Genomic DNA, 115,343 nt, shown 5'->3' with positions numbered 1-115,343 from the left:
CGTTCCCCCTCTGGCATCCTCAGCCCTGCCCGGGGTGCCCACAACCTCAGACCGGCCGAGGTGCGGACACCCGGTGAGCTCCCGCGATGTCGGTGCGGGGCGGTACGGTGCGTAGCGGACGGTCACAGGCACGGAGAGGGGCGTCGTGGACACGCAGCAGCGACCCGGGCAGCCGGAGGGGCGGTCGCAGTCTCGGCCGCAGGCTCCGGTACTGCAGGCTCCGGTACAGGGGCAGCCGCAGGCGCCGCGCCAGCTCGCCCAGGTGGAAGGTGTGCTGGAGCGGATCACCTACGCCAACGAGGAGACCGGCTACACGGTGGCGCGGGTGGACACCGGGCGGGGGGCGAACGACCTGCTGACGGTGGTCGGGGCGCTGCTCGGGGCGCAGCCGGGGGAGTCGCTGCGGCTGTTCGGGCGGTGGGGTTCGCACCCGCAGTACGGCAAGCAGTTCACGGTGGAGAACTACACGACGGTGCTGCCCGCCACGATCCAGGGCATCCAGCGGTATCTGGGGTCGGGGTTGATCAAGGGGATCGGCCCGCGCTTCGCCGAGCGGATCGTGGAGCAGTTCGGCGTCGACACCCTGGAGGTGATCGAGCAGGACCCGAAGCGCCTGATCGAGGTGCCCGGTCTCGGGCCGAAGCGCACCAAAATGATCGCGGCGGCCTGGGAGGAGCAGAAGTCCATCAAGGAGGTGATGGTCTTTCTGCAGGGAGTCGGTGTCTCGACCTCGCTCGCGGTGCGGATCTTCAAGAAGTACGGGGACAGTTCGATCGGGGTGGTGAAGAACGAGCCGTACCGCCTCGCGTCGGACGTCTGGGGTATCGGCTTCCTGACGGCGGACCGGATCGCCCAGTCGGTCGGCATCCCGCACGACAGCCCGGAGCGGGTCAAGGCGGGCCTGCAGTACGCGCTCTCGCAGAGCAGCGACCAGGGGCACTGCTTCCTGCCCGAGGAGCGGTTGATCGCGGACGGGGTGAAGCTGCTTCAGGTGGACGTCGGCCTGGTGATCGACTGTCTGGCCGCGCTGGTAGCCGAGGAGGGCGTGGTCCGGGAGAGCGTGCCGGGGGAGGGCGGCGAGCCGATCACGGCGGTGTACCTGGTGCCGTTCCACCGGGCGGAGATCTCGCTGACGAATCAGCTGCTGAGGCTCCTTCGGGCCGACACCGACCGGCTGTCCGCCTTCGAGGCCGTCGACTGGCCGGCCGCGCTGGGTTGGCTGGCGAAGCGTACGGGGGCCGAACTCGCGCCCGAGCAACGGGAGTCGGTGAAGCTTGCGCTGACCGAGAAGGTCGCGGTGCTGACGGGCGGTCCGGGCTGCGGGAAGTCGTTCACGGTGAAGTCGATCGTCACGCTCGCGCTGGCGAAGAAGGCCAAGGTGGTGCTGGCCGCGCCGACCGGGCGGGCGGCGAAGCGGCTCGCGGAGCTGACGGGGGCGGAGGCGTCCACCGTCCACCGGCTGCTGGAGCTGCGGCCGGGCGGCGAGGCGGCGTACGACCGGGACCGGCCGCTCGACGCCGACCTGGTGGTGGTGGACGAGGCGTCGATGCTGGATCTGATCCTGGCGAACAAGCTGGTCAAGGCCGTCGCACCGGGCGCGCACCTGCTCTTCGTGGGGGACGTGGACCAGCTGCCCTCGGTCGGCGCGGGGGAGGTGCTGCGGGACATGTTGGCGGCTGGCGGCCCGATCCCGTCGGTCCGGCTGACCAGGATCTTCCGCCAGGCGCAGCAGTCCGGCGTGGTGGTCAACGCGCACCGAATCAACGAGGGCAAGCCGCCGGTCACGGACGGGATGCCGGACTTCTTCCTGTTCGCCGAGGAGGACACCGAGCGGGCGGCCGGGCTCACGGTCGACGTGGTGGCCCGGCGGATCCCGCAGAAGTTCGGGCTGGACCCGCGCCGGGACATCCAGGTGCTGGCGCCGATGCACCGGGGCCCGGCCGGTGCGGGCAATCTGAACACTCTGCTGCAGGCCGCCGTCACCCCGGGCCGGGAGGGGCTGCCGGAGCGGCGTTTCGGCGGGCGGACCTTCCGGGTAGGTGACAAAGTCACCCAGATTCGCAACAACTACGAGAAGGGGCAGAACGGGGTCTTCAACGGCACGGTCGGTGTCGTGATGTCGCTCAGTGTGGAGGAGCAGCGGCTCACCGTGCGCACCGACGAGGACGAGGAGGTGCCCTACGACTTCGACGAGCTGGACGAGCTGGCGCACGCGTACGCGATGACGATCCACCGTTCGCAGGGGAGCGAGTACCCGGCGGTGGTGATTCCCGTCACCACCTCGGCCTGGACGATGCTGCAGCGGAACCTGCTCTACACGGCCGTGACGCGGGCGAAGAAGCTGGTGGTGCTCGTCGGGTCACGCAGAGCGATAGCTCAGGCTGTTCGGGCGGTCAGTGCAGGCCGGAGGCACTCTGCGCTTGATCATCGACTCGCAATTGGATGATCGTCCCAAGGCTGCGGCCCGAGAGGTTGTCTTGACGTGAAGAGATTTAGGGCGGAGCCTACTCTTGTGCCGATCTTGTCCGGTTCATACCGGCTGCGGCAACAGGATTTGTAGGGCAGGGCCCTTTTTGGCCCACCCCGGGTGCGCGGCCATCCCCCGGATGGGGGATCGTGGAACTGTCAGGGCACCTTGGGCAGAGGATTCATTTCGTCGGTGAGGAAGAGCGTGAGCGAGAACAGTCAAGGCGCAGTAGTACTGCGGTACCAGGACGGCGAGTACGAGTACCCCGTCGTCGAGAGCACTGCGGGCAACGCCGGCTTCGACATCTCGAAGCTGCTGCCGCAGACCGGCCTGGTCACCCTGGACAACGGCTTCGGCAACACCGCCGCCTACAAGTCCGCGATCACGTTCGTGGATGGCGACAACGGCATCCTGCGCTACCGCGGCTACCCGATCGAGCAGCTGGCCGAGCAGGGCAGCTTCGTCGAGACCGCGTACCTCCTGATCAACGGCGAGCTGCCGACGCCTGAGCAGCTGACGGAGTTCACCGCCGAGATCACCCAGCACACGCTGCTGCACGAGGACGTGAAGCGCTTCTTCCAGGGCTTCCCGCGTGACGCGCACCCGATGGCGATGCTCTCCTCGGTGGTCGGCGCGCTGTCGACGTTCTACCAGGACAGCCACAACCCCTTCGACGCCGGCCAGCGTCACCTGTCGACGGTCCGCCTGCTGGCGAAGCTGCCGACGATCGCGGCCTACGCGTACAAGAAGTCGGTCGGGCAGCCCTTCGTCTACCCGCGCAACGACCTCAGCTACGTCGAGAACTTCCTCCGGATGACCTTCGCCGTCCCCGCCGAGGACTACGAGATCAACCCGGTGATCGTCAACGCGCTGGACAAGCTGCTGATCCTGCACGCGGACCACGAGCAGAACTGCTCGACCTCCACGGTCCGTCTGGTGGGCTCCAGCCACGCCAACCAGTTCGCCTCGATCTCGGCCGGTATCTCGGCGCTCTGGGGCCCGCTGCACGGCGGCGCCAACCAGGCCGTGCTGGAGATGCTGGAGCAGATCCAGAAGGACGGCGGCGACGTCGACGCCTTCATCCGCAAGGTGAAGAACCGCGAGGACGGCGTGAAGCTCATGGGCTTCGGTCACCGCGTGTACAAGAGCTTCGACCCGCGCGCCCAGCTGGTCAAGGGCCTGGCGCACGACGTGCTCTCGCAGCTCGGCAAGTCCGACGAGCTGCTGGAGATCGCGCTCAAGCTGGAGGAGCACGCGCTCAACGACGAGTTCTTCATCTCGCGCAAGCTCTACCCGAACGTGGACTTCTACACCGGCCTGATCTACCGCGCCATGGGCTTCCCGACCAGCATGTTCACCGTGCTGTTCGCGCTCGGCCGGCTGCCGGGCTGGATCGCCCACTGGCACGAGATGATCAACGACCCGGGCAGCCGCATCGGCCGTCCGCGTCAGATCTACACCGGTGTCGCGATCCGCGACTACGTGGAGCTCGGCGAGCGCTGAGCCGTCCGACGACCTGACCGGGTCGTCCGACGACCTGACGTAGAGCTGGTCGGGTCGAGCTGGTCCGAGGTGAAGACGATCTGACATAAAGGGGCCCGGCTGCTGCTGCAGCCGGGCCCCTTCGTGCTCCCCTGCGGGGGAGAAGAAGTTCGGCGCACGACGCCCGGAGGCGGCTCGGGGAGGAAACGGCCGCTCAAAGCGTTCCCGACCCGCCGCCCCCGGCGTCGTGCGCGAAGACCGCCGAACCGGTCGGCAGCCGTCCCGGGGCCCGCCGGAGCCCCGTCGGCGACAGTGGTGGTCGTGCGGAGACGCGATGCCGTTCAACGCGCCGCCGCCCACCGAAAGCTGCCGCACTACAAAAGGTAAGACGTATCAGGGGGTGCAAAGTTACGGACCGGGGATGTGAGTTGGCTCTCTCCACGCTCCGTGTGCACCCGGTGCCCGGCACATACCACACGGTTTCCGGCGCGCGACGTCACCCTCCCCGCAGTCATGGCAACCCAGCGTGATAGAAATCGTCCGATTCCGGTACGGACCGCCCGCACCCTCAGCGGCGTGGCCGGGCGGGGAGGGAGTGCGCAGATGGCCAGGAACGTAGTCGTCACGGGCGGCGGCACCGGTATCGGTTACGAGGTGGCCCGCCGGTTCGCCGAGGCGGGGGAGCGGGTCGTCATCGTCGGCCGTCGGCGGGCGGTGCTGGAACAGGCCGCCACCGACCTCGGCCCGAACGTCACACCGCTGGTCTGCGACCTGGCCGACCCGGACGCCGTCGAGGCGGTGCTCGGTGACCTGCCGGCCCAGATCGACGTCCTGGTCAACAACGCCGGCAGCCGGGAGACCGTGATCGGGGCCGGGCCGCACGCCGTGCTGGCCCGCTGGCGCGGGGACTTCGAGCGCAACGTGCTGACCGTCGTACTGCTCACCGAGTCGATCCGGGACCGGCTCACCCAGGGCACCGGCCGGGTGGTCACCGTCAGCTCGATCGCCGCCCTACGCGGTGCCGGCTCGTACGGGGCGGCCAAGGCCTCGCTGCACGCCTGGAACCACTTCCTCGCCGCCCAGCTCGGCGCCTCCGGCATCACCGCCAACATCGTGGCCCCGGGCACCGTCTCGGGCACCGAGTTCTTCGGGCCGAGGCTGGACGAGGCGGAGGTCTCCCGGCGCGCCGCGCGTACCCTGCTCGGGCGGATCGGCGAGTCGGGGGAGGTCGCGGCCGCCGTCTACTTCCTGGCCTCGGCGGAGGCCGGGTTCATCACGGGCGAGATCCTGCACTGCAACGGCGGAGAGCTGCTCGGCCGCTAGGTGACCCCGTCAGGGCAACCACCTCGGGGCGCGGGGGACTCTGCGCAACTGTGCACGGAGGTGCATGGTTGTGCGCGCAGGTCCCCGCGCCCTGGGGAACCCCGACCAGTAGGGGGCCGCCGGTCAGGCGGTGAAGCGGCGGAGGCGGAGGCTGTTGGTGACCACGAAGACCGAGGAGAAGGCCATCGTGGCGCCGGCCACCACCGGGTTGAGCAGGCCGGCCGCTGCCAGCGGGATCGCGGCGACGTTGTAGGCGAATGCCCAGAACAGGTTGCCCTTGATGGTGGCCAGGGTCCGCCGGGAGAGCCGGATCGCGTCGGCGGCCGAGCGGAGGTCGCCCCGGACCAGGGTCAGGTCGCTCGCCGCCATGGCCGCGTCGGTGCCGGTGCCCATGGCGAGGCCGAGGTCGGCCTGGGCCAGTGCGGCGGCGTCGTTCACTCCGTCGCCGACCATCGCCACCGAGCGGCCCTCGGCCTGCAGCCGCCGGATGACGGCGACCTTGTCCTCGGGCAGCACCTCGGCGATCACGTCCTCCGCCGCGATGCCGACCTCGGCCGCCACCGCTGCTGCGGCGGCGCGGTTGTCGCCGGTGAGCAGTACCGGATGCAGTCCCAGCGTGCGCAGCCGGGCGACGGCTTCGGCGCTGGTGGGCCTGACGGTGTCGGCGACCACCAGGACGGCCCGGGCCGCGCCGTCCCAGCCGACCGCGACGGCCGTCCGGCCGGCGGCCTCGGCCGCTGCCTTGGCCTCGGCGAGGTCGGGCGGCAGGTGCTGGGCCTGGTCGGCCAGCAGGGCCTCGCGGCCCGCGACCACGGCGTGGCCGTCGACCGTGCCCCGGACGCCCCGGCCCGGTACGTTCTCGAAGTCCTCCACCCGGGGCAGCTCGCCGAGATGTTCGGCGGCCGCAGCGGCGATGGCGGCTGCGATCGGGTGCTCGGAGGCGTGCTCCAGGGCGCCGGCCAGCCGCAGCGCCTGCTCCTCGGAGACGCCGTCGGCGGTGTGCACGGAGATGAGCGCCATCCGGCCGGTGGTCACCGTGCCGGTCTTGTCCAGCACGATGGTGTCCACCCGGCGGGTGGTCTCCAGGACCTCCGGGCCCTTGATCAGGATGCCCAGCTGGGCACCCCGGCCGGTGCCGACCAGCAGGGCGGTCGGGGTGGCCAGGCCGAGGGCGCACGGGCAGGCGATGATCAGTACCGCTACTGCGGCGGTGAACGCCTGGGTGGCGCCCTGGTCGGCCAGCAGCCAGCCGACCAGGGTGCCCAGCGCGATCAGGATCACCACCGGGACGAAGACCGCCGAGATCCGGTCGGCCAGCCGCTGCGCCGCCGCCTTGCCGTTCTGCGCCTCCTCCACCAGCTTCGCCATCCGGGCCAGCTGGGTGTCGGCGCCGATCCGGGTCGCCTCGACGACCAGTCGGCCGCCCGCGTTGACCGTCCCGCCCGTCACCTGGTCACCGACGGTGACCTCGACGGGGACGGACTCACCGGTGAGCATCGAGGCGTCCACGGCGGACCGGCCCTCGACCACCCGGCCGTCGGTGGCGATCTTCTCGCCGGGCCGCACCACGAAGCGCGTGCCGACCACCAGTTGCGTGACCGGCAGCCGGGTCTCGCGGCCGTCCACGAGGACCGTGACGTCCTTGGCACCGAGGTCGAGCAGAGCGTGCACGGCGGCGCCCGCGCGGCGCTTGGAGCGGGCCTCCAGCCAGCGGCCGAGCAGGATCAGCATGGTGACCGCGGCGGCGGTCTCCAGGTAGAGCGTGCCGGAGGCGTCGCCGGAGCCGGCCGCGAGGGTGAACTCGTGCTTCATCCCGGCTATCCCGGCGTGGCCGAAGAACAGCGCCCAGACGGACCAGCCGAAGGCGGCCAGGGTGCCGAGCGACACCAGGGTGTCCATGGTGGCGGCGCCGTGCCTGAGGTTGGTCCAGGCGGCCCGGTGGAAGGGCAGGCCGCCGTACACCACGACCGGCCCGGTCAGCGCGAAGGCCAGCCACTGCCAGTTGTCGAACTGGAACGCCGGGACCATCGAGAGCAGCACCACCGGCACGGTCAGCGCGGCGCTGATCAGCAGCCTCTCCCGCAGCGGGTCGGGCTCGGCGGCCGCCTCGCGGGCCTCGGCGGGCTCGGGGACGGGCGGCGGGGGGAGCTCGGCGGTGTAGCCGGTGCGCTCGACGGTGGCGATCAGGTCGGCGACGCTGACGTCCGGGCCGAAGTCGACCCGGGCCTTCTCGGTGGCGTAGTTGACCGTCGCCTCGACGCCGTCCAGCCGGTTGAGCTTCTTCTCGATCCGTGCGGCGCAGGAGGCGCAGGTCATGCCCCCGATGGTCAGCTCGACCCGGTCGCGCAGGGCGCCGGGGTCCGTGCCGGGCGTTGCGGTGCTCATGCTCTTCTGCTCCTCGGTGCGCTGAGTACGGTCGAGCTACGTGCGGGGGCGCGCGCGGGCAGCGAGCGCCCCCGCACGGGTGGCTCAGGCTGCCCGGCCGACCAGTTCGTAGCCCGCCTCGTCCACGGCGCTGCGGACCTGGGCGTCGTCGATCGGGGACTGCGAGGAGATCGTCACCGTACCCGCCTTGGCGTCGGCCGCGACCTCGGTGACGCCGGGGATGCCGGAGACCTCGGTGCTGACCGACTTCTCGCAGTGGCCACAGCTCATGCCGCTGACGGTGTAGGTGATGGTGCTGGACATCGGGACCTCCGGATGCGTCCTGTCCCGGGTCGGTGCCCGGGCTTGCTTTTCTGCCTAACAATATACCCCTTGGGGGTATTCCAGCGGGAGTGACGGAGAGCCGCCGGGCCCCCGCTGCTAGCAGAGAGTATTCGTCCGCTCACCGATTGCCCCCGCTTGCGGCCGCCCGGGGGCGTGTCCTCACGATCCATCGGCGGTCGTTGCCGGGCGGTCGTCGGGCGACCTGTCGGCGGGCTGCGAGCTGCTGCGGGCCGTCATCAGCCGGAGCAGAGGGTCGTTCCGTCCGATATGTTCGGTATGTGTTCCGGATCAGCCGCACCCAGTCGCCCTCGGCCTCCAGCGCCAGCGGGCTCTCACGGGCCCGGCGGGAGCGTGCGATCCTCGCCACCGACCTGCAGGACGTCGCCTGGTGGCGCCGGGCGGCACCCGCCCTGCTGGCCATCGTGGTGATCTCGCTGGCTGACTTCCTCTCCGGCCGGGACCGGTACCTCGCCCCGCTGATGGTGGTCGTCCCGTCGATCGCCGCGCTCACCCTGCGGCCGGTGGAACTGCTGCTGGTCTGCCTGCTCGGGCTGTTCGCGCTGCTCGGGCTCAGCCGTTACGACCAGGTCAGTGAACTGCACGACGGCCGGTTCCTGCTCGGCGCGATGGCCAGTTACACCGCGCTGACGCTGTTCAGCGCCGTACTCGCCCGGCTCCGGATGCGCCGCGCCGCCGCGTTCGCCGCCGTCAGCTCCGTCGCGGAGGCGGCCCAGCGCGCGCTGCTCAGCCACCCGGGCCCCTCGGTCGGGCCGCTGCGGCTCGCCGTCCGCTACGTCTCGGCCGCCGATGCGGCCCGGATCGGCGGCGACCTGTACTCGGTGCTGGAGACCCCGTACGGGATCCGGGTGCTGGTCGGTGACGTCCGGGGCAAGGGGCTGGCTGCCGTGCAGACCGCCGCCGTGGTGCTCGGGGCCTTCCGGGAGGCGGCGTACGACGAGAACGGGCTGTACGCGGTGGCCGACCGGATCGAGGCCAGCGTCGAGCGGCACGTGCCGGACGGCGAGTTCACCACCGCGCTGTTCGCCGAGTTCCGGCGGCAGGGGGCGGTCGAGCTGCTGCACTACGGGCACGTGCCGCCGATCCACGTCACCCGGGAGGGGACGGTGACGGTGCTGGAGGCGCCCGACCCGTGGGTGCCGCTCGGCCTTGGCAGGCTCGCCACCGGCCGTCCGCAGAGCATGGACCTGGCGTTCGGCACCGACGACGTGCTGGTGCTCTGCACCGACGGCGTGGTGGAGGCCCGGCACCACCGCTCGGGCGAGTTCTATCCGCTCGCCGAGCGGGTCGGCGCCCTGGTCCGGGGCGCCGCCCGCTCGGGGGCGGAGCTGGAGTCGGCGGTCGGACGGCTCTTCGCGGACCTGCTGGCGCACGCCGGCGGCGAGCTGGGCGACGACGCCCTGCTGCTGTTGATCACCCGGACGGTTTGAGCCGGCCCAGGGCCGTGGCGAGGGCCCGGAAGATCAGCTCGGTCGAGGCCGCTCCCGGGTCCGGGTGCCCGACGCTGCGCGGGCCGAGGTAGGAGGCCCGGCCCTTGCGGGCCTGGAGCGGGACGGTGTCGAGTACGCCCTGCGCGGCGGCCTCGGCGGCCGAGCCGGCGGCTGCTGCCAGGCCGGTGTCCGCCGTCCGCTCGAAGGCGGCCAGCGCGGGCGTCCAGGCGTCGACGACGGTCTTGTCACCCGGCTCGGCCGCGCCCAGCTTCCGGATCGCGGCGAGCCCCGCCGCCAGCGCGGCCGCGAACTCCGCCGGGTCGGCGGTCTCCCCGGGCAGCGCCGCGCCCATCGCCCGGAAGGCGCTGCCGTACAGCGGGCCCGAGGCCCCGCCCACCTTGGAGATCAGCGTGCTGCCGGTCCTGGTCAGGACCGCCCCGACCGATGCGGGCTCGTCCAGCGTGTCGAGTGCGGCCAGTACGGCGGTGAAACCCCGGCGCAGGTTGCTGCCGTGATCGCCGTCGCCGATCGCGGAGTCCAGCTCGGTCAGCCGGGCCTCCTGCTGCTCGACGGCGGCGGCGATCTCCCGGACCCAGGCGAGGACGAGGGGGATGTCGATGACGTCCAAGGGGTGCCTTTCAGGTCCAGGTGAGGGCGGCGGTCGCGACGGGCGCGTCCCACAGCTCCAGCAGTTCCGGGCCGGCCTTGGTGAGGGTGAGGGAGAACCCGGCCATGTCGAGGCTGGTGACGTAGTTGCCGACCAGGTTGCGGGCGATCCTGATGCCGCGTTCGGCCAGCCGGGCGTGCACCTCGCCGTAGACCAGGTACAGCTCCAGCAGCGGGGTGCCGCCGAGCCCGTTGACCAGCGCGATCACCTCGTCGCCCGCCGTCAGGTCGTGGTCGGCGAGGACGGTGTCGACCACCTCCGCCACCAGCTCGCGGGCCGGGCGGAGCGCCTCGCGGCGGCGGCCGGGCTCGCCGTGGATCCCGACGCCGACCTCGATCTCGTCCTCCGGCAGGTCGAAGCCGGGCTTGCCCGCCGCCGGTACGGTCGCGGCGGTGAGCGCGATCGCGAACGACCGGGAGGCGGCGTTGACCCGTGCGCCGAGTGCCGCCACCTCGTCCAGGCCCGCGCCGCGTTCGGCCAGCGCCCCGACGGCCTTCTCGACCATGACGGTCGCGCCGGTGCCCCGACGGCCGGCCGTCCAGGTCGAGTCCTCCACCGCCACGTCGTCGTTCACCAGGACGGTACGGACCTCGATGCCCTCCTCGGCGGCCAGCTCGGCGGCGAGCCCGAAGTTCAGCACGTCGCCGGTGTAGTTCTTCACCACGAAGACCACGCCCGCGCCGCTGTGCACGGCCCGCGCGGCGGCGAGCAGTTGGTCCGGTACGGGTGAGGTGAACACCTCGCCCGGGCAGGCCGCGTCGAGCATCCCCGGGCCCACGAACCCGCCGTGCAGCGGCTCATGGCCCGACCCGCCGCCGGAGACCACCGCCACCTTGGGAGCCGCCGGGCGGGAACCTCTGGCGATCACCCGGTTGTCGAGATCCACTGCCAACTCCGGGTGGGCGGCCGCGAATCCGGCCAGTGCGTCGGCGAGTACGGTGTCCGGAGTGTTGATCAGCTTCTTCACGGCGGCTCCTTCGGCAGATGCTTCCGCCGACGTTACGCGTGAGACCGGTCTAGGGTCGGGAGCATGACTGAACACGTCGGCATCGTCCTCGTCTCGCACAGTGCGGCCATGGCCGCCGGGCTCCGCGAGTTGCTCGTCGAACTCGGCTCCGGGGCAGTGCCGGTGCTGCTCGCCGGGGGTACCGAGGAGGGCGGCCTCGGGACCAGCTACGACCTGATCGTCCGGGCCGTCGCGGCGGCGGCGGAGGGCGGCGCGGGTGTGGTGGTGCTTCCGGACCTCGGCAGCTCGGTGCTGACGGCCCGGACGGCGCTGGAGGACCATCCGCACGCCGGTGTGGTGCTGGTGGACGCGCCGTTCGTGGAGGGCGCGGTCGCCGCCGTCGTCACCGCCTCGGCCGGGGCCGGCCTGGCCGAGGTGGTCAGCGCGGCCGAAGGGGCCCGGGACTTCCGGAAGTTGTGACGGTGGAACGTGTGCACATGGTCAACCACAGCAGGGGTGCCCAGAGTGCGTACGTTCCCCCGGGGGGGTTACTTCGCGTCGGCGTAGCAGTCCACCACCGCGGTGCTGAGCGGGAAGCGGACCGGGGTGTCCCCGAAGACCAGGGCGCGGGCTTCGTCGCCCGCGGCGGCGACTGCGGCGGAGACCTGGTCGGCGAGATTGGCGGGGGTGTGGACGACCACCTCGTCGTGCTGGAAGAAGACCAGGTGCGGCCGGTCCGGCCCGGACTCCAGCGCGGTCAGGCGTCGCCGCAGGCCGGCGAGCAGGGCGAGGGCCCAGTCCGCGCCGCTGGCCTGGATGACGAAGTTGCGGGTGAACCGGCCACGGGCCCGCGCCGAGCGGCCACCGGCCTCGCCCGAAGTCTCCGGGGCCTCCGTCAGGTCGAGCCATTCGTCGGACGGCGGCGGGCAGGCCCGGCCGAGCCGGGAGTGCACGATGCCGCCGTCCTCGCCGGTGCGGGCGGCCGCCTCGACGTAGCCCATCGCCGTCGGGTACTGGCGGCGCAGGGTGGCGAGCAGCGGGCCGATGTCGCCGCTGGTCTGGCCGTACATCGCGCCGAGCAGGCCGAGCTTCGCCTTCTCCCGGTCGCCCTGGAAGGCGTGTGCGGCGAGCGCCGCGTACAGGTCGCCCTCGGCGGCCGTCCGGGCGAGCCCGGCGTCCTGGGAGAGCGCGGCGAGTACGCGCGGTTCGAGCTGGGCGGCGTCGGCGACCACCAGGGCCCAGCCCGGGTCGGCGACCACCGCGCCGCGCAGGATGCGCGGGATCTGCAGCGCGCCGCCGCCCCGGCTGGCCCAGCGCCCGGAGACCACGCCGCCGACCACGTACTCGGGGCGGAACCGGCCGCCGCGCGCCCAGGCGTCCTGCCAGGCCCAGCCGTGGGCGGCGTGGATCCGGGACAGCTCCTTGTAACGGACCATCAGCCGGGCGGCCGGGTGGTCGATCTTGTTCAGCTCCCACGAGCGGGTGGATTCGAGCCGGATGCCCTGGTCGGCGAAGGCGCGCAGCACCTGGGTGTGCGAGTCGGGGTTGAACGGGCGGGTGCCGAGTGCCTGCTGCAGTTCGACCGCGAGGTCGGCGAGCAGCTTGGGCTGGGTGCCCGGCACCTGCGGGCGCGGGCCGAGCAGCTCGGTGAGCAGCTGGTCGTGCAGGTCGGTGCGCCAGGGCAGCCCGTCGTACGCGATCTCGGTGGCGAGCAGCGCGCCCGCCGACTCGGCGGCGATCAGCAGCCGGAAGCGGGCGCGGGCCGCCTGGTCCTCGATCGCCTGCACGCGGCGCTGCTGGTCCGCGTGGACGGCGACGACGGCCTGCAGTGCGTCGGTGCCGGGCGGGAGTTGCAGCCGGTCGGGGGCGAAGAGGCTGTCCTGTTCGTCGGCTCCGCCGGTGTCCGCCAGGTCGGCCGGGACGGGCAGCCGGTGCAGTCGGGCCCAGGCGGCGCCGAGCGAACGCGGCGCACCCCAGCGGCCCTCGTGCCCGAGCAGCAGCGCCTCCGTCAGCCGCAGGTCGTGGCAGCGGGCGACCCGCAGCGGCAGCAGCGGCACGTACGCGCTGTCGGCGGCGGCCCAGACCCAGCGCGGGCCCTCCGTGCTCTCGTACCGCGCGACGGCGGCGGCCAGGTCCGGGGCGTGGACGGGCGCGCCGAGCGCGCCGCCGTCGTCGGCGAGCGGCTGGAGGCGGCCGCCCGGACCGTGCTGGTCGGGGACGAGGGCCATACGGGGTGCCACGGGCGGTTCTCCTCTCGGACGTGAGTTCGTCCGTCCCGACCGTAGCGGTCGGTACCGACAATGCCTGGCACGACAGGGCCATGGCAGGGCCCCACCGGCACCCAATAGGGTCGGGAGAGTGAGTCACAACCCATTCTTCGCGCCCAGCACCCTCGCCTACGAACTGCCGCCGTTCGCCGAGATCCGGGAGGAGCACTACCTGCCCGCCTTCGAGCGCGGCATGACCGACCAACTCGCCGAGATCGCCGCCATCGTGGCGGACCCGCAGGCGCCGACCTTCGACAACACCCTGGTCGCCCTGGAGCGGTCGGGCGCGCTGCTGCGCCGCGTCTGGCTGGCCTTCGACAACCAGAACGCCTCCCACACCAGCCCGGCCGTCCAGGAGCTGGGCGCGGAGCTCAGCCCCCGGCTCGCCGCGCACACCGACGCGATCCACCTCGACGCCGGGCTCTTCGCCCGGATCAGCGCCCTGTACGAGGCGCGCGACACGCTCGGGCTGGACCCGGAGGACCTGCGGCTGCTGGAGCGGCACCACCTCCGGTTCGTCCGGGCGGGTGCCCGGCTCTCGGCGGCGGACCAGCAGCGCCTGCGCGAGATCAACGCCCAGCTCGCCTCGGACGCCACGGCCTTCCAGCAGAACGTGCTCGCCGCCACCCGGGCCAGCGCCCTCGTGCTGGACAGCGCCGAGCAGCTCGACGGGCTGTCCGCCGACACCATCGCCGCCGCTGCGGAGAACGGCCGGGCGCTCGGCCACCAGGGCAAGTACGTCCTGAGCCTGAAGAACATCTCCAACCAGTGCGAGCTGAGCCGGCTCACCGACCGCGACCTGCGTGCCCGGCTGCTGGAGGCCTCGCTGGAGCGCGCGGTCGAGACCAACGGCCCGCTGGCGATCCGGCTGGCCGGGCTGCGCGCCGAGCGGGCCGCCCTGTTCGGCTACCCGAACCACGCCGCGTACGTGGTCGCCGACGAGACCGCCGGTACCGTCGAGGCCGTGGACGCCATGCTGGCCCGCCTGGTCCCCGCCGCTGTCACGAACGCGGAGCGCGAGGCTGCCCGGCTCGCCGAGGCCGCGTCGGCGGACGGCATCGCCGAACTCGCCGCGCACGACTGGGCGTACTACTCCGAGCGGGTCCGGCAGACCGCCTACGACCTGGACGCGGCGGTGCTGCGCCCGTACTTCGAGCTGGAGCGGGTGCTGCACGACGGTGTGTTCTTCGCCGCCGGGCTGGCCTACGGGCTGACCTTCACCGAGCGGCTCGACCTGATCGGCTACCACCCCGACGCCCGGGTCTTCGAGGTGTTCGAGGCGGACGGCACCGCGCTCGGGCTCTTCCTCGGTGACTTCCACGCCCGCGACTCCAAGATCGGCGGGGCGTGGATGAACGAACTGGTCCAGCAGTCCGGGCTGTTGGGCCGGCAGCCGGTGGTGGTCAACAACCTCAACATCGCCAAGCCGCCGGCCGGCGAGCCCGTGCTGCTGACCTGGGACGAGGTGCGGACGCTGTTCCACGAGTTCGGGCACGCCCTGCACGGGCTCTTCTCGGACGTCCGCCACCCGTTCTTCTCGGGCACCGAAGTCCCCCGGGACTTCGTCGAGTTCCCGTCCCAGGTCAACGAGATGTGGATGACCTGGCCCGAGGTCCTCGCCAACTACGCGAAGCACCACGTGACCGGTGAGCCGCTGCCCGCCGACCTGGTCGAGAAGATGGCCGCCGCCCAGACCTTCGGCGAGGGCTTCCGGACGGTCGAGTACCTGGCCGCAGCGCTGCTCGACTGGGCCTGGCACACCGTGCCGGCCGGCCGGCAGATCGCCGACGCCCAGGAGTTCGAGGCTGCGGCGCTGGCGGCGGCCGGGCTGGCCGTCCCCGCCATCCCGCCGCGCTACCGCACCACGTACTTCAACCACATCTTCGCGAACGACTACAGCGCCGGGTACTACGCCTACATCTGGTCCGAGGTGCTGGACGCCGACACCGTCGAGTGGTTCCGGACCAACGGCCGCACGGTCCGCGAGAGCGGCGGCGTCTTCCGCGCCGAACTGCTCTCCCGGGGTGGCAGCGTGGACGCACTCGACTGCTTCCGCGCGGTGGTCGGCCGAGACCCGGAGATCGCGCCGCTGCTCGCTCGGCGCGGGCTGCAGTAGGTAAGCGCCAGCCGGAACAGGGGCGCGGGGGTGCGCGTGATCGGGAGGCTGCGGGTCGTTGCCTCCCGGTTTCGCGCACGCAGTTCATCAGAGCCCCGCGCCCCTGTCTGTCGCTGGCCAGTTGTCCAAGGGCGGAGCCGTCAGGCCGGGACGATCGAGAAGGCGCCGTTGCGCAGGCTGGTCTCGGTGTACTGGCCGCTGTCGATGGGCTGCGGGTTGTAGCTGTCGAAGACGCTCCCGTTCACCACGATGTTGGAGAAGTCGAGGCTGTTGAACGACGGGTAGCTCTGGGTCGGGGACTCGATGACGGCCTCCGCGCTGACGTTCTGCGCACGGAGCGACTTCTTGAGGTTCTTGGTCCAGCCCTTGGTGGTGTCGGCGAGCTTCAGGGTGTAGGTGGTGCCGCCGTTGTAGACGACCGAGGCGGTGAAGTTGTCGCCCGCGTCCACGGCGTTGCTGAAGTACACCGGCGGGGCCGGGTACATCTCGTCTCATGTGATCAAGGTCTTGATTTCCGGCGAACGTTGGCGCACAGTCTGGTTTCGTCGGGCTGGTCTCATCGGGGGGACGGAGGGGGTGCCGGTGCCGGGTACAGGCAGGTTCGCGGGGCTGGGCCTGGGCAGCACGGAGGAGGAGGTCTACCTCCATCTGCTCAGCACCTCGGGAGACACCGTCCAGCGGCTCGGTGCCCAACTCGGGCTGACGACGGCCCAGGTCGTGATCGCCCTGGAGTCGCTGGCCGGCAACGGCCTGGTCGAACTCCCGGCGGCACTGCCCGCCCTGTGGAGCGCCGTACCGCCGGACGTGGCGTTGGAGGAACTGCTGCTGCGGCGCGAGGTGGAGCTGCGCCGAGCGCGCGGCCGGATCAACGAGCTGGTGCGCACGTACCGGCGCAGCCGTCCGGGCTCCGAGGCGGGCGAACTGGTGGAGGTGATCACCGGCCGGGACTCGATCGCGGAGCTCTGGCGCAGCCTCCAGCTCGGCGTCCGGGACCAGTTGCGGATACTGGACCGCCAGCCGTACGTCCGCCGCACCGACCCGACGACCGAACTCGGCGTGCTGGGACGGGGGGTGGCCATGCGGGTGGTGTACGAGAGCCGGGTGCTGCGCGAGCCCGAGCGGCTGGCCGAGATCCGGGCCTTCGTCCAGGCGGGGGAGCAGGCCCGGGTACTCCCCGAGCTGCCGCTCAAACTGGCCCTGGTGGACGACCGGTGGGCGCTGCTCCCGGTCAGCGCCGGCAGCGAGTTGCAGAGCGTGCTGCTGGTCCGCCCCTCCTCGCTGCTGGACGCCCTGCTCGGACTGTTCGAGCTCTACTGGTCGCACGCCATGCGGATGCCCCCGGCGGACTCCGGCGCGGCTCCGGAGGACCGGCACCGGCAGCTGCTGACCCTGCTCGCGGCCGGGCTGACGGACGAGAGCATCGCCCGCCAGATGGGGGTCTCACCACGGACCGTGCAGCGCTGGGTCCGTGAACTGATGGACCGCTTCGGCGCGCGGACGCGCTTCCAGGCGGGGATTCAGGCTGCGCGGGCGGATCTGCTCTAGCCCCCTGAAGGGGCACGGGGAGCTGAGCGAGGCGGAAGGGTGCGGGTTGTCGCCTTCCGGTTTCGCGCACGCAGTTCATTAAGCAGAGCCTCGCGCCCCTGGCGTCATCTGGGGTACAGGGTGAGGGTGATTCGTTGGCCTGGGTGGGCAGTTGGTAGCAGGACACGCGCCGTTCCGGCGTGGTCGCCGTGGGGTTGGTCGATCTCGATCACGGCGGATCGGGTGCCGCTTACGCTCACTTTCGCGCCGTTCGGGTACGCGGTGCCGGGGACGACCAGGTCCGTCCAGCCGTGGCCTGCCGTGAAGGTCAGCGAGTAGGTGCCGTCCTGGTAGGACTCGGCGACCGGGCTGCCCGCGAGGGCGGCGGCGTAGGGGGCGAACGCGGGCTGGTCGCCGGGGGCCGGGCGGCCGTCCGGGCCCAACCCGCAGTAGCCGCCGCTCCCTTGGCACCAATACCACATCGTCCATCCGGCGGCGAAGCCCGACATCGCCGCGACCTGACGCCGCACCAGCTCGGTGTTGCCCGGTGTGCGGGAGTTCGGCGGGCCCCACTCGCCGACCAGGACGGGCAGGTGGCCGGCCTGCGGGTAGGCGGTGATGGCGGCGGTGTAGTTCTCGATGAAGCCGTCGGCCGGGTTCCAGTCCTGGCCGGCCTCGACCGCCGTGTCGTAGAAGTGTGGCGCGTAGCCGAGCCGGGCGGTGCCGGGCCGGGGGTCGGCGAAGGCGGGCAGTTGGGTCGGCGCGCCCTGGCCGACCAGCACGGTGGGTTCAACGAACAGCCAGGAGTGGCCGTCCACTTGGCGCATCGCCGTGATCAGCCGCCGGTACATCGCGGGCAGTCGGCCCTGTTCCAGCTCGGCGGAGGCGGCGACCAGGACGGCGGGGTCGGACGGGTCGCCGTCGATCGGTCCGGACGGCTCGTTGAACAGGTCGTACCCCAACAGGGAGCGGTGGCCGCGCAGTTCGCGGGCGATCCGGGTGTAGAAGTCCGCCTGCCACCGGCGCAGATCCGGGTCGTCGTAGAGGTGCCGGAAGGCGGCCTGCACGGCGGGCTGGAAGTACCCGGCGAACCAGTCGTTCGGGTCGGGGACGAACGGGAGGCCGTCGTCCCGGGTGGCCCACTCGGGTATGCCCCGGTCGCCGCCGCCGTACTTCGGCCCGTACACGTCCTGGTGGAAGTCGACCACGGCGAGCAGACCGTACCGGTCGGCCCAGCTCATCACCCGCTGCAACTTGGCGAGTTCGCCCTGGTCGTAGTGGTCGCGGGCGGGTTCCAGGCGGGCCCAGGAGATCGCCACCCGGACGAGCGTGAAACCGTGCGCGGCGATCGAGCTGACGTCCGCCTCGGTGGTCTCGTCGTACTTGTCGATGTTGAAGCCGCGCAGTTGCAGTGTCCGGCCATGGGAGTCGGTGAAGACGGTACGGCCGTCCGCCGTGGTCGTGCTGCCGGCCGGGAAGGCGGACTGCCGGCTCGCCGCCCCGGCCGGGGTGGCGGCGGCGCCGCTCAGCAGGGTGGCGGTGGCCAGGAGCAGGGCGACGGCGGTTCGGTGGACACGCACGGTGCACCTCGGATGGGTGGCTGGGTGTGGTGAGCGCCGATCCTGCCGTACGGTCTAGTCCTGCACAAGAGGCGAGTCAGGCTCATGTTCGGCCGCCGACGGTGGCGTGATCGCCAGTGGCAGTTCGGCCGCTGCCGCCAGCCGGCCCCAGAGCAGGTCCGCCAGCGCCTGCACCATCCGGGCGCGCGAGCAGGGGCGCTGGTCGAGCCACCAGTCGCCGGCCGCCAGCACCATGCCGGTGATCGCCCGGCCCCAGGTCTCGGAGATCAGCGGGCTGTCGGCGCCCAGGTCCACTTGGGCCTGCACGGCCTTGGTGATCTCCTCGGCGATCTGCCGCAGCGCGGGGGCGAGGGCGTTCCCGGCCCCCGTCGGGTCGCCCGCCTCCGGGTGGGTCAGCAGCCGGTAGACCTGCGGGCGGGCCTCGATCCCGGCGAGGTAGGTGTCGAGTACCCGCTCGACCAGGTCGCGCCGCTCCAGGGGTTCGGCGAGCGCGGCCCGTACAGCGGTCAGCAGGCCGGCCGTGTGGCGTTCCGTCAGGGCGCGGATCAGGCCGTTCCGGTCGCCGAAGTGCCGGTACAGGATGGGCTTGGTGATGCCTGCCTCGGCGGCGATCGCATTCATGCTCGCGCCGGGCCCCTCGCGCTGGACGACCCGGTCGGCGGCGTTCAGCAGCTGCTCGCGGCGGAGCTCGCCGACGGCTGGGGTGGCGGGGCCGGACACGGTGGTGCTCCTCGCTGCGGGATGTCGGTCGGGCGTTGACATGCGTTACCAATCAGTAGCAGACTCCTGCCGATGTTACCCGAGGTAACACCCCTGTGGCGTGGGCAGTTGTCCCTGGCCGCGCCCCTCGACCGGAGGCACGCAGCATGAGCACCTTCTCCCTTGACCCCGGCGCGGACCAGCTCGCCGTACGCGACTGGCTGCACGGCTTCGCCGCCGACGTGATGCGGCCCGCCGCCGCCGAGTGGGACGAGCGCGAGGAGACCCCCTGGCCGATCATCCAGGAGGCGGCGAAGATCGGGATCTACTCGCTGGACTTCTACGCCCAGCAGTACTTCGACCCCTCGGGCGTCGGCATCCCGATCGCGATGGAGGAACTGTTCTGGGGCGACGCGGGTCTCGGGCTCGCCATCGTCGGCACCACGCTGGCCGCCGTCGCGGTGCTCGCCAACGGCACCGACGAGCAGATCGGTACCTGGGCGCCGCAGATGTTCGGCACCCCGGAGGACGTCAAGGTCGCCGCGTTCTGCTCCTCCGAGCCCGACGCCGGCTCGGACGTGTCCGCGCTGCGCACCCGCGCGGTCTACGACGAGGCCAAGGACGAGTGGGTGATCAACGGCACCAAGACCTGGGCGACCAACGGCGGCATCGCCGCCGTCCACGTGGTGGTGGCGACGGTCGACCCGGCGCTCGGCGCGCGCGGCCAGGCCTCGTTCGTGGTGCCGCCCGGCACGCCGGGCCTGTCGCAGGGTCAGAAGTTCAAGAAGCACGGCATCCGCGCCTCGCACACCGCCGAGGTCGTCCTCGACAGCGTCCGGGTGCCCGGGAGCTGCCTGCTCGGAGGCAAGGAGAAGCTGGACGAGCGGCTGGCCCGGGCGCGCGAGGGAACGCGTAAGGGCTCGGGCAAGAACGCCGCGATGGCCACCTTCGAGGCATCCCGCCCGGCCGTCGGCGCGCAGGCGATCGGCATCGCCCGGGCGGCGTACGAGGTCGCGCTCGACTACGCCAAGACCCGGGTGCAGTTCGGCCGGCCGATCATCGACAACCAGGGCGTCGCCTTCACTCTGGCGGACATGAAGACCCGGATCGACGCCTCCCGGCTGCTGGTCTGGCGGGCCTCCTGGATGGCCGCCAACAACCAGCCGTTCACCTCGGCCGAGGGCTCGATGTCCAAGCTCTACGCGGGCGAGACGGCGAAGTGGGTGACGGCGCAGGCGATGCAGATCCTCGGCGGCAACGGTTTCACCCGGGAGTACCCGGTGGAGCGGATGCACCGGGACAGCGCGATCTACTCCATCTTCGAGGGGACCAGCGAGATCCAGCGGCTGGTCATCGCCCGGACCATCTCGGGCCTGCCGATCCGCTAGAAGACCGGGCCTAGCGGCTGGCCCAGAAGGCGAGCCCGGCGGAGACCGCTCCGACCACCGCGCCCACGACGGTCTGGGCGAGCGTGTGGTCCCGCAGTACCACGCGGGACCACGCGATCGCCGCCACCAGCGGGTACGTCAGCAGCCACCACGGTCCGAGCGCGATGGCCAGGCACGCGACGGCGCCGCTGGCCACGGCCGTGTGCACGGAGACCTTCCACCAGACCGTGATCACCATGATCGGGACCAGCGCGGCGAACATCGCCACCACCATCGCCGTCATGTCGGCCGGCGCGCCGGCCCAGAGCATCACGCCGAGGCTGGCCAGCACCGACAGCATGATGAACGGGATCACCACCAGCCGTCGTTGCCGCTGCCCGACGTGCCGGTCCTCCCAGTGTCCCTGCCGCATACCGCGCTTGATGAACCAGGTCGGCAGGATCGCCGCGAAGATCACGGCGAACAGTCCCCAGCCCAGGCCCGTCAGGCCGTAGCGGAGGGTGCCGAGCACCGGCAGCACCGCGATGATGACGTTCTTCGGCTCGACACCGTCGGTCACCCGCCGGGCCCAGACGGTCTCGGGGGTGCTGGCACTCATCGGGCGTACTCCAGAACATGGGTCGGGATGGACCCGGTGATCCTAATGCGTGCGCCCGGCCTGTTCGGCTCTGCCGGGACCGGCCGGAACGCGGCTGGAATTGGAACGCGGCTGGAACCGGGATGCGGTTAGAACCGGGGCTCGCGCCGTTCGAGGAATGCGGCCAGGCCCTCGCGGACGTCCGGCGCCTCGCGGGACTTGCGTTCCCACGGCGCGACCGCCGCCGCCGCGTCCTCCGGCGGGCCGGCCAGCGCGGCCTTGACCGCGCCGATGGTCTGCGGGGAGCGCCGGGCCAGCAGGCGGGCGAACTCCAGGGCACGGGCGTACGTCCCGCCGTCCTCCACCACCTCGTCCACCAGCCCGAACCGCTCGGCCCGCCGGGCGGTCACCAACTCACCCGAGAACAGCAGGTACTTCGCCCGGGCCGGCCCGACCAGCCGGGCCAGCCGTACCGTCGGGACGGCCGGGTAGACCACGCCGAGCTTCGCCGGAGTGATACCCAGCCGTGCGCCCTCGGCGGCGAAGCGGAGGTCGCAGGCGGCGGCCAACTGGCAGCCGCCGCCCACGCAGTAGCCCAGCAGCACGGCGATGGTCGGGTGCGGGAAGGCGGCCAGCGCTTCCTCCGCCGCGACGTTGTCCGCGTGGTACGCGTCGGCCCGCTGCGGGTCCGCGTACACCTCGGCCAGCTCCGTGATGTCCGCCCCCGCACTGAACGTGCCGCCCGCCCCCGTCACGAGCAGGGCCCGGACCTCCGGCAGTGCCGCGAGCCGGTCCAGCACCCCCGGGAGGCCGCGCCACATTGCCAGGGTGACGGCGTTCCGGCGCTCCGGCCGGTCCAGGACGAGGACGGCGACGCCGCCGTCCTCGACTGTCACGCGCAGGCCGTCCACTCCGGTGTCGAAGTGCTGGGGCAAGGGGTGCCTCCGGGCGGGTTCGGGGTCGGGCCTCACCCTTCCACAACGGCCGGCCCCGGCACCACGGCGGTGGGTGTGATCTCCGGCAACTGCCGGGGCCGCGTCGTGGGGTGCTGCGTGGTGGGGTGCCGTGTCGTGGGGTTCGCGTGGTTCAGGTCAGCTGGTTCGTGTCACTCGGTCTCCGGCGAGACGGTCTCCGGTGCGGTGCTCCCGCTCTTCGGCCACTCGTGGGCCAGCAGGGACCAGACCTCCTTGTCGTGCCGGATGCCGTTGTGCGGGAAGTACTCGCGCAGCACACCGTCCAGGTGCATGCCCATCCGCTGGGCGACGGCGCGACTCCGGGCGTTGCGGGTGCTGCTGTACCACTCGACGCGGTGCATCCCGCGTTCCACCAGCGCGTAGTCGATCAGGTGCCGGACGGCGGCGCTGATCAGGCCGCGCCCCTCACCGGCCGCCTCCGACCAGACGCCGATCTCGCAGTTGCCGGACGCGGCGTCGAAGTGCACGAACATCACCCCGCCGACCAGGGTGCCCGCGTCCCAGATGCCGAAGATCCGGCCGGTGTCCGTGGCCTGCCTGTCCGCGTAGCCCTGGAGGGTGGCGCGGGCGGACGCCAGGTCGGTGGAGCGCGAGGCCCACGGGATCCAGGGGTCGGTGTTCGCCCGGGCCCGGTCTATGTGGGCCAGGAACTCGGCGGCCTGCCACGGTTCGAGCGGGCGCAGCTCGGCGTCGTCGGCGAGCGGAATCGCGTACACAGGGGCCTCCGGAGATCGTTGGCGGGAGAGGTACATAACAAACGTTTGGTAGGTACCATAGCGCCCATGACGCCCGCCCGTGGAGACCACGACGCCCGCCGTACCGAGGTCTCCGAGGCGGTCTGGCAGGTTCTGGCCGAACGCGGCTTCGGCGGGCTCACCCTGCGTGCCGTCGCCGCCAGGATGGGAGCCAGTACCGGGCTGCTCACGCACTACTTCCCGAACAAGCGGGCGCTGGTGGCGTACGCGCTGGACGTCCTGGAGAAGCGGTCCGCGCAGCGGCCGCGCCCGGCTGCCGAGGCGGTGGCCGAAGTGCTGGGTGCGGCCGCTGGGGGCGCTGCGGGCGCTGCGGGCGTGGCGGGGATGGGTGGCCGGGGTGGGGGTGCGGGGCGGGCCATGCTGCGGGCGACGTTGCTCGACATCCTGCCGCTCACGCCCGCAGGCGTGGCCGGCAACCGGATCTGGGTCGGTTCCTGGGATGTGGCGCTGGCCGATCCGGATCTCGCCGCCGAGCACGCCGCGCGGTACCGCCGATCGCGTGAGCGGATCGCCGAGTTGGTCACGGCGGCCCAGCGGGCCGGGGAACTGCCTGCCGAGCGGTCGGCCGAGGAACTGGCGGCGGCGGCCCAGAGCTTCGTGCTCGGGCTGGTGGTCCAGGCGCTTTTCGCGCCGACGGAGTTCTCGCCGCAGCGGCAGACGGACCTGCTGGACGCGTACCTCGACGCCATCTGAGGGCAGCGGGCTGGGCGCCGTGCCTTGGGAGCCGTGCCTGCTGGATCCGCTGCCCGCCGAGTGCCGCTCGTGGGGCAGTGACCACATGCGAACGGTGACCCGTGAGTGGAGCTGGGCCAAGGACTGCCGCGAGGCTGGTGTGGGTGGTGTGACAGGTGGTGCCCCCAGCAGGATTCGAACCTGCGACCTACCGCTTAGAAGGCGGGTGCTCTATCCGCTGAGCTATGGGGGCGTGACAGGCATCCGCCCGGGAGGGCGTCGGCCGGTTGCGGATGGGGTGGCGAACCCCTGGGCCCTGTCCGCGACAGGATGTTCCGGGACAGGATAAGGGGGGCTGGATACTCCCCTGGGTCTTCAAGCGGTGTGCCGGGTGTGTCGGTCTTGGTGGAGCGGTCCGATAATCGCAGGTAGAGGCTGGCCATGCAGCGGTCTGACGCGTTCTGAGGCTGGCCGTTGTGCAGTCGTTACGGGGCTGTCGCCCCTCCCGTTATGGATTCGGTGCGGACAATGCCCCGGCACGCGCGGCGGGTGGGGGCGGGTTTTGGTTCCGTCAGTCGGATGACATGGACCGATGCACTTGCTGTCCACTCGTTCGGGCATCGGACGGGCTGGCGGGGCGGGCGGCCCGGGGGTAGGGGCGGGCTGTGCCGCGGGTCACGCCTTGGCTTGTCATGACCCCGAAAGATCTGGGGTCCCGGTGGGCGATTTCTGAATCGGATTCACTCCGGAGAGTGACCCAAGTTATCCACATGCCGGAGTTGTCCACAGGATTTCTGAAGGAACTGGCGGAAATTTCCCAGGATGGGTCACTCTCCTCGCAGCAGTGATTCCACTCGGTGATTTCCGATGGGCGGAGGCGTTCCGTGAACGAGACCTTGGTAACCATGGTCGGCAATGTCGCGTCGGCGGTGAGCTACGCGCAAACGTCCGCCGGAGTCCCGGTTGCGAACTTCCGAATGGCGGCCACCGAGCGCCGGTACGACCGGAGCAAGGGCGACTGGGTGGACGGTGACACCAACTGGGTCACGGTGGTGGCCTGGCGTTGGCTGGCGACCAACGTGGTGAGTTCGGTCAACAGGGGCGATCCGGTGGTGGTCAGTGGCCGACTGCGGATCAGGGAGTGGGGTGAGGAGGACAAGCGCCGCTGTGTGGTCGAGATCGACGCCAGGGCGGTCGGCCATGATCTGGCCCGGGGCACGTCGGCGTTCCGCTGGGCGGTCCAGGCCAAGCCCGAACTGGTGGCGGGGCGTTCGGCGCGTGAGGAGGTCCCCGCTCTCGGGTCGGCGGTCGCTCCGGTGGAACAGGCGGTGCCCGACTGGATTGTGGCGGCGGTCGAGGCGAGGCGGGGCGCCGAGCCGGTCGAGTTGATGGTGGGGGAGGTGATGGGGGAGGTGGTTCGCGAGGGCATTGCGTGTACTGACCGTGTCACTACCGCTTGAGATCGGAGAGTTGCCCGGCGCGGGCACTTCCGGGTGGGAAGTGTGCACTACGGCGACTGTTCCTGATTCCCGGTGAGATTCTGTTGAGCCGTCAACTCTACTGGTTGATCAGTTCCTTGATAACAATATAGATACGGAAGCGATCTGGGCTGGCGCGGAGGTTTGAGAGCGCCTGCGGCTCAATATGATGCGTCTCGTTCACACAGGTGCAGCAGTGCCGCACAGGGCGCACTGCTTTGCAAGGCGGGCTGCCATCGGCATGGCCCAGCCCGGAGGGATCTTTCATGTTCCACAAGCAGGGGCGGGCTCTCTCCCGCATAGGCACTGTCATGCTCACGTCTACTCTGCTGGTGGGTGGCGGGCTCATGACAGCGGGTTCGGCCTCCGCCACGACCCCCGGCGGCTCCGGGGTGACGGCGCACCTGCTCCCCGGCCTCAGCCATGGTCAGCCGGTCACCATCGACGCGCCGGGGCATCAGGAGTTCGGCCAGGCGGGTCTGTTCGCGATCCAGGCCTCGGACGGCAGTAACCTCCCCGTCTACTGCATCGACCTCCTCAACGGCACCCGGGACAACGCGAGGTACCAGGAGACCGACTGGGGCTCCAGCTCGCTGGCCGGGGCGGCCGGCCCGAAGATCAAGTGGATTCTTGAGCACTCGTACCCCAACGTCAGCCCGGGGCAGCTCGCCACCGACGCGTCCGCCAAGGGCACCCAGCTCGACGGCCTGACGGCGGACGAGGCCGCTGCGGGCACCCAGGTCGCCGTCTGGTCCTTCTCGGACCCGAACGTCCCTGTGCACCAGCAGGACGCGAAGGCCGAGCAGCTCACGCAGTACCTGATCGACCAGGCGCAGGGGGCCACGGACGGGGAGCCGAAGGCCAGTCTCACCCTGAACCCGGGCTCGGTCTCCGGCAAGAGCGGCGACCGGCTGGGACCGATCACCGTCGACACCACCGCCGCGCACGTCGACCTGGGCCTCGACCCGGTGGCGGCCAAGGCCGGGCTGGTCCTCACCGACGCGGCCGGCAACGTCGTCAAGAGTGTCAAGGGCGGCGACGCGATCTTCGCCAAGGCCCCTGCGGGTGCGGCGCCCGGGACGGGCACGATCACGGCCACCAGCTCGGTCGAGATCCCGGTCGGCCGGGTCTTCACCGGCGCGGACGAGGACGGCAACCACAGCCAGACGCTGATCCTGGCCGGCGCGAAGTCGGTCTCGGTCTCCGCCACGGCCACCGTCACCTGGGCCCCGACCGGCCCGATCCCGGCCGTGACCGCCAAGGTCGACTGCGCGCACGGCGCGGTCGTGGTGACCGTCACCAACAACGGTGACCAGGACTTCGTCTTCACCCTGGCCGGCCAGACCGTCACGGTGAAGCCCAAGGGCACCCAGAGCATCCCGGTCAAGGTGGCCGAGGGCCAGAAGTACGACATCGTCGTCACCGGCCCGAACGGCTTCAAGCAGGAGTTCAAGTCGGTCCTGAACTGCAAGACCACCAGCAGCACCGGCACCCCGACCTCGAGCCCGACCCCGGGCACCGGTCACAGTGCCACTCCGTCCCCGAGCGCCACCGGCACCCCCGGCGGCGGCCTGGCCTTCACCGGTGGCGGCGGCGAGACCCCGCTGCTGGCCGGTATCGCCGGTGCGCTGGTGATCGCCGGTGGCGGCGCGGTCTTCGCCCTGCGCCGTCGTGGCCGGCACAGCCGCACCAGCGGCTGACGGTGGCCCGGCCGCAGTCCGCAGTCCGCCGTTCGTAGCAGCGGCTGACGGCTGACGGCCGGCCGACCGCGCGGCAGTGCCGGCCGGCTCCGTCCCCCTCGGTGGGGGCGGGGCCGGTCGGCTTCCGGCCCGGGGATGTTCCCGTCCGCGCTGCTCAGGGCCCTGGCGGATATCCGGTTCGGGAGCCCCGGCCCAGTGCGGCACAATGGAAAGGTTGCAACCCGAATACTCCCGACGACGCCGGAGCGATCTCACGTGGCGGAATTCATCTACACCATGCGCAAGCTGCGCAAGGCACACGGCGACAAGGTGATCCTTGACGACGTGACGCTCAACTTCCTCCCTGGGGCGAAGATCGGCGTCGTCGGCCCCAACGGCGCCGGCAAGTCCACCGTGCTGAAGATGATGGCCGGTCTGGAGCAGCCCTCGAACGGTGAGGCCTACCTCTCTCCCGGCTACACCGTCGGCATGCTCCTCCAGGAGCCCCCGCTCGACGAGTCCAAGACGGTCCTGGAGAACGTCCAGGACGGCGTCAAGGAGATCAAGGGCCAGCTCGACCGGTTCAACGAGATCGCCGAGCTGATGGCGACCGACTACTCGGACGAGCTGCTCGACGAGATGGGCCGGCTTCAGGAGAAGCTGGACCACGCCAACGCCTGGGACCTCGACGCCCAGCTCGAGCAGGCCATGGACGCCCTGGGCTGCCCGCCCGGCGACTGGCCCGTCACCAGCCTGTCCGGTGGTGAGCGCCGCCGCGTGGCGCTCTGCAAGCTGCTGCTGGAGGCCCCCGACCTCCTGCTCCTCGACGAGCCCACCAACCACCTCGACGCCGAGTCGGTGAACTGGCTGGAGCAGCACCTCGCCAAGTACGCCGGCACCGTTGTAGCGGTCACCCACGACCGGTACTTCCTGGACCACGTCGCCGAGTGGATTCTCGAGCTCGACCGTGGCCGCGCCTACGCGTACGAGGGCAACTACTCCAAGTACCTCGAGACCAAGCAGTCCCGTCTCAAGGTCGAGGGCCAGAAGGACCAGAAGCGCGCCAAGCGCCTCAAGGAAGAACTTGAGTGGGTCCGCTCCAACGCCAAGGGCCGCCAGGCCAAGTCCAAGGCCCGCCTCGCCCGCTACGAGGAGATGGCGGCCGAGGCCGACAAGATGCGGAAGCTGGACTTCGAGGAGATCCAGATCCCGCCGGGCCCGCGCCTGGGCAACATCGTGGTCGAGGTCAACAACCTCTCCAAGGCGTTCGGCGACAAGGTCCTCATCGACGACCTGAGCTTCACGCTGCCGCGCAACGGCATCGTGGGTGTCATCGGCCCCAACGGCGCCGGCAAGACCACCTTGTTCAAGATGCTGCTCGGCGAGGAGACCCCGGACGGCGGCAGCATCAAGGTCGGCGACACGGTCAAGACCAGCTACGTCGACCAGAGCCGCGCCAACATCGACCCGCAGAAGTCGCTGTGGGCCGTGGTCTCGGACGAGCTGGACTGGATCAACGTCGGCCAGGTCGAGATGCCCTCGCGGGCCTACGTCTCCGCCTTCGGCTTCAAGGGTCCGGACCAGCAGAAGCGGGCCGGCATCCTCTCCGGCGGTGAGCGCAACCGCCTGAACCTGGCGCTGACCCTGAAGCAGGGTGGAAACCTCCTGCTCCTCGACGAGCCCACCAACGACCTCGACGTCGAGACGCTCTCCTCGCTGGAGAACGCTCTGCTCGAGTTCCCGGGCTGCGCCGTGGTCATCTCCCACGACCGCTGGTTCCTGGACCGGGTGGCCACCCACATCCTCGCCTACGAGGGTGAGAGCAACTGGTTCTGGTTCGAGGGCAACTTCGACTCGTACGAGAAGAACAAGATCGAACGGCTGGGCGCCGATGCTGCCCGTCCGCACCGGGCCACGTACAAGAAGCTGACCCGAGGCTGACGGTCAGACCGACCGGCAACTGGGGGGTGGAAGAAGGAGCGGGGCGACAGCCATCGGCCCGCGCCGCCGCCCCCCAGTTGCTGGTCGGTCTTAGGCGCAATGCCCGCGCAACAACGGCCCGGCAGGCTGCTGCTGTGAAGGTGGTCTGCCGGGCCGCCGCCGGTCGCCAGTGAGCTACCGGTGGGTAATCAGAGGTTGAGGAGAACATTTCGTGGCACGCCACATATACGCCTGCCCCCTGCGGTGGTCCGACATGGACGCCTTCGGGCACGTCAACAACGTGGTCTTCCTGCGCTACCTGGAGGAGGCCCGGATCGACTTCATGTTCACCCAGGCCACCGCAGCCGGTGCCGGGGAGTTCGCGGGTGGCTCGGTGGTGGCCCGCCACGAGATCGACTACAAGCGCCCGCTGGTCCACCGGCCCGCGCCGGTGACGATCGAGACGTGGGTGACCAAGATCGGCGGGGCCTCGCTGACCGTCTCCTACGAGATCAAGGACACCGCCGAGGACGGCACCGAGACGGTCTACGTCCGGGCGTCCACCGTGGTCGTTCCCTACGACCTGGCCGAGGGCCGGCCGCGCCGGATCAGCCCGGTGGAGAAGGACTTCCTCAGCCGGTTCATGGACGAGCTGCCGGTCGCCGTCGGCTGACCTCCGCCGCTCCTGCCGCCACCGCCTCCATCCCGAGTGAGCTGATCCGTTGACCACCACCGACCGCCTCCTGCTCGCCGATGCCGGGGAGGCCGCGGACCTGTCCGCCTTCCTGGTCCGCCTGCTGCGCTTCGACCGGGCGGCGGCGGTGCGGCTGCAGGCAGTCCCCTCGCCGGGAGCGTCAGCAACCGGGCCGACCGACGAAGGCCCGGCCGGTGTGCTCGCGGTGTTCGGGAGGCTGCCGCTCGGCGGTGCGGGGGCGTTGGCGGTACGGACCGTACGGCTGGCGCGGCTCGACGCGGCGGCCGATGTCACGGTCTCGGCCGGTCAGCTGCTGGAGTCCGTGGACGAGCGGGCCGGCACTGTGCGGCTGCCCGCGCCCGTCACGGGACCGGCCTGGACCGGTCTGCTGCCGCCGCGCACGGGCTGGCAGCCGGTGGGCGAGCCGCCAGCCGCCCAGGTCTTCCCCGAGGTGATGGCCGCCGTCCGGGAGTTCAAGGAGCGCAGCGAGGCGGTGCCGGAGCACCATCGCACCCGCGCCGTCCTGGACGCCCTCGCGGACGAGATCTGGTCCCGTCCGCTCGTGGCGCTGCCCGAGCTCCCGCTCCGGGCCGCGCATGCCGCCTACGTGGTGGGGTTCCTCAAGCCCGCCGCGCCGCTGACCGTGCACCGCGTCGGTGGCTGGCGGCGACTGAGCGCACCGGCCGGTTCGATCGCGGTGCGCAGCAGTGCTGCCCCTGGGGCCGGGCTGGGCCTCAGCCCGCTGCGCTGAGCGGGCCGTCAGCCCGCCGTGTTGACCATCGAGGCGGCGGCGTAGGTCAGGTAGTCCCAGAGCTGCTGTTCCGCGTCCTCCGAGAGCTCCAGCTCGTCCACGGCCACCCGCATGTGCTTCAGCCAGGCGTCGTGCGCGGCCTGGTCCACCTTGAACGGGGCGTGCCGCATCCGCAGCCGGGGGTGGCCGCGCTCGTCGCTGTACGTCCGGGGGCCGCCCCAGTACTGCATCAGGAACAGGGCGAGCCGCTCCTCGGCCGGGCCGAGGTCCTCCTCGGGGTACATCGGACGCAGCAACTCGTCCTCGGCGACGCCCTGGTAGAACCGGTGGACCAACCGCCGGAAGGTCGGCTCGCCGCCCACCGCGTCGAAAAAGGTCTCCTCGCTGAGCGTGCCACGCCGGATAACAGTCACCTGACCATCGTCGCAGACGCCGCAGGGGCCGTACACCAGGACTTTCGGCGTACGACCCCTGTGGCGCGCAGCCGGCTTCAGCCGGCTTGGACCGACCGGCTCAGCCGGCTCGCGGCTACGCGTCGTCCCAGCTGAAGAACCGCCAGGAGATCGCGGTGAACAGCGCGGCGAAGGCGAGCAGTCCGCCCATCGCGGGCAGCACGTCCATCACCCCGCCGCCCTTGCTCAGCACCGACTGGGCGGAGGTGACCAGGTAGCGCATCGGCAGCGCGCGGGACACGGTCTGCAACCAGTGCGGAGCGTTGTCGATCGGGATGAAGGCGCCACCGAGGAAGGACATCGGCAGCAGGATGATCTGGCTGATCCCGCTCGCCGCCTCCTCGGTCTTGGCGATGGCACCCGTCAGGAAGCCGATCGACATGAAGGCGATCGTCGCGCAGACCACCAGCGGCAGCACCAACCACCAGTTGCCGGTCAGTTTCAGGCCGAAGAACGGCATGGTCGCGACCACCAGGAAGATCGCGGTCTGGACGAACGCGACCACGACGCTCACCGCGACCCTGGCGGCGACCACCGACCCGATGCTGACCGGGGCCAGCCGCAGCCGCCGCAGGACCCGCCGCTTGCGCCAGTTGACCAGCGTCAGCGAGGTCCCGAACACCGCGCCCGTCGCGACCGCGTAGCCGAGCAGGCCAGGAGTCAGGTACTGGATGGCCTTCAGCGAGTTGTCCTCGACCTGGCTGGGCGCGAGGGTGAACTTCGGCTGCTGCCCGGAGGCCGCCTGGTTGGCCTGCTGGACGACCGAGTTGACGATGGTCTGCACCGCCCCGGCCTTGACCTGGTCGGACATGCTGAAGCGCAGCACCACCTGGCCGTTCGGGCCCTGCTCGACCAGGCCGTCCAGGTCGCCCTTCTTCACCTTCTGAAGTGCGACGCTCTCGTCGTCGTACTTCGTGATGGTGACGGCCTTCTCCAGTTCGGTCCGGCTGTCACCGGGCATGGAGTCCAGCACGGCCACCTGGCCGACCTCGGCGATCTTGACGTGCGAGGTGCCCGCGTTCTTGGTCAGCACACCGAACAGCAGCAGGAAGATCAGCGGCATGGCCAGTGTGAAGAACAGCGCGGTGCGGTCCCGCATGAAGCCGGTCAGCATCACCCGGGTGATGCTGACGAAGGTGCTGACCCGCTCCTTCTCGATCGAGGGGGTGTTGGTCGAGGGGGCGCTCATGCGCGGTACTCCCGTCCGGTGAGCTGGAGGAAGACGTCCTCCAGGGTCGCTCCGCGCACTTCGAGCCCGCGCAGCGCGTTCTGCTCCGCCAGCACCGAGAGCACCGGGCCGGGGCCACGGGTCGAGACGGCGAGCGAGACCCCGTTGTCGTCCAGGTTGGCGATCTCGGCACCGGCCGCCGCGAACAGCTCGCGGGCCGCCTCGACACCGAGCTGCCCGGACTCGACGCTCACCCGGACGGTGTCGTCGATCTCCCGTACCAGGGCCGCCGGAGCACCGGTCTTGAGCACCTTGCCGTGGTCCATCACCGAGACCCGGTCACAGAGCACCTCGGCCTCGTCGAGGTAGTGGGTGGTCAGCACGACCGTACGGCCCTCGGCGTTGATGTCGCGGAGCAGGTCCCAGAGGTTGCGGCGGGCCTGCGGGTCGAGACCGGTGGTCGGCTCGTCGAGGAAGACCAGCTCCGGGTCGTGCGCCAGTGCGCAGGCGATCGAGAGCCGCTGGGCCTGACCGCCGGACATCTTGTCGGTGAGCACGGACGCGGAGTCGGCGAGGCCGACCCGCTCCAGCATCGCGTCGGCCCGCTTGGGCCCGACGCCGTAGAACGAGGCGAAGGTGCGGATGGTCTCACGGGCCGTCAGCTTCACGAAGAAGGCCGAGGCCTGGAACTGCACGCCGATGCGCGGCAGCAGCTTGGCGTTGCGCGGCCAGGGTGCCATCCCCAGCAGCTCGATGCGGCCCTCGTCGGGCTCGCGGATCCCCTCGAGGATCTCCAGAGTGGTGGTCTTGCCGGCCCCGTTGGGCCCGAGAATTCCGTGGAATTCGCCCGTTTCGACGGTGAGTGACACACCGTCGACAGCTTGTACATCCCCGTACCGCTTACGGATTCCGTCAGCGGATATTGCAGCAGTCATGACCACAGACCTTAGGCGCTGTGGCGGGTTCTGTGCAGATCACCTGCGCGAATCTTGAGGATCGGGCCCTTGACGACCGGCCCTTGAGGACCGGCCCTTGACGGCGGGCGTCGGCCGGGCCCCTGGCGAGAGGCCCGGCCGGCGGTCCGTCAGGCGCGGTGCAGGGTGATGGTGGTCCAGGCGCCGATGTGGATGCGGTCGCCGTCGTTGAGCGGGATCGCGGTGTGCGGGGGGACGGTTTCGGAGCCGCCGTTGACGGTGGTGCCGTTGGTCGAGTCCTGGTCGACCAGCACCCAGCTGCCGTCCGCCTGTTCCGCCAGCATGGCGTGCTGGTGGGACGCGCCCGGGTCCTCCGGGGGCACCGAGAGGTCGATCTCCGGCACGGTGCCCTTGTGCTGGCTTCGCCGGCCGATCCGCAGCTGGCCGCGCCCGGTCAGCGGGATCCGCCGCTCGGGGCAGTACGGCGGGAAGAACAGCCCGGCCGCCTCCGGCCCGCTGCGCGCCATCATGTCGGTGAAGTAGTCACGGTCGGCGCTGACCACCGCCATCCAGGTGGCGCGGACGGGCTGCTGCGCCGGGGGAGCGGCGGGTGCGCCGGGTGCAGCACCGGGAGGTGCCAGCCGGAAGGACGTGCCGAACTCGTCGCCCGGGCCGTTCTGTCCCGGCTGCGCGTACACCGGTCCGGAGGTGTCGAAGCTCCCGTCGGGTTCGGGGAACTGCGGGGCCTGGGTGTAGGGGGCCTGCTGCTCGTACGGCTGCGGACGGCCGAAGTCGGGCTGGTAGTACGGGGCCTGCTGTCCGGGCTGCGCCGCCTGGGTGGGCTGCGGCGGCTGGGCGTACGGGTCGGGCTGGGCCGGCTGCTGCGCGTACGGGTCGTGCTGCCCGTACGGTGCCTGGGCCGGCGCCGGGGGCGGGTAGCCGTACCCGGCCGGGGCGGTGGGCGGCTGTGCCGGGGGCGGGCTCTGCCGCTGCGAGGGGGCGGAGAGGTCGAAGTCGTACCCGCACTCCTCGCAGTACCGTCCGGTCTGCGGGGTCCGGCAGATCGGGCAGGTGACCAGGCCGGCGGTGACGTCCGGGCGGGCCTGCCCAGAGGCCGGCGGCGGGGCCATCGGCGCGGACGGTCGGCCGGGGGGAGCCGAGGGCGCGCCGAAGGGAGCCGCGCCGGGCACCCCGATGCCGGGCGGCGCGGTCATCGGAAAGCCGCAGAAGTCGCACCAGTCCTCGGCCTGCGACTCGTGGCCCCTAGGGCAGATCGGCATTAGTTCCCCCACATTCCAGCAGGTCCGGTGCGACCTGATGAACCGGTCACTTCTTCACCCGTACGGTCTTGGTCGAGCGAGTCTCGAGGGTCATCGAGTCGGCCTCGCTCACGTTCTTACGGAACCGAACCGTACCCTCCTTGGGATCGACCACGTCGACCACCTTCTGCAGGAGTTTGAACGTGCCGTCGTTCCCGGTCTCGTGGGCGATCCGTACGGCGGCTCCGAGCTTGGCCGTCGCGCGGTCGAGATCGCCCGCGCGGTGCGCCTCCAGGCCCTCCTGGATGGAGTCCGCCAGCTCGGCCTGGCCGGTGTAGTGGGCGACCTGCGGGCTGATCCGGGTGGAGGAGGCCAGGTCGTCCGTCCAGACGGCCTTCACCAGACCCTGCGAGAGCACCTCGGTGCTGCCGTCCGGCTTGGGCAGCACCAGGCTGATCCGGGCCGCGAGCATCTCGTTGCCGACGGCGGCCGAGGGCACCTCGATGCAGACGTGGTAGTCGCGGCTCTCGTCGCCCCAGGAGCCGGTCGGGTAGTCCCCGGCGCGCGGGCCGGCCTCGGCGCGGCGCTCGGTGAGGTCCTCCACGGCGGGGGCGACCTGCTTGACGTACTTCACCACCGCGTTGGCCGGCGTCCAGACCCGCAGGGCCACGTCGGCGACCTGCTTGCCCATGGCGTTCTCCATCATGGTGCGGAAGTCCTCGGCGAGACCGGAGGACTCCGCGACGATGTCGACGGTGCCGAGCAGGGTGGAGGCGATCTTGCGCAGCTCGGCGACCTCCCAGTCGGTGCCGACGCCCCGGCAGTCGACGGTGAACTTCCCGGTGACCCGGTCCAGGACGCGCTGCAGGTCGCCCGGCTTCTCGTGCTCGTTGCGGCCGTCGGTGAGCAGGATGCCGTGCCGGATGGCGATGTCGGCCCGGCTGTTGAACAGCTTGTCGGCCATGGTGAGCCAGGTGCCGATGGCGGTGCCGCCGGACGCCTTGAGCTTGCGCAGCGCCTGCTTGGCCTGCGCGCGGGTGTCCTCGGAGGCGACCGCGAGAGAGCCGTTGGCCGGGTAGATCTCGTTGGCCTCGTGGGTGCCCGCGACCACCGCGAAGGCCACGCCGTCGCGCAGGGTGTCGATGGCCTTGGCGGTGGCCTCCCGGGCGTTGCGCATCTTCTCGGAGGGGTAGTCCATCGAGCCGGAGCAGTCGACCATGATCACCACGGCGGCGTCGGTGGACCCGCCGCCGTCCGCCGGTGCCGCCGAACGCGCGGCGGTCCCGCCGCCGGTCGCGGTGACGGTGACGATCGCGCTGACCTCACGGGCGCCGTCCGCGAGGTACTCGTTCTGGAAGATGTCGACGGCGAAACTCGGGTGGGATTTGGACAGCAGGGCCATCGTTGCTCCTGTCGAGCGGTCAGGGAGGAGTCAGGGAGGTGAGGGAGATCAGGTGAATGGTCGTGGGTCAGCTGGTTGCGCTGTGCGGTACCACCGGAAGGTCCAGCAGGGTCGGGGCGTGGTCCTCGTCGGTCTCGACGAGCGGTGTGATCGGCAGCACGGCGACGGTGATGTTGTCGTGGCCGCCCGCCGCGACCGCGAACTTCACCAGGGTCTGGGCGGCGCCCAGCGGGTCCGTCCTGGCGTCGGCCGGGACGACCTCGGCGAGGTCGGTGGCGGCCTCCGCGTAGTTCCACAGGCCGTCGGTGCAGACCAGTAGGACCCCGGGCACGTGCGGGGTGAAGCTGATGGTGTGCGGGTCGATCTCCTCGGCGTCCGCGCCCAGCCAGCCGGTGATGGCGTGCGCGCGCGGGTCGGCGTACGCCTCCGCCTCGCCCATCAGCCCGGCGGCGACCACCCGGGCGGCCCAGGAGTCGTCCTCGGTGAGCCGGTACGGCTCGGCGCCGGCCCGGTCGTCCGGGACCCAGTACGCGCGGGTGTCGCCGACCCAGCCGATGGTGACGAGCCCGGCGGCGTAGACCGCGCTGACGTAGGTGCAGGCCGGGGCGTTGAGGCTGCGGCCGGGCGGGTTGGCGCCGTCGCGGGCCAGTGCGGCCACGGCTCGCGCGGCCACCGCGATCGAGTGGCGCATCGCCGCAGCGGGCTCCCGCCCCTGCTCCAGTGCGGTCAGCAGGGACTCCGAGGCGGCGTCCACGGCGGCGGCCGACGCCTCGTCGGGCCGGGCGGAGGAGGAGACGCCGTCGCAGACCACCGCGACCACGGCGGGCGCGCCGCCGGGCAGCGTGGTGGCCGCGACGGTGAAGGCGTCCTCGTTGCGGTGGTGCCGCAGACCCCGGTCGGTGACCCCGGCGACGCCCGACAGCGAGCGCTCCTGGTGGTCACGCGGACGTGGCTGGACGCCGCCGCAGGCTTCGCAGTAGCCGTCGTCGGCGACCTCGGCCGCCGCGCAGTGCACGCAGGCGGGCCGGGCCGCAGCCGGAGGTTCAGTAGCCGGCGGCTCGGCGGTCGGCGGTTCGACAAGCTCCGGCGGCAGCAGGCTCAGACCGCACGCCTCGCAGAAGACGTCCTCCTGGTCCAGCGGCTCGGCACAGTTCGGGCACACGGTCTGCTGAGGCATCGGTTCACACCCACGTCCGGGGGCGGGCGCGGTTCGCCCGCTCCACCATCTCGATCCTGGTCTCGGTACGGTCGGACAACCGCGCCAGTACTCGGTAGGAGTGTTCCAGGGCGAACCGCAGTTCCCGTTCACCGGCCGGATGTCCGAGTACGTCGACCTTCTCCGGCTGGGCGGGGGCGGCGGGCCGCCCCGCGAGCACCCAGCCCAGCGCGCTGTCCAGCACCTCGACCGAGAGCTCCTCGCGGCGCCGGGCGTCCAGCGTGAGCGCGGTGAGCTGCTCGGAGCAGCGGTTCAGCTCGGGGCCGAGCGGGTCGCCGGGGGCGCGGCCGCGCAGCCGGGCGCGGACGGCGCCGATCCGGGCGGCCGTGTAGTGGGTGGAGGACTCGGGTACGGCCTCCAGCGCGAGCACCGCGCCCGGCCGGTCACCGGCGGCGAGCCGGACCCGGGCGAGCCCGAAGGCGGCGCTCACGTACGCCCGGTCGGTGCTGCCCACGAGCCGGTAGAACTCGGCGGCGTCCTCGCCCTCGCCGAGCAGCTCGGCGCAGACGGCGAGCGCCAGCTTGGGCGCCGGCTCGCCGGGGAAGGCGTCGTAGATGGCGTCGAAGGATTCGGCGGCCGCCGATGGCTCCTTGGCCACCAGCGCGGCCAGACCGCGGTACCAGACCACCCGCCAGTCGTCCGGGTGGTCCGCCTCCAGCGTGCTCAGCAACGCGGTGACGGCCCGCTGGTCGTGCTGCTCCAGGCGGGCCCGGAGTTCGCGCAGCGAGAGCTCCACCGAGGGGACGGTGGCGCTGCGCAGGGCGGCCAGCGACTCGGCCGGTGAGCTGGCGACCAGGGTGGCGAGGAAGCCGGAGTTCGGGTCGGTGGCGTCCACCCGGGGGACGGGCAGGGCCAGCGCGGTGGCCGCCGGGTCGATCGGATCGGTGGCCAACTCGGTGTCGACGACGCGAAGTTCGGGCCCGAACAGGGTGGAGAGTGACGGTCGGGGCCGGCCGTCCTGCAGGCTCAGCACCTCGCGCAGCACGCCGGTCAGCTGGTCCGCCATCTCCTCGGCGGAGGAGAACCGGCGGGCCGGGTCCGGGTCGGTGGCGCGGACCAGGAAGCGGTAGTACGACTCGTATTGGGTGAAGAGCGGTACTTGCTCGGGGTCGGGCAGCTCGAACCGGTAGGTGGTGCTGTAGCCCTGGAAGTCGAAGGTCATCACGGCCAGCGTGCGGGCCACCGTGTAGAGGTCGGAGGCGGGTGACGGGCCGTCGGTGGCGATCTCGGGGGCCTGGTAGCCGACGGTCCCGTAGATCGGGCCGTCGTCGTCGAAGCGGCGGACGGCTCCCATGTCGATGATCTTGAGCGAGTCCTCGCTCTGGATCACGTTGTCGATCTTGAAGTCGCAGTACACCAGCCCCCGCCCGTGCAGGTAGCCCATCGCGGGCAGCGCCTCCAGCGCGTACGCGATGGCCTGCTCGACCGGCAGCGGCTCGCGTCGGCCGTCCGCCGAGCGGCTCTCGTTGGCGATGTCCTTGAGGGACTTGCCGCCGACGTACTCCATCACTATGTAGCCGTCGATGGAGCCGGACCGGCTGTCCGGGTGCTCGACGAAGTTGATGATGCGGACGATGTTCGGGTGGTCCACCTCGGCCAGGAAGCGGCGCTCGGCGATGGCCACCGCGAGGGCGTCCTCGTCGCCGGTGTCCAGCAGGCCCTTGAGCACCACCCAACGGTCGCTGACCCGGCGGTCCACCGCCAGGTAGATCCAGCCGAGCCCGCCGTGCGCCAGGCAGCCCAGCACCTCGTACTGACCGCCGACCAGGTCACCGCGGACCAGCTTCGGCGTGAACGAGTACGCCGTACCGCACTTGGAGCAGAAGCCGTCCGGGCGGCCCGGGGTGCCGTTCTTCGCCCGGCCCACCGGGGCCTCGCACTTGCTGCAGAACCGCTTGCGCTCGGGCACCTCGGGGTTGGCCAGGACGGCCGCCGCCGGGTCCTGCTTCGGCACGGTCGGAACCGTCACCAGTCCGGCGCCGAGGTTGCCGCGCCGTACGGTACCGGTGCTGCTCCGGCTGCTGCGCACCGAGACCGAACGGCCGCTGCCGGTCCGGGTGGAGCGGTGCGAGCGGGAGCGCCCGGACATCGTCCGTGAGGAGCCGGTCCGGGTGGAGTCGGGCGAGACCCGGGCCGCCGGTACGAACGGCTGGGCCGTCCCGGCCGGTTCGGCCGCGAGGCCGCACTCGTCGCAGTACCCGTCCGCGTCGATCGTCCCGGTGCAGCCCCTGGTACAGGCGCTCCCGGCACCCCCGGCACCCCCGGCACCCCCGGCACCCCCGGCACCCGAAACCGAAGGGACGGCGACGGGTTGCGCGGCCAGGCCGCACTCGTCGCAGTAGCCGTCAGCGTCGATCACACCGTTGCCGGAGCACTCCGGCCGCCCACATGCCTCGCCCATGAAACTCAAGCCCCCTGCCCGTCCTGATACGTAGCGGCCGGCTTCGTCGCCGGTCGCAGTGCCTGCTGGAACCGCCCGACCGCGTCCGCCGCCGCCCGCAGGTCGCACGGAGCGCTCCAGAGCAGCCAACGGGCTTTCTCGAAGCGTTCGATCACCTCCGGGTCCTCGGCGACCCCGAGTCGGGCGGCCATCGCCTTGTACGCCTCCAGCCGACCGCGCAGCTCGGCGCGGACCGCCAGCGGCTGGGCCACCTCGGTCAGCGAGTGCCTGGCCCGGTCCAGCTCCTTGGCGGCCGCGTCCTCCAGTGTGTCCAGCAGTGGCGCCAGCCGGTGCCACTGGCCGGTCTGCTGCAGCTCCACCGCCAGCGCGATCCGTTCGCGCAGCGCCGAGGCCGGCCCTGGCACCGCCGGGACCTCGGTCGCGGCGATCTTCGCCAGCACCTCGCCCCGGGCCCGCCGGGCCTCGGCGAGCGTGGCGTCGGCGCGTTGCAGCAGGTCACCGACCTGCTGGAGCCGCTCGTGCGCCTCGTCGCGCAGCCGTAGCAGCCCCTCCAGCTCGACCCGGACGCCGTCCAGGGCCCGGCCCGCCCGGTCGAAGCGCTCGGTGTCCACCGCCCCGGCGGGCGCGCCGGCGGTCGCCGTGACGGCGGTGCCGCCGCGCTGCGCGGGCACCCGGCCCGGCCGCCAGAGCGCCAGCGGGTCGGCCAGCACCTCGGCCCGCAGCGACGTCAACTCGTCGTTCAGCCCGGCCAGATCGTCGGCCAGCGGGTGCACGCCCGGTCGTACGCCGACCGAGGCGGAGAGCATCCGGACCCGGCCGAGCTCGGCCAGCAGCAGGTCTATCCGGGTGGGCAGCGCCGACCAGACCGCGTCGGCGGCGTCCACCACCTCCAGCACGGTGGCGTACCAGGCGTTCATCCGGTTCATCAGCTCGGCCAGGCTGATCTGCTCGACCAGCCGGGCCGGCAGCGCGCTCGCCACCTCCGGCAGCCGGCTGCCGGAGACGGTCACGGCGGCGCCGCTGAGCAGCTCGCTCAGCTCGGCGAGCTCCGGAGCGCCGGGACGGTTGCGCCGCGAGCGCACCGCGCGGGCCGAGGCCAGCGCCTCGGAGTAGCGGTCGAAGAGCGCCCAGAGCAGCGTCAGGCCCTGCTCGGCGACGGACCAGCGCTCCTGGGTACGTCCGCTCAGCGCGGCGCCCTCCAGCAGGCGGCGCCCGGGATGGTCCTGCAGGGACAGCAGCGCGGCCTCCACGGCCTCACGCTCCGCGCTCAGCCGCACCAGGGCGCGGTCCACCTCCTCCCGGCTCATCACCGGGCCAGCAGATCCTGCCAACGCCATGTCCTTCCTTCTTCCCCCGGGTGCCCCCGGCGGCTCCCGCCGCGCGGGTCCGTCACCGAGGTGATTCCTCCAAGCGGCCGCGACCACGGCCGACCGGGCAGCCTACGGCAGGTACTGCGCCGAGGAGGAGCCCATGCTCGGTGCCAGCCAGTGGTTGTAGCTGTCCTGCCAACCGCCGCCGGCCCGGTAGTCCGCCAGCACCTGGTTGACCCGGGCGACCAGGTCGGTGTCCTCCTTCTTCATGGCGATCCCCATGAAGGCGGGGGCGATCGTCTCGCCGGCCAGCTCGGTCGTCGGGTCCTGCGAGGTCTGGGCCGCCGCCAGCACATCGTCCGTCAGCGTCGCGTCCACCTGCCCGAGCTGCATCAGGACCAGGCAGTCCAACTGGTTCTCCACCACCTTGACCGAGGCCGCCCCACGGGAAATCCGGGCCAGCTCGGTCTGTGAGGAGGACTGGTCGGCCACGCACGCCCGCTTGCCCTTCAGCCCCTGAGCCACCGAGGTGACTTTCGCCGCCTTCGGTACCACCAGTCGCTGGCCGGAGGCGAAGTAGGGGGCGGAGAAGGAGATCTGGGTCAGGCGGTCGCAGGTGATCGTCATCGTACGCGTGATCAGATCCACCTGGCCGTTCTTGACGGCATCGATACGCTTGGCGGTCGGTACGGTCTTGAAGGTCACCTTCTCCGGGTCCCCGAGGATGGACTTCGCCACCGCCCGCGCGAGGTCGATGTCGAAGCCCTCGATCCGCCCGGTCTGCGGGTTGCGGAAACCCCAGTGGTAGCTGTTCTGGTCCACGCCGACGATCAGGGTGCCGCGCTTCTTGATCTCCTGGACCTTCGGCCCACCCTCGTACGTGCTGGGCGGCAGGCTGCGCATGTCGCAGCCCGCGTCCGCCGCCGCGAGCTGCGGCGCGGCGGCCGGTGCCCCGGCGGGCGCGCCCTCGGAGGTGCCCGCGCCGAGGACCCCGGTGGCCACCACGACCGCCGCCACCACCGCCTTCGCCCGTACCGAACCGGCCGAACGTACCGGCACCCGAGCTGCCGTCGCCCGACGTGACGTAACCTTGCGCATCGTCATCTCAGCCCCCGCTACCGGTACTCGGCCAGCCGTCGGCCGAGGCCGACGAGTACGCCCGCTGTGGCCAGCGCCGCGAGCAGCGCCGCCCCTGCCGCCAGAATCCCCAGCGAACCGTCGACACCCTGTGCCGCCGACCTGAACGCCGCCTGCTCCACGACCGCGGCCTTGGCGAGCTGCTGGTCCATGGCGTTGAACGCGCTGTCCGAGCTGTTGGTGCCCGTGCCGTTGCTGCCGGTGCTGCCGATGGTGTCCGTGAGCGCGGTGTTGTAGTCGCCCGCGTCGTTGCTCGCGGCGGCTGTCCGGTGCCAGGTGTCCCAGACGGCGAACTGCGCCTTGGCCTGCGTCAGGTCAGCACCGGCCTCGCCGGGCGCGCCCGCCCGGGCCTGGTCGAGCATGCCGCCCTTGGTCCGGGACTTGCCGTCCACCGTCGGCGGGCCCGCGAGCAGCGCGGTGACCGTCGCCCAGCGCTTGGTGTAGCTGTCGGTGGCGCCCCGGGCGACCAGGTCGAGGTTCTCGGCGGCACGGGACTGCAGGGCCTCGGTCCGGGCCTGGTCGAGGGCCCGCAGCGGCAGGGCGCCGTGGCTCCGGCTGGCCGACAGGTCGGCGCTGCCGGACACGGTGCCGGACGTCAGCCAGACCAGCGCCGCCAGTACCGAGGCGGTGGCGCCGAGCAGGCCCAGGTTGAACACCCGGTTGGTCCGGCGGCGCAGCAGCAGCTGGCACCGGATCAGACCGGCGAGTGTGACCACGCCGAGCCCGGCGGCCGCCCAGGGGAAGCTGCGGGCGTCCGCGTAGTCGGCGTCCAGCTGCCGGGACTCCACGTCGACCAGCTGTTGCGCGGCCGGCAGCATGGTGTCCTGCATCGTGTTGGAGGCGTAGCGCAGATACGCGCCGCCGAGCGGCAGCCCCTGCCGGTCGTTGGCCCGGGCGGTCTCCACCAGGCCCGCGTACTGCGGCAGGTCCTGGTTCAGCTGGGTCACCCACCGCTGGGCCCCGGAGGACGGGCCGGTCCGGGCGGCGGCCTCGGTGAGCAGCCGGCCGGCCGTCGTGAGGTCGTTCTGGTAGCGGTCCCGGACGGCCTGCGGCGCGTCCCCCGCCAGTAGGAAGCCGCCGGCCGCCGTGGTGTCGGCGTCGGCCAGTGAGCGGTAGATCTCGGCGGCGTCCTGGCTGAGCGGCTCGCTGTGCGAGAACACCTGGCCCGCTGCAGTCGCCCTGCTGCTGACCTGCCAGGCCGTCAGCGCGCCGAAGGCCAGCACCAGCACGGCCAGCACCACGCTCGCCAGTCGCAGCCGCCCGGGCGCCGTGTCGGCCGCCCCCCGCAGCCGTGCCACCGCCCGTTCGGCCGGCTTCGGTGCTGCCCGCTGAACGGGCAGTGCCGTCGCCGGTCTTCCTGGCTGTACCGGAGGTGTCACCATCTGCCCCGCCTTCCCCCTGTGGACCGCCCCTGAGTGCCGGGCGTGGGCCCGATGCCAGCAGTATGGCCGTCCGGGTGAGTGGTCACACGCGAGTTGCGCCGATCTTGAGCTTCGGACGGGACGACTGTCGCCTGCCGGTCACCTGCCCGTTCCGGGATGTTCGGGGACGTTCCAGGATGAGTGGTTACAGATGGGGACGAATGTGGACGGGCAGCGCGGGAGGTGCCCTGTGCTGCTCCGCTCCCGACCCGGATCCCGACCCGAACCGGGGCTCGTGCCCCGGGAACGGCCGTTCTACCATGGACCCCATGCGTCTGCTCGGAACGATCACGCCCACCCGTCCGCTCATCGTCGTCGCGGTGCAGGAGGAGGCCGTCTACCTCGGCGACGCCTTCCCCGTCCTGCTCACGGGCATGGGGAAGATCAACGCGACTGCGGCCCTGGCCACCGTGCTGGCCCGGGGCGAGCACCCGTCGGAGATCGTCAACCTCGGTACGGCCGGCGCGCTCCGCCCGGGCTGGGCCGGGACGCACCAGGTGGCGCGGGTGTTGCAGCACGACATCGACACCCCGTCGCTGTTCGCGCTCACCGGCAAGACCTACGGAGCGGCGATCACCGTCAGCGAGACGGCCGGGCCGACGCTCGCCACCGGTGACCTCTTCGTCTCCGACCCGGCGGCCCGTGACCGGCTCGCGCTGGAGGCGGACCTGGTCGACATGGAGGGCTACGCCATCGCCGTCGTCGCCCAGCGGGCCGGAGTGCCCTTCCGGCTGATCAAGCACGTGAGCGACGAGGCGGGCGAAGGCGCGGGCCGGGCCTGGCGCGAGTCCGTCGACGACTGCGCCAAGATCCTCGCCGACTGGCTGCACACCCAGCAGTTCTGAGTCGTACCCGGTCCGGCCCGCCACCGCTCCGCCCGCTGCTGACCGGACCGGCTGCTGACAGGGCCCGCTGTTGACCGGGCCGGCTACTGACCGGGCCGGCTACTGGGCTGCGGCGAGCAGTGCCTCGGTGGTGACCACCTTGGCGAAGCGCATCCGGTGCAGTACGGCCGCCGTGCTGCGGGCGAGTTCGGCGGCGGGGATGACCTCGCCGTCCGGGCCGGCCATGTCGAAGGTGTGCATCGCGTCGATCGGGAAGACCACGTCGTAGCCCAGGTTTCCGCCCATCCGGGCGGTGACCTCGTTGCAGGCGTTGGTGATGATCCCGATGGTCACCAGCTGGGTGGCGCCGCGCTCCTGGAGCCAGGCGTGCAGGTCGGGGGTGCCGTAGAAGGCGCTGTTGACGGTCTTGGTGATGTGCAGGTCCCACTTGGCGCCCGCCGCCACCGGCTTCAGCTCGTACCCGGGGGTGCCGGGCATCAACGGGCCCACTGCCGACTTGTGTTGCACCATCACGACCGGGCGGCCGGTGGCCTGCCAGGCGTCCAGGATCTCCGCCATCCGCTCCTCGGCGGCGGGGTTGTCACGGGGGCCCCAGAACTCGTAGTCCTCGAAGCCCTTCTGGACGTCGATCACGATCAGGACCGCGTCTGCGGCGATCTGGAGGGGGGCGTCGAATGCGCTGGTGTTCGTCATGGATCCATCGTGCGGCCGGGCGGGCGGGCCCGGTGAGGGTTTCGGCTGCCGGTGATCGATAGATTCCTGCCATGCGGACGGTGGGATGCCTGATCTTCGACGGTGTACGGGTCTTCGACTATGCCGTGATCGGCGAGGTCTGGTCGAACAGGCCCGGCCGGGCCGGGTTGCCCTCCTTCGACCTGCGGGTCTGCGGTCCGGACCGGGAGCGGGTCCGGCTCGGCGGCGGGCTCGAACGGGTGCCCGACCATGGTCCTGATGCGCTGCTCGACTGCGACCTGGTGGTCGTCCCGGGGGTCGAGGACCCGTTGGCGCGCAGGGCGCCCGAGGTCCTGGAGGCGGTGCGTGCCGTCCACGCACGCGGTATCCCGGTCGCCTCGCTCTGCACGGGGGCGTTCGTGCTCGCCGACGCCGGGCTGCTGGACGGCCGCCGCGCCACCACGCACTGGTGGCTGGCCGCCGAACTCGCCCGCCGGCGCCCGGCGGTACGGGTCGACCCGGAGGTGCTGTTCACCGGCGACGGCGACGTCTGGACCTCCGCCGGTGTCGCCGCCGGGATCGACCTCTGCCTGCACCTGGTCCGCTCGGCGCACGGCCAGCAGGCCGCCGCAGCGGTGGCCCGCCAGATGGTCACCGCGCCCTTCCGGGCCGGGGGCCAGGCCCAGTTCATCCCCTCCCCGGTGCCGGAGCAGAGCGACCGGGACGACCCGCTCGCGGCCGTCCGCTCGGCCGTTCTTGCCTCGTTGGAAACCCCTTGGACGGTAGGGCAGTTGGCGAAGCTGGCGGTGATGTCCGAACGGTCCTTCGCCCGCCGCTTCACCGAGGCCACCGGCACCTCCCCGCTGCGGTGGCTGCTGGAGCAGCGCGTCCTGGCGGCCCAGCGCCTGCTGGAGGAGACCGACCTGCCGGTGGACGAGATCGCCGTCCGCTGCGGCTTCGGCTCGGCGGTCTCGCTCCGCCCGGCCTTCGTCCGCCGGGTCGGCGTCCCGCCGCGCGAGTACCGCAGGACCTTCCGTGGGCGGCAGTAGGCGACCCGTCAGCACCAGGCAGCTCCGTCAGGCCGCGATCGGCTGCCCCGCCGGGTAGGCCGCGCGTAGGCGGCGCTGCGCGGCCGGGCCGCCGCCGTGGCCGGTCGCGGCGAGGTGGTCGAGGCCGAGCAGGGCCGCGCCGAGTACGGGTGGGGCGACCACGATCCGGGGTTCGGCCAGTGGTGCGGCGGCTGAGAGCCGGGCGATCACGTTGTCGATCAGCAGGGGTTGGCGGGAGGCCAGCACCCCGCCGCCGAGCACCACCGGGGTGGGCTCGGTCAGCAGGTCCAGCCTGGTCAGGGCGATCACCGCGAGCCGGGTGATCTCGTCCGCCTGGCGGTCGATCAGCTCCAGGGCGGTGGCGTCGCCCGCCCGGGCCTCGGTGAACAGCACCCGGACGATCTCGTGCAGCCGCTCCCGCTCGACCAGCCCGAGGTGCATCGCCTCGGCGACGGCGTTGGCGCTGGGCAGGCCGAAGTGCGCGGCGATGGCGGGGGCCAGACCGGTGGGTCTGCCTCTGCCGTCCTCGGCGCGGGCGGCGTGCCACATGCTCTCGGCGGCCAGCCCGCCGCCGCCGCCCCAGTCGCCGGTCAGGGTGCCGAGCGCGGGGAAGCGGGCGGTCCGCCCGTCCGGCAGCAGCCCGACGCAGTTGATCCCCGCGCCGCAGACCACCGCGACGCCCCTCGGGCCCTCGGTGCCGGCCCGGAGCAGTCCGAAGGTGTCGTTGGAGACGGCGCTCGACACGCTCCAGGGCCGGGCCGCGATGGCTGCCTGCAGCCGCTGCTCCTCGATCGGCAGGTCGGCGTTGGCCAGGCAGGCGCTGACGTGGCTGGTGAGCACCGGCCCGGAGTGCGGGCCGCCGAGCCGCAGCCCGGCCTCGGCGGCGACCGCCTCGACCAGCGGGACGAGGCCCGCGATCGCGGCCTCGGCCCCCTCCAACTGGGGGTGGAACCCGCCACCCCGGGCGCTGCCGAGCACGCTGCCGTCGGCGCCGACCAACGTGACGTCGGTCTTGCTGTTCCCGGCGTCGATGGCGAGGACGCCCGCTAGTTGCTCAGTGTCGTGGTGGTCCATCAGGTCCTGGTCCCCGGTTCGTACGTGTCCCGGCCGCCCCGGCCGGGAGATCCCGCTGCTCACACCCGCTTGGAGCGACCGCTCACGCCCAGCTCAGGTGCGCACGGTTGTGGGCCAGCAGGCGGTCCGTCAGCTGCTCCGCGAGGTCGAACTGCCCGACCAGCGGGTGGGCGAGCAGGGCGTCGAAGACCCGGTCCCGGCCGCCCTTGAGCGCTGCCTCCAGGGCGAGTTGCTCGTACGCCGTGACGGCGGCGATCAGGCCCGCGTAGAGCGGCTCGACCGGGCGCTGCGGCAGCGGGCGGACACCCACCGCGTCGACCTCGGCCGGTACCTCGATCACCGCGTCGTCCGGCAGGAAGGGCAGCACACCGTCGTTGCGGGTGTTGACCACCTGCACGCTGGTGCCGCCGCCGGTGCCGAGCAGCGAGGCGATCAGCTGGACGGCCGCCTCGGAGTAGAACGCTCCGCCGCGCTTGCTCAGCAGCTCGGGCTTGGTGTCGAGGGCCGGGTCGGCGTACATCGTGAGCAGTTCCCGCTCGATCGCCGCGACGGCCGACGCGCGCGAGCCCTTGACCTTCAACTCCTCGACCACCTGGTCGTGCTGGTAGAAGTACCGCAGGTAGTACGAGGGGACGACCCCGAGCCGCCGGATCACCGGGAGCGGCAGCAGCAGGTCCTCGGCGATCTCCTTGCCGAAGCCGCCGAGCAGTTCCGGCAGTACCTCGCGTCCGGTGGTGGCGTCCGGCGCGTCCAGCAGGGTGACGCCGCGCTCCCAGGTGAGGTGGTTGAGGCCGACGTGGTCGAGCCGGATCAGCTCGGGGGCGACGTTCAGGTGGGCGGCGAAGCGGCGTTGGAAGCCGATCGCCACGTTGCACAGGCCGACGGCCTTGTGGCCGGCGGTCTGCAGGGCGCGGGTGACGATGCCGACGGGGTTGGTGAAGTCGACGATCCAGGCATCGGGGTTGGCCCGGCGGACCTGCTCGGCGATGTCGAGCACGACGGGCACGGTACGCAGCGCCTTGGCCAACCCGCCCGCGCCGGTGGTCTCCTGGCCGACGCAGCCGCACTCCAGCGGCCAGGTCTCGTCCTCGTTCCGCGCCGCCTGCCCGCCGACCCGCAGCTGCAGCAGCACGGCGTCCGCGCCGGCCACCCCGGCGGCGAGGTCGGTGGTGGTGGTGACGGTAGCGCTGTGGCCCTGCTTGGCGAAGATCCGCCGGGCCAGCCCGCCGATCAGCTCCAGCCGGTCGGCGGCGGGGTCGATCAGTACGAGTTCGGCGAGCGGGAGACCAGGCCCGTTGTTTGGAGTGCGGAGCCGGGCGAAGCCGTCGATCAGTTCCGGCGTGTAGGTCGAACCGCCGCCCACGATTGCCAACTTGAGTGACATCAGCCCTTGACCCCTGTCAGTGTCACGCCTTCGATGAAGGCCTTCTGCGCGAAGAAGAACAGCACGATCACCGGAGCCATCACGAGCAGCGTGGCCGCCATGGTGAGGTTCCAGTTGGTGTGGTGGGCGCCCTTGAAGGACTCGAGCCCGTAACTGAGCGTCCAGGCGCCCGGGTTCTCGCTGGCGTAGATCTGCGGGCCGAAGTAGTCGTTCCAGCAGTAGAAGAACTGGAACAGCGCCACCGCCGCGATGGCGGGCCTGGACATCGGCAGGACCACCCGCAGCAGCGTGCGGAGGTCGCCGCAGCCGTCGATCCGGGCCGCCTCGAGGTACTCGTTCGGGACGGTCAGCAGGAACTGCCGCAGCAGGAAGATCGAGAACGCGTCGCCGAACGCCATCGGGATGATCAACGGCCAGAGCGTGCCGGTGAGGTGGAGCTGCTTGGCCCAGAACAGGTACATCGGGATGACGGTGACCTGCGGCGGCAGCATCATCATCGAGATGACCGCCATCAGCGACAGATTCCGGCCCCGGAAGCGGAACTTGGCCATCGCGTAGGCGACCGGGACGCTGGAGACGACGGTGAACAGTGTGCCGAGGCCCGCATACACCAGGGTGTTGCGCCACCAGGTCAGGAAGCCCGGGGTCCGCCAGACCTTCAGGTAGTTGCCCCACTCCCACTGGTGCGGCCAGAAGTCCGTGGTGAGCGCCTGACGGTCCGTCATCACCGAGGTGAGGAAGACGAACACGAACGGCAGGATGAAGAACAGCGCCGCCGCGACGGCCACCGAGTGCACGGCCACCCAGTGCAGGACGGCCCGGCGGCGGGCCACCCGGGCGGCGGCGGTCCGCGTGGTGAGGGGGACGGAGAGCGTGGAGCTCAGGGTCATGGCTCAGTCCTCACTCGACAGGAAGCCCGCGTTGCGGCGCAGCAGCAGGGAGGTGAAGGCCATCGAGATCACGAACAGCACCACGGCGATCACGCAGGCCGAGCCGGTGTCGAAGCGCTGGAAGCCGAGGCTGTAGACCATCTGCGGCAGGGTCCAGGTCGAGCCGTGCGGGTAGCCGGGTTCGAAGGCCTGGCCGGAGCCGCCGATGATGCCGCTGGCGACCTTCCCGGCGACGATCGCCTGGGTGTAGTACTGCATGGTCTGGATGACTCCGGTGACCACCGCGAACATCACGATCGGCGAGATGTTCGGGTAGGTGACGTAGCGGAACCGCTGCCACGGGCCCGCGCCGTCCAGTTCGGCCGCCTCGTACTGCTCCTTCGGGACGTCGAGCAGCGAGGCCATGAAGATGACCATCAGGTCGCCGATGCCCCACATGGCGAGCATGGTGAGGGCCGGCTTCGACCAGCTGGGGTCGGTGAACCAGCCGGGCTGCGGCAGGCCGAGCTTGCCCAGGAAGTGGTTGACCGGGCCGGTGCCGGGGTTGAGCAGGAAGGCGAAGGCCATCGTGGCGGCCACCGGCGGGGCCAGGTAGGGCAGGTAGAAGAGGGTGCGGAAGAAGCCGACGCCGGTCTTCAGCTTGGTGATCAGCATGCCGATCCCCAGCCCGAAGGCGACCCGCAGGGTGACCATCACCACGACCAGCCAGAGCGTGTTCTGCAGGCCCTGCCAGAAGAACGGGTACTTGGTGAAGACGTAGTCCCAGTTCTTCAGGCCGGTGAAGACCGGGGCCGTGAAGCCGTCGTACCGCATGAAGGAGAAGTAGACGGTGGAGATCAGCGGGTAGAGGAAGAAGAAGCCGAAGCCGATCAGCCACGGCGAGAGGAAGGCCAGCGTGCGGGCCGTCTCCCGGCGGCGCTTGCGCTTCAGCGCCGCCGGGACTTCGGTGCGTGCAACTGTCATGCGTTCAAGTGCCATGGTGCGTCCGTCACTTGGCCTGGGTGACGGCCGCGTCGATCTCCTGGGCCGTCTTGGTCAGCCCGGCCTGCAGGTCGGCCTGCTTGCCGGCCTCGAAGTCGTAGCCGAAGTTCTGCATGCTGATCTGGTACGCGCCGCCGTTGATGCTGGAGGGCGTGGTGCTGGAGGCGGGGTTCTTCGCCACGTCCAGGAAGGTCTTGAAGTTCGGGTCGTTGTCGAGCTTCGGCGAACTGAGCGCGTCCATGGTGCTCGGCACGTTGTGGATCGCGTTGGCGAAGCTGACCACGGCGTCGGTATCGGTGGTCAGGTACTTGACGAACTCCCAGGCGGCGGCCTGCTTCTGGCTGCTGCGGGCGATGCCGACGATGGTGCCGGTCTGGTAGCCCCGGCCGTACGTGGCGGCCTGGTCGTCCGGCACCGGGAAGGGCGCGGTGGCCCAGTCGAAGGTGACCTTGTCGGTGGCGATCGAGGCCGTCCGCCACTCACCGTCGATCGCCATTGCGACCTGGCCGGTCTCGAACGGGTTCTTGGCGCTGAACTCGTCGCCGAAGGAACTCCGGTACTTCTCCAGCTTGTCGAAGCCGCCCAGCTTGCCGATCAGCCCCTTCTGCCAGGTGTACATCGCGGCGATCTTGGGGTCGGAGGCGATGTCCGACTTGCCGTCCGCGCCGAAGTACGAGACGCCGTACTGGCCGAGGAAGTGCGAGGGGGTGGACTCGTAGCCGTGGAAGTCCGGCATGAAGCCGAGCTGCTTGTACCCGTCACCGTTCGCGACGGTCAGCTTGACGGCGTCCGCGTCGAACTCGCTGAGGGTCTTCGGCGGCGAGGTGATCCCGGCCGCGGCGAAGGCGGTCTTGTTGTAGTACAGCCCGTACGCGTCGCCGAGCAGCGGCAGCGAGCACTGGTTGCCCTCGAACTGGCTGTACTTGAGCATCGCGGACGGGAAGGTCTTCACCGGGTCGATGCCGTCCTTCTTGAGGAAGGGAGTGAGGTCGGTCCAGACCTTGGCGGAGCAGAACTTGCCGACGTTGTCGGTGGTGAAGGACGAGACCACGTCCGGCGCGTCCGGGCCGCCGGCCCGCAGCGCCTGCTCGCTCTTGTCGTCCGCGATGTTGGCGACGACCTTGACGTGGATGTTCGGGTGCAGCTTCTCGAAGGCGGCGACGTTGTCGTTGATCGCCTTGGTCTCGTTGTCCTGGCTCCAGCCGTGCCAGAAGGTGATGCTCACGTCCTTGCCGGAGGCCGAATCGTCCGTGCCGCCGGTCGAGTTGGTGCCCGTGCAGGCGGTGGCGAAGAGGGCCAGTACAGCGCTGCCGGTGACGGCGGCGAGCGCGCGGCGGGATCTGCGGGGGGTGTGCACTGGAGAGTCCTCCTGAAGCTACGGAAGGTACGGGGGCAGGCGGCATCGCCCAACGGCCCGGGTGCGGGGGATGGGTGACGATTCAGGGAGCTGGCGGGTGGGGGTCGGTCAGTGGGTGGAGAACACCGCTTCCCGGGCGGTGGCGAGGGCGCGTTGCAGCGCGCCGTGCAGGACAGGCGAGCCCGGGACGGTACTACTACGCACCTCGGGCCGGGGGATGGAGAGCCCGGCCAGGGCGTCCTGGACGAGCCCGCGCAGCCGGTCGCCGCCGGCCGTCGGGACGTCGCCGGAGATCACCACCAGCTCGGGGTCGACCACGGAGACGATCACGGCCAGCCCGACGGCCAGCCGCTCGGCCAGGATGTCCAGGAACGTGTCACCCGCGCCCGGGGTGCGCAGCGCGAGTTCGATGGCCGCCTCGGCGGTCGCCGCCACCAGCCCGTGCTCCCGGGCGAGGGCGAGCACCGCCGGAGCACCGGCCAGTTCCTGGAAGCCGCCGGAGTTCTTCCGGCGCAGCCGGTGGACCACCGGCGCGCCCGGCACCGGCATGTAGCCGACCTCGCCCGCGCCGCCGGTGAAGCCCCGGTGCAGCCGCCCGGCGATCACGATCGCCGCGCCGATGCCCTCGGCCGCCCAGAGCAGGACGAAGTCCTCGCAGCCCTGCGCGGCACCGAAGGACTGCTCGGCGATGGCGGCCAGGTTGACGTCGTTCTCGATGGTCACCGGCGCGCCGAGCGCGGCCGCCAGCTCGGCCAGCAGCCGGGGGGAGTGCCAGCCGGGCAGGTGGGAGGCGTACCCGAGCTTGCCCGTGACCGGATCCAGCGCGCCGGGCACGCCGATGACGATCTCGCGCAGGCTGCCGTCCGCGAGTCCGGCCTCCCGTACGGTCGCGGCGACGGCGGCGGCCGTCCGTTCCAGCGTCTCGGCGGCGGGCCAGCCCTTGGTGGGGACCAGCTGTTCGGCGAGGGTGGTGCCGGTGATGTCGGCCACCGCGACCCGGATCCGGCTGGGCGTGACGTCCAGCCCGGCGACGTACCCGGCGGCCGGATCGACCTGGTACAGCTGCGCGTTCGGGCCGGGTCCGCCGGCCGTGGTGCCGACCGCCCGGACCAGCCCGGCCGACTCCAGCCGGGTCAGCAGCTGCGAGGCCGTGGGCTTGGAGAGGCCGGTGAGGGTGCCGAGCTGGGTACGGGAGAGCGGGCCGTTGGTGAGCAGTAGCTCCAGGGCGGCCCGGTCGTTGATCGCGCGGAGCAGGCTCGGTGTTCCGGCGAGCGGGGGGCGGGCGGGTGTCTTGTCGGTCACGTACCCGATCCTCCTCTCTCCGCTGGTGGGACTGGGGTAACAAGGGTGCAACGGGTGACCCGCAAGGGTGGTGGTGAGGCGGTGACGGGAACTGTTAGGAAACTTTCCAATCACCGAGAAGGACGGTAGGCCCCGGGCCCGGAGAGTGTCAATGACCCGGTGCGGGCTGGATGCCGAAGCGTTACCGACCGCTCCGGGCCCGCCCCCGGACAAGCGGAAGCCCCGCCCTCCCGGCGCGGGAGAGCGGGGCTTCGGCGGACTGCCTCAGTGGACCTGCTGCGGATCGTCCAGTGAGTGCGTCGGCATCGGTATCGGCTTGGTGGACAGCGACTTGGCCGAGGCCGGGTCGGCAAGCGCCGACGGTGGCGCGGCGTCGACCACGGGCGCCGAGACGGCGGCGGTGGCCTCCTCCTTGAGCCTGATCCCGGCCAGGTCGAAGGCGGCCTTGAGCCGCCAGCGCAGCCCTCGGGTGACCACCGGGGCCTTGCCGGGCATGGTGCGCACCTCGACCTTCAGCACCACCGACTCGGCGGCCACCGAGTCCACCCCGAGCACCTTGGCCGGCTCCCAGAACAGCTCGTCCCAGGGGGCCTCCTTGGCCATCGCCTCGGCGGTCTCCAGGATCAGTGTCGTCACCCGGTCGAGATCCTCCCGGTAGCCGACCTGGACGTCCACGGACGCGGTCGACCAGCCCTGGCTCAGGTTGGCGATCCGCTTCACCTCGCCGTTGCGGATGTACCAGATCTCGCCGTTGGCGCCGCGCAGCTTCGTCACCCGCAGGCCGACCTCCAGCACCGTGCCGGTGGCCACCCCCGTGTCGATCTCGTCGCCGACGCCGTACTGGTCCTCGATGATCATGAAGACCCCGGACAGGAAGTCCGTCACCAGGTTGCGCGCGCCGAAGCCGATCGCCACCCCCGCCACACCGGCACTGGCCAGCAGCGGAGCCAGGTCCAGGCCGAGCGCCGAGATCACCATCAGCGCGGCGGTGCCCATGATGCTGAACGAGGCGACGCTGCGCAGCACCGACCCCATCGCCTCCGAGCGCTGCTTGCGACGCTCGGTGTTCACCACGCCGGCGTTGGCCAGCAGCCCACCGAACCGGCTGCCGTCGTGGTGGTCGTGGTGCTCGTGGTGCCGGGCCATCCGGGAGACCGTCTGCGAGATCAGCTTCCGGATCACCGCCCGCAGCACCAGCGCCAGCAGCACGATGAGCACGATCTTGACCGTGCCCTCCGCCCAGCTCTGCCAGTGGCTCTCGAACCAGCCGGCCGCCTGCTTGGTGCCGGCCGACACCTGCGAGGCACTCGTCGGGAGCGTGAGGTCGGGCAGCTGCGGTGTGGGCAGGTGCAGCGCGGGCGGGTGCGCTCCGGACGAGTGCACGGACGAGTGCAACTCGGATGCGGACACCGAGGGCGCCGATACCGAGGGTGCCGATACCGAAGGCGCCGATACCGAGGGCGAAGGGGACGCGCCGGCGAGCACGCCGGCGACACCTGGCCAGGACACTTGCACGACCTTCCTACTGACGTACGTACGGACCGGGGCCCGCCCGGCTCCCGTGCGATGGCTGTTCCGGGGGCCGACGGACCGTCCGGGCCAGCCTAGCGGCCGAAAGGTGCCCTGATTTCGGCTCTGCCGACAGCGTTCTGCGGCTGCGCCGACCGGCGCAGAGCGGGACGAAACGGCCGAAAACCCGCCCTCTGTGGTGCATTGTGGCCACACCATGGGCATATCGGTTATGACGGAGCCCACACCTGGTCCGTTACACAGGAGTGGTGGCGCCCTACGACGGCGTAAGGCGACACTGGTGGAGATCACGCCGGAAGACGTGGTCACCCGCTCGTCCCGGCGCGAGCCACGCGCCGCAGGCGTCCAAGGAGGCATCCGTGCCACATGTCCTGGTCCTCAACGCGTCCTACGAGCCGCTCGGCGTAATTTCCATGCGCCGCGCGCTCATCCTGGTCCTCAACCACAAGGCGGTCAGCCTGGAGGACTCGGAATTCACTCTGCACAGCGCCACCAGCGCCATCACGGCGCCGTCCGTCGTCCGACTGACCCGCTTCGTGCGGGTCCCCTTCTGCGGGCCCGTCCCGCTCACCCGCCGTGCCCTGTTCGCCCGTGATCACGGGCGCTGCGTCTACTGCGGGGCCGCCGCGACCAGCGTCGACCACGTCATCCCGCGCAGCCGGGGCGGTCAGCACCGGTGGGACAACGTGGTGGCGGCCTGCCGCCGCTGCAACCACACCAAGGCCGACCGGCACCTCACCGAGCTCGGCTGGCGGATGAAGCGCCCCCCGGCCCCGCCCAGCGGTCTGGCCTGGCGCATCATCGGCACCGGGATCAGAGACCCGCGCTGGCGGCCCTACCTGGAGCCGTACGGCGGTGTGGAGCAGTTCCGCGAGTACGAGCACTACGACCATCCGGAGCACTCCGGCAGGTCGCACCCCGTCCAGAACGGACATCCCGTCCAAGTCGTCCACCACCCGATCCACCGCGGTGAGCAGCCGGAAGCACTCTCGGCCTGACCCACCGCCCGACAGACAGGGCCTGCCCGTCATCCTTCGGTACGCCTCATGGGCCGCCGTCACACCCCTAGCGGGAGTGCCGGCGGCCCGCCGTCGTCAGGGCTACTGCCCGGCGGTCGGGGTCGGCGCCGGGCTCCCCGACGGTGTCGGCGTCGGGGTGGGGGTGGGCGGGGTCACCGGCGGTACGGGCAGTACGGGCGGTATCGGGGCGACGGGGGGTATCGGCGGGTTGACGGGTGCCACCGGCGGGGTGGTCGGGGTGGCCGGTGCGGGGGTGACCGCGTAGGCCTCGATGCCCCAGAGGGAGTAGCCGTACCTGGTCGCCCGGGAGACGCCCTGGATCCGCAGGTACTGGGTGCCAGGCGCGTCGAAGCGGACGGTCTCGGTGCCGCCCTTGCCGTCGCCGACGGCGGCCACCGTCGTCCAGTTGACGCCGTCCGCCGAGGTCTGGACCTGGTAGGCGGCGGCGTACGCGTCCTGCCAGTGCAGCACCACCGAGCCGAGCCGGACGGGCTGCGGCAGGCGCAGCTGCACCCAGGCGTTGTCCACGGCGGGGGAGGACCAGCGGGTCTTCGGGTCGCCGTCGTTGACGTTCGACGCGGGGAAGGCCGGGGTCTCGTCGCCGGACGAGCTCGCCACGGCGGTCGGCGCGAGGTCGGGGCCGCTGGTCGGCGGGACCACGTGCACCTGGAGCACCTGACGCACCGTCAGGGAGTCGGCGGTGAAGGTCACCGGCACCTGGTACGTGCCGGAGGGCGTGTCGGCCGTCGCGGTGACCAGCAGCGGGGCGGTCGCCTGGCCCCCGCGCGGCACGGTCAGCGCTGCGGCGGGAGTGACCGTCAGGCCCTTCGCGACCGCCGGGACGTCGGTCCTGAGCTGGCCGGTGACGCTGTCGGGCCGCCCGGACGCCACCACGGCCAGGGTCTGCGCCGGGGTGGCCTGGCCGGTCACCACGTCGAGGGTGGAGCTGGCGAAGCTGAGCTGGCCGGCGGGGGTGTCGGCGTACCAGGGGACGATCTGGTTGACCACCGGAGGCTGGCCGCCCGGCGCCCAGGTCAGCCGGATCGCGTCGGCGGGCCGGTCCCCGGCCGGGAGCTCGTTGTAGCCGGGCTGCACGGTGCCGATCGGCGCCCAGACCCCGCCCGCGCGCCGGACCTCGACGGAGGCGGTGGCCCGTACCGTCGGGTCGGTGAGCACCGTGACGCGGTCCATCGGACGGGCGGCGCCGAGCTCGACGGTCAGTGGGGTGTCCCCGGCGGTGGGTGCGGCGGCGGCCCGGTAGGCGGTGTCGGGGTTGCCGTCCAGGACGGAGGAGGCGGAGGAGCCGGGGGCGGCGGCGGGGCCGCCGGTGACCTGGGCGGGGGTGTCGTCGGGGGAGGTGAAGCTGAAGTCGCGGACCGCGATGGCGGTCTTCTGGCCGCTGGTGGCGCGCAGCCGGACGGCCTTGGCGACCGTGCCGGCGGGGGCCGTCGCGGTGACGCTCTTCTGGTTGTGGACCTTGGCCAGCTGCTGCCAGCCGCCGGTGCCGGTGGTGTACTCCAGCACGCCGTCGTGCAGGTAGTCGTCAGCGGCGGTACCGGCGTCCGGCCCGTCGCCCCAGGAGCCCATCAGGACGGTGACGGTGCCCAGCGGCTTCCCGGAGCCGAGGTCCAGGCCGACCGAGTCGCCGGACTGCGGCGGGTTGTAGCTCCAGTAGAAGGTGTCGGTGTCGCCGTCGGTCATCAGCGACGGGGTGTGGTCGTGCGCGCTGCCCAGCGTGGTGGTCGGCGTCACCGCGCTGGTGCGTACGCCGGACCAGACGTCGGCCGACTGCAGGGCGTGCTCCAGGAACGGGTCCAGCACGCCGGCGCCGACCGTGGTGGCGGCCTGCGCCAGTTGGTCGCGGAGCTGCCGCAGCTGGACCCGGGCCTGCCAGGCGGCGGAGCCGTTGCCGCCGCGCTGGGCCAGCAGCATGTCCACGGCGGCCTGTCCGGCCCGGCCGTAGGTGCTCAGCTGGGCCAGCCAGGGGGCGGTCTCGGTGCCGACGGCGTCCTGCCCCAGCGCCTGCTGGGCACCGGCCATCACGGTGAACGCGTCCCGGACGGGCGCGGCGGCCGCGCTCAGCCGGGCCAGGTCCGGGGTGTTGCCGTCGGCAGGCTCCAGGGTGGCCCAGAACCGGTTCAGCAGCGGCGTCAGGTAGCCCGACTCGCCGGTGGTGAGCGGCGAGGAGGAGCTGTTGCCGGCCAGCGCGGTGAGCGCCGCGAGGGCCGCGTCGCTGTCGGCGAGCGGGCGCAGCGCGGCCCGCAGGGAGTCGGCCGGGCGGTAGCCGACCGGGTTCCAGTCGAAGTCGGCGGCGGTCGCGAGCGGGATCCGGGAGGCGATCGGCTGGGACATCGCGGCCGTCAGCAGCACGGCGGACCTGCTCGCCACCTCCGGGTCGCGGCCGGTGTACGCGCCGAGGTAGAGCCGGTCGGGGGTGGAGTCGTTGACGGGGTAGTTGTCCAGCGTCATCAGCGGGTGGTGGAACAGGCTGCCGGCGTCGGCCGTCTGACCACCGGTGATCTTCGCCGGGATCACCGCCCCACCGCTCCAGGCGACCTGCACACCCGACGGCAGGGCGGCCGCGAGCGCCGTCCGGTACGGGGAGGCGCCCGAGTGCTGGTACTCCGTCGGGACGACCGAGAGCGGGGCGAGTTCGGGGTGCCCGGCCGCCAGCCGGTCCCGCACCTTGGTGACCAGCGCGGCCTGCGCCCTCGCGGCGGCGGCCGGGCCGGTGCCGAAGTTCTTCTGGTCGACGTTGCAGTGCCACTCGGTGTAACTGACATCGAGGAACTGCAGCTGGAAGGCGCTGAAACCGACGGCGCGCATCGCCTCCAGTTTGCCGACCAGCGCGTCGACGTCCTTGGCCGAGCTGTAGCAGAACGACTGGCCGGGGTCGACGGAGTAGGCGAGCGTCACGTGGTTCGCCCGGGCCCGGTCGCCGAGCCCGCGCAGGTCGTCGGCCTGCGCGGCGGGGTAGGCGTCGCGCCAGCGGGAGAGGCGGTACGGGTCGCCGCCGGGGGCGTAGAGGAAGTAGTTCTGCTTGCTGCGGCCCAGGAAGTCGAGCTGGTCCAGGCGCTGCTCGGTGGTCCAGGGAGTGCCGTAGAACGACTCGGCGGTGCCGCGCACGGGGGCGCCGCTCGGCCAGTCCCGGACGCTGACGCCCGGGAAGCCTCTGCCCGCAGCGCTGTCGCCCTGACCCTGTCCGGCGGCGACCGGGGCGAGCAGCTGCCGCAGGCTCTGCGCGGCGTAGAAGGTGCCCGTCGGGTCGGCCCCGGCGAGCACGATCGCGCCGTACGAGCCGCCCACGGTGGGGAGTTGGCCGGCCGCCAGCAGGTAGCCGCCGGCCGGCAGGCCGGTGTAGGACGGGCCGGAGGTGTCCGTGCCGCCGGCCGCCACGGTGAGCTCCCGCAGCACCCGGTCGGTGGTCCCGTCGGCACCCTCGCCCGGACCGCCGACGTAGACGACCAGCGAGCCGGGCATCGGGGTCTGCGACTGCTGGAGCAGGGTGGAGACGTCGGTGGCGCCGGCGGTGTGGAGGACGTCCCGGACGGCGTCCACGGCCGGGCCGTCCGTCTTGTCGGCGAGCACCAGGCCGACGCTCTTCGGTACGCCGACCGGGCGGCCGGTGTTCGTCAACGACTGTGGCCTGGGGTAGATCTGAGGATTCGTCAGGCTTCCGAGCGGAGTCTGCGGCGCCGCACTGTCGGTGGCGCTGCCGGTGGCGGCCACCCGCTCGAAGTCCGGTGCCGCGTAGCCGGGAGAACTCACCAGCAGCCCGCCCACCACGGCCGCCGCCGACAGCGTCGCCGCGACCTGCAGCGCCGTCCGCCGCCGCCCCGGCCGCGCGGTCGCCCGCCGCTCGGCGCGTACGGAGGCCAGCAGGGGTTCGGTGCCCTTGAGGTCGGCGATCAGCCGGTCCGCCGCCCTGGGGGCCAGCTGTCGTGCCGTCCGCGCCGTCGCCCGGCGCGCGGCCAGTGCGGCCGGGTGCTGGAGCACCTCACGCAGGGACCGGCTCTGTTCGATCTGCTGCCTCAGGCGTCGGCCCGCGACGATGGACACACGCGCCTGCAACAGGAGCCTCCTCGCACCGACCGCCCAGCTCACAGGTCGGTCTCACCACCCGGACCCACCCCGCCGCCACAGCCCACCAGGTGTTCCGGCCGGTGTCAACGCGGCTGAGGGGAATGCCCTGTTTGTCCGACAATGAGGCGACGCCGCCCGAATCCGGCACCTGGCGGGCCGGTTGAGCCAAGTTCACCCGGAGCGCCGAACCCGATCACGTGTCGTGCCGGGTCACGCGGGCCGGTCGCGGGTAGGACTGGGGGGTCCCGTACGGCGTCTCCTCAGAGCACATCTCCTCAGAGCACAGGAGCCCAAGAGTGGCCGCATTCCTCGACCCTGCCGCAGATCCCGCCGACTCCGGCCTCCAGCCGGCCCCCGCCGAGGACGCGCCCGCGCCTCCGCCGGAGTTGGTGGCGCTGGCCCATGCCCACGGCGTGGACAGTACGTACGACCCCGGCAGCGGGCCCGTACCGGTGGCCGCGCACACGCTGGTCGCGGTGCTGGCCGCGCTCGGCGTGGACGCGAGCACGCCGGAGGCGGTCAGGGTGGCGTCGGAGCGTCACCGGGCCGAGCTGGCGGGCCGGTTGCTGCCGCCCTGTGTGGTCGTCAGGGCCGGGCGGCGGACGGCGATCGACGTGCCCGCCGAGGCGCGGCTCACCGTCGAGCTGGAGGAGGGCGGCTGCTGGGCGCTGCCCGCCGGGCGTTCGCACTGGCTCCCCGCCGACCTCCCGCTCGGCCGGCACAGGTTGAAGGTGCGGACTCCGCAGCGGGAGGAGTCCGCGACGCTGATCGTCGCGCCGCAGCGGCTCAAGGGCATCGAGCAGCGCGGCTGGGGCTTCCTGGCGCAGCTGTACTCCGTCCTCTCCGACCGCTCGTGGGGCATGGGCGACCTGGGCGATCTCGCCGAGCTGGCCCAGTGGTCCGGCAACGCGCTCGGCGCGAGCTTCCTGCAGCTCAACCCGCTGCACGCGGGCCTGCCGGGCGCGCCGTCCGACCCGTCCCCGTACCGCCCGTCCTCCCGCCGCTTCGCCGACCCGGTCCACCTGCGGATCGAGGCCGTCCCCGAGTACCCGTACGCGGATCCGGCGGAGCTGGGGGAGTTGGGGGAGCTGACCGAGCGGGCCGGACGGCTGCGCGAGGAGGTGCTCCGGCACGACGGGTTGGTCGACCGGGACGGGGTCTGGGCGCTGAAGCGGCAGGCGCTGGAGATCCTGCACCGGGTGCCGCGCGGGGCCGGCCGGGAGGCGGCGTACCGGGCGTTCGTCGAGCGGGAGGGCGACTGGCTGGAGCGGTTCGCGACCTGGTGCGCCCTGGCCGAACTGCACGGCAGCGACTGGCACGGCTGGTCGAAGAGCCTGCGCCACCCCGGCAGCCCGCACGTCGCCGCCGCGAAGGCCGCGCACGCCGGGACGATCGAGTTCCACCGCTGGCTGGCCTGGCTGGTGGACGAGCAGCTCGGCGCGGCCCAGCACGCCGCCGAGCGGGCCGGGATGGCCGTCGGCCTGATCCACGACCTCGCCGTCGGCGCGCACCCGGACGGCGCCGACGCCTGGGCGCTCCAGGACGTCCTGGCGGAGGGCATCTCGGTCGGCGCCCCGCCGGACGCCTTCAACGCGCACGGCCAGGACTGGGGCCTGCCGCCCTGGCGGCCCGACGCCCTCGCCGCCGCCGGGTACGCCCCGTACGCCGAGCTGCTGCGGGCGTCCGCCCGGCACGCCGGGGCGATCCGGATCGACCACGTGATGGGCCTGTTCCGGCTCTGGTGGGTACCGGCCGGGCACCCGCCGACCCAGGGCGCCTACGTCCGTTACGACGCGGAGGCGATGCTCGGGGTGCTCGCGCTGGAGGCGCACCGCGCGGGCACCCACGTGATCGGCGAGGACCTCGGCACGGTCGAACCGGGTGTCCGGGAGGAGCTGGCGGCGCGCGGGATCCTCGGGACCTCGGTGCTCTGGTTCGAGCGGGACTGGCAGGACAAGGGCGCGGTGCTGCCGCCCGAGCGCTGGCGGTCCGCCTGCCTGGCCACCCTCACCACCCACGACCTGCCCAGCACCGCCGCCCGGCTCAGCGGCGAGCACGTCGAGCTGCGGCACCGCCTCGGGCTGCTGGCCCGGCCGCTGGAGGAGGAGCAGGCCGAGGCGGCGGCCGAGCTCGCCGACTGGCGCACCGAGCTGACCCGGGCCGGCCTGCTGGCGGAGGGCGCCGAGCTCACCCCCGAGGCGCTGTACGCCTTCCTGCTCGCCACCCCCGCCGAACTGGTCGGGGTCTGGCTGCCCGACACCGTCGGCGATCCGCGCCCGCAGAACCTCCCCGGCACCTGGGACCAGTACCCGAACTGGCGCCTCCCGGTGGCCGATCCGACCGGTGCTCCGCTCACCCTCGACCGGATCGCGGCCGCCCCGGGCACGCGCGCGCTGGCGGCCGGGCTCGCCGCCGCGCTCGGAAGGCGCACCCCGGCGCGCGGGGCCGCATAAGCGGCCGGTAAGTTGGGAAACGTGGACAAGAGGAACGCTTTGCGCGCTGGTGCGGTCACCGCAGCGGCCACGCTGATGATGCTGATCCCGTCGGCCGCCATGGCCCTGACCAGGGATGACGGTGACGACCCGGGCCCCGGTCTGAGCGTCGCCCAGACCCTTGGCCTGTACGTCGGGATCCCGCTGGCCCTTTTCGCGATCATCGCGGGCCTGGTCATGCTCCTCACGAAGGACAAGAGCAAGGCCGCCAAGAAGTAGTCGGCACACCCACCCAGCAGTAACGACCGAGCGCCGCCGGGGCCCACGCCCCGGCGGCGCTCGGCGTGTATCGGGGCGTGTCGGCGAAGAGATGGGGGATGGCAGCTAACAGATGACAGATTTCAAAATCTGTCATCTGTTAGCTGCCATCCGGTGTTCGCCATCGCGCAAACGGACCCGGCCGTGGAGCGCCCGGCACGTGTCAGCCGGCGAGGTGACGGGGAAGCCCGGCGGTGTGGCGGGTGGTGCCGTCGGGGAGGACGGCGAGGGCCTCGACCTCCGGGCGGTCGGCGGCCCAGCGGAGGGCGCGGTCCGGACCCATCGCGAAGACGGCGGTGGCCCAGGCGTCGGTGCGGGCCAGATGGTGGCCGATCAGGGTGAGCGAGGCCAGCGCGGTGGCCGGCCGACCGGTGTGCGGGTCGAGGATGTGCGGGCCACGTTCGGCGGTGCCCGAGGTGGCCACCGCCAGGTCGTGGCCGGCGACGATCGCGATCAGGGCGCCCGGGCGCAGCGGGTGGGCGATGCCGATCCGCCAGGGCCCGCCGCAGGTCTGGACGTCGCCGCCGCCGCCCACACTGTGCTGGGCCGAGCCCGCCGCGCGCAGGATCCGGGACGACTCCTCGATCGCCCAGCCCTTCACCCACCCGCTCGGGTCCAGGGCAGGGTCGAGCTCCCCGCCGGGCCGTTCGCTGAACCAGCCGTCCGTCTCGGCGGCGGTCTCGCGGCAGCGCTCCAGCACCTCGGCGACCTCCGGGTCGCAGCGGTCGAGCGTCAGCTCACCGCGCCCGAGCCGGCTGATGTCGCTGTCGGCCCGGTAGGTGGAGAACACCCGGTCGATCCGGTGCAGCCGCTCGACGGCCCGCCGCAGCGCCGCCGCCGTCCCCGGGCCGGGGTCGCGCACGGTGAACGAGAAGACCGTGCCCATCACGTGTTCGGCGTGCCGCAGGGGCGTGGTCATGATCAACTCGCCTGGTCGAGGGCACTCTGCAGCGAGCGGGTGTAGCCGTCGCTGGTGTACGAGGCGCCGGAGACCACGTCGATCTGGGCGCTCTGGGCGGCGATCGCCTCCTGGTTGAGCTGCGGCAGCGCGTAGCTGTTGATCTCCTGGTCCCGGCCGCTCTGGTCGGGGTACTGGATCACGTCGATCCTGGAGATCTTCTTCCCGTCCAGCACCACCCTGACCTGCACCGGGCCGTACCGGGTGTCGATGGCCGAGCCGGTGACCGTCCGCGACGCGCCGGCCGGGGCGGACGCGCCGGACGCGCCGGACGATGCGGCCGAGCCGCTCGGGGAGCTGCCGGGGGAGCCGCCGGAGGCGGAGACGGACGAGGACGAGGACCCGCCCGAGCTGATGACCTTGCTGCTCACCGCGCCCGCGCCGCTGTTGTGCGGCTTGAGCGAGAGCAGCAGGATCACCCCTGCCACAGTGGCGGTACCGGTGACGATGGCTCTGCGCACTGGACTACCTCCCAGCCTAGAAGTCGAAGGATTCGCGGTGGATCCGGGAGCGCCGGACCCCGGCGGCCCGCAGCGCCCGTACGGCGTCCTCGGACAGCGCCTCCGGCCCGCACAAGTACACCTCGTGCCGGGCCAGATCGGGTACCAGCCGGGAGAGCGCGACACCCAGATCGCCGACCTGGGCCCGGCTGCCGAGCAGCTCGTGCACCCGGGCCCGCCGGTCGGCGCCGATGGTCGCCAGCTCCTCCCGGAAGAGCACGTCCTCGGCCCGCCGGGCCCGCTGGACGAAGGTGACCTGGCCCGGGAGCGTCTCGAACAGGGCCCGTAGCGGGGTCACCCCGACACCCGCCCCGAGCAGCAGCACCTTGCGCTCGCGGCGCTGCCGGGCGGTGAAGGCGCCGTACGGGCCCTCGGCCCGGACCTTGGTGCCCGGGGCGAGCCGGGCCACCGCCGCGCTGTGGCCGCCGAGGTCCTTGACCGTGAAGCGCAGGAAGTTCGGGTGCGGGGCGGCGGAGAGCGAGTACGGGTTCTCGGCCCACCGCAGGGCGGGGGTCCGGAACTGCAGCCGGAAGAACTGCCCGGCCTCGGCGCCGAGTTCGTCCAGCCGCTGCCCGGTGAGGAAGAGCGAGACCACGCCCGGCGCCTCCCGCCGTACCTCGGCGACCCGCAGCTGATGCCGCCGGTCGCGCAGGAACGGGACGGCCAGCCGGTACCAGCCGAGCAGCACGGCGGTGCCCAGGTAGAGCGCGTACCAGGCGGCCCGCTCGGGCCCGCCGCCCAGGTCTGCGCCGTTGGAGAGCTGGTGGCTGAAGCCGAGCGCGATGGCCAGGTACGTGGCCAGGTGGACGTAGTACCAGACCTCGTAGCTGAGCTTCCGCCGGGCGGCCCGGGCGGAGACGAAGCCCGTACCGAACATGATCAGGGTGGCCAGGGCGGCTTTGATCATGTCGGGGTAGTGGAAGACCAGCCGGACGCCCTCTGAGACCACACCCTGGTGGTCCGTCAGCGCGTAGCCCCAGATGATGGTCAGCACATGGGCCGTCACCAGCCCGACCAGGTACCGGCCGCCCATCGCGTGCCAGCGCGCCAGCCGGTCCGCGCCGACCTCGCGCTCCAGCAGCGGGATCCGGGCCATCAGGAGCAGCAGCACGGGTGCCGCGTACCCGGCCAGCAGGCCGGTGATCCGCCCGGCGCCGGTCAGCCAGTCGGCGGCCGTGGTCACCTCGGTCGTGTTCTGCCACCACACCGCCAGCAGGCCCAGGGCGCCCACGCCGATCAGCGCGAGCACGGCCCATGAGACGGCGTCGGCGGGGAGCCGGCGGGGTGCGGGCGCCGCGCGGCGGCTGCCGTGGGAGGACCGGGTGTTGCGGTGCTGCGTGAGTACTGTCACGGGCTCTCCTCCTCGCCGTTCGCAACACTGTCCGAAGTGGCAACCCTGGCACCGCAAGCTCTCAGTTGCCTATGAGTCCGGCACCGTGAAACCCCGGAAAAACGGGTATTCATGCAGGTCAGAGCAGCTGGGTCGAGTCCGGTGGTGCACAGTGGATCTCACCGTGTTCTCATCACGGCGGGTGAGAATGAAGGCTGCCGCAGCCGAAGCGACCCCGACGAAGCGACCCTGGGACCCGTATGGACAGCACCCCTGACCCCGATCAGCAGCCCTGGCGGATCCTGGTGGTCGACGACGAGCCCGACCTCGTCGAGGTGCTCTGCGGCACCCTGCGCTACGAGGGCTGCGAGGTCGTCGGCGCGGCCGACGGGCCGACGGCCGTCGCGGTGGCCGCCGAGTGGCACCCACACGCCGTGGTGCTGGACATGATGCTCCCCGGCCTCGACGGCATGGAAGTGCTGCGGCGGATCCATGCCGGGCAGCCCGAGGTGCGAGTGCTGTTCCTGACCGCCAGGGACGCCGTCGAGGACCGGATCGCCGGTCTGGCGGCGGGCGGCGACGACTACGTCACCAAGCCGTTCAGCCTGGCCGAGGTGGTGGTCCGCCTGCGCAGCCTGCTGCGCCGTACCGGCCCGTCGGAGGCGGGCCGGCCGCAGCGGGAGCCCGTACGCGGGCTGGTGCTGGGCGACCTGGTCCTGGACGAGCAGTCGCACGAGGTCACCCGGGGTGGCGAGCCCGTCGAGCTGAGCCCGACCGAGTTCGCGCTGCTCCGCTACCTGATGCAGCACCCCCGGCAGGTGCTGAGCAAGGCCCAGCTCCTGGACGCGGTCTGGTCGTACGACTTCGGCGGCCAGGCGCACGTGGTGGAGCTCTACATCAGCTACCTGCGGAAGAAGGTCGATGTCGGCCGTCCGCCGATGATCCACACCGTTCGCGGGTCGGGTTATCTGATCAAGGCCCCGCAGTCATCCGCACCACAGTCATCGGCACCACAGCCATCGGCGCCACAGAGATCGGCACCGCAGTGATCGGTACCGCAGTGATCAGCCGTGCGGTCCCCCGGACGATCCGCGCCCGCCTGCTCGCCGGGCTGCTCGCGCTGCTGGTGCTGACCTGCGGCGGGGTCGGGGTGGCCACCACCGAGGCGCTCCGGCACTTCCTGGTGACCCGGCTCGACCAGCAGCTCTCCGACACCGGCGGTCGCTACGCCGCGAGCCTGGAACACCAGGGCACCGGCAGCGGGACCACCGCCCGCGGCGGCGACACCCGGGCGACGGCGCCGGGCACCTTCGGGGCCAGGATGATGAACGGCGTGGTGACCAACGCCGGCGTGGTCGACGGCGACGCCGACGACCCGGGGGTCGCGGCCGGGAGCCGGCCCGCCGACACCGACGACCTGGTGAAGCTGACGGCCGCCGACCAGCGGGCGCTGGCCGCCCTGCCGGTCGGCGGCCAGGCGGGCAGCGCCCGGCTCTCGGCACTGCACAGCTACCGGCTGCGTGCCATCGCCGGGCAGGACGGCGACGTCCTGGTCACCGGGCTGCCGCTGGAGCCGGTCGAGCAGACCGGGCACCAGTTGATCATGGTGGAGCTGATCGTCTTCGCCGTCGCACTGGCCGCGACGGGCGTGGCGGCGGCGCTCTGGATCCGCTTCTCGCTGCGCCCGTTGGGCCGGGTGGTGGCGGCGGCCGAGGGGGTGAGCGCACTGCCGCTGGCCAGTGGCGAGGTGGAGCTCGCCGTCCGGGTGCCGGACGACGACAGCCGGACGGAGGTCGGCCGGGTCGGCGCGGCGCTGAACCGGATGCTCGGCCATGTCGAGGACGCGCTCGCCCAGCGGCACACGGTGGAGGAGCGGCTGCGCGCGTTCGCGGCGGACGCCAGCCACGAGCTGCGCACCCCGGTGGCCACGATCCGGGGCCACGCCGAGCTGGCGCTGCGTCATCCCGGCCCGCTGCCGGAGCCGGTACGGCACTCGCTGACCCGGATCGACGCGGAGTCGCAGCGGATGGGTGCCATCGTGGAGGACCTGCTGCTGCTGGCCCGGCTGGACGCCGGACGGCCGCTGGCGACCGAGGAGGTGGACCTGACGCGGGTGGCCCTGGACTGCGTCGCCGACGCCCGGGCGGCTGGTCCGGGTCACCGTTGGCGGCTGGACCTGCCCGAGGAACCCGTCCTGGTCCCCGGCGAGACCGACCGGCTGCGGCAGGTGGTGGCCAACCTGCTGGCCAACGCCCGGACCCACACCCCGGACGGCACCGAGGTGACGCTGCGGCTGGAGCAGGACGGCTCCCGGACCCGGCTGACCGTCACCGACACCGGCCCGGGGATCGAACCCGAGCTGGCGGCCCGGGTCTTCGAGCGCTTCGTACGCGGCGACCGGTCCCGCTCCCGGGCGGGCGGCAGCACCGGGCTGGGGCTGGCGATCGTCCGGGCCGTCGTCACCGCCCACGGCGGCACCGTCGAACTGACGAGCCGTCCGGGGAGCACGGCCTTCACGGTACTGCTCCCGGGGCTCCGCCAGTAGCTCGGGCACCCTGGCCACAACAAGGGGCGCGAGGCTCGTCAAGCCGAGCCCCGCGCCCCTTGTTGTGGTGACCGGGTGCGTCAGTGACCCAGTGCCCGGGCGCCCGCCGCGCGGTCGGCGGCCTGTGCCCTCAGCGCGCGCTCGATACCGGCCCGCGCCTCGACGACCATCCGGCGCAGCGCCGGGGCCGGCTCGGCGGCGGTCAGCCAGGCGTCGGTGGCGTCCAGGGTGGCCTGCTCGACCTGGAGGGACGGGTACAGCCCGACGATGATCTGCTGCGAGATCTCGTGGCTGCGGGTCTCCCAGATCCCCTTGACCGCCGCGAAGTACTTCGCGGTGTAGGGGGCGAGCAGCTCGCGCTGGTCGGGCTGTCCGAAGCCGCCGATCACCGCGTCCTGGACGTAGTTGGTCAGGTCGTCCCGCTCCACCACCGAGGCCCAGGCCGAGGCCTTGGCGGCGGTGGTCGGCAGGGCGGCGCGGCAGCTCGCCGCATGCTCCTGGCCGGCGGCGGTCCGGTCGCGGTCCAGCTCGGCGTCGATCGCCTTCTCGTCCGCGCGGCCGGTGGCGGCCAGGCGGCCGAGCAGCGCCCAGCGCAGCTCGGTGTCGACGGCCAGGCCGTCGAGCGTCACCGAGCCGTCGAGCAGGCCGGCCAGCAGCGCCAGGTGCTGGTCCGTCCGGGCGGCGGCGGCGAGGGCGCGGGCCCAGGCCAGCTGGTGGTCGCTGCCGGGGGCGGCGGCACGCAGCTGCTGCTCGGCGGCGTCTGCCCAGCGGGTGAGGCCCTGCTCGCGCCAGGCCGGGTCGGCGTAGAGGTCGATGGCCAGCTTGGCCTGACGCTGCACCGACTGGACGACACCGATGTCGGACTCGCCCGCCAGACCGGAGAGCGCCAGCGCCAGGTAGTCACGGGCGGGCAGCTCGCCGTCCCGGGTCATGTCCCAGGCGGAGACCCAGCACAGTGCGCGCGGCAGCGAGTCGGCGAAGTCGCCCAGGTGCTCGGTGACGACGGCCAGTGAGCCCTCGTCGAGCCGGACCTTGGCGTACGACAGGTCGTCGTCGTTGAGCAGCAGCACGGCGGGCTTCTGACGGCCCGTCAGCTGCGGGACGACGGTGCGCGGGCCGTCGACGTCGAGCTCGATCCGGTCGGTGCGTACCAGCTTGCCGTCCTGCAGTTCGTACGCGCCGATGGCGATCCGGTGCGGGCGGAGCACCGCCTCGCCCCTCGCGCCGGCGGGCAGCGCGGGCGCCTCCTGGAGCACGGCGAACGAGGTGATGGTGCCGTCGGCGGCCAGCTCGATCTCCGGGCGCAGCACGTTGATGCCGGCCGTCTCCAGCCACGCCTTCGACCAGGTCTTCAGGTCGCGGCCGCTGGACTTCTCCAGCGCGCCGAGCAGGTCGGAGAGTCGGGTGTTGCCCCAGGCGTGCTGCTTGAAGTACGCCTGCACGCCCTGGAAGAACGCGTCCTGGCCGACGTACGCCACCAGCTGCTTGAGCACCGAGGCGCCCTTGGCGTAGGTGATGCCGTCGAAGTTGACCTGGACGTCCTCCAGGTCGTTGATCTCCGCCATGATCGGGTGGGTGGACGGCAGCTGGTCCTGCCGGTAGGCCCAGGTCTTCATCGAGTTGGCGAAGGTGGTCCAGGAGTTCGGCCACTTGGAGCTCGGGGCCTCCGCCTGGCAGACCGCCTCGGCGAAGGTCGCGAACGACTCGTTCAACCAGAGGTCGTTCCACCACTCCATGGTGACCAGGTCGCCGAACCACATGTGGGCCAGCTCGTGCAGGATGGTCGCGGCGCGCAGCTCGTACGAGGCGTCCGTCACCTTCGAGCGGAAGATGTACTGGTCCCGCAGCGTGACGGCGCCCGCGTTCTCCATCGCGCCGGCGTTGAACTCCGGGACGAAGAGCTGGTCGTACTTCGGGAAGGGGTACGGGTAGTCGAACTTCTCCTGGAAGTAGTCGAAACCCTGCCTGGTGACCTCGAAGATCGCGTCGGCGTCGAGGAACTCGCGCAGCGACGGGCGGCAGTAGACGCCCAGCGGGACGTGCTGCTCGCCGTTCTCGTACGCGTCGAAGACACCGACGTACGGGCCCGCGATCAGGGCGGTGACGTAGGTGGACATCCGGCCGGTCGGTTCGAAGTGCCAGACCTGGGTGTCGCCCTCGCCCGCCGGGGTCGGAGTGGGGGAGTTGGAGACCACGACCCAGCCCTTGGGCGCGGTCACGGTGAACGTGAACGCCGCCTTCAGGTCGGGCTGTTCGAAGTTGGCGAAGACGCGGCGGGCGTCCGGCACCTCGAACTGGGTGTAGAGGTAGGTCTCGCCGTCCACCGGGTCGACGAAGCGGTGCAGGCCCTCGCCGGTGTTGGTGTAGGCGCAGTCGGCGACGACGCGCAGTTCGTTGTCGGCCTTCAGACCGGGCAGCGCGATGCGGCTGTCGGCGAAGCTGTCGAGGGGCAGCGTCTCGCCGTTCAGGACGATCTCGGCCACGCTTGGCGCGACCAGGTCGATGAAGCTGGACGCGCCCGGCGTGGCGGCGGTGAAACGGACCACGGTGGTGGACCGGAAGGTGCCGCCCTCACGGGCAGAGCTCAGATCGAGCGTGATGTCGTAAGCGTCCACGTGCAGGAGCTCGGCCCGGGTACGGGCCTCCACACGGGTCAGGTTGGTGCCAGGCACTCGCAGGACTCCTTCGTCAGCAGATGCCCGCATCCTCCCATGCCGCCGATCTGGGGCACGGGGCATTGGAGGGGGTCGTGTTCCCGGCGTCCACGAGCCCCTTCGGTGACACTGGGAACAGGCCGTCAGCAGAGGTTCTACAACGATCTGCGTTCGCTCTTGACGCGGCATCGGGCTGTCGGCTGAGCATAGAGTTCAGAAGTTGAACGTGAACACTTGGTTGAGGAATCGACACCGCAGGGTGACGAGTACCGAGGCCACCACACAGCTCCGCCGCAACGGCGCGGCAGGAGCGGGGACGGTCGGGTCCCCGTGCCCTGGGAGGGTTAATCATGTCGATGGACACACCGGGATCGCAGTCGTCACTGCACCGGGCGAACCTCGAACGGGTGCTGCGCGCGGTCCGGATGGCCGGTTCGCTCACCCAGGCCGAGATCGCCCGCAGTACGGGGCTCTCGGCGGCGACAGTGTCCAACATCGTCCGGGAGTTGAAGGAGAGCGGCACCGTCGTGGTCGCCGACACCTCCTCCGGCGGCCGGCGGGCCCGCAGCGTCTCGCTCAGCGGGGACGCCGGGATCGTGGTGGGTGTCGACTTCGGGCACACGCACCTGCGGGTCGCGGTGGGCAACCTGGCGCACCGGGTGCTGGCGGAGGAGAGCGAGCCGCTCGATGTCGACGTCTCCGCCAAGCAGGGCTTCGACCGGGCGGAGGCACTGGTCGAGCGGTTGCTCCAGCAGGCCGGGTTCCGTCCGGACAAGGTGATCGGCGTCGGGCTGGGTGTACCCGGGCCCATCGACCAGGAGACCGGCGCGCTCGGCTCCACTGCGATCCTGCCCGGGTGGACGGGTATCACCCCAGGTCAGGAGCTGTCCCAGCGCCTCGGCATGCCGGTCTACGTCGACAACGACGCCAACCTCGGCGCGCTCGGCGAGCTGGTCTGGGGCGCGGGTCGCGGGCTGAGCGACCTCGCGTACATCAAGGTGGCCAGCGGCGTCGGCTCCGGTCTGGTGATCAACGGCCAGATCTACCGTGGGCCGGGCGGTACGGCCGGCGAGATCGGGCACCTCACGCTGGACGAGGCCGGTCCGGTCTGCCGCTGCGGCAACAGAGGTTGTCTGGAGACCTTCGTGGGCTCCCGCTACCTGCTCAACCTCTTGAACGCTAACCACCCGGGTGAGCTGACCTTGACCAAGGTGGTGCAGCTGGCCCAGCAGGGCGACCTGGGCTGCCGCCGGGTGATCGCCGATGCCGGGCGGCAGATCGGCAGCGGGGTCGCCACCCTCTGCAACCTGCTAAACCCGCGTCGGGTGATCCTCGGCGGAGACCTCGCCGAGGCCGGTGAGCTGGTACTTTCCCCGATTCGTGACTCGGTTGCCCGGTATGCGATCCCCAGTGCGGCCCGTCAGCTCTCGGTGGTTCCGGGCACGCTCGGTGGCCGTGCGGAGGTGCTGGGAGCGCTGGCGTTGGTGATGAGCGAAATGGGTGAATCGGGCGCAATCAGACACCCTGGCCAGGCGGTCGCAGCTGGCGCGTGAGGCGGTTTGATCTCGGCTTCGCCTTCAGGAAGATAACGAAAAGGTTCGGATTTTAGGTCCCCCGGTTTTATTTATTGACGACAAGCAGACAGGACGGGTTGACTCCCTCTCACCTCGCCGCAACGTTGCGGCTCTGTCAGGGAGGCACCCCCACCATGAACGCAATGATGCGTCGCGCTGTCATCGGCACTGCCGCGGTCTCGATGGCTCTCACCATGGCCGCCTGTGGCAAGGCCGGTGGCGACAAGGCCGCCGGCGCGTCCGCCTCCGCCAGCACCGGCGGAAAGTCGATCGGCCTGCTGCTCCCGGAGAACGCCACCACCCGGTACGAGCAGCTCGACAAGCCGCTGATCGAGGCCAAGGTCAAGGCCGCCTGCGCGGACTGCACCGTTGACTACGCGAACGCGGCCGGCAGTGCCGCCACCCAGGCGCAGCAGGTCAGCACCATGATCACCAAGGGTGTCAACGTCCTGATCGTGGACGCCGTGGACTCCGCCGCCATCAAGACCTCGATCCAGGCTGCGGTGGACAAGGGCATCAAGGTCATCGCGTACGACCGTCTGGCCCAGGGCCCGGTCTCCGCGTACGTCTCCTACGACAACGAGAAGGTCGGCGAGCTCCAGGGCCAGGCCCTGCTGGACGCCCTCGGCGCCAAGGCCACCCCGGCCGCCAACATCGTCATGATCAACGGTGACGACGCCGACCCGAACGCCGCGATGTTCAAGGCCGGCGCACACAAGATCCTCGACGGCAAGGTCAAGATCGCTTACGAGCAGAGCGGTCTCTGGAAGGACACCGTCGCCAACCAGAAGGTGACCGCCGCGATCACCCAGATCGGCGCCCCGAACATCGCCGCCGTCTACTCCGCCAACGACGGCATGGCCGGCGGTGTCGCGACCGCCCTCAAGGGCGCGGGCATCTCGAACATCCCGGTCACCGGCCAGGACGCCGAGCTCGCCGGTCTGCAGCGCATCCTCGCGGGCACCCAGACCAGCACGGTCTACAAGGCCCCCAAGCCGGAGGCCGAGGCGGTCGCCTCCCTCGCCGTCGACCTGCTGAACGGCAAGGACATCTCCACCACCGCCAGCGCCAGCTCCACCAGCGGCTCCGGCAACAAGGTCCCGTCCGTCCTGCTGACCCCGGTCTCGGTCACCAAGGCGAACATGGCGTCCACCGTGATCGCCGACACGCTGTACCCGACCGCCAACATCTGCACCGCGGACTTCGCCGCCGCGTGTGCCGCTGCGGGCATCAAGTAGCAGCGGGCGGCGCCTGGTTGCAACCCGGGTAGGGAATCCCCCGTCGAGCGAGTCTCCGGGGGGTTCCCCGCCCGTGACACCGGCTGCTGCTTCGGCAGCATCGCCGCAACCGTCCCAAGGGACGACCCCTTAGATCTCACACGCTTTCGACCGCGCCCGGGACGGCGCGGCGGCCACCCGTGGCACGGGGTGGACAAGAGGAGTTGGTTCACGTGACAAGCGCACCCGTACTGGCGCTGCGCGGCGTCTCCAAGCGGTTCGGCGCCGTCCAGGCGCTGACCGACGTCGACCTGGAGGTGCACGCCGGCGAGGTGGTGGCTCTGGTCGGCGACAATGGCGCCGGAAAGTCCACCCTGGTCAAGACCATCGCGGGCGTCCACCCGATCGACGAGGGCGTCATCGAGTGGGAGGGCAAGCCGGTCAGCATCAACCGGCCGCACGACGCCGCCACCCTCGGTGTCGCCACCGTCTACCAGGACCTCGCGCTCTGCGACAACCTCGACGTGGTCGGCAACCTCTACCTCGGCCGAGAGCTGCGCCGGGCAGGTGTGCTCGACGAGGTGACGATGGAGCAGAAGGCCAGGGAGCTGCTCAGCACCCTGTCCATCCGCATCCCCAGCGTCCGGATCCCGATCGCCGGTCTGTCGGGCGGTCAGCGCCAGGTGGTCGCCATCGCGCGTGCGCTGATCGGCGAGCCCAAGGTCGTCATCCTGGACGAGCCCACCGCCGCCCTCGGCGTCGAGCAGACCGCCCAGGTGCTCGACCTGGTCGAGCGGCTGCGCGAGCGCGGCCTCGGCGTCATCCTGATCAGCCACAACATGGCCGACGTGCGCGCCGTCGCGGACACCGTCGCGGTGCTGCGGCTCGGCAAGAACAACGGCTCCTTCCCGGTCGCGGAGACCACCCACGAGACGATCATCGCCGCGATCACGGGCGCCACGGACAACGCCGTGACCCGTCGTCAGGCACGCACCGCGGAGGCGGCCAAGTGAGCAAGACCACCGACACCCCGCCCGCCGACACCCCAGAGACGCCGGACGTTCCGGAGACGCCGGAGGCCCAGGCGGCGCCTGCTGCCGCTGCCGCCCCTGCTGCCGCTCCGACCGTCGACCCGCGACTGCTGGTCCGCGAGGAGGGCTTCAAGGGCTACCTCGCCGACTTCAAGCGCAAGGTGCGCGGCGGCGAGCTCGGCTCGCTGCCGGTCGTCGTCGGCCTCGCGATCATCTGGGTGGTCTTCCAGAGCCAGGACAGCCTGTTCCTGACCGCGACCAACCTGGCCAACATCAGCTTCTTCCTGGCCGCCACCGGCATGCTCGCCATCGGCCTGGTCTTCGTGCTGCTGCTCGGTGAGATCGACCTCTCGGTCGGCTCGGTCAGCGGTCTGTCGTCGGCCGTCTTCGCCGTTCTGTCGGTCAGTCACGGGATGAACGCGCTGCTCGCCGTCATCCTGGCGATCGCCACCGGCGCCGCGATCGGCGCCCTGCACGGCTACTTCTTCGCCAAGCTCGGCGTACCCGCCTTCGTCGTCACCCTGGCCGGTAACCTCGGCTGGAACGGCCTGATGCTCTGGCTGCTCGGCTCGACCGGCTCCATCAGCATCAAGGACGCGGGCTTCCTGCACCTGCTCGGCCAGCAGGCGTTCTTCATGGGCTCGGACATCTCCGGTGCCTACATCCTGGCCACGCTCGCTGTCGCCGCGCTGCTCGGCGGCTCGCTGATCGAGCAGAGCCGCCGCCGCAAGGCGGGTGTGCCGTTCCGTCCCACCAGCGAGATCGCGCTGCGCGCCGGCGCCCTGGCGGTCGTTGCCTTCGCGGCGGCGTACATGCTGAACCAGGCGAACGGCGTCCCGGTGGCGCTGGTCATCTTCCTCGGCGCGCTGGTCGTGACCGACTTCGTGCTCCGCCGTACCTCGTACGGCCGGAAGATCTTCGCGGTCGGCGGCTCGATCGAGGCGGCCCGCCGGGCCGGTATCAACGTCGCGTTGATCCGCATCTCGGTGTACGCGATCTCCGGTGCGTTCGCCGCCCTCGGCGGTCTCTTCTTCGCCGCCCAGACCTACACCGCCAACCTCGGTGCCGGTGGCGGCAACATCCTGATGATGGCGATCGCCGCAGCCGTCATCGGTGGCACCAGCCTCTTCGGTGGCCGGGGCACGGTCTGGTCCGCACTGCTGGGCATGCTGGTCATCCAGTCCATCCAGACCGGCCTGGACCTGCTCAACATGAACACCTCGCTGCAGTACATGATCACCGGTGCGGTCCTGCTGGCCGCCGTGGTCATCGACTCGCTCTCCCGCAAGACCCAGAAGGCCTCCGGCCGAGGCTGACGGTCAGATACGCCCCCAGGACGGGCCACGGATCCTCGGATCCGTGGCCCGTCCTGCTTGTTCCGGGCCACCCAACCGGTCAGTTGTGCAGGGTCGTGGTCCGCAGCTGCGGGTCGGCGTTGATCTCCGCTTCGGTGAAGCGTTCGGTGACCCACTGCTTGTGGGAGAACAGGACGGTCTGGTCGGAGTAGTGGGGTGAGGAGGGGTTGGTGGACTCGCCGTAAGTGAGGATCGTGCGGGTGTGGGGGCCGTGCGGCGTCAGCTCGGTGGCCATGATGAAGCTGGAGCCCTGCGCGTAGTTGGCGTCGGAGGTGTCGGTGCCGCCCTTGCTGCCGGAGGTGGTGGACGCCCGGACGACGTTGAAGCAGCCCTCGCTCCCATCGCAGCCGGGCAGCGGGATCCCGGCCCAGCGCTGGACGCTGCCGATGGCCGCGTCGAGCGGTATCTTTCCGGCCGCGAGCGTCTGAACCGCGTCGGCCAGGGCGTGCTGTGCGCTCGGGGCGGCACCGTTGATGCCGCGCGGGGTGGTGAGCGGTTGGGCCGGGTCGTACGGCACCCGCCACCAGGTGTCCGGGCCGCTCCGGAACAGGCCTCGCTGGAACGTCTGCCACAGGACGGCGCCGTGGCTGCCGGGATCGTCGCGCGTGTCCCAGGCGGCGAGGGCGTCGCAGGCGGCGCGGACATCCACCTTCGTACCGTCGGTCGCCGTCAGCACGGGGTTGGCGTGGCACATGGCGACCGTGTCGTCGCGGCCGAGTTCGGCCGCGTAGTTACGGTCGCCGAGCATGGCCGCCTGCAAGGTCGGCAGGGTGAAGCCCGGCGCACCGAGCCCGTCGGTGCCGTCCCGGCGCTGGGCGATCATCTGGAGCCCGAGCTGGGGTCGCGTCGCCAGCTGGGTCTGGGTGTTGTACACGCCCGGGAGGCCGGTGATCGGGGCAGCGGGGTTGGTGAGGTAGGGGCCGTTGTTGGAGTTGGCCACGTAGTCGGTCCGGGTCAGCTTCGGCTGGTTGGCGGGCCCGTAGATGCCGGGCACGATCGCGTCCGGGTCGCTGCCCCAGTCGCAGGCCGTGGTCGAGCCGTCCAGTCCGCCGGGGAGGTCGTCGCCGGTGGGCAGGGAGCAGCGCTTCAGTTGGTCCTCGGTGAGGTGTGGGACGACGGAGGAGTCGGTGAAGTAGGTCGTTCCGCTGCTGTCGCTTGCGATCGTGTGGGTCCAGGGAATGCCCTGGTAGGTGTTCTGCGCGGCCTTCAGCTGGGCGAGGGTCTGTGAGGAATCCATCGCGAGCCATTCGCTCATCGAGCGCAGGTTGTCGGCGTTGGCATCGCGGATGGTGTAGGCGGTGGTGGTCGTCCAGCCGTCTGCCACCACCGGTCCGTAGCGGGAGTTGTAGAGGGTGCTGGTGACGGTGGACAGCTTGCCGTCGGCACCCTGGACGGTGACCGGTACCGTCCGGCGCGTCATCGGCACGGCCTTGCCGTCGACCAGGTAGCTGGTCGGGTCGCCGGGCACCAGCGAGAGCCGGTAGAGGGACGCGTGCTGCGCGTAGGTGGTCGTGTGGGTCCAGGCCAGGTTCTGGGTGTGGCCGATCTCGACCACAGGTGTGTCGTAGAGGGCTGCACCGGAGACGTCCAGCACCCCGGGGATCGTCAACTGCAGCTGGTAGAAGCGGTCGTTGCCGACCCACGGGAGGTGCGGATTGGCCAGCAGCATCCCGTCGTGGCCACGCGTCACGTCGCGGCCGAGCGCCCAGCCGTTGCTCCCGAGGCCGCTCGCGGGATCTGTGGGCAAGGTGGGGACGGTCTTCGCCGATGACCTGGGGGCGGCCGAGGTCGGTGGGGTCGCGGTGGCGATGTTCTGAGCGAAGCCGGTGTCGCCGTAGCTTCCGTCGACGTCGTAGACGACGTTCCAGATGTCCGCCGCCGTGATCGGGCCGACCCAGGCCTTGCCCCGGCAGGACGCGTCCGGCAGGTGGGCCGTGCCGGTGGCGTGCAGGTAGCGGTTGTAGCCGGCAGCGTAGCCGTCGACCAGCTGCCGCAGCTGGGCCGTGGGGCCGAGCGGCGCCGGCTGGTCGAGCAGGTGCTGCACGGTGCCGGCCTGCCGCAGGCCCTGGTAGTAGGTGTCGCTCGCCAGGTTCGGGGTGCCGGACCCGTCGCTGGAGAGCGCCGTCGGGCCGAAGTACCGGGAACGCTCGCCGCGCAGCGTCACCACCCGATCGGCCAGCTGGCACAGGTTGTCCTGCGCGAAGGCGTACCCGTACCCGTACCCGAGGCCGCCGTAGTCGTGCGCCAGGATGTGCGGGATGCCGTACTCGGTGCGGCGGATCTGGGCCGTGTACCCGCTGCCGCTCGTCGTCTGCCCGGCCGGGTCCGCCGCCGAGGCGGTCACCGGAAGCAGCGCGGCCGTAGCGGTGGCCAGGCAGAGCGCGGCCACACCTGACGCCAACCGCCGCAGCGTTGGCCGATTGTGACGCTTGGTCAGCTCACTGGTTTCTCTCACGGGGCCGACGCTGTCATGACCGCCACCCGGCGGTCATCGCCCTACCGGCCGACTTCGACGGGCGCCCGTACGCCTCAGGGTGTACACCCCCAGATCTAGGTGCTGGCACTACCGTCGGAGCAATCGCCTACTCATCAGCTGACATCCGAGCTACTGTGGATATCATGACTGCAGCCTACGAGGACGTGCCCTTCAGCGAGCTGCTCCACCATCCTGCCGCCACGACGCGCAGGCTGGACACCGTCCGCGCACTACGGCTGCGGCGACGCGACGCGGGGGACCTCGCCCTGATGCGCATCGACCAGATGGAGCGGGATGCCTCGGTCGTGGACTTCACCTCGCGCCTGCTGACCGGGCTGGTGCGGACCGAGAACATCGCCGCCCTGCGTCAGGTGCTGCCCGAAGCCCTGCCGTGGAGTACGTTCCTGCCGGCCGAGGACGTCGACACCCTGCTCTGCGAGCTGGTGGACACGGCACGCGGTGCGGTGGCCCTGGACAACCTCGCCCCGATCGCACTCTTGCTCACCCAGTGGCGGCACAGTGCCGAGATCTACGCGGACCCCGCCCTGCTTGCCATCCTCACCCGTGAGCCTGACGGCGATCTCGGACCGGTCCCCATGCCCGAGGCAGCCGGATGAGCCCGAAGCGCGGAGACCGGGCCGCGCCGCCCCCGATCGGCGAAGAGTACGACCTCCGATTCGCCAACACCGAAGCCGCCGACGGCTGGGAACACTTGGGGCGCCAGGCCGCGGGCAACCTGCGCCGCGCCTTCGAGAAGATCCGCGCCACTCCCCGGGCCCCTGACAACCCCGACCGTCAGCACCGCCTCAAGGGCAAGCTCGGCACCAGCACCTTCAAGGGCCAGGACCTGGAACGCCGGCAGTACGAGGTCACTGGCGGCGGACGCATCTGGTACCTGCTCGACGACGCCAACCGAACCGCCTCGATCACCTGTGCGGGCACCGGTCACCCCAAGGCCACAGACTGAAGCTTCTCCCCGCAGGGCGGTTGCAGCCGATGTCCCACCGCCACTCTCTTTCAAGGGGCTTGGGACGCTCTCCTCGGCATGTCTCCGTGTCTGCCCGTTCGGGCGTGGGGAGGTGCTGGTGCTGGTGCCGGCGAGCGTGATCACGTGGTCATGGGAGGCCGCAGGGCCTCCGGTGGCGTCGATCAGCCACCGGAGCCCCTGGGGTGTCGTGGAACGGGCAGGTCAGCCGGCCAGGTGCTTGGCCTGCTGGATCAGGCAGTCGGCCTGGGCGGCCAGGTCGCGGGCCTGGCCGGAGCTGATCCGGCCCCGGTCGAAGGCGGCCCGGTCGAGCAGTTGGGCGATCCTCTTGGTCAGCTGGTCGCGCTGGGTGCCGAGCGCGGTCAGCTTCTTGGTGCCGGCGAGGTACTGGGCGTCCCCGGGGGTGTTCGAGGCGATGCCGGTGGTCGCGGCGGTCAGCGTGGCGGTCGCGAACTCACCGACGCCCGCGTTGAGTTGCTTGTAGGCGGTGGCGAGGCGCTGGTACGCGCCGACCTCGCGGGCGAGGGTCCGGGGCAGGGCGCGGTGGTCCAGGAACTCGGTCAGCACCCGGCCGTCGTGGGTGTAGCTGTCGCTGAGGCCGAGCAGGGCGAGCATGGTCGGGCGGATGTCCGTGTGGTCGGACCAGACGGCGTCGGTGTGCCCGAGCTTCTTCACGCCCGGACCGACCAGGCCGAGCCAGGTGGTGTTGATGTCCGGTGCGAAGTCGCCGTGGTTCCAGGCGTAGGCCGGGCCGAGGTAGACGCAGGACTTGGAGCAGTCGGCCGCGCCCGCCGTGACGTAGTAGTCCGGGTTGGCGAACGAGGTGAAGGTCGGGGTGCGCAGCGGGTCGCCGGTGACCATGTGCAGGATCTTCATCTCGTTCTGGTCGGCGAGGAACTGCGAGATGGTGTCGGTCTTCCCGGTGATCGGGTTGGCCGCCGTCACCTTGGACCAGGCCTGCTCGAACGAGCGGGTGCGCGGGTCGTTCGCGCCGGGCTGGCCGTTCAGGTAGAAGTTCGGCGCGGAGTCCGAGTGCACCTGGTACGGGGTGCTGACGCCCTGCTGGGTGGCCAGCAGGCCACGGGAGTTGGCGTTCACCTCGCCGATCTGGGCGTAGCTGCACGGCACGGTCACGCCGTCGCAGTTGGCCGGGGTGGGCTTGCCGCCGACGAAGTGGTCGTTCTCGTCCGAGGTCACCACGAACAGCGTGTTGGCCGGGGTGATGTTGTCCTTCTGCAGCCGGTCGAAGAACGTCCCGAAGGCGTTGTCGTACGACTTGAGCTGCTGGACGTACCCGGCCTCGCCGGGCCCGTACGCGCCGCTGTTGGCGCCGTGCTGGTCGTGCGCGTCGGAGATGTACGCGTACGTGACCGGGACGCCAGCCTCCTGCATCTGGGCGACGTAGCCGAGCGAGTTGTTCGCCGTCATCGCGTCGAAGCCGGGGAAGCCCGGGTTGCCCTTGGGGTCGGTGATCGGCTTGCCGTCGGTCGACTGCACGGCGGCGGCGCCCGCGATGGCCGGGTCGACGGCCTTGCCGCCGAACAGCGCCTGGTAGCCGTTGTAGCCGCCGGGCTCGTCGGGGAGCAGGTCGGGGCTGGTGCTGCCCTTGGCGCAGACGGCGGAGTGCTGTGCGCAGTGGACGCCGATGCCGACGTAGTCGGCCTGCGCCTTGGCCGGGTCGGCCTTGGCCTCGGCGGCCTGCGCGGAGTTCGCGCCGAACACCTTGTTGATGTCGACGGTGGTGTTCTCGAGCACGGTGTTGGCCGCCGAGACGGCGCCGAAGTCGCAACCGGCCTTGGTGTAGGCGGCCCACGGCGCGGGTGCGTTCTTGCCGTCCGGGCCGACCATGGTCGGCGTGCTGTCGGCCGGGGCCGGCACGGAGGAGTCGGCGACGCCGTCCGTCCAGTACGCGAAGCTGCTCGCCGAGTTCGTGGTGCCGTCCGGGTTGTAGTACCGGTACGAGTTGGACACGGCCTGGCCGTGCCGGTCGCCGTAGAGGCCGGTCAGCGAGGTGAGGATGTCGTTGCCGGTGTGGGCGATCAGCGGCGTGTGGTTGTTGCCGGAGAGCGTTCCGTTGCTCTGCAGGAAGTTCTGGAGGCGCGGCATCTGCTCCAGGTCCGAAGGAACGTTCGGGTTGTCCCGGGTGAAGTGCACGTTGTCGAACTGGAGATAGATGACGTGGCGGAAGTCACTTCCGTTCGCCGAGATCTGACACCCCGTCGGATTCGGGCGGTGGTGCTGCGGATCGGCGGCGCTCGCCGGGCCCGCGATGGCCGTACCGAGGCTGAGGCCGGCGGTGAGCGCCAGGGCCAATACTCTGCTGGTGCGCATCCTGCTCCTTCTCTGGGCGCTGCCACGCGCCGGAGTCGACGCGCGTAGAACCTGTGCAGGAGAGCACCACCAGCCTCCCCCGCTCGTGCTCGCCACAGAGTTCCACAGCTGAACTGAACGCGACAGGGTACGCGCGAAGGGCAGCCGGTGAAGGGGCGGTAAAATCGGCCACCGGCCGAGCCGGGCGGCCCGGGCGGACGATTCGGACGCGGGTCGAACATCCCGCGAGGAAATCGACCCACAGTCGAAGCCCGGCGGCTGGACATTAGACTCGACCAGTCCGGGCACTCCGAGACCTTCGGAGCGACCGGCGCCAAGGGCAGCGAAGCCCGTCGGGCCCACAACGGTCCGGGACCTTTTAACGAGGAGGAACGGGTGGCCCTGCTGACCCGCATTCGGGGACCGCGCGATCTCGACCGGCTCACCCCGGCACAGCTGGCCGAGCTGTCGGAGGAGATCCGTACCTTCCTGGTCGAAGAGGTCTCCAAGACGGGCGGCCACCTCGGCCCGAACCTGGGCGTGGTCGAGCTGACCGTCGCGATGCACCGGGTCTTCGACTCGCCGCGCGACCGCATCCTCTTCGACACCGGCCACCAGAGCTACGTGCACAAGCTGCTCACCGGGCGGCAGGACTTCTCGCAGCTGCGGATGAAGGGCGGCCTCTCCGGCTACCCGTCCCGCGCCGAGTCCGAGCACGACGTGATCGAGAACTCGCACGCCTCCACCGTGCTCGGCTATGCCGACGGCCTGGCCAAGGCCAACCAGTTGCAGGGTCACAACGACCGCACGGTGGTCGCGGTGATCGGCGACGGCGCCCTCACCGGCGGCATGGCCTGGGAGGCGCTCAACAACATCGCCGACGCGAAGGACCGCCCGCTGGTCATCGTCGTCAACGACAACGAGCGCTCGTACTCCCCGACCATCGGCGGCCTCGCCAACCACCTTGCCACGCTGCGCACCACCAAGGGCTACGAGCGCTTCCTGACCTGGGGCAAGGACGCGCTGCAGCGCACCCCCGTGGTCGGCCAGCCGCTGTTCGAGACCCTGCACGGCGCGAAGAAGGGCCTGAAGGACTTCATCGCCCCGCAGGGCATGTTCGAGGACCTCGGCCTCAAGTACATCGGCCCGATCGACGGCCACGACCTGGTCGCCCTGGAGTCCGCGCTGACCAAGGCGCGCGGCTTCGGCGGCCCGGTGATCGTGCACTGCCTCACCGAGAAGGGGCGCGGCTACCGCGCCGCCGAGCAGAACGACGAGGACCGCTTCCACGCGGTCGGTGTGATCCACCCGGAGACCGGCCTGCCGATCAAGAGCGCGGGCAAGGACTGGACGGGCGTCTTCGCCGACGAGATGGTCGCGATCGGCGGGGAGCGCAAGGACGTGGTCGGGATCACCGCCGCGATGCTGCACCCCGTCGGCCTCGCGCCGTTCGCCAAGGCGTACCCGGACCGGATCTTCGACGTCGGCATCGCCGAGCAGCACGCCGCCGTCTCGGCCGCCGGTCTCGCCACCGCCGGGCTGCACCCGGTGGTCGCGGTCTACGCGACCTTCCTGAACCGGGCCTTCGACCAGGTCCTGATGGACGTCGCCCTGCACAAGCTGGGTGTGACCTTCGTCCTGGACCGCGCGGGTGTCACCGGCCCCGACGGCGCTTCGCACAACGGCATGTGGGACATGTCGATCATGAACTTGGTACCCACCCTGCGCCTCGCCGCCCCGCGTGACGCCGACCAGCTCCGCGCCCAGCTGCGCGAGGCCGTCGAGGTGGACGACGCCCCGACGGTGGTCCGGTACTCCAAGGGCGTCGTCGCGGCGCCGGTCCCGGCGGTCGGCCGGATCGGCGGCATGGACGTGCTGCGCGAGAGCACCGAGGCCACCGACGGCCACCGCGCGGACGTGCTGATCGTCGCGGTCGGCTCGATGGCCGCGACCGGCCTGGAGACGGCCGACCTGCTGGCCGCCCAGGGCATCACCAGCACCGTGGTCGACCCGCGCTGGGTCAAGCCGGTGGACGCCGCCCTGCCCGGCCTCGCGGCCGAGCACCGGGTGGTCGTCACGATCGAGGACAACGGCCGGGCCGGCGGCGTCGGTTCGGCGATCTCCCAGGCGCTGCGCGACGCCGGGGTGGACGTCCCGCTGCGGGACTTCGGCATCCCGCAGGAGTTCCTGGACCACGCGACCCGGGACCAGATCCTCGCCGAGATCGGCCTGAACGCCCCGGCCATCGCCCGCCAGATCACCGCGCTGGTGGCCAAGCTCGCGTCGGACCGGCCGGTGGCGGCCCGGGTCGAGGCGTAGTCACCCCGGGCGGCTACGGGTGTCGGCGGGCATTCGTACGCCGTCGCGACAATGTCAGATGATCGCACCGAAAGCGGGACCGACGAGGTTCTCGACGGTCCCGCCCGGTAGGTTGTCACCCGTGCCAACCGACTCCGCCCACCCCCTCGCCGTGCTGACCGCGCGCCTGACCGTACGGCTGCCCGAGCGTGTCCGGGTGGGGTACTGGACCAGAGTGGTCCCGATCCTGGCGCTGCTCGCGGTGGTCACCCACGTCCCGTCCTTCCTCCGGCCGGTCTGGAGCCCCGACGAGGGGTACCTAGCCACCCAGGCCAGGATGCTGGCCGACGGCGGCGTGTTCTACGACACGGTCGTCGACCGCAAGCCCCCGCTGCTGCCCTGGCTGTACGAGGCGTGCTTCGCCGTCTTCGGCTCCACCTCGCTCTGGCCGCTGCGCACCCTGGCGATCGTCGCGCACCTGGTGACGGCCGTCCTGCTGGCCTCCATCGCGCGTGGCCGCTGGGGCGACCGGGCCGGGGCCGCCGCCGGCGCGCTCTACCTGCTGATCTCCATCGGGCTCTCCCCGGAGGACGCCCAGGCGGCGACCTTCGAGGTCTTCATGCTGCCCGCGATGGTGGCGGCCTTCCGGTACGCCGAGCGCCGGCGCTGGCTCGCCGCCGGGATCGCGGTGGCGCTCTGCTCGCTCACCAAGCAGACCGGCGGCGCGGTGCTGCTGCCGGTGCTCTGGATGCTCTACCAGGACGCCCGCCTACGCGGGGTGCGCTGGCCGCCCGCGCTGGCGAAGATCATGTTCGGGTTCGCGCTGCCGATAGCGTTCGTCGCGGTGATCCTTACCAAGCCCAAGGGCTTCCTGTTCTGGGTCGTCACCGGCAGTGGCGACTACGCCTCACTGGGCGGCGCCTGGCTGCAGATGACCGGCCGCGCGCTCGGCAACTGCGCGATCCTGGCGGCCGCCGGACTCGGCTTCCTGATCCCGCTCGGGCGGCGCCTCTGGCTCGGCTACCGCAGCCGTGGCACCTCGGCACCGGCCGCCGAGGAACACGGCTCGACCGCCGACCTCTGGGTCTGGCTGCTCTCCTCGGCGGTCGCGGTCAGCACCGGGTTCCACTTCTTCGGCCACTACTACCTCCAGCTGATGCCGCCGCTGGTGCTGCTCGGCGTCGGCGCCGTCAGCACCTCCGCGTGTCGTTGGCGGCCGGTGCTCGTCTACAGCACGGCCGCCGCGACCGCCTTCTGGGGCCTGGCGGTGTTCTGGCCCGGCCAGACCATCACCCACAACACCGAGGTCGCCACCACCGTCGCCGAGCAGAGCACGCCCAAGGACACCGTGCTGGTCTGGGGCATGCACCCGGAGCTGTACTGGCTGGCCGACCGGAAGCCCGCCTCCCGCTACCTGACGGCGGGCTTCCTGACCAACTTCAGCGGCGGCAAGGACAACAAGCAGGTCGGCGAGCAGTACAGCGTCAGCGACGCCTGGCAGACCTTCGACCAGGAACTCGCCAACAACCTGCCCGAGGTGGTGGTGGACGACTCCGGCCGGGCCCCCTACCAGCCCGAGCTGATCCCGAGGATCGAGAGCCTGCTGACCACCCGCTACGAGGTGGTCGCGGTCAACGCCGACACGGTGATCTACCGCCTCAAGCGGTGACAGGGGCACGGGGGGCCCGCGCCCCTGACCGGCCCGGTCCTGGTGCCGTCAGCCCCGGACCAGGGCCTCGAAGCCCGCCACCACGGCGGCGGGTGACGGCAGTGCGGCGTTCTCGGCCTGGATCTTCGCGGCCCCCGCCCGCAGCGCGTCGTCGGTCAGCAGCCGGGAGAGCAGCTCGCCGTCCACCGCGTCCGACCCGGCGCGGAGGCCGAACCCGCCCGCCACGGCGGCGTCCGCGTTGGTGAAGTGGTCGGCGCCCTGCGGCAGCACCAGCTGGGGTACGCCCGCCGCGACGGCCGTGAGCATCGTCCCCGAGCCGCCGTGGTGTACGAGCGCGTCGCAGGTGCGCAGCAGCTCCGCCAGCGGCACCCAGGGCAGCGGCGTGACGTTGGACGGGAGTTCGCCCAGCGCCGCCAGGTCCGCGCCGCCGACGGCGAACAGGAACTCCGCGTCCACCGAGGCGGCGGCCTTGGCCAGCCCCGTGATGGACCGTACGCCGTCCCACTGGGTCAGCACCGAGCCCAGCGTCACGGCGATCCGCGGCCGCTCGCCGCGCCGCAGCAGGTCGGCCGGTACCACCCCGCCGCCGTTGTACGGGACGAACCGTACGCGCCAGTCGTCGCCGTCCCCGCCGAGCGAGGCGGGTATGACGTCCAGGGCGACGGGCCGCGCGGGGCCGGCCACCTGGTGCCGCTCGTAGACGTCCTGGAAGTTGCCGGCCAGCCGGGCGATCATCTCGTGGCCCGAGACGATGCCGAAGTTGTGCACCACCGAGGGGAGCTTCAGCTTCGCCGCCACCAGTGGTGCGGCGGCCTGGAACGAGTCGTGGACCAGCAGGTCCGCGCCCCAGTCCGCCGCCGTGGCCAGCAGGCCGTCCACGGTGGGCCGGCAGAGTTCGGCGAAGCCGAGGGCGGCCCGGTCGAGGATCTGGCTCTGGGGCAGCTCGCGGGTCACGTAGCCGCGTTCCTGCGTGGGCGCGGCGCGCTCGAACGCCTCCCGGAGCGTGGTGCCGTCGCCGATCTCGGCGATCGTGAAGCCGGCGCCCCGGATCCGGTCCAGTGGCTGGGAACCGGCGAACAGCACCTCGTGCCCGGCGGCACGCAGAGCCTGGGCGGTCGGCACCATCGGGAAGAGGTGCCCGGCCAACGGCGGGCCCGTGAACAGTATTCGCACTCTGCACTCCTCGAATCGGTATGACTGTTCGTAGTCTGCCAAATCGATCTGACGAGTGGTCAAGCGCCCTTCCGTGCAACGCCGAAGTGTTGTCACGACGCCGAAGTGCCGTCACGACGACGAAGTGCCGGAGTCGGGGACCGACTCCGGCACTTCGGTGGTTCGGACAGCAGGCTGTCAGGCGGGGACGGAGGCCAGGCCCGGGGCCAGGAACTTCTTGCCCGTCACGCGCTCCGAGACACCCTCACGGTCCAGGTACGGGGTGATCCCGCCCAGGTGGAAGGGCCAGCCGGCGCCGGTGATCATGCACAGGTCGATGTCCTGCGCCTCGCCGACGACGCCCTCGTCCAGCATCAGGCCGATCTCCTGCGCCACCGCGTCGAGCGAGCGGGTCAGGACCTGCTCCTCGGTCAGCACGGAGTCGCCGAAGGTCAGCAGCGCCAGCACCTCGGGGTCGAGGACCTGCTTGCCGTCCTCCCAGATGTAGAAGCCGCGCTTGCCGGCCTTGACCACCTTGCCGAGGTTCTCGGAGACGGCGAAGCGGTCCGGGAAGGACCGGTGCAGGGTCTCCGAGACGTGCTGCGCGATGGCCGGGCCGACCAGCTCGAGGAGCACGATCGGGGACATCGGCAGGCCGAGCGGCTCGACGCCCTTCTCGACGGTCGCGATCGGGGTGCCCTCGTCGATGATGCTCTGGATCTCGCCCATGAAGCGGGTCAGGATCCGGTTCACCACGAACGCCGGGGCGTCCTTGACCAGGACGGCCGTCTTCTTGAGCTTCTTCGAGACGCCGAAGGCCGTGGCCAGCGAGGCGTCGTCGGTCTGCTCGCCGCGGACGATCTCCAGCAGCGGGAGGATCGCGACCGGGTTGAAGAAGTGGAAGCCGACGACCCGCTCGGGGTGCTGCAGCTTCGACGCCATCTCGGTGACCGAGAGGGAGGAGGTGTTGGTCGCCAGCACACAGGTCGGCGAGACCACGGCCTCCAGATCGGCGAAGACGATCTGCTTGACGCCCATCTCCTCGAACACGGCCTCGATCACGAAGTCCGCGTCGCCGAAGGCGGCGGCCTTGTCGAGCGAACCGCTGACCAGGCCCTTCAGGCGGTTGGCGTTGTCCTTGTTGACCCGGCCCTTGGCCAGCAGCTTGTCGATCTCGGCGTGGACGTAGCCCACACCCTTGTCGACGCGCTCCTGGTCGATGTCGGTGAGGACCACCGGCACCTGCAGACGGCGGGCGAACAGCAGCGCCAGCTGCGAGGCCATCAGGCCCGCGCCGACGACGCCGACCTTGGTGACCGGACGGGCCAGCGACTTGTCCGGCGCACCGAACGGCTTCTTGGCCCGGCGCTGCACCAGGTTGAAGGCGTACAGACCCGCGCGCAGCTCGCCACCCATGATCAGGTCGGCCAGCGCGATGTCCTCGGCGTCGAAGCCGGCCTGCAGGTCCTGGTCCTTGACCTGGGCGATGATGTCCAGCGCCTTGTAGGCGGCCGGAGCGGCGCCGTGCACCTTGGCGTCGGCGACCATGCGGCCCCAGAGGACGGCGTCGTCCCAGGCCTTGCCCCGGTCGATCTCCTCGCGGGTCACGACGGTGTCGCCCTTGAGGACCTTGGCGGCCCACAGGATCGACTGCTCCAGGAAGTCGGCCGGCTCGAAGATCGCGTCCGCGATGCCGAGCTCGAAGACGTCCTTGCCCTTGAGCTGCTTGTTCTGGCTCATCGAGTTCTCGATGATGACCTTGACAGCCTTGGCCGGACCGATCAGGTTCGGCAGGATCGTGCAGCCGCCCCAGCCGGGGACCAGGCCGAGGAAGACCTCGGGAAGCGAGAACGCCGGGACGCCGGTGCTGACGGTGCGGTAGCTGCAGTGCAGGCCGACCTCGACGCCGCCGCCCATCGCCGCGCCGTTGTAGAAGGCGAAGCTGGGGACGGGCAGCGCGGCGATCCGCTTGAAGACGTCGTGGCCGCCCTTGCCGATGGCCAGCGCGTCGCTGTGCTCCTTGAGCACCTCGACACCCTTGAGGTCGGCGCCGACCGCGAAGATGAACGGCTTGCCGGTGATCGCGACGGCGACGATCTTGCCCTCGGCGGCCTCGGCCTCGACCTGGTCCAGCGCCTCGGACAGCTTGGCGAGGCTGCCGGGCCCGAAGGTGGTCGGCTTGGTGTGGTCGAAGCCGTTGTCCAGGGTGATCAGCGCCAGCTTGCCGGCCTGCAGCGGCAGGTCCAGGTGGCGTACGTGCGCGGTGGTGACGACCTCGCCGGGGAACAGCTCGGCGGCACGCTTCAGCAGCTCAGTGGTGCTCATGATCACTTACCACCCTCGAAGTGCGGGTTCTCCCAGATGACGGTCCCGCCCATGCCCATGCCGATGCACATGGTGGTCAGGCCGTACCGGATGTCCGGGCGCTGCTCGAAGCGGCGGGCCAGCTGGTTCATCAGGCGGACGCCCGTGGAGGCCAGCGGGTGGCCGTACGCGATCGCGCCGCCGTACGGGTTGACGCGCTCGTCGTCGTCCGCGATGCCGTAGTGGTCCAGCAGCGAGAGCACCTGGACGGCGAAGGCCTCGTTGATCTCGAAGGCCTGGATGTCGTCGATCGTCAGACCGGCCTTCTCCAGCGCCTTCTCGGTCGCCGGCACCGGGCCGATGCCCATGACCTCGGGCTCGACGCCCGCGTAGGCGAAGGAGACCATCCGCATCTTGATCGGCAGGCCGAGCTCCAGGGCCACGTCCTCGGCCGCGAGCAGCGAGGCGGTGGCGCCGTCGTTCAGACCGGCCGCGTTACCGGCGGTGATGTTGCCGTGCACGCGGAACGGGGTCTTGAGACCCGCCAGGTTCTCCATCGTGGTGCCCGGGCGCATCGGCTCGTCGGTGGTCGCCAGGCCCCAGCCGGTCTCGCCGGCGTCGGGGTTGGTGTTCCGGACCGAGATCGGCACCAGGTCGGGCTGGATGTCGCCGTTGGCGTACGCCTTGGCGGCCTTCTCCTGCGAGCGCACCGCGTAGGCGTCGCAACGCTCCTTGGTGATGTGCGGCAGGCGGTCGTGCAGGTTCTCCGCCGTCATGCCCATGAACAGCGCCGACTCGTCGACGATCTTCTCGGAGATGAAGCGCGGGTTCGGGTCGACGCCCTCACCCATGGGGTGGCGGCCCATGTGCTCGACGCCACCGGCGAGCACGATGTCGTACGCGCCGAAGGCGATACCACCGGCGGTGGCGGTGACGGCGGTCATCGCGCCGGCACACATGCGGTCGATCGCGTAGCCCGGAACGGACTTCGGCAGCCCGGACAGCAGGCCGACGCTACGGCCGATCGTCAGGCCCTGGTCGCCGATCTGGGTGGTGGCCGCGATGGCGATCTCGTCGATGCGCTCGACGGGCAGGTTCGGGTTGCGGCGCACGAGCTCCCGGATGCACTTGACGACCATGTCGTCGGCACGGGTCTCGTGGTAGATGCCCTTCGGGCCGGCCTTGCCGAACGGTGTGCGGACGCCATCGACGAAGACGACGTCCCTCGCGGTACGAGGCACGGGGGCTCTCCTCCCAGGGACCAACAGGACGGTGTGCGCAGGCAGCCGCCCATACGTCGAGCGGCGCTGCATCACGGCCATGCTACCCGCCGGTAACTAACTTGCCCAGGGGCGGTGGGTTGTGTCCCGCGACACGTCCTGCGGAGCCTGCTGCGCAGGTGGCGGGGAGTCTTTCAGGGGCGCGGGAAGTGCGCGAAATCTCTTGGCGGAGCAGTGCCCGCTCGGTGACTTCCGATTCGCGCAGTTCCCCGCGCCCCCGAAAAGCAGAAAAGCTAGGCGCTCGCCGCGTTCGCCGCTGCCGTGAAGGCCGTTGCGATCACCGGGGCGACCAGGTCGACCTGCCACTGCCGCGCGCCCATCGCCCGCAGCGCAGCCGAGACCGACGCGGCGTCGGGAGCCGCGGGCGGCTCCCAGGAGACCCGGCGGACCAGGTCGGGGGTGATCAGGTTCTCGGCGGGCAGGCTGTGCGCCTCGGCGAGTTCCGTCACGGCCGCGCGGGCCCCGGAGAGGCGGGCGGCGGCGACCGGGTCCTTCTCGGCCCAGGCGCGCGGCGGCGGCGGGCCCTCGTGCGGCGCGGTGGCGGGCGGCAGCTGGGCCTCCGGGATCTCCCGGGCGCGGTCGATCGCGGCCAGCCACTGTTCCAGCTGCCGTCGGTGCACGCGCGGGCCGAAACCCTGGACGGCCTGCAGCGCGGGGGTGTTCTGCGGCATGGCGAGTGCGGCGTTCACGATCGCGGTGTCTGCGAGCACCCGCCCGGGCGAGACGTCGCGCTCGCGCGCGATCCGGTCCCGGGCCTGCCACAGCTCGCGGACGGCGGCGAGCTGACGCCGCCGCCGTACCTTGTGCAGCTGGGAGGTGCGGCGCCAGGGGTCGACCCGGGGGGCGGGCTTCGGGGCGTTCGCGATCGCCGCGAACTCCTCCAGTGCCCAGCCGAGCTTGCCCTGGGCGTCCAGCTCCTGCTCGAGCGCGTCGCGCAGCTCGACCAGCACCTCGACGTCGAGCGCCGCGTACCGCAGCCACGGCTCGGGCAGCGGACGGGTCGACCAGTCCACCGCCGAGTGCTCCTTGGCGAGCGAGAGGCCGAGTACGTTCTCGGTCATCGGCCCGAGTCCGACCCGGGGGAAGCCCGCGATCCGCCCGGCCAGCTCGGTGTCGAACAGCGTGCGCGGGCGCATCCCGACCTCGGCGAGGCACGGCAGGTCCTGGGTCGCCGCGTGCACCACCCACTCGGTGTCCGCCAGCGCCTCACCGAGCGCGCTCAGATCCGGGCAGGCGATCGGGTCGATCAGCGCGGTGCCGGCGCCGGCCCGTCGCAACTGGATCAGGTAAGCCCGCTGCCCGTAGCGGTAACCGGACGCCCGTTCGGCGTCGACGGCGACCGGACCGGTGCCCGAGCCGAACGCGGCGATGGTGGCGGCGAGCGCCGTCTCATCGACCACGACGGGCGGGAGCCCCTCCCTGGGTTCAAGGAGCGGGACCGGGGCTGTCTCTTCTGGGATGGCTGCTACGGCGTCGGTCACCCACCAAGAGTACGACGGCACCTGGGCCCGGGAGTGTTGTCGGACTGGTCAGACCGTGTTCGGACATATGCCGACGGCCTGGGGCGGATGGTTCGCATTCGCCCGAACCCTGGAATACAAGCGGACCGGTACGAGCGGACACGTACAACAGGTGCGAGCGGACAGGTACGGGCCGACAGGACGAGCCGCACGCTGTCCGTCCACGCTGTCCGTCCACGGCGTCCGCCCACGGCGGCAGGCCACGGCGGTGGTCCGGAGGAAACGTTCCTCCCAACTACCGCCGTGGCCTGCCGGGGGTGGTGCTGCGTGCCGAGGCGCCGCTGTCGTCAGTGGGCGCCGCCGTTCAGTGGATGATGCCGGTGCGCAGTGCCACCGCCACCATCCCGGCCCGGTCGCCGGTGCCCAGCTTGCGGGCGATCCGGGCCAGGTGACTCTTCACGGTGAGGGCGGACAGTCCCATGGCGACACCGATCGCCTTGTTGGACTGACCCTCCGCCACCAGCCGCAGCACCTCGACCTCGCGGCCGGACAGCTCCCGGTACGCGGTCGGCTGGACCCCGGGTGCGCCGGGGGCTCCGGGTGCGCCCGGCGCACCGACCGCACCCGGCATGCCCGGGCGGCGCATCCGGCCGGCCAGCGAGCCGGCGCCGATCGGCAGTCCGGGCCGGCCGGGCATCGCGACATTGGTACGGGTCCCGGTGACCACGTAGCCCTTGACGCCGCCGGCCAGCGCGCTGCGGACCGCGCCGATGTCGTCGGCGGCCGAGAGCGCCAGGCCGTTGGGCCAGCCTGCCGCTCGGGTCTCGGCCAGGATGGTCAGCCCGGAGCCGTCCGGGAGGTGGACATCGGCGACGCAGATGTCCCGGGGAGTGGAGACGCGTGGACGGGCCTCGGCGATCGAGGAGACCTCGATGACGTCGCGGACGCCGAGCGCCCACAAGTGGCGGGTGACGGTGTTTCGGACGCGGGGATCGGCGATGACCACCATGGCGGTGGGCTTCGTCGGCCGGTAGGCGACCACGTTTGCGGGGTGCTCGAGAAGGACCGACACCAGACCTCCTGGGGGAGTAGCGGACGGACCCCGATGGGGGGCGGTCGGAGTGTTCCGCTTGCGGAAAGGGTCACTGACACCTTCGGCATCAAACGTGCCCGGCTTTAGCGAAAGATCACGATTTAGTGAGTAACAATACGGACAAATCGCGCAGGTGACTGATACGACATGCCCCGAAATCGCACAGAATCGATCGATCCAGATCAAGGACTGGCGTTCTCTGCAACGGAATTGACTGTGAGCGGGGCCGGAGCCACCCGCCGTCAGTCCTGCGGGTGGCTTTTCGGGTACACCGAAGTCCTGCCCCTCTTCCGTGGGAGCGTGGACGGCTCAGTGGGAGCGCGGACGCCGCCTCGCGGGCATCGGGACCACTCCGCCGAGTGACGGTGCGTCGGGCAGCGACAGCGGGGTCGGTACGACCGGCGGCAGGCCCGCGCAGATGCAGAGCAGGTCGCCCCAGGCCGCGAGGTGCCGTTCGAACCGCCCGTCGGCGGGCGTCCAGGACGCCCGGACCTCGATCTCGGTCGAGCCGGGCCGCTCGGCGAGCCCGCCGAAATACTGCGACGCGGCGTGCGTCACCGTGCCGCTCGGTTCGGCGTACCCGGCGCCGTGCGCCTGCAGGGCGTCCATCAGCCAGGCCCAGCCGACCTCGGCGAGCATCGGATCGCCCGCCATCTCGGGCTCCAGCTCGGCCCGGCTCATGGTGACGACCCGGAAGTCGCCGCGCCACGCCTCCTGCCCGGCCGGGTCGTGCAGCAGTACCAGTCGTCCGTCCGCCAGCTCCTCGCCGTCCACCTCCACCGAGGCGGTCAGCGCGTACGCGAACGGTGCCAGCCGGCGCGGCGCCGGGGCGGGTGCGAGCTGCAGTTCGGGACGCAGCCGCGCCCCGGCCAGCGCCTCGACCGCATTGCGGAACTCGATCGGTGCCGACTCCTTGCCCGTTCCGCCACCTTGTGCGGGGTGCCCGCCGACCGCTGCCATGAGCGAAAGCCTAGGTCGGTGGGCGCCGCTTTCCGAGTAACTTCCGCCCGTGCGGCGTGCCGACGGGCTGACTTCGCCGGATTTGCCTCGGATCTACGCGGGTCGCCGCCGGGAATCGCGACCAAGATCACACGGCGGCGGGTCGGGCACCGGGTCGGGACGGTTGGTCGGAGGGTGGGTCGGACGGGCCGGGATCGCGATCAAGATCTTGGAGGAAGCAACGAGTTGCCGCTGAAGGCGCGGCGCACGGCGCGTGCGAAGATTTGGATCGTGAGTGAGACATCCGCGGCGACCCCCGCAGCCCAGACCGGTCAGCAGCACCCCGCGCGCCGCGGTGCCGCGTACGACTCCGCCTTCATGCGCGCCACGCGCCACGAGCCCGTGCCGCACACCCCCGTCTGGTTCATGCGCCAGGCCGGGCGCTCGCTGCCCGAGTACCTCAAGGTGCGCGAGGGCATCGCGATGCTCGACTCCTGCATGCAGCCCGAGTTGGTCAAGGAGATCACCCTGCAGCCGGTCCGCCGGCACAAGGTGGACGCGGCCATCTTCTTCAGCGACATCGTGGTGCCGCTCAAGGCCGTCGGCATCGACGTCGACATCAAGCCCGGCGTCGGCCCGGTGATCGCCGACCCGATCCGCACCATGGACGACCTCCAGCGGCTGCGACCGCTGGGGCCGGACGACATGCCGTACATCACCGAGGCCGTCGGCATGCTGGTCGAGGAGCTGGGCGCGACCCCGCTGATCGGCTTCGCCGGTGCGCCGTTCACGCTCGCCAGCTACCTGGTCGAGGGCGGGCCGTCGAAGAGCCACGAGAAGACCAAGGCCATGATGTACGGGCAGCCCGAGCTGTGGGCCGCCCTGGTGGACCGGCTCGCCGACATCACCGCCGCCTTCCTGAAGATCCAGATCGAGGCGGGCGCCTCCGCCGTCCAGCTCTTCGACTCCTGGGTCGGCGCCCTCGCCCCCGACGACTACCGTCGCTCCGTCATGCCCGCCAGCACCAAGGTGTTCGAGGCCGTCGCCCCGTACGGCGTGCCCCGGATCCACTTCGGCGTCGGCACCGGTGAGCTGCTCGGTCTGATGAGCCAGGCCGGTGCGGACGTGGTGGGTGTCGACTGGCGGGTGCCGCTGAACGTCGCCGCCCAGCGGGTCGGCCCGGGCAAGGCGTTGCAGGGCAACCTCGACCCGGCCGTCCTCTACGCCCCCACCCGCGTGGTCGAGACCAAGGCCCGCGAGGTGCTGCACGCCGCTCAGGCGCTCGGCGACAGCGGGCACATCTTCAACCTCGGGCACGGTGTGATGCCGAGCATGGACCCCGACGCACTCTCCCGGCTGGTCGAGTTCGTGCACGAGGTCAGCGCGCGGTAGGGCCGCCGCCCGGCACCGGAGGGGGCGCGTGGGAGGTCCCCACGCGCCCCCTCCGGTGTTTGCCCGGTTACGTCGCGTTGCGGCCGGCGACCTCCGCCGTCAGGTAGTCCTCCCAGGTCCGCACGCCCACCGCGCGGTCGGGCGCGGTCAGTGCGCCGGAGCGGAACCCCGCGCCGATCTTCCCGGGGATGAAGACCGGCAGCACGAGCCGGCGCTTGCCCGCAGCCGCCGCCCAATCCTTGGCCAGCCGGACAAGCGGGTACACCTTCGGCCCGGCCAGATCCGGGACGCGTCCCGCCGGGCCGCCCTGGGCCAGCTCGACCAGCCGGTCGGCGACCTCGCCCCGGTCCACCGGCTGGCAGCTGGTCCCGGACGGCACGATCAGGACCGGTGACTTGGCCAGGAACCCCAGCGCCAGGTCGATCAGGTCGGGGAACTGGGTGGCCCGCAGCGTGGTCCAGCCGATCCCCGACCCCGCCAGCAGCCGTTCGCCTTCGAGCTTGATCCGGTAGTACGGGTAAGGGATGCGGTCGACCCCGACGATCGAGATGTTGACGATGTGCTCGACGTCCGCCCGCTTCGACGCCTCCAACAGGTGCTGGAAGGCGGGGATGTCGTTCTTGAACCGGCGGACGTCGGTCGCGCAGTGGATGACCGTACGCACGCCGGCGAACGCCGCCGCCAGCCCGTCGCCCTTGGCCAGATCCCCGGTGAACCACTCCACGCCCGGGGTCACCGGCGGCGGTGCCTTCCTGGTCAAGGCCCGTACGGGCAGCCCCGTCCGGCGGACCCGCTCCAGTACCTCGCGGCCCAGCACGCCGGTCGCCCCGGTCACCATGATCACGTCGTTCATCGGTCCAGTCCTCTTATCTCTCTCCCAGCGGAATGCCTTGCCGTTGAAGGAGACCGGCGAGCCGCGCGTTTTGTGACAGTCGGGTCGTGACCGCTCTGACCGTCGCAGCCGAGGATCAGGCCCCGACCGGCCCACCGCCACGTATGCCCCGGTCGGAATCTTCCGCGGCACGCTGGGGCGGCCTGTTCCGTTCCCGGTGAGCCTGGACCTGGACGGGCTCGGCCAGCGTCGGCGACGGGCGGATTGAGGGCTTTCCGTACGCCTCTGCGAGACTGCGGGGCATGGCAGCAGAACCTCGTGTCGTAGTGATCGGCGGTGGCATCGCGGGCCTGACCGCAGCCCTCCTCAGCAGCGGCTCGGGCCGCGTCACGCTGCTGGAGGCGACGGATCGGCTCGGCGGCAAGTTGCGCGGTGGTGAGGTCGGCGGGGTGCGGGTCGACCTCGGGGCGGAGTCGATGCTCGCCCGGCGGCCCGAGGGCGTGGAGCTCGCGCGGCAGGTCGGGTTGGGGGAGCGGCTGGAGCCGCCCAGCACCGCCAAGGCCGCGATCTGGACCCGGGACGCGCTGCGCCCGCTGCCCGGCGGGCAGTTGATGGGTGTGCCCGGCGATCTGGCGGCGTTGGCCGCGTCCGGGGTGCTGTCCGACCAGGGGTTGGAGCGGGCCCGGCACGAGGAAGACACGCCCGAGGTCGGCACGGACGTCTCGGTCGGCGAGTACATCGGCGCCCGGCTCGGCCGTGAGGTGGTGGACCGGCTGGTCGAGCCGCTGCTCGGCGGCGTCTACGCGGGGCAGACCGGCGAGATCTCGCTGCGCGCCGCCGTCCCCGCGCTGCTGCCGATCGCCCGGAGCGGCGGCCCGCTGGTGGCGGGGGTGCACGAGCTGGTCGGCCGCGCGCAGAGTGGCGGGCCGGTGTTCCAGGGCCTCCAGGGCGGCCTGGGGACCCTCCCCGAGGCGGTCGCGGCGGCGTGCGTGCGGGCCGGTGTGGACGTACGGACCGAGAGTCCGGTGGACGAGCTGCGCCGGACCCCGGAGGGCTGGCGGGTCGTCAGCAACGGCGAGGTCCTGGTTGCCGACGCCGTGATCCTGGCCGTCCCCGCCCCGCAGGCCGCTCGCCTGTTGCGGGCCGAAGCGCCCGGCGCGGCCACCGAGTTGCAGGCCGTCGAGTACGCGGGGATGGCCCTGGTCACGATGGCCTTCCACCGCGCGGACCTGGCCGGACCGTTGCCCGGCAGCGGCTTCCTGGTGCCGCCGGTGGACGGCCGCGCGATCAAGGCGTCCACCTTCTCCTCCAACAAGTGGGGCTGGCTGGACCGCTCCGCCCCCGACGCCTTCCTGCTGCGCACGTCGCTCGGCCGCCACCGCGAGGAGGACGTCCTCGGCCTGCCCGACGAGGAGTTGGTCGCACGTTCGCTCGCCGACCTGGGCGAGGCCGTCGGGCTCCGGGCGAAGCCGTACGACAGCACCGTGACCCGCTGGCTCGCCGGACTGCCGCAGTACCCGGTCGGCCACCTCGACCGGGTGGCCCGGATCCGCGCACAGGTCGCGGGGCTCGGTGGGCTGGCCGTCTGCGGGGCGGCGTACGACGGCGTGGGCATCCCGGCCTGTATCGCGAGCGCGCGGCGGGCCGTCAACGAGGTGTTGACCCCGGGCACGGGCGCACGAGTGAGTGAAGGGACAATGGGCGCATGACTGAGACCACTCCCGGGACTACCGAAGAGCAGCCCGCGAAGAAGAAGGCCCGCGACCTCAACCAGGTCATCCGCTACACCATGTGGTCGGTGTTCAAGCTCAAGGGCGACCTGCCCGAGGACCGCACCGCGCTCGCGGCGGAGGTCGAGGAGCTGTTCGAGCAGCTGGCCGCCAAGGACGTCACGGTGCGCGGCACTTACGACGTGTCCGGCCTGCGCGCCGACGCCGACGTGATGGTCTGGTGGCACGCCGAGGACTCCGACGACCTGCAGGAGGCGTACAACCGCTTCCGCCGCACCGGCCTCGGCCGCGTGCTGGAGCCGGTCTGGTCCAACATGGCGCTGCACCGCCCGGCCGAGTTCAACAAGTCGCACATCCCGGCGTTCCTCGCCGACGAGCAGCCGCGCGACTACATCTGCGTGTACCCGTTCGTGCGGTCGTACGAGTGGTACCTGCTCCCCGACGAGGAGCGTCGCGCGATGCTCGCCGAGCACGGCAAGATGGCGCGCGGCTACCCGGACGTCCGGGCCAACACCGTGGCCTCCTTCGCACTCGGCGACTACGAGTGGCTGCTCGCCTTCGAGGCGGACGAGCTGCACCGGATCGTCGACCTGATGCGCGACCTGCGCCCGTCCCGCGCGCGGCTGCACGTCCGCGAGGAGGTCCCGTTCTACACGGGCCGCCGCAAGCCGGTCGCCGAGCTGCTGGGCGGGCTGGTCTGACCGAGCAGCCACACCAGGGGCGCGAGGCCCTGCCTCGCGGCCCTGGGATGCCCTAGCTCCGCAGCGCGGCCCGCAGCCGGGCGTCCGGCAGCGCGGCCGGGCCGACCATCGCCACGGCCGTCAGCAGCTCGTGCTCCGCGTCGCCGTCCTGCCCGGTCGGTGCCGTCCGCTGACGGCCGGACCGCTGGGGGAGCCGTACCGTCCGCAGCACCTCCTGCCCGGCGGGTGTCGCCCAGCGGGTGTACGGCTGCACGTCGATCCGGGCCATCAGCAGGGTGCCGCTGGTCAGGATCAGCGGCAGCGCGAACCACGCGACCGCCGAGCTCGCGTCGGCGCTGGCCGGAGTGGACAGCGCCAGTGCCGCCGCCAGCAGGACGACGGACAGCATCAGCGCCTGCCGTACCTGCCGCACCGCCAGCACCGTGCTCTCCCGCACCGCCGGCGGGGTCGCCAGCCCGGCGTGCGTCAGCCGGCCGCCGATCTCCTGCACGGTCGGGTGCTCGACCAGCTCCTCCTTGAGGCCCGTTGTCCGGCACTGGCCCTCCGGGCCGACGGCGGTGATCAGCGCCCGCTCCAGCCGGCTCCGGCCCCGGGGGTCGACCACCGTCGTCCACCCGGTGTGCGCCAGGTGCAGCCGGCCCCGCGAGCTCATCAGGACCAGCAGCAGATCCACCACCCTGGCCGGACCTCCGGCCAGGTAGGCGGTCTCGTACAGGCCGATTCCCACCGCTTCGGTGGGCTCTGTCCGGTCGATCCAGGTGAGCGAGTCGGCGGTGGCCGCGACCCGTACCAGTCGGAGGCAGGCGAGCAGGGCAGCCAGGCAGGCGGGAATCAGGAAGACCAACCACATGGGCTTGTTGTAAACCGCGCCCGGCCGCTGTGGACAGTAATGCCGACGCGCGATACCGAACTGTGACCGGAGCCGGCCCGGGAACCCCGCTGGCACGCCGCGGGGCTCCGGCCGACGAACAGCCGCAGCCCCGCGCCCCCGGTCGAGCCGCTCAGCCCGTGGTGGGCTTCAGGGTCAGCGAGATGCTGTTGATGCAGTACCGCTGGTCCGTCGGCGTGTCGTAGCCCTCGCCCTCGAAGACGTGCCCGAGGTGTCCGCCGCAGCGCGCACAGCGGACCTCGACCCGGCGCATGCCCATCGTGACGTCCTCGATGTACTGGACGCGGTCGCCGGCCAGCGGCGCGTAGTACGAGGGCCAGCCGCAGTGGCTGTCGAACTTGGTCTCGCTGCTGAACAGCTCGGCCCCGCAGGCGCGGCAGCCGTACACGCCGACCGTCTTCGTGTCGGTGTACTCGCCGACGAACGGCCGCTCGGTGCCTGCCTCGCGGAGTACGTGGTACTCCTCGGGGCTGAGCTCGGCGCGCCACTCGGCGTCGGACTTCTCGATCTCGTACGTCACGGCGGGCTCCCCAGGGGTCGTTGGTCAGGCCTTGGTAGCAACGTTCGAGAGGTGCTCCAGGATTTCCGGTCCGAGGTTGGTGACATCCCCGGCGCCCATCGTCAGCACCAGGTCGCCCGGCCGGGCGAGCCCGGCCAGCAGCGCGGGGGCGGCGGCGAAGGCGTGCTCGGCGCGGACGTCGGCACCGGCCCGCTGCGCCGCGTCGATGATCAGCTCGCTGGTGACGCCCGGGATCGGGTCCTCGCGGGCCGGGTAGATGTCGAGCACGACGGAGGCGTCGGCCAGCGCCAGTGCCTGGCCCATCTCCTCGGCGAGCTGCTGGGTCCGGCTGAACAGGTGCGGCTGGAAGACCACCAGCACCCGCCCGTCGGCAGCCTCCCGGATCGCCTCCAGGTCGGCGGTCATCTCGGTCGGGTGGTGTGCGTAGGAGTCGATCACCTGGACGCCGCCTGCCTCGCCCTTCAGCTGCAGGCGGCGCCGGACACCGGTGTAGCTGCCGAGCGCCTTCGCCAACTCGGTGGCCGGGACGCCGAGCGCCGCGCCGGCGGCGAGCGCGGCGACGGCGTTGTGCGCGTAGTGGCGCCCGGGGACGGAGACCGTGAACGTCAGCTCCTCGCCCCCGAACAGGACGGTGACCTCACTGGTCATCCCCCGGGCGGTCACCGAGACCACCCGGACGTCGGCGTCCTCGGCCGCGCCTACGGTGACGATGCGGAGTGCGTGGCGGTCCCGCAGGCGGGAGGTCAGCTCGCGGGCGCCGGCCTGGTCGGCGGAGATCACCAGGGTGCCACCGGGGACGATCCGGGCCACGAAGGTCTCGAAGGACTCGTAGATCTCGTCCATCGAGGCGTAGTTGGCGTGGTGGTCGAGCTCCACGTTGAGGATGATCGCGACCTCGGGGGCGTACTTGTGGAAGCTGCGGTCGCTCTCGTCCGCCTCCGCCACGAAGATCTCGCCGACGCCGTGGTGCGCGTTGGAGCCGGGGGCGTCGAGGTCGCCGCCGATCGCGTACGAGGGCTCGAGGCCCAGCTCGGCGAGGCTGACGGCGAGCATGCTGGTGGTGGTGGTCTTGCCGTGCGTACCGGCGACGGCCAGCGCCCGGCGGCCGCCCATCAGCGCGGCCAGCGCGTCGGAGCGGTGCACCACCGGGATGCCGCGCTCGTGGGCGGCGGCCAGCTCGGGGTTGTCGGCGCGGATCGCGCTGGAGATCACGACGCTGCTGGTGCCGGCGGGGACGTTCTCGGCGGCGTGGCCGACGTGCACGTCCGCGCCCAGCGCCTTGAGCGCGAGGACGGTCTCGGACTCCTTGGAGTCGCTGCCGGACACCTTGGCGCCGCGCACCGCGAGGATCTTCGCCAGGCCGGACATGCCGGCCCCGCCGATGCCGATGAAGTGCGGAGCGTGCAGGTCGTGGGCGGCGTCGTTCAAGGGAGGGCTCCGTACGAAGGTGGGACGGCGGGACAGCGGGACGGCAGGTCGAGCGGGACGGCGGGAGGGCGGAAAGGGCAATCGTCCTTGCGGACGTTCCGCAAGGACGATTCTGCACTACTGCCGGAGGGGGGTCAGGAGTCGCTCGCGAACAGCTTGAGTACCGGGACGCCCACCTTGTGCCGGGCCTGTGAGGCCCAGTCGCGGTGGAAGAACTCCTCGACGAAGTGCGGCGAGGTCAGGACCAGCACCTCGTCGGCGCCGGTCCGCTCGACGACCTCGCGCAGTCTCTCCAGCGGGTTCGCCTCGACCACCTCGCCGGTGGCCTCGGCGTCGGCCGCCTGGAGGTGGCGCAGGCTGTGCGCCAGGGATTCGCTCGCAAGAGTGGGTGTCGACTCGGTCTCGTCGTGCTCGTGGACCACCTTGTCCAGATGGCCGAGGGCCACGTCGTCGAGCGCGCGGAGCAGCTCGTCCTGCTTGCCACGCGGTTGCATCAGGACGACGAAGGAGACCTTCTCCTCGCCGTGGAGCGTGGTGACCAGCTCCACATCGGCGTCGGAGAGCGCCTTTTCGATCATCAGTACCGTCTTGAACACGTGAGTCCCTTCGCAGTCGCAGGCCCCCGGGTCCGGTCTCACTCCCATAGTGCCCGGAGGAAGCTTTCCTCACGCTGCACACGCGCCACACGGGCCACGTAGGAGCCAAATCACCGGGAAGTGGGCGCGGAATCGCCCGGACACGGGTATCGCAGGTATCGGGTGAAGAGGAAACCTTTCTGCTCGATCAATGACACCAGCCGCATCCGCTGCGCGTCAGCCATTTCCGCACCCTGCACGATTCGTGGCGCGTCCCCGCCCGTGAGCAGCGGGGCCAGCGAGAGGCACAGCTCGTCCAGCAGCCCGGCGCCCGTCAGCTGCCCGAGCAGCCGGGGCCCGCCCTCGGTCAGCTGCCGGGTCCACCCCCGGTCGGCCAGCGCCGCGACCGCCGCCGGCAGGTCCACCGAACGCTCACCGGCCACCACCACGTCCGCGACCTCGGCCACCGCCCTGCGGGCCTCGGCAGGGGAGTCCTCGGTGGTCACCACCACCGTCCTGACCAGCGGCTCGGTGAACAGCGGCGCCGTCAGGTCCAGCCGCAGCGCACGGCTGACGATCGCGATGGCCGGCGCCGGGGCCTGCCCCGCCGCCGCCCGGGCCGCCGCGAACTCCGCCCGGGCCCGGGCCGGCCGGTACCCCTCGGCGCGGACGGTCTCCGCACCCACCAGCACCACGTCCGCGAGCGCCCGCAGCACCCCGAAGATCCGCTTGTCGGCATCCCCGGAGAGCCCCTCCGAGAGCCCCTCCAGCCGCGCCGCGCCGTCCAGACCTGCCACCATGTTGGCCCGCAGCCAGGCCCGCCCGTGGTTCACCTGGTCGGGGTACGCGTAGACGGCGGCGAGCGCCTCCAGCGACTGCGGGTCGGCGTACGGGGTGCCCAGCGGGCTGATCAACTGCTGCATGGGACCGAGTCTTCCACGGTGGGCACCGCTCCTCCCGTTCGTGCTCGTCCCGGTCCGCCCACTGCTCCTGGTCCGCCCGCTCTTTCCGGTCCTCGGTGCGCGGCGCGTACCCTCTACTAACGTGCCTGCTGCCTCTCACCCCGACGCCATAGCCGCGACGCCCTCGACCGCGCCCTCCGCGCCGCTCGCGCTCACCGACCGCCGCCCGGTCGTGCCCGCCGAGCGCCTGGTCGCGGAGATGGTCCCGCCGCCGCGCTTCTCCGACGTCAGCTTCGGCAGCTACCTCCCGGACACCACCCAGCCGAGCCAGTACGAGGCCGTCCGGGTGCTCGAGGAGTTCGCCGCCTCGCTCAACGGCGGCTCCACCGCCGCCAAGCGCGGTTGGTTCCGCCGCTCGGCGCCCGTGGCCACCGGCCCCGCCGGGGTCTACCTGGACGGCGGGTACGGCGTCGGCAAGACCCACCTGCTCGCCTCGCTCTGGCACGCCACCCCCGGCCCCAAGGCCTTCGGCACCTTCGTGGAGCTGACCAACCTGGTCGGCGCGCTCGGCTTCCAGCAGGCTGTGCAGACCCTCTCCGGGCACAAGCTGCTCTGCATCGACGAATTCGAACTGGACGACCCGGGCGACACCGTCCTGGTCTCCACCCTGCTGGGCCGGCTGGTCGACAACGGCGTCAAGCTGTGCGCCACCTCGAACACCCTGCCCGAGAAGCTCGGCGAGGGCCGGTTCGCCGCCGCCGACTTCCTCCGCGAGATCCAGGGCCTCTCCGCGCACTTCCGCCCGCTGCGGATCGACGGCCAGGACTACCGTCACCGGGGCCTGCCCGAAGCCCCGGCGCCCTACTCCGACGAGACCGTCGAGGCCGTCGCCGCGCGCACCCCCGGCGCGTCCCTGGACGACTTCGACGCCCTGCTCGGCCACCTCGCCGCCGTCCACCCCAGCCGGTACGGCGCGATGCTGGACGACGTCACGGCGGTCTGCCTGCGCGGCGTCCACCAGGTCGACGACCAGTCCACCGCCCTGCGGCTGGTCGTCCTCGCCGACCGGATGTACGACCGCGAGCTGCCGATCACCGCCTCCGGCGTGCCCTTCGACCAGGTCTTCTCCGAGGAGATGCTGCGCGGCGGCTACCGCAAGAAGTACCTCCGAGCCGTCTCCCGCCTGGTCGCCCTGTCCCGCGACAGCGCGAAGCTGAGCTGACCCTGAAGCCGTGACCTTGCTCGCCCGCCTGCGTTGACCCTTCGGAGCGGAAGGGAACACCCGAACCGCCCCGGTTGTCGGTGCCGGGTCGTACGGTAGTCGCGTGCGACCCATCACGAGTATCGAGCGGACAGTGGCGCCCTTCGAGGTCGTCAGCCCCTACCAGCCCAACGGCGACCAGCCGGCGGCCATCGCCGAGCTGGAGCGCCGCATCCGCGCGGGTGAGAAGGACGTCGTCCTGCTCGGTGCCACCGGTACCGGCAAGTCGGCGACCACCGCCTGGATGATCGAGAAGCTCCAGCGCCCCACCCTGGTGATGGCGCCGAACAAGACGCTGGCCGCCCAGCTGGCCAACGAGTTCCGCGAGCTGCTCCCCAACAACGCGGTCGAGTACTTCGTCTCGTACTACGACTACTACCAGCCCGAGGCGTACATCGCCCAGACGGACACCTACATCGAGAAGGACTCGTCGATCAACGACGAGGTCGAGCGCCTGCGGCACTCGGCGACCAACTCGCTGCTGACCCGCCGCGACGTGATCGTGGTCGCGTCCGTCTCCTGCATCTACGGCCTCGGCACCCCGCAGGAGTACGTGGACCGGATGGTCCCGCTCAAGGTCGGCGAGGAGTTCGACCGGGACGCGCTGCTGCGCCGGTTCGTCGACATCCAGTACACCCGCAACGACATCGCCTTCACCCGTGGCACCTTCCGGGTCCGGGGCGACACCATCGAGATCTTCCCGGTGTACGAGGAACTCGCCGTCCGGATCGAGATGTTCGGCGACGAGATCGAGGCGCTCTACACCCTGCACCCGCTCACCGGTGAGATCATCAGCCAGGACGAGTCCATCTACGTCTTCCCCGCCTCCCACTACGTGGCCGGCCCGGAGCGGATGGAGCGGGCGATCAACGGCATCGAGCAGGAGCTCGAGACCTCGCTCGCGAAGATGGAGAAGCAGGGCAAGCTGCTGGAGGCGCAGCGCCTGCGGATGCGCACCACGTACGACATCGAGATGCTGCGCCAGATCGGCAGCTGCTCCGGCGTCGAGAACTACTCGATGCACTTCGACGGCCGCGAGCCCGGCACCGCGCCCAACACCCTGCTCGACTACTTCCCGGAGGACTTCCTCCTGGTCATCGACGAGTCCCATGTGACGGTCCCGCAGATCGGCGCGATGTACGAGGGCGACGCCTCCCGCAAGCGCACGCTGGTCGAGCACGGCTTCCGGCTGCCCTCCGCGATGGACAACCGGCCGCTGAAGTGGGAGGAGTTCCTCGGGCGGGTCGGGCAGACGGTCTACCTCTCCGCCACCCCCGGCAAGTACGAGCTCGCGCGCGGCGACGGCACGGTCCAGCAGATCATCCGCCCGACCGGCCTGATCGACCCCGAGGTGGTCGTCAAGCCGACGGAGGGCCAGATCGACGACCTGGTGCACGAGGTGCGCATCCGGGTCGAGAAGGACGAGCGCGTCCTGGTCACCACCCTCACCAAGAAGATGGCGGAGGACCTCACCGACTACATGCTCGGCCTGGACATCCGGGTCCGGTACCTGCACAGCGACGTCGACACCCTGCGCCGGGTCGAGCTGCTGCGCGAGCTGCGGGCGGGCAAGTACGACGTGCTGGTCGGTATCAACCTGCTCCGCGAGGGCCTCGACCTCCCCGAGGTGTCGTTGGTGGCGATCCTGGACGCGGACAAGGAGGGCTTCCTGCGCTCCGGCACGTCCCTGATCCAGACCATCGGCCGCGCCGCCCGTAACGTCTCGGGCCAGGTGCACATGTACGCCGACCGGATCACGCCGTCGATGGAACTGGCGATCTCGGAGACCAACCGCCGCCGCGAGGTCCAGCGGGCGTACAACACCGAGCACGGGATCGACCCGCAGCCGCTGCGGAAGAAGATCGGCGACATCCTCGACACCCTGGCCCGCGAGGACCTGGACACCGAGGAGCTGCTCTCCACCGGTTACCGCTCCGGCGGCAAGGGCAAGGCCCCGGTGCCCGCGCTCGGCGCCGGCCGCAAGCCGGGCAAGAGCCTCCCGGCCACCGAGCTCGCCGACCTGATCCAGGAGCTGACGGACCGGATGCACGCCGCCGCCACCGACCTGCAGTTCGAGGTCGCGGCCCGGCTGCGGGACGAGATCGGCGAGCTGAAGAAGGAGCTGCGGCAGATGCGCGAGGCAGGAATGGCCTGATCGCGCGCCAGGTGGGCGCGCCAGGTGGGCGTGGTCCGGTCGCCGGGGGCGGGCTTGGCCCGCCCCGACCAGCCGCACCCGCCTCGCCTCGGATCAGCTGACTCAGTCACGGCGCAGCGGGGTAGTCCCGGAGCAGGTGCGCACCCGCAGGCCCTAGGCTGGCCTGCGGGTACTGCCTACGCATGCTCCGGGGGTGGTACGCACCCAGAGGGGGCCTCAGCCGGGGGACGGCAACGGGGTGATCCATCGTCGAGCCGGGCGGGTGACCGACCTGCCGGGCTGAGAAGAGAGGACAACACCGTGTCGGTGAACCTGGCCAAGGGCCAGCGGGTCAGTTTGCAGAAGAGTTCGGGCGAGTCGCTGACGGTCGTCCGGATGGGTCTGGGCTGGAAGGCGGCGCCCAAGCGCGGCCTGTTCGGCACCCGGACGCGCCAGATCGACCTGGACGCCTCCGCCCTGCTGTACGCCGGGAAGACCCCGTCGGACGTGGTCTTCTTCCAACATCTGGTGAGCAACGACGGCTCCGTCCGGCACACCGGGGACAACCTGGTGGGCGGCGCGGGCGCGGGCGGTGACGACGAGTCGATCGTGGTGGACCTCTCTCACGTCCCGGTGCACGTCACCCAGGTGGTCTTCACGGTGAGCTCCTACACCGGTCAGACCTTCGCCGAGGTGCAGAACGCGCACTGCCGGCTGGTCGACGAGAGCACCGGCCATGAGCTGGCCCGCTACGAACTGGCCGGCGGCGGCCCGCACACCGGCCAGATCATGGCCAAGGTGTTCCGCGACGAAGCGGGCGGCTGGGGCATGCAGGCCATCGGCGCACCGGCCAAGGCCCGGACCTTCCAGGACATGCTGCCCGCGATCGACCCCTTCCTCTGACCCTGCTCCTCCGACCCTGCTCCGCCGATCCTTGCTCCACCGGCCCTTGCTTCCGCTGGCCCCTTCCCGAGCGCTCCCTTTACCTTCCAGGGCAACCCTTTACCTTCTCTTGGCATTCTTTGGTACGGTGGACGGAAGCGGAGGGGAGTACTCCCATCGCAGTGAGCCCGTCATCACGGCTGCCCTCAGCGGCATCCCGGGCCACTGGTCCGGCGCGTTCCATCGACTGAGCGCGCGGGCGGAAGAGACCTCCGGCAGACGACGTAGACCGACCGGCAACGGTCGCTCCCAGTCCCGCCGACCTGCCGGAGGAGCAGCAAGTGGACGTTTCCGTAGCCATGTGGGTCGGCACGATCGGGGTCCTGACAGCCCTGGTCGTGGCCGACTTCTTCATCGGTGGTCGAAAGCCGCACGAGGTCTCGATCAGGGAGGCCGGGGTCTGGACCGCCGTCTGGGTCGCCCTCGCCGTCCTGTTCGGCGGCTTCCTCTGGTGGCACTCCGGCTCGCAGTCGGCCGGTGAGTTCTTCGCCGGGTACATCACCGAGAAGTCGCTCAGTGTCGACAATCTCTTCGTGTTCATCCTGATCATGGGCAAGTTCGCGGTGCCACGGATCTACCAGCAGCGCGTGCTGATGGTCGGCGTGATCATCGCGCTGGTGCTCCGGGCGGTCTTCATCGCCGGTGGCGCGGCCCTGGTGACGCAGTTCTCCTGGGTCTTCTTCCTCTTCGGCGCGTTCCTGGTCTGGACGGCCTGGAAGCTCGTCAAGGACGCCCGCGCCGACGAAGAGGACGAGGAGTTCGAGGAGAACCGCCTGCTCAAGTCCATCGAGCGCCGCTTCCCCTCGACCGACAGGTACCACGGCACCAGGCTCCTGATCCGCGAGAACGGCAGGCGCCTGATGACGCCGATGCTGATCGTGATGCTCGCGATCGGCACCACCGACGTCCTGTTCGCACTGGACTCGATCCCCGCGATCTTCGGTCTCACCCAGGATCCGTACATCGTCTTCACCGCCAACGCCTTCGCCCTGATGGGCCTGCGCCAGCTCTACTTCCTGATCGGCGGCCTGCTGAAGAAGCTGGTCCACCTCTCCTACGGCCTGTCGGTGATCCTCGGCTTCATCGGCGTGAAGCTGGTGCTGCACGCGCTGCACGAGAGCGGTCTGCACGTACCGGAGATCGGCATCCCGTTCTCGCTCGGCTTCATCGTGGTGGTGCTCGCCGTCACCACCGTGACCAGCCTGATCGCCTCCAAGCGGCAGCAGGCGGCCGAGGAACGCCCGAAGATCGACGCCTGACAGCTCCCGGAGATCCGGTAGCCCCTCGATGCGGCAGGTGCCGTCGACGAACCACGTCGACGGCACCTGGGCGTTCGGGCCGACCTCGCCGAGGTCGTCGTTCCGCCGGAGCTACCAGCCTCGCTCGCCCCACTCCGCGAGGTGCGGGCGCTCGGCGCCGAGGGTGGTGTCGCCGCCGTGGCCCGGGTAGACCCAGGTCTCGTCGGGGAGCACGTCGAAGATCTTCTCGTTCACGTCCCGGAACAGGCTGGCGAACGCCTCCGGGTCCTTCCAGGTGTTGCCGACACCGCCCGGGAAGAGGCAGTCGCCGGTGAAGAGGTGCGGGTGGCCCTGCGGGTCGTCGTACGTCAGCACGATCGCCCCGGGGGTGTGCCCGACCAGGTGACGCACCGTCAGCTCAACCTGGCCGACCCGAAGGATGTCGCCGTCGTCCAGCAGGAGGTCGGTGGGGACGTCGATGCCTTCGGCGTCGATCCGCCCGGCCGCCGTCCGGGCGCCGGTGGCGGTCACCACCTGGGCGAGCGCGCCCCAGTGGTCGTGGTGCTGGTGTGTGGTGACCACCGTGGCGAGCTGGTCGCCGACCGTCTCCAGCAGGACGGGCGCGTCGGCGGCCGCGTCGATCAGCAACTGCTCGTCCGTGGCGCGGCAGCGCAACAGGTAGGCGTTGTTGTCGTACGGGCCGAGCGCGATCTTGGTGATGATCAGGTGGGCGAGCTCCCGCACGTCCGGCGGGCCGCCGACCTTAACCGCTCCGTGGTACGTCATCGCGCCGCTGCTCCTCGGTCTGACCTGAGAGGTCCTGAGTAGTCCTGAGTGTCCGTCATCTGCATCATCGCGCGCTCAGCCCATCGCCGGAAGCTTCGGCAGGGCGGACCGGGCGTCCGTCAGCTGCTCACCGCCCCGCTGGACCTGGAGTCCGGCGCCGTCGGAGCGCCCGGAGAGCCAGGCGGTCAGCGCCCGGACCGGGCCCTCGACCGTCAGCCCGTGCCCCGCGTCCGCCGCGCCGATGTGGAGTCGCGGGCCGAGGTCGTCGGCGACGAGGAGGGTGCGGGGCAGGGTGTCGAGGCCGGAGAAGCGCTCTGCCAGCTTCCGGAACTCGGCGGCCGCGAAGTCGAAGGGCCAGTCCGCCGGGGTGTAGCCGGCGGCGAGGTCGACGTGGTGGTACTCGACCTCCATCAGCCGCCGCCACGGGATCTCGTGGGCGGGGAAGAGGTACCCGGCGCGGTGGCGTACCTCGGCGTACCAGGCCGGCTCGGACAGCTCGGCGGCTTCGGCGAAGCGGGCGTTGCTGCCCCGGAGGTCGGCGAGCTGTTCGGCGAGCGGGCGGCCGGAGCCGTCCTCGATGTCCTGGTCGCGCGCCTCCAGGCTCCGGTACTGCGGGATCTCCCGGCCGGTGCGGGCGCTCTCCAGCAGGTTGACCAGCGAGTCGGCGTTGCGGGCGACATGGGCCAGTACGTGGCCCCTGGTCCAGCCCGGCAGCGCGGAGGGCTCGGCGACGGCCTCCGGCGGCAGCTTCTCGACGGTGCGCAGCAGGCGCTCGGTGGCTTCCGCGACCTCGCGCAGGGTGCGGGCGGCGGTCTCCGTGACGCTCTCGGTGTCGGACATGACGGCGTGGCCTCCGGTTGGCGTGAAGTGGGCGTTTCCCGTAGGGGTCCGTACTCGTTGGAGAACGGGCGACCCGCCAGTGACGCTACCGGTGGGCGCGGCGCTGAGCAGGGGTTTTCCGGGCGCTCGTGAGAGCTGCCGTGGCCGCCGTTCGCTCGTTCGGGTGAACCGGGCCGGACGAGCTCGATATTCGAACGCGTGAGCTAGTAGGCTGACGGGCGCACACTGGAAGAATTCACCCGACTGCGCTCGTTGGTCCCTGACAGAGGGAGCATGGAGCCTCTCTCAGCCACCTCCACCGGAGAAAGGCGCCAGAAGCAGTGGCAGACCGCCTCATCGTCCGCGGTGCTCGCGAGCACAACCTCAAGAATGTCTCGCTCGACCTGCCCCGGGACTCCCTGATCGTCTTCACGGGCCTCTCCGGCTCCGGCAAGTCCTCGCTGGCCTTCGACACCATCTTCGCCGAGGGTCAGCGCCGGTACGTCGAGTCGCTGTCCTCGTACGCCCGCCAGTTCCTGGGCCAGATGGACAAGCCCGACGTCGACTTCATCGAGGGTCTCTCCCCGGCCGTCTCGATCGACCAGAAGTCCACCAACCGGAACCCGCGCTCGACGGTCGGCACCATCACCGAGGTGTACGACTACCTCCGCCTGCTGTTCGCCCGGATCGGCAAGCCGCACTGCCCGCACTGCTCCCGCCCGATCGCCAAGCAGTCCCCGCAGGCGATCGTCGACCGGGTGCTGAAGCTGGACGAGGGTACGCGGTTCCAGGTGCTCAGCCCGGTGGTCCGCGAGCGCAAGGGCGAGTTCGTCGACCTCTTCGCGGACCTGCAGTCCAAGGGCTACGCCCGCGCCCGGGTGGACGGCCGGACCGTCCAGCTCACCGAGCCGCCCACGCTGAAGAAGCAGGAGAAGCACACCATCGAGGTGGTCATCGACCGCCTCACCGTCAAGGCGAGCGCCAAGCGCCGCCTCACCGACTCCGTCGAGACGGCCCTCAAGCTGGCCGGCGGCATGGTGGTGCTCGACTTCGTCGACCTCCCCGAGGACGACCCCGAGCGCGAGCGGATGTTCTCCGAACACCTCTACTGCCCGTACGACGACGTGTCGTTCGAGGAGCTGGAGCCGCGCTCGTTCTCCTTCAACTCGCCGTTCGGCGCCTGCCCGGAGTGCTCGGGTCTCGGCAACCGGATGGAGGTCGACGCCGAGCTGGTCATCCCGGACGAGGAGAAGTCGCTCGACGAGGGCGCGATCCACCCGTGGTCGCAGGGCCACACCAAGGAGTACTTCCAACGCCTGGTCGACGCGCTCGCCGGCGAGTTGGGCTTCCGGACGGACATCCCCTGGGCCGGGCTGCCCGCGCGCGCCCGCAAGGCGCTGCTGTACGGGCACAAGACCCAGGTCGAGGTGCGCTACAACAACCGCTACGGGCGCGAGCGCTCGTACACCACCGCCTTCGAAGGTGCGATCCCGTTCGTCACCCGGCGCCACTCCGAGGCCGAGAGCGACAGCAGCCGGGAGCGCTTCGAGGGTTACATGCGCGAGGTGCCGTGCCCCAGCTGCCAGGGCACCCGGCTCAAGCCGGTGATCCTGGCGGTGACCGTCCAGGACAAGTCGATCGCCGACGTCGCGGCGATGTCGATCAGTGACTGCTCCGAGTTCCTGGGCGCGATGAAGCTGACGGCCCGTGACAAGCAGATCGCCGAGCGGGTGCTCAAGGAGGTCAACGAGCGGCTGCGCTTCCTGGTCGACGTCGGCCTGGACTACCTCTCGCTCAACCGCGCGGCGGGCACCCTCTCCGGCGGCGAGGCCCAGCGGATCAGGCTGGCGACGCAGATCGGCTCCGGCCTGGTCGGCGTGCTGTACGTGCTGGACGAGCCCTCCATCGGCCTGCACCAGCGCGACAACCACCGCCTGATCGAGACCCTGGTCCGGCTGCGTGACATCGGCAACACCCTGATCGTCGTCGAGCACGACGAGGACACCATCAAGATGGCCGACTGGGTGGTCGACATCGGCCCGGGCGCCGGCGAGCACGGCGGCAAGGTCGTGCACTCGGGTTCGCTCAAGGAACTGCTGGCCAACGAGGAGTCGCTGACCGGGCAGTACCTGTCCGGCAAGCGCTCCATCCCGACCCCCGACGTCCGGCGCCCGCGCGACAAGAAGCGGCAGATCACGGTGCACGGCGCCCGCGAGCACAATCTCCAGGACGTCACGGTCGGCTTCCCGCTCGGCACCTTCACGGCGATCACCGGTGTCTCCGGCTCGGGCAAGTCGACGCTGGTCAACGACATCCTCTACACCCACCTGGCCCGCGAGCTGAACGGCGCGCGCAGCGTGCCCGGGCGGCACACCCGGATCACCGGTACCGACCTGGTCGACAAGGTGGTGCACGTCGACCAGTCGCCGATCGGCCGCACCCCGCGCTCCAACCCGGCCACGTACACGGGCGTGTTCGACCACGTCCGGCGGCTCTTCGCGGAGACCCAGGAGGCGAAGGTCCGGGGCTACCTGCCCGGCCGCTTCTCCTTCAACGTCAAGGGCGGCCGCTGCGAGAACTGTTCGGGCGACGGCACCATCAAGATCGAGATGAACTTCCTGCCGGACGTCTACGTCCCGTGCGAGGTCTGCCACGGCGCCCGGTACAACCGGGAGACCCTGGAGGTGCACTACAAGGGCAAGTCCATCTCCGACGTGCTGGACATGCCGATCGAGGAGGGCCTGCACTTCTTCGAGGCCGTCCCGCCGATCGCCCGCCACCTGCGCACCCTCAACGACGTCGGCCTCGGGTACGTCCGGCTCGGGCAGTCCGCGCCGACGCTCTCCGGCGGTGAGGCGCAGCGCGTCAAGCTCGCCTCCGAGCTGCAGAAGCGCTCGACCGGGCGGACGGTCTACGTGCTCGACGAGCCCACCACCGGCCTGCACTTCGAGGACATCAGCAAGCTGATCAAGGTCCTCGACGGGCTGGTCGAGAAGGGCAACACGGTCATCGTCATCGAGCACAACCTCGATGTCATCAAGACCGCCGACTGGATCGTCGACATGGGCCCCGAGGGCGGCAACGGCGGTGGCCTGGTGGTCGCCGAGGGCACTCCCGAGGAGATCGCCGAGGTGTCCACCAGCCACACCGGCAAGTTCCTCCGCGACATTCTCGCGGGGCGCTCGCTGGACGCGGCGCCCGCAGTGCCCGCTCCCGCGAAGGCCCCTCGGAAGCGGGTCGCCGCCAAGAAGTAGCGCGTCGGCTGCTCCCTACGGGGGCGCGGGGCTCCGCTTGACTGAGCCCCGCGCCCCCGTAGGGGTTTGCTCGGAGTGCGCACGATTCCCTCAGCCGGCTCGCATAGACTGCCGCGCGTCCATACGCCACAGAGGGAGCTGCCACCGATGACCGAGACCCCCGGCAACACCACCCGCCGTACGCTGCTCTGCGGCGCCGCCGCCGTTCTGGCCGCCGGCGGTACCGTCGCGGTGAGCGGCTGCTCGTCCTCCGCGTCCTCGTCCTCCTCCTCGGCCCAGCCGGCCGGGCCGGTCGATGTCGGCCCGGCCGCCGATGTGCCGGTGGGTGGCGGCAAGGTGTACCGGGACCAGAAGATCGTGGTGACGCAGCCGACGGCTGGTCAGTACAAGGCGTTCAGCGCCAAGTGCACGCACGCGGGCTGCATCGTGGACCAGGTCCAGCAGGCCCAGATCCAGTGCCCCTGCCACGGCAGCCGCTTCGCGATCACCGACGGCTCCGTCCAGGACGGCCCGGCCCCGAGCCCGCTCCCCGAGTACAAGGTCGCCGTCCAGAACGGCAACCTCCAGGTCACCCCGGCCTGAGCGGTCTCGGCCGAGCCATGGGCCGACCCGTCCCTGTACGCGGTCGGCCCGCATCCGGCCGACCAGCAGAACGGCCCTCGTCGCAGCAATCGGCGGGGGTCGCTTGGGCGACGAGTCCATCGTGGTCCACCTGAACTACCGTCCCGACGGGACGCAGATCAACCGTGAGTTGATCAAGAGCCCTGATCTACCGAAATACCTCCGCTGGCGGGATCTCGCACTGGCTGAGTCCGTACCGTTTACAGAGTGGAACAGTGCTCGAACCTGAACACCAAGGACACCAGCGTAAAGACCTGGCGCAGGCTCTTCGGGACCTGCGCCAGGCTTCTGGCTTGTCCGGTGAACGACTGGCGGTTCGCTGCAACATGAGCCAGGCGAAGATCAGCCGGATAGAAACCGGTAAGACTCTTCCGACCGTCATTGACGTGGAACGAATTTTGGCGGGCCTTGAAGTTCCTGAGGAAGTGCTGCGGGATCTGGTGGCACTGGCCCGCGCCGCGAATGTGGACTACACCGCATGGTGGACCTACGCCCGACTTGGCCTGTATCAGAAGCAGGCTGAACTGAAGGCACTCGAAGAGTCGTCCCGGAGAATGCGGCACTTCCTTCCTGCCATTCCAACGGGACTGCTCCACGTCCCGGCGTATGCCACACGAACGCTCTCGAAGACGCTGCCGAGTGCGCCGGCCCTGGATGTCGCCAGAGCGGTACAGGCGCGAATGGATCGACAGGCGGTATTGGATGATCAGTCGAGACACTTCACATTCCTGATGACCGAGCAAGCCGTCAGATGGCAGCGTGCCAGTTTGCCAGTGATGGCGGAGCAGGCCGTGCACATGGCCGAGGTGGCCGAGAAGCCGAATGTAGAGATTGCGGTAATTCCGCAGTCGGTACAGGTTCCGGCTACTCCGATGAATATCTTCGTGATCTATGATAATCGACTGGTGACGGTCGAACTATTCTCCGGTGAGGTAGTCCTACGTAATCCGCAGGATGTCAGCTACCACCTTGATCTGTTCGAGTTGTTCATGAGCCATGCGCTCACAGGTGCGGACGCTACGGACTTCCTGCGGCGGTGTGCCAATGACTTTATGCGGGAGCGCGAATAGCGCTGGAGGGACGGTCCGGCCGACCTTAATCTGGTATCTCACCTAACTGATCCGGGAGATATGGCTATGGCCAGGCCAGGAATTCCAGCACCGTTGTGCCCAGCGGATGACCAGCTGACTGTCTGGGTGAACCTTCGTGACCCTGCGGACGACACGTGGTCGTGTCCGTCCTGTCGCCGGTTCGGGATCGTGCTTCCGAAGGGGTATCTCGATGCTCATCCGGAGGAGAACGAGGTGCTCGTCATCGGGGTCTGGGCGAAGAGGCTGATGTGACCGAGGACAGTGTCCGTCGACGTCTGGCTGAGGCGCGTGCGGAGGCGAGGGAGATCGCGAAGGCGCTGTACCTGCTGACCGGTCAGCGGCCGTCGGTCACCAGGGCCGACAGTGGCGGCCTGAAGGTGTCGGTACGGGTGGTCGGTTCGTACGACGAGGCCCTGACTGTGGCCCTGATCCGGGTACTTGAGCGTGGTGACCGGTACGGGCACCGGAAGGCGGAGCGGTGGGAGTACGTGTGGACGGAGATCCGGGTGCAGGCGCTGGATTCCGGGGACGAGGGGGCAGCGTGAGCGTGGTCGAGTACTACCCGGGTGAGTTCCCAGGGCTGCACTGGGAGGCTGCGGCGGGCCCGGAGGTTGAGGAGGTGGTGGGGTTCGTGCTGGCGGTGACGGAGGACGATCGCGTTGCTGTGGCGAACGTGAACAGGCCGGATGCCGTGGCGGTGGCCACCGTCGGCGAACTGGCGGTGCTGCGGGACGCGTTCGTGAGTGGCCGGTTCGACTCCCTCCTTTCGGAGGGGCAGCAGACCGGACACATCCCAGGAGCCCCGGGGATGACGTCGCTCTCGGCTCGGTCGGCTGTCCGCGCACTGCGACGGCTGATCTGAGCGGAGGCTGTAGCCGCTCCGCGGGCACCGACGGTCCGTCCAGGACAGCTCGGGCCCCGAGCCCGCTCCCCGAGTACAAGGTCGCGGTCCAGAGCGGAAACCCCCAGTGCATTACGGCCTGAGCGGTCGGCCGAGCTCGCCACTCGGGATGACGGGAGGTCGGTCACACTCGGTACGTTGACATCCTCTCTGCCCTGCGGGACAGAGAATCCCGTCGCCTGCAAATGCGGGTTCGGGGTGGTTGACGCTTCACAGCCTGCCTACTGGCTAGGGCTCGACGTCCTGGCACCCACAATGTCCTGGGGCGCTCGGTCCTTGGTCTCGTGTGCGATGTTGCAGGCCGCATTGGTGTCCGCGTTACAGGCGAATCCACACGCCGGGTTCTTGCAGATGAAGCGGCCCTGGGTCTCAGGGCTTCGGCGTAGTCGCGTGACGTCCGATTCGTGACGGTCTGCCAGCTTGAGGGGAGCCAGGCGCGCAACAGGCACGGCTTCCAAGATCATG

At 71.2% G+C, this 115,343-nt stretch carries 93 protein-coding genes, 1 tRNA gene and 1 pseudogene; 43 read left to right on the top strand and 52 right to left on the bottom strand.

Annotation, left to right across the window (positions count from 1 at the left end; genetic code table 11):
- The first annotated feature begins 211 nt into the window (after positions 1-211).
- The 3 genes from P3T29_RS19870 to P3T29_RS19860 all read left to right on the top strand — a co-directional run bounded on the left by P3T29_RS19870 (position 212) and on the right by P3T29_RS19860 (position 5,272).
- The gene (locus P3T29_RS19870; protein WP_280717875.1) at positions 212-2,446 is read left to right on the top strand and encodes an ATP-dependent RecD-like DNA helicase; all 2,235 of its coding nucleotides are present in this window, start codon (positions 212-214) and stop codon (positions 2,444-2,446) included.
- 225 nt (positions 2,447-2,671) lie between these two features.
- Positions 2,672-3,970: a citrate synthase gene (locus tag P3T29_RS19865; RefSeq protein WP_280717867.1), complete on the top strand. Its 1,299-nt coding sequence runs from the start codon at positions 2,672-2,674 to the stop codon at positions 3,968-3,970.
- A gap of 582 nt (positions 3,971-4,552) precedes the next feature.
- The gene (locus tag P3T29_RS19860; RefSeq protein ID WP_280717866.1) at positions 4,553-5,272 is read left to right on the top strand and encodes an SDR family oxidoreductase; all 720 of its coding nucleotides are present in this window, start codon (positions 4,553-4,555) and stop codon (positions 5,270-5,272) included.
- Between the two features lie 123 nt (positions 5,273-5,395).
- On the opposite strand, the gene P3T29_RS19855 is transcribed toward P3T29_RS19860, so the two are convergent.
- A complete protein-coding gene (locus P3T29_RS19855; protein WP_280717865.1) occupies positions 5,396-7,657 on the bottom strand; it encodes a heavy metal translocating P-type ATPase in 2,262 nt (753 codons plus the stop codon).
- Between the two features lie 84 nt (positions 7,658-7,741).
- The gene (locus tag P3T29_RS19850) at positions 7,742-7,960 is read right to left on the bottom strand and encodes a heavy-metal-associated domain-containing protein (protein WP_280717864.1); all 219 of its coding nucleotides are present in this window, start codon (positions 7,958-7,960) and stop codon (positions 7,742-7,744) included.
- A 299-nt stretch (positions 7,961-8,259) separates the two neighbouring features.
- On the opposite strand from P3T29_RS19850, the gene P3T29_RS19845 reads away from it, so the two are divergent.
- Entirely contained in the window at positions 8,260-9,429 is a 1,170-nt protein-coding gene (locus P3T29_RS19845) for a PP2C family protein-serine/threonine phosphatase (RefSeq protein ID WP_280717863.1), read from the top strand.
- Here P3T29_RS19845 and dhaL read toward each other — a convergent pair.
- On the bottom strand, positions 9,413-10,048 hold the full coding sequence (gene dhaL, locus P3T29_RS19840) for a dihydroxyacetone kinase subunit DhaL (protein ID WP_280717874.1): 636 nt from the start codon (positions 10,046-10,048) through the stop codon (positions 9,413-9,415). The two genes, P3T29_RS19845 and dhaL, sit on opposite strands and share 17 nt — an antisense overlap.
- Positions 10,049-10,067: 19 nt before the next feature.
- Positions 10,068-11,063, bottom strand: coding sequence for a dihydroxyacetone kinase subunit DhaK (gene dhaK / locus P3T29_RS19835; protein ID WP_280717862.1), 996 nt, complete (start codon positions 11,061-11,063; stop codon positions 10,068-10,070).
- A 63-nt stretch (positions 11,064-11,126) separates the two neighbouring features.
- Between dhaK and dhaM the strand changes: the two genes are divergently transcribed.
- On the top strand, positions 11,127-11,522 hold the full coding sequence (gene dhaM / locus P3T29_RS19830) for a dihydroxyacetone kinase phosphoryl donor subunit DhaM (RefSeq protein ID WP_280717861.1): 396 nt from the start codon (positions 11,127-11,129) through the stop codon (positions 11,520-11,522).
- Between the two features lie 68 nt (positions 11,523-11,590).
- On the opposite strand, the gene P3T29_RS19825 is transcribed toward dhaM, so the two are convergent.
- Positions 11,591-13,270 (bottom strand): bifunctional 3'-5' exonuclease/DNA polymerase, encoded by a 1,680-nt coding sequence (locus P3T29_RS19825; protein ID WP_280717873.1) that lies wholly within the window; start codon positions 13,268-13,270, stop codon positions 11,591-11,593.
- Between the two features lie 130 nt (positions 13,271-13,400).
- Between P3T29_RS19825 and P3T29_RS19820 the strand changes: the two genes are divergently transcribed.
- Positions 13,401-15,425 carry a M3 family metallopeptidase gene (locus tag P3T29_RS19820; protein ID WP_280717860.1) on the top strand — a complete coding sequence of 675 codons (2,025 nt, stop codon included), beginning with the start codon at positions 13,401-13,403 and terminating at the stop codon, positions 15,423-15,425.
- A gap of 140 nt (positions 15,426-15,565) precedes the next feature.
- On the opposite strand, the gene P3T29_RS19815 is transcribed toward P3T29_RS19820, so the two are convergent.
- On the bottom strand, positions 15,566-15,910 hold the full coding sequence (locus P3T29_RS19815; protein ID WP_280717859.1) for a G1 family glutamic endopeptidase: 345 nt from the start codon (positions 15,908-15,910) through the stop codon (positions 15,566-15,568).
- 97 nt (positions 15,911-16,007) lie between these two features.
- On the opposite strand from P3T29_RS19815, the gene P3T29_RS19810 reads away from it, so the two are divergent.
- Positions 16,008-16,970: a helix-turn-helix domain-containing protein gene (locus tag P3T29_RS19810; protein ID WP_280717858.1), complete on the top strand. Its 963-nt coding sequence runs from the start codon at positions 16,008-16,010 to the stop codon at positions 16,968-16,970.
- A 104-nt stretch (positions 16,971-17,074) separates the two neighbouring features.
- On the opposite strand, the gene P3T29_RS19805 is transcribed toward P3T29_RS19810, so the two are convergent.
- Positions 17,075-18,529, bottom strand: a complete 1,455-nt coding sequence (locus tag P3T29_RS19805) for a cellulase family glycosylhydrolase (RefSeq protein ID WP_280717857.1) — start codon at positions 18,527-18,529, stop codon at positions 17,075-17,077.
- A 54-nt stretch (positions 18,530-18,583) separates the two neighbouring features.
- Positions 18,584-19,249, bottom strand: coding sequence for a TetR/AcrR family transcriptional regulator (locus P3T29_RS19800; RefSeq protein WP_280717856.1), 666 nt, complete (start codon positions 19,247-19,249; stop codon positions 18,584-18,586).
- A 146-nt stretch (positions 19,250-19,395) separates the two neighbouring features.
- On the opposite strand from P3T29_RS19800, the gene P3T29_RS19795 reads away from it, so the two are divergent.
- On the top strand, positions 19,396-20,616 hold the full coding sequence (locus P3T29_RS19795) for an acyl-CoA dehydrogenase family protein (RefSeq protein ID WP_280717855.1): 1,221 nt from the start codon (positions 19,396-19,398) through the stop codon (positions 20,614-20,616).
- Positions 20,617-20,626: 10 nt separating this feature from the next.
- Here the strand turns inward: P3T29_RS19795 and P3T29_RS19790 are convergent, their stop codons facing one another.
- From P3T29_RS19790 to P3T29_RS19780, 3 genes are all read right to left on the bottom strand, one after another.
- Positions 20,627-21,214 (bottom strand): hypothetical protein, encoded by a 588-nt coding sequence (locus P3T29_RS19790; protein ID WP_280717854.1) that lies wholly within the window; start codon positions 21,212-21,214, stop codon positions 20,627-20,629.
- A gap of 128 nt (positions 21,215-21,342) precedes the next feature.
- Positions 21,343-22,128 (bottom strand): enoyl-CoA hydratase/isomerase family protein, encoded by a 786-nt coding sequence (locus P3T29_RS19785; RefSeq protein ID WP_280717853.1) that lies wholly within the window; start codon positions 22,126-22,128, stop codon positions 21,343-21,345.
- 170 nt (positions 22,129-22,298) lie between these two features.
- On the bottom strand, positions 22,299-22,883 hold the full coding sequence (locus P3T29_RS19780; protein ID WP_280717852.1) for a GNAT family protein: 585 nt from the start codon (positions 22,881-22,883) through the stop codon (positions 22,299-22,301).
- 66 nt (positions 22,884-22,949) lie between these two features.
- On the opposite strand from P3T29_RS19780, the gene P3T29_RS19775 reads away from it, so the two are divergent.
- On the top strand, positions 22,950-23,615 hold the full coding sequence (locus P3T29_RS19775) for a TetR/AcrR family transcriptional regulator (RefSeq protein ID WP_280717851.1): 666 nt from the start codon (positions 22,950-22,952) through the stop codon (positions 23,613-23,615).
- Positions 23,616-23,771: 156 nt separating this feature from the next.
- On the opposite strand, the gene P3T29_RS19770 is transcribed toward P3T29_RS19775, so the two are convergent.
- Positions 23,772-23,847 (bottom strand) — tRNA-Arg (locus P3T29_RS19770).
- A 631-nt stretch (positions 23,848-24,478) separates the two neighbouring features.
- Here P3T29_RS19770 and ssb point away from each other — a divergent pair.
- The 5 genes from ssb (at position 24,479) to P3T29_RS19745 (ending at position 30,116) form a co-directional block, all read left to right on the top strand.
- Positions 24,479-25,054 carry a single-stranded DNA-binding protein gene (ssb, locus tag P3T29_RS19765; RefSeq protein ID WP_280717850.1) on the top strand — a complete coding sequence of 192 codons (576 nt, stop codon included), beginning with the start codon at positions 24,479-24,481 and terminating at the stop codon, positions 25,052-25,054.
- A 329-nt stretch (positions 25,055-25,383) separates the two neighbouring features.
- The gene (locus tag P3T29_RS19760; RefSeq protein ID WP_280717849.1) at positions 25,384-26,772 is read left to right on the top strand and encodes a Cys-Gln thioester bond-forming surface protein; all 1,389 of its coding nucleotides are present in this window, start codon (positions 25,384-25,386) and stop codon (positions 26,770-26,772) included.
- A gap of 255 nt (positions 26,773-27,027) precedes the next feature.
- Complete coding sequence (ettA, locus tag P3T29_RS19755) at positions 27,028-28,692, top strand: energy-dependent translational throttle protein EttA (RefSeq protein ID WP_280717848.1); 1,665 nt, start codon at positions 27,028-27,030, stop codon at positions 28,690-28,692.
- A 211-nt stretch (positions 28,693-28,903) separates the two neighbouring features.
- Entirely contained in the window at positions 28,904-29,344 is a 441-nt protein-coding gene (locus P3T29_RS19750; protein WP_280717847.1) for a thioesterase family protein, read from the top strand.
- Positions 29,345-29,393: 49 nt separating this feature from the next.
- Positions 29,394-30,116 carry a hypothetical protein gene (locus P3T29_RS19745; protein ID WP_280717846.1) on the top strand — a complete coding sequence of 241 codons (723 nt, stop codon included), beginning with the start codon at positions 29,394-29,396 and terminating at the stop codon, positions 30,114-30,116.
- An 8-nt stretch (positions 30,117-30,124) separates the two neighbouring features.
- Here P3T29_RS19745 and P3T29_RS19740 read toward each other — a convergent pair whose 3' ends face one another.
- The 10 genes from P3T29_RS19740 to P3T29_RS19695 all read right to left on the bottom strand — a co-directional run bounded on the left by P3T29_RS19740 (position 30,125) and on the right by P3T29_RS19695 (position 42,673).
- A complete protein-coding gene (locus P3T29_RS19740; RefSeq protein ID WP_280717845.1) occupies positions 30,125-30,529 on the bottom strand; it encodes a globin in 405 nt (134 codons plus the stop codon).
- Positions 30,530-30,644: 115 nt separating this feature from the next.
- Complete coding sequence (locus P3T29_RS19735; protein WP_280717844.1) at positions 30,645-31,757, bottom strand: ABC transporter permease; 1,113 nt, start codon at positions 31,755-31,757, stop codon at positions 30,645-30,647.
- Positions 31,754-32,671 (bottom strand): ABC transporter ATP-binding protein, encoded by a 918-nt coding sequence (locus P3T29_RS19730; RefSeq protein ID WP_280717843.1) that lies wholly within the window; start codon positions 32,669-32,671, stop codon positions 31,754-31,756. The genes P3T29_RS19735 and P3T29_RS19730 overlap by 4 nt, the downstream gene beginning before the upstream one ends.
- A gap of 149 nt (positions 32,672-32,820) precedes the next feature.
- On the bottom strand, positions 32,821-33,930 hold the full coding sequence (locus P3T29_RS19725; protein WP_280717842.1) for an FHA domain-containing protein: 1,110 nt from the start codon (positions 33,928-33,930) through the stop codon (positions 32,821-32,823).
- A 46-nt stretch (positions 33,931-33,976) separates the two neighbouring features.
- Complete coding sequence (locus P3T29_RS19720; protein WP_280717841.1) at positions 33,977-35,311, bottom strand: VWA domain-containing protein; 1,335 nt, start codon at positions 35,309-35,311, stop codon at positions 33,977-33,979.
- A 67-nt stretch (positions 35,312-35,378) separates the two neighbouring features.
- The gene (locus P3T29_RS19715) at positions 35,379-36,488 is read right to left on the bottom strand and encodes a protein phosphatase 2C domain-containing protein (RefSeq protein ID WP_280717840.1); all 1,110 of its coding nucleotides are present in this window, start codon (positions 36,486-36,488) and stop codon (positions 35,379-35,381) included.
- Between the two features lie 4 nt (positions 36,489-36,492).
- Entirely contained in the window at positions 36,493-38,928 is a 2,436-nt protein-coding gene (locus P3T29_RS19710) for a serine/threonine-protein kinase (protein WP_280717839.1), read from the bottom strand.
- 5 nt (positions 38,929-38,933) lie between these two features.
- Positions 38,934-40,265: a hypothetical protein gene (locus P3T29_RS19705; RefSeq protein ID WP_280717838.1), complete on the bottom strand. Its 1,332-nt coding sequence runs from the start codon at positions 40,263-40,265 to the stop codon at positions 38,934-38,936.
- Positions 40,266-40,367: 102 nt separating this feature from the next.
- On the bottom strand, positions 40,368-41,297 hold the full coding sequence (locus P3T29_RS19700; RefSeq protein WP_280717837.1) for a glutamate ABC transporter substrate-binding protein: 930 nt from the start codon (positions 41,295-41,297) through the stop codon (positions 40,368-40,370).
- Positions 41,298-41,353: 56 nt separating this feature from the next.
- A complete protein-coding gene (locus P3T29_RS19695; protein ID WP_280717836.1) occupies positions 41,354-42,673 on the bottom strand; it encodes a hypothetical protein in 1,320 nt (439 codons plus the stop codon).
- A 392-nt stretch (positions 42,674-43,065) separates the two neighbouring features.
- On the opposite strand from P3T29_RS19695, the gene P3T29_RS19690 reads away from it, so the two are divergent.
- Positions 43,066-43,641, top strand: a complete 576-nt coding sequence (locus P3T29_RS19690) for a nucleosidase (protein WP_280717835.1) — start codon at positions 43,066-43,068, stop codon at positions 43,639-43,641.
- Positions 43,642-43,740: 99 nt separating this feature from the next.
- On the opposite strand, the gene P3T29_RS19685 is transcribed toward P3T29_RS19690, so the two are convergent.
- Positions 43,741-44,334: an isochorismatase family protein gene (locus P3T29_RS19685; protein ID WP_280717834.1), complete on the bottom strand. Its 594-nt coding sequence runs from the start codon at positions 44,332-44,334 to the stop codon at positions 43,741-43,743.
- A gap of 71 nt (positions 44,335-44,405) precedes the next feature.
- Here P3T29_RS19685 and P3T29_RS19680 point away from each other — a divergent pair, with 71 nt between their 5' ends.
- Positions 44,406-45,362: a helix-turn-helix domain-containing protein gene (locus tag P3T29_RS19680; RefSeq protein ID WP_280717833.1), complete on the top strand. Its 957-nt coding sequence runs from the start codon at positions 44,406-44,408 to the stop codon at positions 45,360-45,362.
- Between the two features lie 27 nt (positions 45,363-45,389).
- On the opposite strand, the gene P3T29_RS19675 is transcribed toward P3T29_RS19680, so the two are convergent.
- The 7 genes from P3T29_RS19675 to P3T29_RS19645 all read right to left on the bottom strand — a co-directional run bounded on the left by P3T29_RS19675 (position 45,390) and on the right by P3T29_RS19645 (position 53,682).
- Positions 45,390-46,436 carry a BadF/BadG/BcrA/BcrD ATPase family protein gene (locus P3T29_RS19675; protein WP_280717832.1) on the bottom strand — a complete coding sequence of 349 codons (1,047 nt, stop codon included), beginning with the start codon at positions 46,434-46,436 and terminating at the stop codon, positions 45,390-45,392.
- A gap of 82 nt (positions 46,437-46,518) precedes the next feature.
- Entirely contained in the window at positions 46,519-47,820 is a 1,302-nt protein-coding gene (locus tag P3T29_RS19670) for a 6-phospho-beta-glucosidase (RefSeq protein WP_280717831.1), read from the bottom strand.
- Positions 47,820-48,710 carry a carbohydrate ABC transporter permease gene (locus P3T29_RS19665; RefSeq protein WP_280717830.1) on the bottom strand — a complete coding sequence of 297 codons (891 nt, stop codon included), beginning with the start codon at positions 48,708-48,710 and terminating at the stop codon, positions 47,820-47,822. Before P3T29_RS19665 ends, P3T29_RS19670 begins: the two co-directional genes overlap by 1 nt.
- 3 nt (positions 48,711-48,713) lie before the next feature.
- Positions 48,714-49,673: a sugar ABC transporter permease gene (locus tag P3T29_RS19660; RefSeq protein WP_280717829.1), complete on the bottom strand. Its 960-nt coding sequence runs from the start codon at positions 49,671-49,673 to the stop codon at positions 48,714-48,716.
- A 25-nt stretch (positions 49,674-49,698) separates the two neighbouring features.
- A complete protein-coding gene (locus P3T29_RS19655) occupies positions 49,699-51,048 on the bottom strand; it encodes an ABC transporter substrate-binding protein (RefSeq protein ID WP_280717828.1) in 1,350 nt (449 codons plus the stop codon).
- A gap of 108 nt (positions 51,049-51,156) precedes the next feature.
- A complete protein-coding gene (locus P3T29_RS19650; RefSeq protein WP_280717827.1) occupies positions 51,157-52,350 on the bottom strand; it encodes an ROK family transcriptional regulator in 1,194 nt (397 codons plus the stop codon).
- Between the two features lie 264 nt (positions 52,351-52,614).
- Positions 52,615-53,682, bottom strand: coding sequence for a mechanosensitive ion channel family protein (locus P3T29_RS19645; protein ID WP_280717872.1), 1,068 nt, complete (start codon positions 53,680-53,682; stop codon positions 52,615-52,617).
- Positions 53,683-54,239: 557 nt separating this feature from the next.
- On the opposite strand from P3T29_RS19645, the gene P3T29_RS19640 reads away from it, so the two are divergent.
- Positions 54,240-54,878, top strand: coding sequence for an HNH endonuclease (locus P3T29_RS19640; protein WP_280717826.1), 639 nt, complete (start codon positions 54,240-54,242; stop codon positions 54,876-54,878).
- Between the two features lie 102 nt (positions 54,879-54,980).
- Here the strand turns inward: P3T29_RS19640 and P3T29_RS19635 are convergent, their stop codons facing one another.
- Positions 54,981-58,970 carry a beta-N-acetylglucosaminidase domain-containing protein gene (locus P3T29_RS19635; RefSeq protein ID WP_280717825.1) on the bottom strand — a complete coding sequence of 1,330 codons (3,990 nt, stop codon included), beginning with the start codon at positions 58,968-58,970 and terminating at the stop codon, positions 54,981-54,983.
- Positions 58,971-59,368: 398 nt separating this feature from the next.
- Between P3T29_RS19635 and malQ the strand changes: the two genes are divergently transcribed.
- Both malQ and P3T29_RS19625 read left to right on the top strand, forming a co-directional pair.
- Complete coding sequence (gene malQ, locus P3T29_RS19630; protein ID WP_280717871.1) at positions 59,369-61,435, top strand: 4-alpha-glucanotransferase; 2,067 nt, start codon at positions 59,369-59,371, stop codon at positions 61,433-61,435.
- 21 nt (positions 61,436-61,456) lie between these two features.
- Positions 61,457-61,693, top strand: a complete 237-nt coding sequence (locus tag P3T29_RS19625; RefSeq protein ID WP_280717824.1) for a hypothetical protein — start codon at positions 61,457-61,459, stop codon at positions 61,691-61,693.
- Between the two features lie 202 nt (positions 61,694-61,895).
- Here P3T29_RS19625 and P3T29_RS19620 read toward each other — a convergent pair whose 3' ends face one another.
- Genes P3T29_RS19620 through P3T29_RS19610 form a run of 3 tightly spaced genes read right to left on the bottom strand, consistent with a single transcriptional unit; the run spans position 61,896 to position 64,541 of the window.
- Positions 61,896-62,651, bottom strand: coding sequence for an FAD:protein FMN transferase (locus P3T29_RS19620; protein ID WP_280717823.1), 756 nt, complete (start codon positions 62,649-62,651; stop codon positions 61,896-61,898).
- Positions 62,652-62,653: 2 nt separating this feature from the next.
- Positions 62,654-63,151, bottom strand: a complete 498-nt coding sequence (locus tag P3T29_RS19615) for an FMN-binding protein (RefSeq protein ID WP_280717822.1) — start codon at positions 63,149-63,151, stop codon at positions 62,654-62,656.
- 16 nt (positions 63,152-63,167) lie between these two features.
- Positions 63,168-64,541 carry a ferric reductase-like transmembrane domain-containing protein gene (locus P3T29_RS19610; RefSeq protein WP_280717821.1) on the bottom strand — a complete coding sequence of 458 codons (1,374 nt, stop codon included), beginning with the start codon at positions 64,539-64,541 and terminating at the stop codon, positions 63,168-63,170.
- Between the two features lie 239 nt (positions 64,542-64,780).
- Here P3T29_RS19610 and P3T29_RS19605 point away from each other — a divergent pair, with 239 nt between their 5' ends.
- Entirely contained in the window at positions 64,781-65,569 is a 789-nt protein-coding gene (locus tag P3T29_RS19605; protein WP_280717820.1) for a response regulator transcription factor, read from the top strand.
- The gene (locus P3T29_RS19600; RefSeq protein WP_280717819.1) at positions 65,566-67,065 is read left to right on the top strand and encodes a HAMP domain-containing sensor histidine kinase; all 1,500 of its coding nucleotides are present in this window, start codon (positions 65,566-65,568) and stop codon (positions 67,063-67,065) included. The genes P3T29_RS19605 and P3T29_RS19600 overlap by 4 nt, the downstream gene beginning before the upstream one ends.
- 80 nt (positions 67,066-67,145) lie before the next feature.
- On the opposite strand, the gene pepN is transcribed toward P3T29_RS19600, so the two are convergent.
- Positions 67,146-69,737, bottom strand: coding sequence for an aminopeptidase N (gene pepN, locus P3T29_RS19595; protein WP_280717818.1), 2,592 nt, complete (start codon positions 69,735-69,737; stop codon positions 67,146-67,148).
- A gap of 338 nt (positions 69,738-70,075) precedes the next feature.
- On the opposite strand from pepN, the gene P3T29_RS19590 reads away from it, so the two are divergent.
- From P3T29_RS19590 to P3T29_RS19575, 4 genes are all read left to right on the top strand, one after another.
- Positions 70,076-71,272, top strand: a complete 1,197-nt coding sequence (locus tag P3T29_RS19590) for an ROK family transcriptional regulator (protein WP_280717870.1) — start codon at positions 70,076-70,078, stop codon at positions 71,270-71,272.
- Positions 71,273-71,427: 155 nt separating this feature from the next.
- Positions 71,428-72,531: a substrate-binding domain-containing protein gene (locus tag P3T29_RS19585; RefSeq protein ID WP_280717817.1), complete on the top strand. Its 1,104-nt coding sequence runs from the start codon at positions 71,428-71,430 to the stop codon at positions 72,529-72,531.
- Positions 72,532-72,734: 203 nt separating this feature from the next.
- The gene (locus P3T29_RS19580; protein WP_280717816.1) at positions 72,735-73,523 is read left to right on the top strand and encodes an ATP-binding cassette domain-containing protein; all 789 of its coding nucleotides are present in this window, start codon (positions 72,735-72,737) and stop codon (positions 73,521-73,523) included.
- Positions 73,520-74,857 (top strand): sugar ABC transporter permease, encoded by a 1,338-nt coding sequence (locus tag P3T29_RS19575; protein ID WP_280717815.1) that lies wholly within the window; start codon positions 73,520-73,522, stop codon positions 74,855-74,857. Before P3T29_RS19580 ends, P3T29_RS19575 begins: the two co-directional genes overlap by 4 nt.
- Positions 74,858-74,936: 79 nt before the next feature.
- Here P3T29_RS19575 and P3T29_RS19570 read toward each other — a convergent pair whose 3' ends face one another.
- Positions 74,937-77,351, bottom strand: coding sequence for a penicillin acylase family protein (locus tag P3T29_RS19570; protein WP_280717814.1), 2,415 nt, complete (start codon positions 77,349-77,351; stop codon positions 74,937-74,939).
- A 164-nt stretch (positions 77,352-77,515) separates the two neighbouring features.
- Between P3T29_RS19570 and P3T29_RS19565 the strand changes: the two genes are divergently transcribed.
- Positions 77,516-77,989: a hypothetical protein gene (locus P3T29_RS19565; protein ID WP_280717813.1), complete on the top strand. Its 474-nt coding sequence runs from the start codon at positions 77,516-77,518 to the stop codon at positions 77,987-77,989.
- Complete coding sequence (locus tag P3T29_RS19560) at positions 77,986-78,339, top strand: hypothetical protein (RefSeq protein ID WP_280717812.1); 354 nt, start codon at positions 77,986-77,988, stop codon at positions 78,337-78,339. Before P3T29_RS19565 ends, P3T29_RS19560 begins: the two co-directional genes overlap by 4 nt.
- 222 nt (positions 78,340-78,561) lie before the next feature.
- Here the strand turns inward: P3T29_RS19560 and P3T29_RS19555 are convergent, their stop codons facing one another.
- Positions 78,562-80,688, bottom strand: a complete 2,127-nt coding sequence (locus P3T29_RS19555; RefSeq protein ID WP_280717811.1) for a hypothetical protein — start codon at positions 80,686-80,688, stop codon at positions 78,562-78,564.
- Between the two features lie 375 nt (positions 80,689-81,063).
- On the opposite strand from P3T29_RS19555, the gene dxs reads away from it, so the two are divergent.
- Both dxs and P3T29_RS19545 read left to right on the top strand, forming a co-directional pair.
- Positions 81,064-82,986: a 1-deoxy-D-xylulose-5-phosphate synthase gene (gene dxs / locus P3T29_RS19550; RefSeq protein WP_280717810.1), complete on the top strand. Its 1,923-nt coding sequence runs from the start codon at positions 81,064-81,066 to the stop codon at positions 82,984-82,986.
- A 121-nt stretch (positions 82,987-83,107) separates the two neighbouring features.
- Positions 83,108-84,634 carry a glycosyltransferase family 39 protein gene (locus P3T29_RS19545; protein ID WP_280717809.1) on the top strand — a complete coding sequence of 509 codons (1,527 nt, stop codon included), beginning with the start codon at positions 83,108-83,110 and terminating at the stop codon, positions 84,632-84,634.
- A 48-nt stretch (positions 84,635-84,682) separates the two neighbouring features.
- Here P3T29_RS19545 and P3T29_RS19540 read toward each other — a convergent pair whose 3' ends face one another.
- From P3T29_RS19540 to P3T29_RS19515, 6 genes are all read right to left on the bottom strand, one after another.
- Complete coding sequence (locus P3T29_RS19540; RefSeq protein ID WP_280717808.1) at positions 84,683-85,807, bottom strand: glycosyltransferase; 1,125 nt, start codon at positions 85,805-85,807, stop codon at positions 84,683-84,685.
- A 177-nt stretch (positions 85,808-85,984) separates the two neighbouring features.
- Positions 85,985-88,111: a 3-hydroxyacyl-CoA dehydrogenase NAD-binding domain-containing protein gene (locus tag P3T29_RS19535; protein ID WP_280717807.1), complete on the bottom strand. Its 2,127-nt coding sequence runs from the start codon at positions 88,109-88,111 to the stop codon at positions 85,985-85,987.
- A gap of 2 nt (positions 88,112-88,113) precedes the next feature.
- Positions 88,114-89,331 carry an acetyl-CoA C-acyltransferase gene (locus P3T29_RS19530; protein WP_280717806.1) on the bottom strand — a complete coding sequence of 406 codons (1,218 nt, stop codon included), beginning with the start codon at positions 89,329-89,331 and terminating at the stop codon, positions 88,114-88,116.
- A 272-nt stretch (positions 89,332-89,603) separates the two neighbouring features.
- The gene (locus tag P3T29_RS19525) at positions 89,604-90,851 is read right to left on the bottom strand and encodes a ribonuclease D (protein WP_280717805.1); all 1,248 of its coding nucleotides are present in this window, start codon (positions 90,849-90,851) and stop codon (positions 89,604-89,606) included.
- A 343-nt stretch (positions 90,852-91,194) separates the two neighbouring features.
- Positions 91,195-91,902 carry a response regulator transcription factor gene (locus P3T29_RS19520; protein WP_280717804.1) on the bottom strand — a complete coding sequence of 236 codons (708 nt, stop codon included), beginning with the start codon at positions 91,900-91,902 and terminating at the stop codon, positions 91,195-91,197.
- A 330-nt stretch (positions 91,903-92,232) separates the two neighbouring features.
- Positions 92,233-92,883 carry a DUF3000 domain-containing protein gene (locus tag P3T29_RS19515; protein ID WP_280717803.1) on the bottom strand — a complete coding sequence of 217 codons (651 nt, stop codon included), beginning with the start codon at positions 92,881-92,883 and terminating at the stop codon, positions 92,233-92,235.
- A gap of 357 nt (positions 92,884-93,240) precedes the next feature.
- Here P3T29_RS19515 and hemE point away from each other — a divergent pair, with 357 nt between their 5' ends.
- Positions 93,241-94,254: a uroporphyrinogen decarboxylase gene (gene hemE, locus P3T29_RS19510; protein WP_280717869.1), complete on the top strand. Its 1,014-nt coding sequence runs from the start codon at positions 93,241-93,243 to the stop codon at positions 94,252-94,254.
- Between the two features lie 67 nt (positions 94,255-94,321).
- On the opposite strand, the gene P3T29_RS19505 is transcribed toward hemE, so the two are convergent.
- Entirely contained in the window at positions 94,322-95,107 is a 786-nt protein-coding gene (locus P3T29_RS19505; protein WP_280717801.1) for an NAD(P)H-binding protein, read from the bottom strand.
- 124 nt (positions 95,108-95,231) lie between these two features.
- On the opposite strand from P3T29_RS19505, the pseudogene P3T29_RS19500 reads away from it, so the two are divergent.
- From P3T29_RS19500 to hemQ, 3 genes and pseudogenes are all read left to right on the top strand, one after another.
- Positions 95,232-95,354, top strand: a pseudogene (locus P3T29_RS19500) (Uma2 family endonuclease); the annotation flags it as partial.
- 34 nt (positions 95,355-95,388) lie between these two features.
- The gene (gene hemG / locus P3T29_RS19495; RefSeq protein ID WP_280717800.1) at positions 95,389-96,795 is read left to right on the top strand and encodes a protoporphyrinogen oxidase; all 1,407 of its coding nucleotides are present in this window, start codon (positions 95,389-95,391) and stop codon (positions 96,793-96,795) included.
- Positions 96,792-97,517, top strand: a complete 726-nt coding sequence (gene hemQ, locus P3T29_RS19490) for a hydrogen peroxide-dependent heme synthase (protein WP_280717799.1) — start codon at positions 96,792-96,794, stop codon at positions 97,515-97,517. Before hemG ends, hemQ begins: the two co-directional genes overlap by 4 nt.
- A gap of 52 nt (positions 97,518-97,569) precedes the next feature.
- On the opposite strand, the gene P3T29_RS19485 is transcribed toward hemQ, so the two are convergent.
- From P3T29_RS19485 to P3T29_RS19465, 5 genes are all read right to left on the bottom strand, one after another.
- Entirely contained in the window at positions 97,570-98,367 is a 798-nt protein-coding gene (locus P3T29_RS19485) for a TIGR04222 domain-containing membrane protein (protein ID WP_280717798.1), read from the bottom strand.
- A gap of 151 nt (positions 98,368-98,518) precedes the next feature.
- Positions 98,519-98,926 (bottom strand): peptide-methionine (R)-S-oxide reductase MsrB, encoded by a 408-nt coding sequence (gene msrB / locus P3T29_RS19480; protein ID WP_280717797.1) that lies wholly within the window; start codon positions 98,924-98,926, stop codon positions 98,519-98,521.
- Positions 98,927-98,950: 24 nt separating this feature from the next.
- The gene (murC, locus tag P3T29_RS19475; RefSeq protein WP_280717796.1) at positions 98,951-100,354 is read right to left on the bottom strand and encodes a UDP-N-acetylmuramate--L-alanine ligase; all 1,404 of its coding nucleotides are present in this window, start codon (positions 100,352-100,354) and stop codon (positions 98,951-98,953) included.
- 134 nt (positions 100,355-100,488) lie between these two features.
- Positions 100,489-100,950, bottom strand: coding sequence for an indole-3-glycerol phosphate synthase (locus tag P3T29_RS19470; protein ID WP_280717795.1), 462 nt, complete (start codon positions 100,948-100,950; stop codon positions 100,489-100,491).
- 110 nt (positions 100,951-101,060) lie between these two features.
- Positions 101,061-101,852: a pyrimidine reductase family protein gene (locus P3T29_RS19465; RefSeq protein ID WP_280717794.1), complete on the bottom strand. Its 792-nt coding sequence runs from the start codon at positions 101,850-101,852 to the stop codon at positions 101,061-101,063.
- Between the two features lie 121 nt (positions 101,853-101,973).
- Between P3T29_RS19465 and zapE the strand changes: the two genes are divergently transcribed.
- From zapE to P3T29_RS19445, 4 genes are all read left to right on the top strand, one after another.
- Complete coding sequence (gene zapE / locus P3T29_RS19460) at positions 101,974-103,053, top strand: cell division protein ZapE (protein WP_280717793.1); 1,080 nt, start codon at positions 101,974-101,976, stop codon at positions 103,051-103,053.
- Between the two features lie 103 nt (positions 103,054-103,156).
- On the top strand, positions 103,157-105,247 hold the full coding sequence (uvrB, locus tag P3T29_RS19455) for an excinuclease ABC subunit UvrB (protein WP_280717792.1): 2,091 nt from the start codon (positions 103,157-103,159) through the stop codon (positions 105,245-105,247).
- Between the two features lie 300 nt (positions 105,248-105,547).
- Positions 105,548-106,129 carry a TerD family protein gene (locus P3T29_RS19450; RefSeq protein ID WP_280717791.1) on the top strand — a complete coding sequence of 194 codons (582 nt, stop codon included), beginning with the start codon at positions 105,548-105,550 and terminating at the stop codon, positions 106,127-106,129.
- A gap of 320 nt (positions 106,130-106,449) precedes the next feature.
- A complete protein-coding gene (locus P3T29_RS19445; RefSeq protein WP_280717790.1) occupies positions 106,450-107,427 on the top strand; it encodes a TerC family protein in 978 nt (325 codons plus the stop codon).
- 111 nt (positions 107,428-107,538) lie between these two features.
- On the opposite strand, the gene P3T29_RS19440 is transcribed toward P3T29_RS19445, so the two are convergent.
- Entirely contained in the window at positions 107,539-108,192 is a 654-nt protein-coding gene (locus tag P3T29_RS19440; RefSeq protein ID WP_280717789.1) for an MBL fold metallo-hydrolase, read from the bottom strand.
- A gap of 75 nt (positions 108,193-108,267) precedes the next feature.
- Positions 108,268-109,032, bottom strand: a complete 765-nt coding sequence (locus tag P3T29_RS19435; RefSeq protein ID WP_280717788.1) for a maleylpyruvate isomerase family mycothiol-dependent enzyme — start codon at positions 109,030-109,032, stop codon at positions 108,268-108,270.
- 320 nt (positions 109,033-109,352) lie between these two features.
- Here P3T29_RS19435 and uvrA point away from each other — a divergent pair, with 320 nt between their 5' ends.
- The 6 genes from uvrA (at position 109,353) to P3T29_RS19410 (ending at position 114,839) form a co-directional block, all read left to right on the top strand.
- A complete protein-coding gene (uvrA, locus tag P3T29_RS19430; RefSeq protein ID WP_280717787.1) occupies positions 109,353-112,265 on the top strand; it encodes an excinuclease ABC subunit UvrA in 2,913 nt (970 codons plus the stop codon).
- Positions 112,266-112,412: 147 nt separating this feature from the next.
- On the top strand, positions 112,413-112,847 hold the full coding sequence (locus tag P3T29_RS19425; protein WP_280717786.1) for a Rieske (2Fe-2S) protein: 435 nt from the start codon (positions 112,413-112,415) through the stop codon (positions 112,845-112,847).
- A gap of 103 nt (positions 112,848-112,950) precedes the next feature.
- Complete coding sequence (locus P3T29_RS32710) at positions 112,951-113,115, top strand: DUF6879 family protein (protein WP_348532844.1); 165 nt, start codon at positions 112,951-112,953, stop codon at positions 113,113-113,115.
- Positions 113,102-113,956 (top strand): helix-turn-helix transcriptional regulator, encoded by an 855-nt coding sequence (locus P3T29_RS19420; protein WP_280717785.1) that lies wholly within the window; start codon positions 113,102-113,104, stop codon positions 113,954-113,956. Before P3T29_RS32710 ends, P3T29_RS19420 begins: the two co-directional genes overlap by 14 nt.
- Positions 113,957-114,225: 269 nt before the next feature.
- Positions 114,226-114,522 carry a hypothetical protein gene (locus P3T29_RS19415; protein WP_280717784.1) on the top strand — a complete coding sequence of 99 codons (297 nt, stop codon included), beginning with the start codon at positions 114,226-114,228 and terminating at the stop codon, positions 114,520-114,522.
- Complete coding sequence (locus P3T29_RS19410) at positions 114,519-114,839, top strand: hypothetical protein (protein ID WP_280717783.1); 321 nt, start codon at positions 114,519-114,521, stop codon at positions 114,837-114,839. The genes P3T29_RS19415 and P3T29_RS19410 overlap by 4 nt, the downstream gene beginning before the upstream one ends.
- A gap of 260 nt (positions 114,840-115,099) precedes the next feature.
- On the opposite strand, the gene P3T29_RS19405 is transcribed toward P3T29_RS19410, so the two are convergent.
- A complete protein-coding gene (locus tag P3T29_RS19405; RefSeq protein ID WP_280717782.1) occupies positions 115,100-115,342 on the bottom strand; it encodes a zinc ribbon domain-containing protein in 243 nt (80 codons plus the stop codon).
- Between the last annotated feature and the right edge of the window lies 1 nt (position 115,343).

This window comes from Kitasatospora sp. MAP5-34 (genome assembly GCF_029894335.1).
Taxonomy (GTDB): domain Bacteria; phylum Actinomycetota; class Actinomycetes; order Streptomycetales; family Streptomycetaceae; genus Kitasatospora.
This window is presented reverse-complemented; position numbering and strand designations above follow the sequence as displayed.

What these genes read in the sequence shown, in the direction of transcription:
- P3T29_RS19665 (WP_280717830.1), bottom strand. Translation starts at nt 48,710, where the DNA reads ATGACCCTGAGCTCCACGCTCTCCGTCCCCCTCACCACGCGGACCGCC.
- P3T29_RS19690 (WP_280717835.1), top strand. Translation starts at nt 43,066, where the DNA reads ATGCGTCTGCTCGGAACGATCACGCCCACCCGTCCGCTCATCGTCGTC.
- P3T29_RS19425 (WP_280717786.1), top strand. Translation starts at nt 112,413, where the DNA reads ATGACCGAGACCCCCGGCAACACCACCCGCCGTACGCTGCTCTGCGGC.
- P3T29_RS19535 (WP_280717807.1), bottom strand. Translation starts at nt 88,111, where the DNA reads ATGAGCACCACTGAGCTGCTGAAGCGTGCCGCCGAGCTGTTCCCCGGC.
- P3T29_RS19815 (WP_280717859.1), bottom strand. Translation starts at nt 15,910, where the DNA reads ATGTACCCGGCCCCGCCGGTGTACTTCAGCAACGCCGTGGACGCGGGC.
- hemE (WP_280717869.1), top strand. Translation starts at nt 93,241, where the DNA reads ATGCGCGCCACGCGCCACGAGCCCGTGCCGCACACCCCCGTCTGGTTC.
- P3T29_RS19685 (WP_280717834.1), bottom strand. Translation starts at nt 44,334, where the DNA reads ATGACGAACACCAGCGCATTCGACGCCCCCCTCCAGATCGCCGCAGAC.
- P3T29_RS19860 (WP_280717866.1), top strand. Translation starts at nt 4,553, where the DNA reads ATGGCCAGGAACGTAGTCGTCACGGGCGGCGGCACCGGTATCGGTTAC.
- P3T29_RS19855 (WP_280717865.1), bottom strand. Translation starts at nt 7,657, where the DNA reads ATGAGCACCGCAACGCCCGGCACGGACCCCGGCGCCCTGCGCGACCGG.
- P3T29_RS19585 (WP_280717817.1), top strand. Translation starts at nt 71,428, where the DNA reads ATGAACGCAATGATGCGTCGCGCTGTCATCGGCACTGCCGCGGTCTCG.
- P3T29_RS19680 (WP_280717833.1), top strand. Translation starts at nt 44,406, where the DNA reads ATGCGGACGGTGGGATGCCTGATCTTCGACGGTGTACGGGTCTTCGAC.
- P3T29_RS19760 (WP_280717849.1), top strand. Translation starts at nt 25,384, where the DNA reads ATGCTCACGTCTACTCTGCTGGTGGGTGGCGGGCTCATGACAGCGGGT.
- dhaM (WP_280717861.1), top strand. Translation starts at nt 11,127, where the DNA reads ATGACTGAACACGTCGGCATCGTCCTCGTCTCGCACAGTGCGGCCATG.
- P3T29_RS19465 (WP_280717794.1), bottom strand. Translation starts at nt 101,852, where the DNA reads ATGCAGCAGTTGATCAGCCCGCTGGGCACCCCGTACGCCGACCCGCAG.
- P3T29_RS19775 (WP_280717851.1), top strand. Translation starts at nt 22,950, where the DNA reads ATGACGCCCGCCCGTGGAGACCACGACGCCCGCCGTACCGAGGTCTCC.
- hemQ (WP_280717799.1), top strand. Translation starts at nt 96,792, where the DNA reads ATGACTGAGACCACTCCCGGGACTACCGAAGAGCAGCCCGCGAAGAAG.
- P3T29_RS19660 (WP_280717829.1), bottom strand. Translation starts at nt 49,673, where the DNA reads ATGACAGTTGCACGCACCGAAGTCCCGGCGGCGCTGAAGCGCAAGCGC.
- P3T29_RS19705 (WP_280717838.1), bottom strand. Translation starts at nt 40,265, where the DNA reads ATGGCGTTGGCAGGATCTGCTGGCCCGGTGATGAGCCGGGAGGAGGTG.
- P3T29_RS19850 (WP_280717864.1), bottom strand. Translation starts at nt 7,960, where the DNA reads ATGTCCAGCACCATCACCTACACCGTCAGCGGCATGAGCTGTGGCCAC.
- P3T29_RS19710 (WP_280717839.1), bottom strand. Translation starts at nt 38,928, where the DNA reads ATGGGCGAGGCATGTGGGCGGCCGGAGTGCTCCGGCAACGGTGTGATC.
- P3T29_RS19565 (WP_280717813.1), top strand. Translation starts at nt 77,516, where the DNA reads ATGACTGCAGCCTACGAGGACGTGCCCTTCAGCGAGCTGCTCCACCAT.
- P3T29_RS19560 (WP_280717812.1), top strand. Translation starts at nt 77,986, where the DNA reads ATGAGCCCGAAGCGCGGAGACCGGGCCGCGCCGCCCCCGATCGGCGAA.
- P3T29_RS19825 (WP_280717873.1), bottom strand. Translation starts at nt 13,270, where the DNA reads ATGGCCCTCGTCCCCGACCAGCACGGTCCGGGCGGCCGCCTCCAGCCG.
- P3T29_RS19485 (WP_280717798.1), bottom strand. Translation starts at nt 98,367, where the DNA reads ATGTGGTTGGTCTTCCTGATTCCCGCCTGCCTGGCTGCCCTGCTCGCC.
- P3T29_RS19790 (WP_280717854.1), bottom strand. Translation starts at nt 21,214, where the DNA reads ATGAGTGCCAGCACCCCCGAGACCGTCTGGGCCCGGCGGGTGACCGAC.
- hemG (WP_280717800.1), top strand. Translation starts at nt 95,389, where the DNA reads ATGGCAGCAGAACCTCGTGTCGTAGTGATCGGCGGTGGCATCGCGGGC.
- P3T29_RS19440 (WP_280717789.1), bottom strand. Translation starts at nt 108,192, where the DNA reads ATGACGTACCACGGAGCGGTTAAGGTCGGCGGCCCGCCGGACGTGCGG.
- P3T29_RS19620 (WP_280717823.1), bottom strand. Translation starts at nt 62,651, where the DNA reads ATGACCACGCCCCTGCGGCACGCCGAACACGTGATGGGCACGGTCTTC.
- P3T29_RS19555 (WP_280717811.1), bottom strand. Translation starts at nt 80,688, where the DNA reads ATGCGCACCAGCAGAGTATTGGCCCTGGCGCTCACCGCCGGCCTCAGC.
- P3T29_RS19795 (WP_280717855.1), top strand. Translation starts at nt 19,396, where the DNA reads ATGAGCACCTTCTCCCTTGACCCCGGCGCGGACCAGCTCGCCGTACGC.
- P3T29_RS19505 (WP_280717801.1), bottom strand. Translation starts at nt 95,107, where the DNA reads ATGAACGACGTGATCATGGTGACCGGGGCGACCGGCGTGCTGGGCCGC.
- P3T29_RS19715 (WP_280717840.1), bottom strand. Translation starts at nt 36,488, where the DNA reads ATGCCTCAGCAGACCGTGTGCCCGAACTGTGCCGAGCCGCTGGACCAG.
- P3T29_RS19605 (WP_280717820.1), top strand. Translation starts at nt 64,781, where the DNA reads ATGGACAGCACCCCTGACCCCGATCAGCAGCCCTGGCGGATCCTGGTG.
- P3T29_RS19405 (WP_280717782.1), bottom strand. Translation starts at nt 115,342, where the DNA reads ATGATCTTGGAAGCCGTGCCTGTTGCGCGCCTGGCTCCCCTCAAGCTG.
- P3T29_RS19735 (WP_280717844.1), bottom strand. Translation starts at nt 31,757, where the DNA reads ATGAGCGCCCCCTCGACCAACACCCCCTCGATCGAGAAGGAGCGGGTC.
- P3T29_RS19515 (WP_280717803.1), bottom strand. Translation starts at nt 92,883, where the DNA reads ATGGCAGCGGTCGGCGGGCACCCCGCACAAGGTGGCGGAACGGGCAAG.
- P3T29_RS19725 (WP_280717842.1), bottom strand. Translation starts at nt 33,930, where the DNA reads ATGCCGATCTGCCCTAGGGGCCACGAGTCGCAGGCCGAGGACTGGTGC.
- P3T29_RS19435 (WP_280717788.1), bottom strand. Translation starts at nt 109,032, where the DNA reads ATGTCCGACACCGAGAGCGTCACGGAGACCGCCGCCCGCACCCTGCGC.
- P3T29_RS19670 (WP_280717831.1), bottom strand. Translation starts at nt 47,820, where the DNA reads ATGTCACTCAAGTTGGCAATCGTGGGCGGCGGTTCGACCTACACGCCG.
- P3T29_RS19730 (WP_280717843.1), bottom strand. Translation starts at nt 32,671, where the DNA reads ATGACTGCTGCAATATCCGCTGACGGAATCCGTAAGCGGTACGGGGAT.
- P3T29_RS19720 (WP_280717841.1), bottom strand. Translation starts at nt 35,311, where the DNA reads ATGGCCCTGCTGTCCAAATCCCACCCGAGTTTCGCCGTCGACATCTTC.
- P3T29_RS19590 (WP_280717870.1), top strand. Translation starts at nt 70,076, where the DNA reads ATGGACACACCGGGATCGCAGTCGTCACTGCACCGGGCGAACCTCGAA.
- P3T29_RS19675 (WP_280717832.1), bottom strand. Translation starts at nt 46,436, where the DNA reads ATGGACCACCACGACACTGAGCAACTAGCGGGCGTCCTCGCCATCGAC.